Source organism: Kribbella solani, from assembly GCF_014205295.1.
Classification (GTDB): Bacteria; Actinomycetota; Actinomycetes; order Propionibacteriales; family Kribbellaceae; genus Kribbella; species Kribbella solani.
Genome location: NZ_JACHNF010000001.1, coordinates 57672 through 171733 on the forward strand (window position 1 = coordinate 57672; position 114062 = coordinate 171733).

Here is a 114062-nt window from a genome sequence, read left to right on the forward strand (position 1 = left end):
ACCTCGCGTACGGCGCCAAGGGGATCCAGTACTTCACGTACTGGACGCCGAAGTACGACGAGTACATCGAGGCCCTGATCAGCAAGGCCGGCGAGCGTACGCCGCTCTACTACTGGGCGCAGAAGATCAACCGTACGCACCTGGCCACCGTCGGCGCCGAGCTGCTGTCGTTGGTGTCGGAGACTGTCACGCACGCGAACGAGCCGAACCTGCCGGCCGGCGCGGCCGGCTTCACCGCCGACGCCTGGACCGCCGGCGCGCAGGGTTCGGCAGTCATCGTGAGCCGGTTCCGTGCCGGACACGGTAACCAGCCCCACCGCTGGCTGCTGGTGACAAACGGCAGCTCCTCCGCGACGGCGACCTCGTCGCTGACCCTGGGCGCCGGTGTACGGGCGGACGAGTTCAGGCCGACGTCACGCGAGTACACCCCTGTCCGTACGAGCGGAGGCGTCCTCCCGGTGCAGCTGGCTCCTGGTATGGCCAGGTTGTTCCGCCTGACGAAGGCGCACTGATGCGGGCGAGCCTGCCGGGGGCGCTCCGGCAGGCTCGCACCCCTTCAAGTCCCTACAACGAAGGTCATGTAGGTGTGGGCTAAATGCAGTGCTGGATTGTCGTGCGCTGGTTAGAACGAGCACATGTCGATTGTCGAGGTGCGGCCGATCACGGCTGATGAAGCCAAGGAGTACCTGCGCGTACTGCCGTACGTGAATGGGTTTCCGCAGGAAGAGCCTGAGCCGTCGGCCTGGTACGCCGGGCAGGCGGCCTGGCCGCCGCAGGTACCAGCGACCGAGGCCGACCTCGAGCGGCACGCGGCTGGGGTGCAGGTGGACTGGTTCCGCCCGCAGGCCGCGTTCGTGGACGGGAAGCTCGCCGGTGGGTCGGCGATCGTGTCTGTTGAGCTGACTGTTCCAGGCGGCCGGCAGGTCGCTCTGGGCGGCGTGACCTCGACAGCTGTCCTGCCGACGTACCGACGGCGCGGACTGCTCCGGCAGATCATGTCCGCGATGCTGGCGGACTGCCGGGAACGCGGTGAGTTCCTGGCCGGGCTCAGTGCGAGCGAGGGCACCATCTACGGGCGGTACGGGTTCGCACCGGCGACGTTCCAGCATCGGTGGGAGGTGCAGCGTGCTGACGCCGCATTCCGGACCGACTTCACCGACCCCGGCACACTCGACCTGATCGACGGTGCGGCTGCCGCCGAGGTGTGGCCGGTGCTACACGAGCAGGTCCGCGCCGAGCGAGTAGGGGAGATCAGCCCGCTACCGGGCAAGTGGACCGGCTTGGCCAGTGGCGGACTGCCGGCAGACGGGTCCGGCCCGGCACACCACCTGGTACATCGTGACGCCAGGGGAGTGGTGGATGGCGCAGCGATCTTCCGGCTGCCGTGGTCACCCGATGCGGCGCAGGCCGGCGTACTGCAGGTGGAGGCGTTCGAGTCGCTGACGTTTGACGCGTACCGGGCGCTCTGGGGGTTGCTGCTCGACTTCGACCTCACCAAACGAGTAGTGGCGGCACGTCGGCCAGTGGACGAGCCGCTGCGCTGGATGCTGACCAATCCGCGCGCACTGAAGCTCAAACTGACCCGGGACAACCTGTGGCTGCGGATCCTCGACGTACCGGCTGCGCTCGAGGCACGGACGTACGCCACCACGGACACGCTGGTACTGGAGGTCGACTCCGGCCGTTGGCTACTGGACGCCGGACCAGACGGGGCCAGCTGTACTGCTACTGACCGACCTGCTGACCTCACACTGAGTGTGAACGAGCTGGGTTCGCTGTACCTCGGTGGCGTACGCGCCGGCGAACTGGCCTATTCCAACCGCATCACCGCGTACACGCCCAACGCCTTGTCCCGGCTGGACGCACTGCTGCGACCGGATCGCGCCCCGCACAACGCCGTCGGTTTCTGACCGGCGTGACTGTACGTGCTGTGACGCAACGGTGACGCGACCGCCCAGCCCCACGGTTGAACCAGCAAGCTAGGCTGGCCCGCGTTGTTGACCGGAGAGGCGAGCGGCGCACCCGCGCCGGGATGGTTCGAGGTGCTGGTTTCGTGCGCAAGTTGTTGAGTCTGGTCGTGGTCGCGGCACTGGGGTCGTCCCTGGTGGCGTGCGGATCGGGCAAGAAGGACGATTTCGGGGCCGCCGGGATCAAGGTGACCGCGGACTTCGGGCAGAAGCCGACCATCACCCACCGCGACGGTGACCCGGACAAGCAGCTGGTCACCGAGGTGCTGAAGCAGGGCGACGGCCCCGAGGTGAAGAAGGGCGAGCTGCTCACCGCGAACTACATCGGCCAGATCTGGCGCGACGGCAAGGTCTTCGACAACTCGTACGACCGCGGCGCGCCGTCGTCGTTCCCGATCGGCGTCGGCGGCGTCATCACCGGCTGGGACGAGGGCCTGGTCGGCAAGAAGATCGGCAGCCGGGTACTGCTCTCGATCCCGTCCGACAAGGGCTACAAGGCGGCCGGCAACGAGAAGGCCGGGATCAAGGGCGACGACACGCTGATCTTCGTCGTCGACCTGGTCGGCGCGGCCGCCAACGACACCCCGCTCGAGGCGAACCCGGTGACCCCGTCGGCTCCGACCAAGATCAAGGTCAGCGGCGCGCTGAACGCCGAGCCGAAGGTGACCGTCGACGCCGGCACCAAGCCGCCCGCGAAGCCGGGCAAGCCGGTCGTGTTCGCGCTCGGCAAGGGCAAGCCGATCGAGAAGGGCAGCCAGCTGGTCGGCCGCTACGTCGTCTACGACTACGCCGGCAAGAAGCAGGCGAGCACCTGGGACGGTCAGCCGGCCGCCAACGGCCAGCCCGCGCAGCCGGGCGCCCCGACCGACCAGCTCCAGGTGGGTCCCAGCCCGACCGGTCAGACCGGTTCGCTGGACGGCCTGGCCGGTATCCCGATCGGCAGCCGCGTCCTGGTCGAGCTCCCGCCGTCGAAGGACCAGGCCGGCAAGGCGATCAACGCCTTCGCCGTGATCGACATCCTGAACGCCTTCCCGGCCCCGAAGCAGACCGGGCAGTAGCCTCAGTAGCTTCAGCAAACCGAAGGACCGGCTCCATTTCGGAGCCGGTCCTTCGCTTTACCCGAACGGCCTCACCGGGTGCGGCGGACGGCGCGGTGGCTGAACCAGCGGTTGGCGTCGGGCTGGAAGCTGAGCAGGATCGCGGTGATCACCGCGGAGACGTGTACGCAGCGGATGGCCGCGAACGCGATGAACGACGCGGACCAGTGCACCGTGCCGAAATCGCCGTCGTGCAGTAGCCAGTCGACCGGACCGACCAGCAACGAGGCGATGCCGACCGTACCGAGCAGACCGGCCAGCAGCCAGCGGGCCCAAGCCACACCCGGCCGGAAGTACCGGTCGACGACGACGAACAGTCCGCCGTACACGATCGCCCGGAACGCGATCTGGAAGAGCAGTCCGAAGACCGGTGTGCCGTCGCCGATCGCCCCGAGCGCACCGAGAACCGACTCGGCCACACCGGCGCCGATCGCGGTGAACCACAGCGTGATCGCGCCCCGAACAGCCAGCGGAGGCTCAGGCCGCACAACATCATGAATCGTCAGATGGCGGTGCTTGGTGCTGGTCATACCACCACTCTCGCCGCCCAACCCCGCCAATTCAGGAGTGCTGCCCTCCCACTCCAGGTAGAGCTGGATCTACCGCTCAACCCCGCTCCAGCCCGTTCGCCCGCTCCTGCGGCCGATGCGCCGCGGTCTGCTGAGCAGTAGCCGCCGGGCCGCTCGGACCTGCCAGCGCGTAGTTCTGGACGGCGTACTCGGTGAAGTCCCGTTGGCTCATCGTCATCGCCCGGATGTCGACGTCCTGCATCACCGTCAGCGCCTCGTCGAACACCCGGGCGTGGGCGGCGACCAGCAAGGTACGGATCGTCGCGTCACCACCGCGGACGAACTCCGGTCCTTGGTAGAGGTAGTACGTGGCCTGGACGAATGCCCGGCGCGCCTCCGCGTCCGGCGCCTGGCCGGCCGATCGGCGTTCCTCGAGATCCGCGAGCAGACCGAACGCTTCGGCCTGCAACGTCCACCGATCGGTATGCTCCGCGGTTTTCGTCGCGTAGAGCTCGTCGATCGCGAACGGGATCCCACGCTCGTGGGCCACGGCCAGTCCACGGAGCAGCAGGTTCCCGTTGACACGCCGTTGGTCCGGAAGGTCGATCTGGTTCTGCAGCACCAGACTGTCCGGCGCGTCCGCCGCGAACCGGGCCTCGATGATCGTGCCGATCAGGGCAGACTGCCGGCTGGCCGGAGTCGGGATGCCGTCGGTCAGCCGGCGGGTACTGAAATCGAGCTGGCCGCCGCCCTCGCTGCGGAGCCTGGGTCCGAAGACGCTGGTCCGGGGCTCGTGCGGACCGATCGACTGGTGGTACTGCTCGAGTTCCGAGTTCGGGCTCCGGCCCCCGGCCCGGTGCGCGGTCTCGAAGCGCCACTCGGCCAGGTTCCGGTACAACTGCGCGAAGGCCATGGACCGCTCGGCACGAGTCGCTACCGCACCCAGCCGTTCCCCGAGCCAGGCGACGGATCCGTTCGCGGCCTCAGCCTGAAACCTGGCAAACCCTTCCTGCTGATCCCACTGCCCAGGGTTGTTGGTGACCTTGATCAGCTCCGGCGTCGGAAAGCTGGCGGCGGTGATGAGCATGGTGTGGTAATTATCGCCCAGCCCACCGTGTGAGCAGGCGGATCCGCTGCCTTCAGCCTCGTTCCAGGCCGCCGTTGCGTTGGTGTTGGGTTTCCTGAGCTGGCCGGTCGAGCGTGCCGGTCGTGGTTGGGTCGGGCGCGGGCTGGAGGATTGACTGGTTGCGTTTCAGGTAGTCGTCGAAGGTCTGTTGCCCGGCGACGTAGGCCACCACGTCGATGTCCTGTGGCAGTGCCGGCGGTGCGCCGAAGACCCGCGTGTGCAGTGTTGCCTGGAGCACGCGGAGGGTGGCATCGCTGCCGCGCCGGTACTCCGGACCTTGGTACAGGTAGTACTGGGCCGTCCGGAAGGCTTGCTGGGCCTCTGGGTCGTCGAGCAGATCGGTACGACCAGCGGCCCGCTGCTCCTCCAGGTCGGCCACCAGCCCGAACGCGTCACGCTGCAGTGCGGTGCGGTCCGCCAACTCTCCCGTGACGGTACAGAACGTGCCGGCGTAATGCCCAGGAAACCCGTACTCGTGCGCGAGCTCACCGCGAATCAGGAAATTGCCCCCGATGGTGCTGTCATCGGGGCGGACGACGATGTTCCGCAGCTCAGCGGCGCCGGGCAACTCGGTCTCGAGGCGCATCCGGATGAAGTTCCCGAGCCGAGCTGACAGCCGGCTGCCCGGCGTCGAAGGATCGTCCCCGAAGAGGTGTGCCGCTCCGAACGGGTCCAGGACCGCGCCACGCCCGATCCGGGTCCGGCACAGTTCCGCGGTGGCGCTTGGACCTTCTCCCTCGTCCCGGCGAGCGAGTTGATAACGCCATTCGGCCAGATCGCGGTAGGTGTCGGCGAAGAGCTGCATCCGCTGTGCCTTGGTCGCGGCGGCGTCGAGCAGCGTACTCATCCGGGTCAGCGCCGAATTCGCGGCGGCTGCCTGCAGACTTGCGAACCGCCCTTGCTGATCCCAGACCGCGGGATTGTTGACCCGCTTGATCAGGTCCGGCGTCGGGAAGCTCGCGGCGGAGATGATCATCGTGGCCCTGCCGCGCGGCCGGCTCGGCCCGTTACGTTACTCATAGTTGCCAAGTATCACGCATTGTGCCTGGAGCTGGGCTCGCGGACGGCGGTTCGTCAGCCGCGGTCCAGGCCGGTTGAGCGGCGCTGTGGCCGTGGTGCCGCGGCCTGGTGGGGGATGGTTGGCGTGGTGTTTGGCGGGAGGATCGACTGGTGTGCGGCGACGTGGTCGTTGAAGGCGCGTTGGCCTGCTACGTACGCGATCACGTCGATGTCTTCGGGGAGCTTGACCGGGGCGTCGAAGATGCGGGCGTGTGCTGTTACCAGCAGGGTGCGGATCATCGCGTCGCCGCCGCGGGCGTAGTGCGGGCCCTGGTACAGGTAGTACTCGGCGGTGGTGAACGCCAGTTGGGCGTCCGGGTCGTTGACCAGGTCGATCCGGCCGCTGGCCCGCTGGTTCTCCAGGCCGGCCAGCAGAACGAACGCCTCGCGCTGCAGAACGAGGCGATCTCTCTCGAGGCCGGTGAGCGTGCAGTAGAAGCCGTCGACGGGTTGCGTCATGCCGTACTCACTGGCAGCCGCGCCGCCGCGGAGCAGCGTGTTGCCGGCGATCGTCGAGCCGTCCGGCAGCGCGACCCGGTTCTGGAGTACCTCGAATGCCGGCGCCTCGGACGCGAACCGGCTCTCGATCAGCTCGCCCAGTCGCGCCGACTGGAGGCTGGCAGGTGTCTCGGTACCGCCGACCAGTTCACCGCGCTCCGGGTACATCTGGCTGCCCTCGCTGAGCAGCCCGCGCCCGAAGGAGTCGCGGATGGTGTCGTCCGCGATCGGCCGGTGGAAGTGCTCGACCTCGGAGTTCGGGCGCTGCCCTTCCGTACGCTGGGCCAGCTGGAAGCGCCACTCCGCCAGCTCGTTGTACAGCTTCACGAAGGCCATCGGCCGCATCGCCGGCTCGAGGTTGTCGAGCGTGCGGCCCAATTCGGCGAGCGACTGATTGGCTTGCGCGGCCTGGAGGTCGGCGAAGCGGGCCTGCTGGTCCCACTCGGCCGGGTTGTTCGTCCGCTTGATGCGGGTCGGCGTCGGGAAGCTGGCCGCGGTGATGATCACGTGCGGTCCAGTAGCTGGGCAGCGTGCCGGCCGGCGGCCGCGGCGGCCTCGAAGTAGGCGCGGTCCTCGTCCAGGCCGCGGCCCATGGTGGAGAGCTTCACGGGCGCGTCACGCATCGCGTCGTACAACCCGTCCACGCCGACTCGTACGACCCGGTGGTGTACCTTCAACGGCTCGGCCGCGTCCCGTACCGCGTCGCCGAAGTCACCAGGCAGGTCCGGTACGACGATGTCGGCCGGCTGCAGCGCTACCCGCCCGTACGCGGTCAGACTGTGGTGGGAGATGCCCCGGTGGCGTGGTCGTGGGTCCGCCTCGGAGATCCGCAGCGATGCGACCGCGCGGCCGCCTAGTGTGCCAACCGCGTTGACCGCCTCACCTGACTGCACGCCCGAGAAGCCCCAGCGCGTACCAGTACCCAGATTGCCCGGCCCCTGCGTAATGACCACGACCTCAGCAGCTAGCACCTGTACGGCGGTCAGCAGCCCGGTATGCACAGTCACTGCCTCACGGTCACCGCCGTACGCCTGGCCGACTGTGACTGTCCCACTGAGCCAACCAGCATCCCGCAGCGACGCCACACTCCGGGAGAACGCCAGCGGAAGCGCACCACCATCCGTCATCACGTAAACGACCCGCGTGGCTGGTCTGGCCTCGTACACACCGGCTAGCACAGCTGGAAGAGCTGAATGCAGGTCTGCAACGACCACTGGCGTACCGAGCAGGTCATCCGCGTCACGTAGTACGTCATGGTCCGGGGAGTCCTGTTCGTCGGCACCCATCACCATCGCCTGCAGCGGTGTGTACCGGGCCTTCACCAGGTGGCCATGCTCCGGCGGGTCCTCCGGAAGCCGGTCCGGTACGGCGACCACCAACGCGTACCCACCGGTGCCGAGACCACGGTCGAGCGCGCCGACGTTGAGCAGCACGCGGTCACCAGCCACCGGCGTACCCACCAGCTCCGGGTACGCCAGCGCGCGTACGCTCTGCGCACCGACCGTCACGGTTAGCTCAACCGCCCCGGCCCAGCTCCGCCCGACCGAATCCACCACACCGTCACGCCAACGAATCACAATGTGACCCTAGGCCATCCCTACCCTGATCGAACCCGTGTTCGAAGTTTCCGGGTGGAAAGGCGGGTTTTGGCCGCCCGGAGGCCGTAAGGTGGTCGGGTGTCGGCGCGGAAGAGTGAGCGGCTGCTCAACGTGGTCATCTGCCTCCTGGTCGCGCGCACCTATGTGACCAAGGAGCGGATTCGCGAGGTCGTCGAGGGGTACGCGGGGCAGACCGACGACGCCTTCGAGAAGATGTTCGAGCGGGACAAGGACGAGCTGCGCGACCTCGGCATCCCGATCGAGATGGGCACGATCGACAAGTTCTTCTCCGACGAGGTCGGCTACCGCATCCGCCGCGACGTGTTCGAGCTGCCCGAGGTGCAGCTGGAGCCGGACGAGGCTGCCGTGCTGGGCGTCGCCGCGCGGGTCTGGCAGCATGCGGGCCTGTCCGAGGCGACCACGTCCGCGGTACTCAAGCTGAAGGCGGCCGGCATCCAGACCGATCAGTCGGCGCTGAGCGCGATCGAGCCGCATGTCGGCGCGTCGGAGCCCGCTTTCGACCCGCTATGGGCCGCTGTGGTGGCCCGGCAGGCAGTCCGGTTCCAGCACGTGCGCAGTGGCGCGTCGGAGCCGACCACCCGGACCCTCGAGCCCTGGGGGATCGTGTCCTGGCACGGACGCTGGTACGTCGTCGGACGTGACCGCGATCGGCAGGCGACTCGTATGTTCCGGATGTCGCGCATCGGCGGAGCCGTGAAGACAGTAGGGGAGACAGGGGCGTTCACCGTCCCTGAAGGCACCGATCTGCGCTCACTGGTCACGGAGCTGGCTCCACCGCGCCCGACGTCCGAGGCGAAGGTACGGGCGCGGACCGGGTCCTGTGTGAGCCTGCGCCGCCGCGCCAACGCTATCGAGGCGTACGAGGAGGGCTGGGACCTGCTGCACGTTCCGTACGCGGACTCGTCCGTGCTGGCGGAGGAGATCGCGTCGTACGGCCCCGATGCGGTCGTGGAAGGACCAGGAGACGTGCTGGACGGAGTGCTGTGGCGGTTGCGGACGGTGGCAGGCGCATGAGTAACGCACGTGACCAGGTGCAGCGGTTGCTTGCTCTGGTGCCGTACTTGCGGGAGAACGACGGCGCCCGGGTCGAGGATGTCGCGAAGGAGTTCGGTGTCCGGCCGAAGCAGATCATCGCCGACCTGAAGGTGTTGTGGTTCTGCGGTCTGCCCGGCGCGCAGATGGGCGATCTGATCGAGATCGACATCGAGGCCGCCGAGGGTGACGGCGTCATCCACATCAACAACGCCGACTACCTGGCCCGGCCGCTCCGGCTCGCCGCCGATGAGGCGCTGGCGCTGCTGACCGCGTTGCGGACACTGCGCGAGGTGACCGCCGACGCCGACCGGGACGCGGTCGACCGGGCGATCGCCAAGCTGGAGCGGGCCGCCGGTGAGGCCGCGGCGGCGAGCGAGGGCGCGGCAGCGCACGTACACGTCGAGCCGGCCGCGCCGGAGATCGCCGAGACGGTGAACCGCGGCCTGGCGGCGAAACGGCGGCTGCACCTCACGTACGACGTGCCGTCGCGTGACGAGACCACGGAGCGCGACGTGGACCCGATGCGGCTGGTCGTGTCGGACGGGCGTACCTACCTGGAGGCGTGGTGCCGCCTGGCCGAGGACGTGCGGCTGTTCCGGCTGGACCGGATCGCGGCGGTCAAGCTACTCGACCTACCCAGCGAGCCGTCGCCTGACGCGACGCCGCGCGACCTGTCGAACGGCATGTTCCAGCCGTCCGAGCAGGACCTGCTGGCCACGCTCCGGCTGGCCCCACCGGCCCGCTGGGTCGCTGAGTACTACCCGAACGAGTCGGTCGAGGAAGGCCCGGAGGGCTCGCTCATCGTGAAGCTCCGCGTCGCCGACACCGCCTGGCTCCAGCGGCTCGTCCTACGGCTCGGTGGTGCCGCCACCGTCCTCGACCCACCCGGTCTGACCAGCCAGATCGCAGCGACGGCCAGAGAGGCCCTGTCCGCGTACGAGGACTAGCTCTGGCTGAGTTGCTTCTCCAGTGGTGAGCGGAAGCGTGGGGTGACGCGTACGCCGGCCAGCCACGTGGTCCAGCGGGCTGCCTCTGCCTCGACCATGGACTTGCTGTCCGCGCCGACGTCCTCCAGCAGCTGGTACCGCACTTCGCCCGACTCCGGTTGGCCCCAACCGCCGATGATCTGGCCGTTGCACCAGATCGACGGACCGATGTTGCCGGTGGTGTCGAACAGCTTCGACTTGTGCGTACCGAGGTACCAGTCGCGGTCCTTCCACCCCATAGGCGTCGGGTCGAGTGCAGGCAGGAAGGCAACCCACGGCTCCACCGGTACCTCAGGTGCTTCGTCACCAGGCAGTACGTAGCCCACCTGTCCGTCCAGGTCGACCGCTACCGCTTGCACTGCCACTAGTGCCTTCTTGGTCTGTCCGCCGGTCCAGCCCGACCACCACTGCAGGTCAGCCGCTGTTCCGGGGCCAAAGGATGCCAGCCAGGCACGCGCAAGTCGTACCCGCGCCTCTTCAGCCACCGGCTTGTCGCCGAGCCCGCCGGACAGCCAGTCCGCCGCTGGTGACCACTGGTGCTGGCCGCTCAGCCAGGTGCCCATCGGCCTGCCCCGTACGATCCGCCCGTCCGCGGCCAGCTGGAACAGCACGCGGCTCGTGACGTACGGCTGGGCGGCGTACGTCTTCCCGGTCGCCATGCTCAGCCGCGTACGCAGTCGTGGCTCGTCCGCGGACAGCTCCTGCGCGGTCGCGGAGCCACGGAGCGCCAGTGCGGTCGCGGTCGACTCCTCTACCGCGGCCAGCCATCGCCCGGACGACTCCACGTCATCCGCGACACCAGCCTCGGTCAGATGTTTCACCAGGAGCTTCCGCTGCTTCACCGCGATGTCGTCCGTACACGCCGCCTGCACCACGGGCGCGAACGGTGTCGGTACGACGAACACCGTCCGCCGCATGCCGAGCATCCGGATCAGCGTACGGTCGTCGTACAGCGCACGCTCCGTACCCGCGACGTCACTCCCTGGTACGCGGGCGGCTATACTCAGGTGCACCGTCGCCGGATCGGTGGCATGCAGCGCGACCATCGCCGTGGCGGCCTGCACCGGATCGGCTGCCTGGCAGCCCGCCCCGAGCAAATGCCGCCGACCGAGCCGTGCCCGACGTTCCCCGACCCCGATCCGCACCATCCGTGACCCCTAGTCTCGCCCCAGAACCGCTGTACCAGCGGCTGATCCACCCGCCGGAACACCCCTGCGGACACTCGGTTCTACCATCACGTTCCGGCACCGTTGTCCATTGAGACATACCGCGGGCCGTGGGGGACCGGCAGGAACCAGCTAGGCTCCTGGGTATGTACTGGTTCCTGCTCTTCCTCGCGGTGGTGGCGGTGTGGCTCCTTGTCCTCGCCCTGCTCGCGCTGAAGTTGTGGGGTCAGGGCAAGGCACTGACCCGTGAGTTGGTCGCCGCCCAGTCCAAGCTGGCTACAGCGCAGTCCACTACCGGGCCTGGACAGACCCGTGAAGACGGCTGATTCCCGGCGTAGTATTCGGCCACGAACTCAGGCTCGAGCCCAGAGTTGATGTTGGCAGTGTTTGATGGTGAAAGGGAGATCGACATGGCAGCACCGCTCCTCGGTATGCCCCAAGGCGCAGAGTGGCTCGTGATCCTCGCGATCGTCGTGCTGCTGTTCGGATCGGCCAAGCTGCCGGCCCTGGTGAAGCAGCTGGGCAAGTCCAAGAAGATCTGGGAAGAGGAGGTCGGCCCGCGCAAGAAGGAGGGGGAGCTGACCCAGGAGGCCTCGCAGCCGCCGGCCCAGGTCCAGCAGCCGGTCCAGCAGGCCCAGCCGCAGGCGGCCCAGCAGAACCAGGCGCCGGGCGACGGCCTGCCGCCGACGCACACGGCCAACTGAACAGAACGCCCCACCCGTGTCGATGGTGAAGTTCGGGCGGCGGAAGGACAAGCAGGACCGCCACCCGAAGGACCCAGAGGGTCGGATGACCCTGCGCGAGCACATTGTCGAGCTCCGGAACCGGTTGCTCATCAGCGTGCTCGCGATAGTGGTGTGTACGGTCGCGGCCTGGTTCGTGTACTACCACGCGCTCGCCATCCTGAAGGACCCGTTCGAGACGGCGGTCCGGCCGTTCGCGGAGAACCGGGGCCTGAAACCGCAGCTCACCTTCCAGGGCGTCGGTGACCCGCTGACCTTCCGGATCAAGGTGTCGGCGATGCTCGGCCTGGTGCTGGCCGGACCGATCTGGCTGTACCAGTTGTGGGCGTTCATCGCGCCGGGCCTGCACCGGAGCGAGAAGAAGTGGGCGTACCTGTTCGCCGCGATCGCCGCGCCGCTGTTCGCCACCGGCATCGCGCTCGGCTACTGGACGCTGCCGAAGGGCATCTCGATCCTGCTGGGCTTCACCCCGGACCAGGTCCAGAACCTGGTCGAGCTCGGCAAGTACCTCGACTTCGTGATCCGTACGCTGCTGGTGTTCGGCATCGCGTTCCTGATCCCGTTGGTCGTCGTGCTGCTGAACATGGTCGGTGTGGTGCCGGCCAGCGCGCTGAGCAAGTTCCGGCCGTACATCATCCTGGTGATCTTCGTCTTCGCCGCGGTGGCGACGCCGTCCGGTGACCCGTTCACGATGTGTCTGCTGGCGATCCCGATGACGGTGCTGTTCCTGGCCTCCGAGGTGATCGCGCGGCTGAACGACCGGCGCCGGACCCGCCGTAACGAAGAGCTGCTGGCCGACTGAGGTGAGCAGCCGGATAGCGCTGGTGGTGAACCCCACCAGCGGGCGGGGCCTGGGTGCCCGGATCGCGCCGCTGGTGCGGGAGCGGCTGGCCGCGGCCGGCCTGACCGTCGACGTACACACCACCACCTGCGCCGAGGACGTCGGCCGGATCGCCGCCGAGGTGGTCGCCTCCGGAGCCGACGCGGTCACGCTGATCGGCGGCGACGGCACCGTCCACCTCGGCGCCCAGGTGCTGGCGAACTCCGGGATGCCGTTCGGCGTGATCCCGGCCGGTACCGGCAACGACTTCGCCCGCGGTCTCGGCCTGCCGCTCAAGGACCCGGCTGCCGCGGCTGACCTGGTGGTGGCCGGCCGGACTCGTGCCATCGACCTCGCGGTCGCCAAGGACGAGTTCATCACCACGGTGGTGGCCGGCGGGTTCGACTCGCTCGTCAACAAGCGCGCGAACGCGATGGCCTGGCCGAAGGGCAACGCCCGGTACACGCTCGCGACCCTGGCCGAGCTGCGGACCTTCACCCCGCTGGAGTACGTGGTCACCGTCGACGGTCAGGTGATCGAGACCAAGGCGATGCTGGTCGCGGTCGGCACCGGCCCGACGTACGGCGGCGGACTGCAGATCTGCGCGGGCGCCGAGCTCGACGACGGGCAGCTGGACGTGACCATCATCGAGCCGGTGTCCCGGCTGACCCTGTTGCAGATGTTCCCGAAGCTGTCCAAGGGCACGCACGTCGGGCACCCGGCGGTACGGACCCTGCGCGGCCGATCGGTCCGGATCGAGGCGGCCGGCATCACGGCGTACGCCGATGGTGAGCCGCTGGGCGCGCTGCCGGTCGACATCGGCGTCGCCCCGGGCGCGCTGACCGTCTTCGCCTGAATCCTTCGGCCGCGGCCGCCGGGTTGGGTCAAAACATTCATGACTGAGGTATTTCCAGGTGCGTTCGCAGTCTGATAGGAAAGCTTCCTAACAGTTCATTCCCCTCGGACGCCCCTCGGAGGACGTAATGGAGAACCACCCCACCCGCCGGACCGCGCTGCTGCTCGGCCTGTCCCTCGCCGCCGTCCCGGCCACCGGCCTGGCCGTCTCCCGGTTCGCGCCGGCCGACGCCGCCACCGGCAAGCTGACCGCGACCGGTCTCGACGATCCCGCGAAGAAGGAGATCGCGATGGAGATCGTCTGCAGCGCGGAGAACTCCTCGCTGGACTGGAAGGCGCAGTACAAGTACATCGAGGACATCGACGACGGTCGCGGCTACACCGCCGGCATCATCGGCTTCTGCTCCGGTACGGGTGACATGCTCGACCTGGTCGAGTTGTACGCGAACCGCAAGCCGAACAACGTACTGCAGAAGTATCTGCCGGCCCTGCGCAAGGTGAACGGCACCGACTCGCACAAGGGTCTCGACCCGAACTACACCAAGGACTGGAAGACCGCCGCCAAGGACTCGGCCTTCCAGCAGTGCCAGAACGACGAGCGCGACCGCGTGTACTTCAACCCGGCGGTCAAGCAGGGTAAGTCCGACGGTCTGCGGGCGCTCGGCCAGTTCTGCTACTACGACGCGATCGTGATGCACGGCGACGGCGACGACGCGACCAGCTTCGGCGGTATCCGCAAGCGTGCCCTGGGCAAGGCGAAGCCGCCGTCGCAGGGTGGCAACGAGACGACGTACCTGAACGCGTTCCTGGACGCGCGGGTGTGGGCGATGAAGCAGGAGGAGGCGCACAGCGACACCAGCCGGGTCGACACCGCCCAGCGCGTCTGGCTCCGCAACGGCAACTTCGACCTCAAGACCCCGCTGGACTGGAAGGTGTACGGCGACCCTTACCACATCAGCTAGACCGGGATCTTCGGCCGGACCGGGATCTTCGGCCGGGCGGGGATTTCCCAGGGCGGGGATTTCGGTTAGGTGGTGGTCTTCGGCTCGGTGCGGTCGGTTCGGTGATCGGTCTCGGCGCGCTGCCGCAGCATCGACAGCGACGTGGCGAGTTGTTCGATCACTCCGGCGGGCAGCACCGAGCCGATCCACGTCCGCAGCTCGGCCTCGACCGTCGGCGTGGCCGCGGCGAGGACCTCGGCGCCGGCCGGGGTGAGCTCGAGCAGCGACGATCGGCGGTCGTCGGGGTTGGCGATCCGCCGAATCCGGCCGGCCGCCTCCATCCGATCGACCGCCTTACTGGTCGCGCCGACCGTGATCGCCACCTCGCGGGCGAGATCGAACACCCGCGCGGTGTCCCGGGACGCGATGAAGCGGAGGAACTCGAACTGCCCGAGCGGCAGGTCGTGCTCCGCCTTCAGCCGGGCGTCCAGCACGTTGTAGAGCCGGGTCTCCAGCCGGACCAGGTCCGTGAACACTGCTGTGAGATCAGTCACGGAATTAGATTCCTAGGAATGTAGTTGGAGGGAAGCATATTCCTTGGAATCTATCACTGGGAGCGGGACGATGAGCGCAGCAGAACGAGCAGCAGCACGCGGCATGATGCAGAAGGGCGAAGCCGGCCTCCCGGCGGAGGCACAGCGGGCCGGGTTCGACGCGGTGTTCGCGGAGCGTCCGCTCGGCGCGGACGTGACGCTCGCGGAAAGGACGCTGGGCGGCGTACGCGCGCTGGACGTACGCGTGGAGGGAGCGAACCGCGCGGGCGTGATCCTCTACCTGCACGGCGGGGGCTATGTGGTCGGCTCCGCACGGACCGGGGCGAACCTGGCGGCGCCGTTGTCGCGCCTCAGCGGTGTCCCGGCGGTGTCACTGGAGTACCGCTTGGCGCCGGAGCATCCGTTCCCGGCTGCGATCCACGATGCGCTCGCCGCGTACCGGGAACTGGTCGAGAGCGGGCAGACGGTACTGATCGCCGCCGACTCGGCGGGTGGCGGACTGGCGTTGGCGACGTTGCTGTCCGCGCGGGCGGAAGGGCTGGCGATGCCTGCCGGAGTGGTGCTGTTCTCGCCGTGGACCGATGTAACGCTGACCGGGCCGAGCATCGATACGCGGGGCGAGTACGACCCGCTGTTCAACCGGCCGATCATGGAGGACTACGCCGCGATGTACTTGGGCGGCGCGGATGCGGCGGATGAGCTGGCCAGTCCGCTCCGCGCGGACCTGTCAGGGCTGCCGCCGCTGCTGGTCCAGGTGGGCTCGGCTGAGGTCCTGCTGGACGACGCGCTCCGGCTGGTGGCACGCGCCGCCGAGCAGGAGGTGGACGTCAGCCTGGACGTCGTCGCGGGTGCGCCGCACGTGTTCCAGTACTTCGCGGGCTTCCTGCCGGAGGCCGATGAGGCGCTGGATCGCGCCGCGACGTTCATCAGGCACCGGTTGGCGCTCGTTTTGTAGGTGGCTTCGCATAGATTGGTGGCCATGGGTGAGCGGAGCGAGGCCATCATTCAACAGAGCGAGCTGTGCTCACGCACGCCCGCAGCGAAGCGAGGACGTGGGTGAGCACCCCGTCCGAGAAATATGCCGTGTTCCGCTCGGACCAGGAGCATCCCGCCGTGAAGGAGTTCCGGGGGCTCTACGACTTCGAGCTGGACGAGTTCCAGCTCCGCGCCTGTGCCGCCCTCGAGGACGGGCACCAGGTGCTGGTCGCGGCGCCCACCGGCTCCGGCAAGACGCTGGTCGGTGAGTTCGCCGTCCACCTGGCGCTGGAGCGCGGTCAGAAGTGCTTCTACACGACTCCGATCAAGGCACTGAGCAACCAGAAGTACGGCGACCTGGTCAGCCGGTACGGCGCTGACAAGGTCGGCCTGCTCACGGGCGACAACTCGGTCAACTCCGAGGCACCGATCGTGGTGATGACCACCGAGGTGCTGCGGAACATGCTCTACGCCGGGTCACAGACGCTGCTCGGCCTCTCGTACGTGGTGATGGACGAGGTGCACTACCTGGCCGACCGGTCCCGCGGCGCGGTGTGGGAAGAAGTGCTGATCCACCTGCCGGACTCGGTGTCCGTGGTTTCGCTGTCCGCGACCGTGAGCAACGCGGAGGAGTTCGGCGACTGGCTGGAGACGGTCCGCGGCAACACGGTCGTCGTGCTGGAGGAGAAGCGGCCGGTGCCGCTGTTCCAGCACGTGATGGTGGGGAAGCGGCTGCACGACCTGTTCGCGGGTGAGGCGCCGACCGCCCGGGTCGGCGCTCCGTCGAGGTCGGGCAATCCGGCGAGGTCCGGGAACCCGGCGAAATCGGGCGCCAAGGCCGACCTCAGGGATCTCGTCAACCCGCAGCTGGTCCGGATCGCGCGCGATGACAACCGGATCTTCCGGGACGATTCGCGCAAACCCCGGCGGCGCCGTGACCTGCCGAAGGGCCGGCCCGCCAAAACGCACTTCACGCCGTACCGGTCGGACGTGGTCGAGGAGCTGGACGCCGGGGCGTTGCTGCCGGCGATCTACTTCATCTTCTCCCGCAAGGGCTGTGAGGACGCGGTCGTGCAGTGCCTGCGCTCCGGTCTGCGGCTGACCAAGCCGTCGGAGCGGGACGAGATCAAGCGGGTGGTCGCCGAGCGTACGGCCGATCTGCCGGACGAGGACCTCGGCGTCCTCGGGTATCACGACTTCGCCGAGGCGCTGTCGCGCGGGATCGCGGCGCACCACGCGGGCATGCTCGCCGCCTTCAAGGAGGTCGTCGAGGAGCTGTTCGCGCGCGGTCTGATCAAGGTGGTGTTCGCCACCGAGACGCTTGCCCTGGGCATCAACATGCCGGCGCGCACGGTCGTACTGGAGAAGCTGTCGAAGTGGAACGGCGAGGCGCACGTCGACATCACGCCGGGGGAGTACACCCAGCTCACCGGCCGGGCCGGGCGGCGCGGCATCGACGTCGAGGGGCACGCGGTCGTGCTCTGGCAGCCCGGATTCGATCCGCGTGAAGTAGCAGGGCTCGCGTCGACCCGTACGTATCCGCTGCGGTCCTCGTTCTCGCCGTCGTACAACATGGCCGTCAACCTGGTCCGCCAGGTCGGGCGGACGCGGGCGCGGGACATGCTCGAGTTGTCGTTCGCGCAGTTCCAGTCCGACCAGGCCGTGGTCGGGCTGGCGCGGCAGGTGCAGCGGAACACCGAGGCGCTCGAGGGGTACAAGGAATCGATCGACTGTCACCTCGGCGATTTCCTCGAGTACGCCGCGCTGCGCCGCCGGATCGGCGACCGCGAGGCGTCCGGATCGAAGCGGCGCAAACTCGACCGCCGGATCGAAGCACAGGAGTCGATCGAGAAACTCCGCACCGGCGACATCATCCGGATTCCGGCCGGCCGGAGCGCCGGCTGGGCGCTGGTGCTCGATCCCGGGATGCGGTCCGAGCGGGAAGGGCCGCGGCCGACCGTGCTGACGCTGGACCGGCAGGTGCGGAAGCTGTCGATGGTCGACTTCCCGGCACCGGTCGAGTCGATCGGGGTGCTGCGCATTCCGAAGAAGTTCAACCCGCGTAACCCGCAGCAGCGGCGCGAGCTCGCGCAAGTACTGCGGAACCGGACCGACCTGCTCGGTGAGGACGGCCCGCCGTCGTCGCGTACCCGGGACGCGGTCAGCCATGCGGATGACCCGGAGCTGCAGGAGATGCGGGCGCAGTTGCGCGCGCACCCGTGCCACGGCTGCTCCGACCGGGAAGACCACGCGCGCTGGGCGGAGCGGTACTTCCGGCTGGATCGGGAGAACCGTGACGTACAGCGGAAGATCGAGCAGCGGACGAACACCATCGCCCGCCAGTTCGACCGGGTCTGCCAGGTGCTGGACGCGCTGCACTACCTCGACGGCGACAAGACCACCGAAGCCGGTGACCGGCTGTCCCGGATCTACACCGAGCTCGACCTGGTCGCGGCCGAATGCCTGCGGGTAGGCGTGTTCGACGACCTCACCGTGCCCGAACTGGCCGCGTGCCTGGCGGCGCTGGTGTACGAGTCCCGGTCGAAGGACGAGCCGACTTCACCCCGGTTGCCGCGTGGCGACGTACGCGTCGCGCTCGAACGGATGGGAACCATCTGGCGCGACCTGTCCGCCCTGGAACGGGACATGCGCGTCGACTTCCTCCGCTCCATGGACCTCAACTTCTGCTGGCCCGCCTTCCGCTGGGCCTCCGGCGCCTCCCTCGCCGAAGTCCTCTACGAATCCGACCTGGCCGCCGGCGACTTCGTCCGCTGGGTCAAACAACTCATCGACCTGACCGAACAAATAGCCGACGCCGCCGGCCCCACCCCCCTCCGCACCACCGCCCGCACCGTAGTAACCGAACTCCGCCGAGGCGTAATCGCCTACGCCACCGTCGTCGACTGAACGAGGTGCCAATGGACACCGCTCCGCGGCGACAGCCTTTCCAGCCGCCTCCGGCGGCGCGCGGGAGGGTGCTTTGCGCACTGTCCGGCCGCCGGCAACTGCACTTCCAAGTGCGTGGTTCGGTGCGGTTGGGACGGTGGGTGGTTCTTCGGAAGAAAGTTTGCGCATGGAGCCGGAAAAGTTCCGCAAGGGCGGTGTGGCCGCCGGCGATTGTTGGTTCGGCGCCGGTTATGTGGGCGCCCTGGTTCTTTGGAAGTATCACCAGCTGGGGCACGAGTTGAAGCCGGTTGATGCCGCGATCGGGCTCGGCAGCCATGATCTGGGCGTCGCTGACTACGCGGCCGAGCTGTACCGCGGGCAATACTTCCCTGTCCTCGTCTTCAGCGGTGGAAACAGTCCGACGACGAAAGACCGGTTCCCCCGCAGCGAGGCGGTGTACTACAAGGAACATGCCGTCTCGCGAGGTCTTCCAGCGGGCGCCGTCCTGATCGATCCGGCTGCCGCGAACACCGGCCAGAACATCACCATGTCGCGGAACGTTCTCGCGAGCAATGGCTTGACGCCGGACCTCCTGATGCTCATCCCGAAGCCCTACATGGAACGGCGCGCGTACGCGACTTGCCGGAAACTGTGGCCTGACGTCCAGGTCGTTTGCGCATCCGAGCCCTTGACGTTCGATGACTACCTTTCAAGCATCGGGGACGCGAGGCTGGTGCTCGATATGCTTGTCGGTGACCTGCAACGCGCGCTCGAATATCCGAAGCAAGGGTTTGCGGTCGTGCAGGAGATGCCGGTGGAGGTGCTAGCGGCGTTTCGGCGCCTGATTGCCGCGGGTTGCACTTCCCGCCTGGTGAACTAGGTTCGCTGGGCGCAGAAGACGGCGGCGTCAGTCGGCCAGGCGGTTCAGCTTGCGGATTTGTTTGTCGAAGGCGCGCGAGGGCGCGATCCGGCGCAGGATGCTGACGCGTCTGGCCATCGAGCCGGCGGTGTACCGGAGCCTTGGCTTGGCATCGGTGGCGGCCGCGACGATGACCTTCGCGACAACGTCCGGGTCGTCGGCGTTGCGCACGGCCGTGGCCAGCACGTCTCGGGATACCGCCCGCTGTGCGGCATAGATCGGCAGGGGCGAGTCGGGTGCCTGGCTGCTCGCCTCGAAACTCGTGCTTGTGTAGGCAGGTTCGATCAGCAGCATCCGGACGCCGTGCTCGCGAAGCTCGTGGTCGACGGACTCGGAATAGCCCTCGACCGCGTGCTTGGCGGCGGCGTAGACGGCCATGAACGGGGCTGGGATCAGACCGAGGACCGACGAGACGTTGACCACGCGGCCACTGCCCTGGGCACGCATGTGGGGCAGCACCGCGTTGGTCATCCGCATCAGGCCGAAGACGTTGATGTCGAACACCTCCTTGGCCTGGTCGATCGAGCTCTCCTCGCCGGCGCCGACCGCGCCCACGCCCGCGTTGTTGACCAGGACGTCGATCCGGCCGAACCGCTCGATCACCTCCTCGACCAGGGCGCGGACCGACTCGTCGCCGGCCACGTCGAGATCGAGGAACGTCACCCCGGCGAGCGGCTCGGCGCTCGCCGCGTTGCGGCTCGTGCCTGCCACCGCGAAGCCGGCGTCTACGAGGGCGAGCGCCGCCGCCCGCCCGATCCCGGAGGAGGCGCCCGTCACGAGGGCCACCGGGGGAGTTGTCTGCATGCTGGTTCCTTCGGTTGTGGACATGGCTCTGTCGTGCGCAGTGCGGGGTCGCCTGTGGTCAGTGCGGCACAGGATTCTGCGGGTACCCGGCCGAGACCGCTGCAGATCCCCTAGTGCGCCATCACGGGCTCGCCCTCGGACGGTTCCAGGGCCCGATTCGGAATCAGGACCGCGGCGATCACCGCACCGGCTACGAAGAACCCGGAGCCCCACGCCAGGGTGGCCGTGTAGCCCTCGACCCCGGCCTGCGCCGCGGCCAGCGCGCTCGGCTTGTGCGAAGTCAGGTAGTCGGTCGCGGCCGATGAGGCAACGGTGGTCAGCAACGCCGTGCTGATGGAGCCGCCGATTTGCTGACCGGTGTTGATCAGCGCCGAGGCGACGCCCGAGTCCTCGTGGTGAATGCCCGAGGTCGCCCCCTGGAACGCGGTGGTCATCACCGCGCCGATGCCGAGACCCAGCAGGATCAGCCCGGGCATGATGTGGGTGGCGTAGGTGCTGTCCAGTTCGAGCCGGGTCAGCAGCGCCATACCGGCTGCTGCGACCAGGAAGCCGGCGCTGACGACGATCTTCGGGCCGACCCTGGGCAGCACCAGCAAAGACATCGTCGTCGACGACGCGACGACGGCCGCGACCATCGGCAGGAACGCCAGACCGGTCTTGATCGGCGAGTAGCCGAGGCTGGCCGCGAAGTAGTAGGTCAGGAACAGGAAGATCGAGAACATCCCCATGCCCAGGACGAACACCGCCATGAACGAACCACCGCGGGTCCGGTCCAGCACCACTCGCAGTGGCAGCAGCGGATGCGCGACCTTGGACTCCAGCCAGACGAACACCACGAGCAGCGCCGCGCCGACGATCATGGAGCCGAGGGCGACCGGGTCGGTCCAACTGGTGGACTCGACGTGCGCGAACCCGTAGACGATCGCGAACAGCGCGGCGCTCACCACGGCGATGCCCGGAATGTCGAGTTTGGGCTTCTTGGTGATCGCGGGCTTGGCCAGCAGCAGCAACGCACCGATCAGGGCAGGGGCCGCGAAGCCGACGTTCACGTACATGACCCAGCGCCACGACGCCCACTCGGTGAGCATGCCGCCGAGCAGTAGCCCGATCGCGCCGCCCGCACCACCCAGGGCGCTGAAGATACCGAAGGCCTTCGCCCTTTCGGACGGTTCGGTGAAGGTCACGCTGAGCAGTGAGAGTGCCGCGGGTGCGAGCAGTGCAGCGAACAGGCCTTGGGACACGCGTGCCGCGACGAGGATCTCGAAGCTGGAGGCCGAACCGCCGAGAACGGACGCGGCCCCGAAACCTGCCAAGCCGATCACGAAGAGGGTGCGTCGGCCCAACAGGTCACCGAGTCGGCCGCCGAGCAGCAGCAGGCTGCCGAACGCCAGGGCGTACCCCGTGATGACCCACTGCCGGCTGCCGTCGCTGAAGCCGAGGGCTTGCTGCGCCTCGGGCAGCGCGATGTTCACGACGGTCGCATCGAGCATGACCATGAGCTGTGCCATGCCTATGACGACCAGCACCCACCAGCGCACGGCAGGTGAGCCGCGAAGGCCGGAGCCTTTCCTGCTGGAGGCGGGCGCCCCGCGGTCAATGCTGGTAGTCATTTTTCCCCTTGCACGTTGGGGCTTACCTCGGTGATCCCCTCGAGGGCCGCGTCGGTGTCCGCGATGGCCAGCATCTTGTTGATTTCGGCGGCGGCCAGTGCGCCGGCCGCTGCCGAGGCTCCGACCTGGGCGACCGGATCGGTAACGTTGCCGGCCACCCACACCCCCGGCACCTCGGTGGCGCCGGCTGTGCCGGAGGCGAAACCACGACCCACATTCGGCTTCGGCAGGTCCTGCACCGGCAGGCCCAGACCCTCCAGACCCTGGGTACGGGCCTGCATCTGCGGAACGACCGCGAGGACGCGGCGGGCTACGACCTGGCCGTCGGCCAGCCGCACTCCGGCCAGGGCACCGTCCTCGTCGTTGACGACCTCGGTGACCGGAGTGTCCATGACGCGGATGCCGCGGGCGTCGAAGCGGGCGCGGTTGTCCTCGTCCAGGTCAGTGCCGTGGGTGAAGTAGATCAGGTCCTCGGTCAGCTGACGGAACAGCAACGCAGGGCCGATGGAGGCCGGGCCGGTGGCGAGGACACCGATGGGTTCATCACGCACCTCCCAGCCGTGGCAGTACGGGCAGTGCACAACATTGTGCCCCCAGTGCTCGGCGAGCCCGGGCACCTCCGGCAGCACATCCCTGAGGCCGGTGGCCACCAGGAGGCGGCGAGCGGTCACGCTGCGGCCATCGGCCAGGGTGACGGTGAACCGCAGGTCCTCGTCCGCCGACGGGGCGGCAGGCTCGGCCGAGACCACCTCGCCGTGCACGACGCGTCCGCCGTACTGGTGCACCTGTTCCCGGCCCCGTCGAAGGATCTCGGCCGGCGGGGTGCCGTCCAAGGCGATCAAGCCGTGCACGGCCGCCGCGGGCGCGTTGCGCGGGGAGCCGCTGTCGATCACGACGACCGAGCGGCGGGAGCGGGCGAGGATCAGTGCACCGTTCAGCCCCGCGGCGCCCCCGCCGATCACCACCACGTCGACGGTCCCCTCGCCCAGTGCATCGCTCGCGGAGTCCTTGCCAAAGGGCGTTCTCTGGGTTCCCTGTGTCATGAGTTCAATCTCCAAGCCGCCTTCGCGGCGTCGCGGTCCTGCAGCCCGAACCAAGCGGTCCGACAGGCCCAGGATGGTTGTGTACTGAACAGTCAAAAATCTAGCCAGTTCTGTACCGAGTTGTCAAGAACGGCGTGTCGGCACTACTTTTTGGGTATGGCGAGACCACGAAGTTTCGACCGCGACCACGTCCTCCATGCCGCCGAGCGGCAGTTCCGCACCACTGGCTACAACGGCACGAGCGTCGACGACATCAGCGCCGCCACCGGCCTGGGCCGCGGCAGCCTCTATGCCACCTTCGACGGCAAGCACGGCGTGCTGCTGCAGGCGATGGCCGGGTACTTCGCCCGGCTGGCGCGGTTCGCGCCGCAGGCGCTCGCCGGACCGGACGAGGGCGCCCTGGAACGACTGCACGGGTACCTGCTCCGCGCCGTCCACGGGGTGCCGCTCGCCGCCGACGTACCCCCCGCCCCTGACCGGGCGGCGGCGGCCTGCTTCGCTGCCAAGATGGCCCTGGAGCTCGGCGCCTCCGACCCCGAGGTGCAACGCCTGGCCACCGACTGCTTCTCCGTGCTCACGACGGCAGTGGCCGACTGTCTGCGAGCGGCGCAGCGCAACGGCGACCTCGACCCCGGCGCGGATCCGGACGACCTCGCGTACCTGCTGCTGACCATCATCCGCGGGACCGACGTCGTCGGCGCGTATGGCCACAGTCCCGCCCGCCTGACCTCGATCGCGGAGAGTGCGTTCGCCTTGCTGCCTCGCCCGCGCCACCGCTGAGAAGGGCACGGCCGGCCTCGTTGCGCAGGGATCATCCAGTTGAGTTACTCCGGTGATTGCCCACGGGGCGTAGTCGGGTGGGGACTGGCTGCGTGGGGCTGGGGTGGGGGATTGGGGGGTAGGGGGAATAGACCTCTTGAGGTGAAAGACTTTCGGGTGTTGACCCCGGTTTGAGGAGACGTGTTCGTGGAGTTGCGGCGGCGGGACTTTGGGAAGTTGGCGGTGGCTACGGGTGGGGTGGCCGCGGTGGGGACGGGGGTGGGGTACAAGCTCAGTCGGCCGGCTGACGCGGCGTCGACCTGGAAGACGACGGGGACTGCCGTGTCCGCGCTGGCCGGATTCGACAGTCAGATGAAGTCGTTCATGCAGGCGCGTGGGATCAGCGGTGGGCAGGTCGCGGTGACGTACAAGGGGCGGCTGGTGCTGGCCCGTGGGTACAGTACGTCGACCGCGCTGACCGTGCAGCCGACCTCGTTGTTCCGGGTTGCCAGTTTGTCGAAGTCGTTCACTGCCGCCGCGATCCTGAAATTGGTCCAGGACGGCAAGCTGACGATGGGTACGAAGGTGACCAGCGTCCTGGACATCAAGCCGCCGGCCGGGCAGACCCGGGACCCGCGCTGGACGACGATCACGATGTGGAACCTGCTGCAGCACCTGGGCGGCTGGGACAGCGCGCTGTCCGGTGACCCGTTGTTCAAGGACGCCACGATTTCCAGGGCCCTCGGCGTACCGATGGAACTGCGGCACGCCGACCTGATCAAGTACATGGCCGGCCAGAAGCTCAACTACGCGCCGGGTACGAAGGTCGCCTACTCGAACTTCGGGTACCTGCTGGCCGGCCGCGTGATCGAGAAGGTCAGCGGGCTGAGCTACCAGACGTACGTGCAGCAGAAGCTGCTCGCTCCGCTGAAGATCAAGCGGATGGCCTCCGGCTGGACCATCGCGAAGCACACCGGCGAGACCTCGTACGAGTCGCAGTACAAGGGCAAGACGGTGCTGAACAACTCCGGCGCGACCGTCGCGGCGCCGTACGGGACGTTCAGCATGGGACTGCACGACGCCAACGGTGGCTGGCTCGCCAGCGCGCCGGATCTGGTCCGCTGGGCCAAGATGTTCGACGCGTCCTCCAGCGTACTGAACAGTACGTCGCTGGGCCGCGTCTGGGCGAAGCCGTCGACCGGAGTCAACTCCAACGGCTGGTACTACGGCCTCGGCTGGCAAGTCCGCCCGGTGTCCGGCGGTACCGGGCGGAACATGTGGCACGTCGGCAGTCTGCCGGGCAACTACAGCCTGTTGGTCCGTACGTCCAAGGGTCTCAGCTGGGCGGCGCTCTTCAACCGGCGTGACGACGCGAGCGGCAAGTCGTACGGCGACATCGACGACGCGCTGTGGGGCGCGGCCAACGCCGTGAAGAGCTGGCCCACCCACGACCTGTTCTCCAAGTACTTCTAGAACATCAACGCGCGGAAGTGCGGGTTGTCGATCTGCGCCTCGCCGGCCATCTCGGCGAGCACCTCGCGCAGGGTGTCGATCGCTTCGTCGCCGAGGCGGCGGCGCAGGCGGCGTTCGTAGGACTGGTGGAAACGGCGGGCGGTGCTGAGCGCTGCCTCGCCGTGCGCCGTCAGCTGTAGCAGGCGGGCACGGGCGTCGCTGGGGTCCGGGCGGCGTTCGACGTACCCGCGGCGCTCCATGTCGTCGACGATCTGGCCGGCGCCCTGTTTGCTGATCTCGAGGCGCTCGGCCAGTCCGCTCACCGTGGCCGGTCCGGCGCTGAGCGTACGGAGTACGAACCCGTCGGACCGGCCCTGGTCGTCGTACCCCTGACTGGCCGTGTACGCGCGCAGCTCGCGGACGAACTCCTGGTCCGCGAGCAGAATCAGAATGCCCAGATCCGGCTTGCCCGATCGTGTCATGCCAGTCATGATAGACAAGCTGACTTGGACAAGTCAGCTTGTCTAAAATTGGGAGGGCGACAATGCACGTCATACCTGCGGCCGACGCGCCGCGGTTCCGGCTGCCGGGGGTCGAGTTCACCGGGCTGGCCGCGCCCAGCCGGGGTTCGGCCGGGTTGTGTACCTGGCGGCTGACCGTCGACGCCGGGCACGGTGGCGACGCGCCGCACACGCTCGACCAGGACGAGATCTTCATGGTGATCAGCGGTACCGTCCAGCTCGCCCCGGACGGTGACAAGCTCGGTCCGGGTGACGCGGTGGTGGTCCCGGCCGGGGAGCCGATCGCGCTGACCAACCTCGGCGCGGGCCCGGCGGAGCTGTACGTGGCGATCACCGCCGGCTTCACCGGGTACCTGGCCGACGGCACCGCGATCCAGCCGCCCTGGGCGCAGTAGCGCGTACGCGCTAGGTTGAGGGGCAGGATCGAGTTTCGGGAGGGGTGGCGGGATGCCCAGTACGCCGGAGATCGTGCGGATCGAGGCGCGGCCGTACGTCGCACTGCGGGGCAAGGTCACGATGGACGGGATCGGTGCCTTCGCGGCGCGGTTGGGGGAGGTGGTCGGGTGGCTCGCGGCCCGGGAGATCGCGCCGAACGGCGCGCCGTTCATCAAGTACGACGTCGTGGACATGGACGCCGAGCTGGTGCTGGAGACCGGGTTCCCGGTCGACGACGTGCACGCCGGTGAGGGCGAGATCGTCACGGGCGTGATCCCGGCCGGGCAGTACGCGACCCTCAGGCACCACGGGCATCCCGACGGCCTGCTGGCAGCCAACCACGACCTGCAGGTCTGGGCGGCCGAGCAGGGCCTGCAGTGGGACGCCGACGGCGACCGCTGGGCGGCCCGGCTGGAGATCTACTACTCCGACCCGTTCGAGGTGCCGGACCTGAACGAGTGGGAAACCGACCTCCAGTTCAAGCTGAAGGACTGAGTGCCGACCGTTCTGGCGGGGGTGGCGCGGCTTGGGTCTGAGCGGATTCGGGTGGTTGCGTCGCCCTTGATCGAGCTGGGGTGTGCGTTGCACGTGCTGGCTGAGCCGGATCATCACGATCGGGTCGCGTGGGCGGCCGCCGTGCCGCTGTCGGCCGCGCTGCGTACGGAGCTGGCGCAATGGAGTTGGACGGTACGCGCGGTGCGGGCGACGTTCTTCGCGACATCGCCCGCCACCGGCGTACCGGCGTGGGCGGACGAGCTTGCCGGACTGCGAGCGCGTCCGCCGGAGGAGGTGGCGGCGGAGCTGGTACGGCCGTTGCGCGGGCGCCCGTTGAACAGCCGATCGGTTGACGCGGACGCCGTGCTGCACTGGGCGCGTAGTCGCGGGCCGTCCGTGGCGGCGCTGGTCGAGTCGTTGCTGACCGATCCCGCGGAGCCGGTGCGGCGCTTCGTCGACTTGCTCGACGCGTGCTGGCAGGAGTGGTTCGGGGCGGTGTGGGAGGAGTCGCGGGACGCGTTGGCGGCGCGCGGGCGGCATGATCGCGATCTGGCGATCCGTGACGGTGCCGGGGCGATGTTGCGGTCGCTGGACGGCTCGATCGGCGTACGGGATCACGACAGCGTGGTGATCCAGAAAGTGCAGAGCAAGCGGATCGACATCAGTACCCGATCACTTTTGCTTGTCCCGAGCAACTACATCGCGCCGCATCTGTTCATCGGGGAGATCCCCGGCGCGCCGGTGACGATCATCTATCCGGCCGGTGGGCGTACGTCGGTGGTGCCGACCGCGCAGCAGATCCGGGCGCGGCTGGATGCGCTTGCCTCGCCGGATCGTTTGCAGGTGTGCCGCGCGGTGGCGAGCGAGCCGCGTACGGCAGGCGAGATCGCGGCGCTGTGGGGACTGCAGCCGACGCAGGTCACCCGGCATTTGCGGGCGCTTACCCGAGCGGGTCTGGTCACGGCCGAACGTCAGGGCCGATTTGTTGCCTACCGCCTGAACAACAACGCGCTGACCGAGCTAGGCACAGATCTCCTGACCCTGATCATGCGCTGACCGGCTGGTTTTGGCGCGCAGGAGGTCACGGAGGGAGCGGGCCGCGGTGAAGCCGGCTCGGTTGGCGCCGATGGTGCTGGCGGAGGGGCCGTAGCCGACCAGGTGGATGCGGGGATCGGCGGCGGTCGCGGTGCCGTTCATGCGGATGCCGCCGGATGCTTCACGCAGGTGCAGCGGCGCCAGATGCGCCAGGTCCGCCCGAAACCCGGTCGCCCACAGAATGGTGTCAACCTTCAGCACCCGCCCGTCCGACCATTCGACACCGGTGGGGGTGATGCGGGAGAACATCGGGTGGCGGGTGTAGACGCCTCGGTCGGCTGCTGGTTGTTCTTGGGGGCGTAGGTGCAGGCCGGTGACGCTTACCACGCTGCGTGGTGGGAGTCCGGCGCGGACCCGTTCCTCGACTCGCGCGACCACCTGGCGTCCGTACTCAGGCGTGAAGTCCTCCCCAGTGCGCCACTCCGGCACCCGCCGGGTCACCCAGGTAGTCGTCGCGACCGCCGAGACTTCGGCCAGTAACTGCACCGCCGACGCGCCGCCGCCGACGACCAGCACGTGCTGCCCCGCCAGCTCGGCCGGACCGCGATAGTCGGCCGTATGCAACTGCCGCCCGCGGAACGTTTCGATGCCCGGATACCAAGGAATGAACGGACGATCCCACGTACCGGTCGCGTTCACCAGCGCGGCAGTCTCGTACTCCCCAGCCGGCGTCCGTACCAGGAACCCGCCGTCGATCCGCCGCACGCTCTGCACCGACACCGGCCGTACGACCGGCAGCGCGAACCGCCGCTCGTAGTCCGCGAAGTACGCCGGCACGAAGGTATTCGCCTGCTCCGCACCGACGCTGGGAGGCACCGGAACACCCGGCAGGTTCGCGATCCCGTGCACGTCGTGCATCGTCAACGAGTCCCACCGATGCTGCCACGCTCCGCCCGGCGCCGGGTTCCGGTCCAGTACGACCACCTCGTTGTACGGCCTGAACCCCATCCGCACCAGGTGGTACGCAGCCGACAACCCGCCCTGCCCCGCACCGATCACCACGACTTCGAGCACACCACCACCAACACCGCGCAGGCGCCGACTCTTCCCACTTTGAGAACCCACCGCGCGTTTTCAGACCGCGGAAACGCGCGGTGGGTTCCCAAAGCCGGGTCTTTACGTGCGTCGCTCCGGTACCCGGCGGGAAACGCGCGTGACCCTCAGCCAATCTCAGAGCAACTCGTCGATCCGGTCGTGGTACCGGCGGCCGGACTTGCCGCCGATGATCGCCGCGAGCAGCGTGAACAGCAGCAGGGCGCCCGCGGCCGCCGCCGCGCCGAGGGCGAGGGTGCTGTTGGAGAGCGCCACGTCCGGGCGGTTGATGTCGCCGACGAGGTCGTACTGGTTGTCCAGGAGCCAGCCGGTGCCGCCGGCGATCGCGCCGACCAGGAGCGCGATCACCCAGACCCCGAAGCCCTGCCGGCCGCCGTCGAAGCGGGCCAGCCGACCGGCCACGTACCCGCCGGCGTAGAAGGCGATCGTGAGCATCAGGATGCCGACGCCGGCCGCGGTGAGCGCGGCCGCGCCGGGCTGTGCCTTCGCGTCGGCGGTGCCGTAGTCGAGGAGCTGAGCGGTACCGAACGCGGCCGCGGAGACCGCCGCGAGCAGCAGTACCGACATCGCGATCGCGATCAGCCAGCCGAAGAACGCCGCGCCGAACTTGAACCCGCGGTACGAGAGCAGCTCCGGATCGAGGTCGTCCCCGGCACTCGCCCGCACCGGCGGCGACGGCCGCACCGCACCACCCAGAGAACCGCCCTGCGCACCGCCCGCACCGCCCGGACCGTTCGGACCGCTCTGTGGACTGCCCAACGGACCGCTCTGGGTGCCGCCCAACGGGCCGCTCTGGGTGCCGATCAGCGACGTGGACTCGTCCGGGTCGATCGCGATCGTGCTCATTGCCCGGCTCGCCGCCGCCCGTGCCTCCTCGTAGCGCTGCGTACTGCTGGCGTCACCGGCAGGCGTGATCATGGTGGCGGTGTTGCCGGGTTCGCCGGGGTACTGCTGGCTCATGTCCGCAGGCTCCTCACTGGTCGGGCTTCGCGCGATCCCTACCCGTCCGGGGCCCGGCTGACACGGGCGATGGACGGATTTAACCGGCTCCTGGGCTGGTATCACGGACCGTCGCCGGGTAGCGGCGCGGAGTGAAGACCAGCGGGCCGGCCGGGCGGGGCACGGTTCGGGTCTGCGACGAGCCGATCAGGAGCAGGCAGCGCATGTCAACGGTTGCCGGGTCGAGTTCGGCCAGTGTTGTCACGGTGATCGCTTCCGCCGGGCCGCCGACGTCACGGCCGACGACGACCGGGGTTTCCGGGGCGCGGTGCTCCAGCAGCAGGTCGCGGGTCGCGGCGACCTGCCAGGTCCGGGACTTCGACGCCGGGTTGTAGATCGCGATCGCGAGGTCGGCCGCGGCGGCCGCGGTCAGCCGCTGGGCGATCACGTCCCATGGCTTGAGCCGGTCCGACAGCGACAGCACGCAGTAGTCGTGCCCGAGCGGTGCCCCGACCCGGCTCGCGACGGCCTGCGCCGCGGTCATCCCGGGCAGGACGCGGACGGCGACCTCGGCGTACTCCGGGGCGGATGCGACTTCGGTGACCGCGCTGGCCATCGCGAACACGCCCGGATCGCCGGACGACACGACGACCACGGCAGAGCCTTTGCGGGCCAGGTCGAGCGCGAACGCGGCCCGCTCGGACTCGACCCGGTTGTCCGAGCCGTGCTTGCGCTGCCGGGCGCGGTCCGGGAGCCGGTCGACGTACGTGGTGTAGCCGATCACGTCGTCGGCACCGGCGATCGCGGCGCGTACCTCCGGGGTCATCCACTCCGGCCCGGCCGGTCCGAGCCCGACGACTGTCACCGAGCCGTCCTGGGTGTCCCGCGGTGCCGGCGGCGTGAAGGTGTTGTTGATCGGGCTGGGCAGCAGGGCGAGGGAGAAGTACGGGACCTCGTCCGGGTCGACGTCCGCGAGTGGGGCGGTGCGCTGGGCGTCGGTGGTCGCGCGTTCGACGTACCAGGCCTCGTCGGCCCGGCCGGCCAGTTCGAAGGCTTCGCGGACGCCGGTGAACGTACGCCCGAGCTTCATCACCGCGGCCGCGTCGGTGGAGCGCAGCCGGTCGGCGAGTACGTCCGGCGGGAGCGTGCCGGGCAGTACGGTGAGGATCTCGTCGCGCTCACACAACGGGCGGCCGAGCACCGCCGCCGCGGCGCTGACCGAGGTCACGCCGGGCACGACCTCGCACGGGTACCGGTCGGCGAGACGTTTGTGCATGTGCATGTACGAGCCGTAGAACAGCGGATCGCCTTCCGCGAGGACGACCACGTCCCGCCCGGCGTCGAGATGCGCGGCCAGGCGGGCGGCGCAGTCGGCGTAGAAGTCGTCCATCGCGCCTTGGTAACCACCGGGATGATCAGTGGTCTCGGTGGTCAGCGGGTAGACCAGGTGCTCTTCAACCTGCCCAGGCGTCAGGTACGGCGCGGCGACCGATCGCGCGATGCTCCGCCCGTGCCGCGCACTGTGAAACGCGATCACGTCCGCGGCCCCGATCAACCGAGCCGCTTTGACCGTCACCAACTCCGGGTCACCGGGGCCGAGACCGACGCCCCACAACCGGCCGCTCACTCTTCCTCGCTCGCGATCGCGTTGATGGCGGCGGCGGTGATCGCGCTGCCGCCGCGGCGGCCGCGGACCACCAGGTACTCCAGGCCGAGCTGGTTCGCTGCCAGTGCCTCCTTGGACTCGGCGGCGCCGATGAAGCCGACCGGGATGCCGAGTACGGCCGCCGGACGTGGCGCGCCGGCGGCGATCAGCTCGAGCAGCCGGAAGAGCGTGGTCGGAGCGTTGCCGATAGCAACGACCGCGCCGTCGAGGTGGTCGAGCCAGAGATCGACGGCGGCGGCGCTGCGGGTGGTCTGGTGCTGGTGCGCCAGGGCCGGGGTGCGGGGGTCCTGGAGGGTGCAGATCACCTCGTTGTCCGCCGGCAGCCGACGGCGGGTGACGCCGGCGGCGACCATCTGCGCGTCGCACAGGATCGGCGCGCCGTTCTGCAGGGCGGCGCGCGCGTTCTTCACCGAGTTGGGCGACCAGGCCAGGTCCGCGACCAGGTCGGTCATCCCACACGCGTGAATCATCCGAACGGCTACTTGCGCCACGTCCGCCGGCAGCCCGTCCAGTGCCGCCTCACTCCGGATCGTCGCAAACGACCGCCGGTAGATCTCCGCGCCGTCCCGCACGTACTCGTCACTCACAACCGCTCCCCGTTCACCAGATATCCATCGGGTACAGCTAGCACGTCCACGCTGTCTCCAGTTGGTTTGCCGCAGCGTCGCTCACAGCCGGACAGATGTACTCGCCGGCCTCGCCGCGTGAGCTGAGGGAGTAGCCGGGCAGCGTCTCCACGTACGTCTGCCAGCGCCTTCGCACAGCCCGGCTGACCCGCGCAGGCCGTGACACCCTCCCAGACCGAGTCGGGTGTGGTCACCAGCCCGACGTCCTCCAGCCCAGCGCTGTTCGCAGGTACCACCACCGAACGCCATGGCGTCACCCTGACCTCACTGCCCACCTGGCTGAGCGCACCGGCCTGTTCCTGCGTCAGACTGCCCAGCGGCACCGTCACGACCAGGGCCGCTCCGTGAACCCCAGCGGTCAACCGCGTGGCAGTCATCGGCACTACCTCGTCCGCCGCAAGCCCCAACCGGTTGAGTATCAGCTGCTCGCCGTCGGGGACCTCCGCGATCCGCCACTCCTGGTCGCGAACAGCCAGAAAGGCATCCGCGACAGCCAGCATCAGGTCAGGTACGTCGGTCCACTCCACCTGCACGGCACGGGTCCCGACGACCAGCAGAGCAGTCCGGTCATCCAGTGCGCGCACCGCGACATCGGCGCGTACGTCGGCTAGGTCGCCTCGCCCGTCATCCAGTGCGAACAGGAACCGTCCTGGTAGCTCAGCCAGCTCGGGACGGCCGCACAATGCCTGGTCAAGTGCAGTAGCCACCGGGAGTACGTCGTACGCCGACTGTCCGTCCAGGCCGGAGAGCGGTGACACCAGGATGTTGCGTACGCGTTCGTGGGCGAGCGACGGGAGCAATCCGGCCGCGAAGAGTCGCTGCGAGAGCTCCGGCGGACCAGCTGCCTTGAGTGCCCGGAGCTGTACGTTGCCGCGCGACGTCAGCTCCAGACGTCCATCACCTAGGTCAGCAGCGGCTACGCGTAGTACGTCGAGCTGCGAGCAGGTCAGCCGTCCACCTGGTACTCGCACTCGTGCGAGCCCGCCGTCAGCCGCCTGGTGCACTGCCAGCACACCAGGGCATCGGTCGGCCTCTGTTCTCGCCACAGCGGTGATGCTACGTGCCCGGAACCTGCTGTGTTCTGGACCACAGCAGGACCGTGACCGCCAGCACCGCACAGACTCCACCGGCCATCATGACGACCTGCACCGACCACGCGTCCACCACCAGCCCACCGAGCAGTGCGCCGGCCGACAGCACGGCCTGGAACGAGGAGGTGAACCACACTGTCGCCGCCTCTCGCGACTCCGGTGCAGCCTGAGCGAACATGCTCATCGAGCAGACCGGTACGCCGCCGTACCCGAGCCCCCAAACCACCAGCAACAGCAACGCACCGCCCGTACTGCGCCCAACGACCGGCATCAGCAACGTCGCTGTAGCGATCAGCGCAGCACAGGCGGTGAAGGTGATGATCAGGTTGCGCCCGGCGTACAGACCGGCGATGACGTTGCCGATCAGCCCGGCCACACCGTAGACGAGCAGGAACAGCCCGATCAGCTCCGGGCGCACTACGTCGCGCAGGAACGGCGTTACGTACGTGTACGTGGCGAAATGCGCTGTGACGATCAGACAGGTGACGATGAGCGCGTTGCGGCTGCCGCGGAGCGCCTTGCCCAGTACGGACGCCCGTGTGACCTGCAACGGCGGAAGCGGCGGCACGGTCGTACGTAGCGCGACGAGGGCGATCACCGCGAGTACGCCAAGCACGGCGAACGACGTACGCCAGCCGACCAGCTCACCGACGAACGTCCCAGCCGGTACGCCAAGCACTGAACCGAGTGGCACGGCCGAGAAGATGACAGCAGTCGCTCGGGTAGCCGCGCGCTCCGGGACCAGTCGGCCGGCCAGACCGGCGCCGATCGACCAGAAGCCGCCGATAGTCAGTCCGACGAAGAATCTGGCGACCAGCTCAAGCCAGAAGACCGGCGCGGCAGCTGCAAGGAAGCCGGCGGCGGCCAGCAGGACCATAAGCGCGCAGAGCATCAGCCGGCGGTCCAGACGAGCTGTCGCGAGCGTGACGACCGGAGCGGCAACCGCCGCGACCAGTCCGGGCATGGTCATCAGCCAACCGGTCCGGCCGGGAGTGAGTGCGAAGTCGGCGCCGATCGGGGTGAGCAGGCCGATCGGGAGGATCTCGGTGGTGACGATCGCGAAGATGCCTAGCGTCACGGCACCGACCCCGAACCAGCGAACGGCCGGCCGTGCCTCTGTCAGAACAGTCATGACTCCAGGCAACCGTCCGCGACCGCCCGCGGCTCGCGGTTTCGCGACACTGCGGTCGACCGCGACCAACCCGTCGTTTTTCCGCGATTGCGGGCCCGTACTGGCAGGATGCGGGCATGGAACCGAGGGACCGGCCGTGGCCGGGCGACGACCTGAATTTGCCTCAGTCAACAATCGGGTTCTGCCAGTTCATCCAGACGACCGTGGTGAACAAGCTGGCAGGTCTGGACGAGCACCAGGCGCGGGCGACGCCGCTGAAGAGTTCGCCGGTGATGAGCCCGCTGGGCCTGGTGAAGCACCTGACAGCGGTGCAGCGGCAGCACATCCAGCGGACGATCGGCGGGCAGGACCTGCCGTCGCTGTGGCGGGACGACGACTACGACTACGAGTTCCGGGTCGGCGCCGACGAGACGATCGCGTCGATCGTCGCGGCGTACGACGCGGAGTGGGAGCGCTCGCAGACCACGTTGCGCGCGGCGGACTGGAGCGCGTTCGTCGAAGGAAAAGAGGGCCCGGTCCGGGTGGAGCGGTTGCTGCTCGACGTACTGCAGGAATCCGCGCGGCACCTTGGGCAGCTCGACGTGCTTCGTGAGTTGATCGACGGCGGTCGCGGGGAGTAATCCGGTCCCGCGCGTACACCGTGGTGTACGCGCGGGACCGGATTGGTCAGGAGCCCAGACCGGCCCAGAAGTCGCACTGGTGTTCAGCGCTGAGGTTGACCGGGCCAATGCCACTCTGGTCAGTCGGTGCGAGTGACAGGCCGCTGATCGACCGTGCGCCGGTGGGGGACCAGTGCGGACGGTTCGGTCCGTTCGGGTTGCCGGTGCGGGCGAACGTCGTCCAGTAGTCGATCATCTGGTTCGACAACGTCTGCTGCGTCGCGGACAGCGGTACGTCGTAGCCGCCGAGCCGGAACAGGTACGGCAGCTCGGTAGCATGTGCGGCGCCCTGACCGGGCCCTTCGATCGGTGAGTGCTTGTCAGCGAACTCATACGCGTACACCGGCACCCTGCCGGCCGCCTGCTGATCTGTCGCGACCTGCGTGCACGACCAGATCCGGTCCGTCGTCACAGCGCTCCACGCCGCCGTCGGTGACGCGTACCGGGAGAGCGGGTAGTGCTGCAGGACCTGTGCGGCCTTCGTCGTGCCGACCATATCTGCAACGAGCTTCGGGTAGTCCTTGATCTCACCGAACGCGGGCATCCAGCCGTCTGCCTCGTCGTGGTTGTTCCCGGAGATCATCGGCACCCGGTGGAACAGACCGGCCTTCATTGCCTTCGCCGGGCTGTACGGCGCCACCGCACTACCGCCGTACCCGATCTGGGTGAACTGGAGCATGTCGTCGACCAGCGCGCCGGCCTGCACCGACCGGAGGCACTGGAGCATCGACTGGCCCGGCTTGCACCCCAGCTCGCTCTTCTTGCTCGCCGCCCAGTCCTTGCCGTTCGCCTGTACTCGGCTGACCGGTACCCACGGGGAGTCGGCCTCCTGACCGGGGTACTGGCTGTTGTCGGCCCAGTTGAACGCGCAGGACCCGCTCTGCATGATCGCCTTGGAGAACAGGCCGGTGGCAGTCGGCGAGGTCAGTTGCGCGCAGACGCTCATGCCGCCGGCGGACTCACCGGCGACCGTCACGTTCCGCGGGTCGCCGCCGAACGCGCCGGCGTTGCGCTGCACCCATCGCAGTGCCGCCTGCTGATCCTGCAGACCGAACGTGCCCGAGCCCGGCAGCCCCGGGTACCCGAAGAAGCCGAAGATGCCGAGGCGGTAGTTGACCGTCACCACCACGACGTCACCGCGGGCGGCGAACTTCGACGCCTCGTAGCTGCTGCCGGCGCCGGAGAAGAACCCACCGCCGGGAATCCACACCACCACTGCCCGCGGCTTGACGGACGGCTTGGCGGGCGTCGTCACGTTCAGGTACAGGCAGTCCTCGGCGTCCGATCCCTTCGGCGCCTCCGGGTTCGGTTGCTGCGGGCAAACATTCCCGAGCGCGGACGCCCGTACGCCACTCCAGGCCCGCGCGGCCTGCGGCGCCTTCCACCGCAACGCCCCGACCGGCGGCGCCGCGTAAGGAATCCCGTCGTACACGACAGATTCCCCAACCGCCTTACCAGCCACCAGCCCTTTATCAGTCCGCACCGGCCCGGTCCGCACAGCATCTGTCCGCACAGCATCTGTCTGCGCGGCGTCCGGCTGTGCGGCGTCCGGCTGTGCGGCGTCCGGCTGGGCCGCTTCGCCGGCCCCGGCGCCCACCACCAGCACCCCAACCGGAATCACCGCGGCCGCGATCATCGCCAACAGTCTCTTAGTCATACCCGCAGCCTCGCCCACCGACCCGGATCCCCGCCTCGATCCGAAGACCAGCCCACCTACACCTTTGGTCTATGCCTTTGCTTCGCTCCGGCGTAGTAGGTAGGTGTCCATGATCCAGCCCTTGCGTTCGCGGGCCTCGGCGCGCAACTTCTCGATTTCCGGGGCGACCTCGCGGAGGGGGCCGGAGACCAGTAGTTCGTCGGCGGTGCCGAGGTAGGCGCCCCAGTAGATGGTGGCGTCCTGGTCGAGGTGTTCGGTGAAGGCGGTTTGGGCGTCGAGCATGACGACGACGTCGTCGGCGTCGGTGGGCCAGCCGGCGGCGAGGCGGCGGCCGGTGGTGATGTGGATCGGGCGGCCGACCTGGTTCAGGCCGACCCGGTGCCGGGCGGCCAGCGTCGAAACGCTGCTGATGCCGGGGATCACCTCGACCTCGAAGCTCAGCTCGCCGCGGGCCTGGATGTCGTCCAGGATCGCCAGCGTGCTGTCGTACAGCGACGGGTCGCCCCAGACCAGGAACGCGCCGACCTGGTCCGTGCCGAGTTCGGTCGCGATCAGGTCCGCGCAGACATCGGCCCGCCGCCGCCGCCAGTCGTCGACGGCCTCGACGTACGCGGGCGTACCGCGGTCCCGCTCCGGGTCCTTGCCGACGACGACCCGATGGTCCTTCGCGTACCGGCGCAGGATCTCCGACCGGAGGTCGACCAGCTCCTGCTTGACCTCGCCCTTGTCCAGTACGAAGAACACGTCGACCCGCCGCAGCGCCGACACCGCCTGCATGGTGACCTGCTCGGGATCGCCGGCGCCGATCCCGATCACGATAATCTCGCGCACTACTCCCGCCACTCCCGCTCGAACGGCAACCGCCACGCCCGCGGCGCGATCAGCTGGTGGATCGCGTTCGGACCCCACGTCCCGGCCTGGTACGGCTTGGCCGGCGGCGGGTCGTCCAGCAGCGGCGCGGAGCGATCCCACAGCGACTCGATGCCTTCGGCCGTGGTGAACAGCGTGTGGTCACCGCGCATCGCGTCCAGGATCAGCCGCTCGTACGCCTCCAGTACGTCCGCCGCGCCGGCCGTCTCCTGGGTGGAGAACTGCATCGACAGCTTCTCCAGCCGCATCCCCGGCCCGGGGCGCTTGCCGTAGAACGACAGCGAAACCCGGGACGAGTCGGCCAGGTCGAAGGTCAGGTGGTCCGGTCCTTCGGAGCCGACGCCGGAGCCGGCCGGGAACATCGTCTTCGGCGCCTCCTTGAAGGCGATCGAGATGATCCGCTGACCCTCGGCCATCTTCTTGCCGGTACGCAGGAAGAACGGGACGCCGGCCCAGCGCCAGTTGTCGATCTCGACCTTGAGCGCGATGAACGTCTCGGTGTCCGAGTCCGGCGCGACGCCCTCCTCGTGCCGGTACCCGGAGTACTGCCCGCGGACCACGCAGCTGGGGTCGAGCGGCAGCATCGAACGGAAGACCTTGTTCTTCTCCTCCGAGATCGCCCGCGGTTCCAGGGCGGTCGGCGGCTCCATCGCGACGAACGACATCACCTGCATCAGGTGCGTGACGACCATGTCCTTGAACGCGCCGGTCGGCTCGTAGAAGGTGGCGCGCTGGTCCAGGCCGAGCGATTCCGGGATGTCGATCTGGACGTGGTCGATGAAGTTCCGGTTCCAGATCGGCTCGAACAGGCCGTTCGCGAACCGGAACGCGAGGATGTTCAGCGCCGCTTCCTTGCCGAGGAAGTGGTCGATCCGGAAGATCTGCGACTCGTCGAAGGTTTCGTGGACGAAGTCGTTCAGCTTGATCGCGCCGGCCAGGTCGTCACCGAACGGCTTCTCCATCACCACCCGGGCGCGCTCGACCAGACCGGCGTCGCGCAGCATCGCGATCACCGCCTGGGCCGCCTTCGGTGGCACCGACAGGTAGTGCAGCCGGCGGGTGTCCGGGCCGAGCAGTTCCTCGGCGGCCTTGACCGCGGTCGCCAGCGCCTCCGGCCCGGCGGTCACCGGTACGTAGTCGATCCGCTCCGCGAACTGCGCCCACTCGTCGTCGCTGATCTTGTGCGTACCGAACGTCTCGACCGCCTTGCGGGCCCGCTCCCGGAACTCGTCGACGGTCAGGTCATCGGTGGCCGTCCCGATGATCCGCACGTCCGGCGCGAACTTGGACTGCTGCAGGTACGCCAACCCGGGCAGCAGTTTGCGCTTGGCCAGATCACCGGTGGCACCGAACAGCACGATCACATGCGGCGCCAGCGGCTCCAGATCCCGCCGCGACGGCCGCGACCCGGGCGCCGGGTACGCAATGGTCTGTATACGGTCTGGCACAAGTTCCTCCCGAGAGCCACCGGAACAACCAACACCGGCAGTCTAGGCACTACGGGTGTACGTCGAACCGGGGCGTGACCGTCAGCAACTCGGACAGGTCTGTACCGGTCGCGATCTCCGTCGGCGCCACGCCCCGCCGGAACAGCCGTGCCCCGGCCGGCAGACCGCCGAGCACCAGCCTGTCGTCGTGCAACCGCAGCCAGGTGCCTTCGCGGATGCCGAGCACCGGCACGTCGTTCTCCTCCAGGAACTCGGTGATCCGCTTCTCCCGCGTCTCGCCCTGGTGCGTGGAGGTGGGGTCCGGGTCGAGATAGTGCGGGTTGAGCTGGAACGGCACCAGACCGAGCGTCTCGAACGACGGCGGCTGCACGATCGGCATGTCGTTGCTCGTACGCAGCGTCGGCCCGGCGAGGTTCGTCCCGGCACTCGACCCGATGTACGGCGTCCCGCCGCGAACGCGCGACCGGATCACCGCGAGCTCACCGCTGTCGTGCAGCGTCTTCACCAGCCGGAACGTGTTCCCACCGCCGACGAAGATCGCCTGCGCCGATTCCAGCGCCGGCGCCGCGGAGTGCGCTCCGATCACGCGTACGCCGAGTGGCTCCAGCGCGGACCGTACGGTCGCGGTGTACCCGTCGTGGTCGGCGAGCGCGTACGGTACGAACACCACCTCGTCGACGCCGGTCAGCACGTCGCGAAGCGCGTCGAGCGCGTGCGCCAGGAACGGCTGTCCGTGCGTGGCGGAGTTCGAGAGCAGAAGCAGTTCCACAGAGGTCCCCAAGGGTCAGCGGCGGCGGGCCGCGGGCGTGCGGTGGGCGAGCAGGTTGCTCAGTTCTTCGGTTGCCTCCAGCAACCGCGGGACCTGGTCCCGGATGTCGCCGGGCAGGTCCTCGTTCTTGCCCTCGGCGACGGTCAGCGAGCCGATCGGGCGGCGGCCGAGCCGGACCGGGGCGGCGATCGCCCGGGTGGCCGCGTCGTACTCGCCGTCGGAGAACGCCCAACCGGTCTGCACGGCCTCCTCGAAGCTCCGCTCCAGCGCGGCCTCGTCCACCTCGGTCAGATCGGTGAACCGGGCAAACGGGCGGCCGGACAGCAGTGCCCGGCGCTCGTTGCGGTCCAGGAAGGCGAAGTACGCCCGCGAGGTCGCGCCGGCATGGGCCGGGTACAGGTCGCCGACCAGCGGATGACCGCGGAGCGGACCGCCGCCACCGTCGACGGCCGCGATACAGCGGACGTGGAACCCGTCCGGGATGGTGAACGTGGTGGTCCGGTCGGTGTCGCGGGCGAGCCGTTCGAGGACGCCGTCGGCGAGCGCGGCGAGCCCGCCGGTGCGCTCCCAGAGCGCCGCCATCCGCCACATCGTCGGCCCCAGGCTGTACCGGCGGGTGATCGGATCCGGCCGCAGGAAGCCGCGGAACGCGAGCGCCGCGAGCAGCCGTTGCGCCGAGGACTTGTCGATCCCGAGCTCGTCCGACAACTCCATCACGCCCCAGTCCCGGCGCCGCTCGGAGTACGAGATCAGTACCTGCAGCGCCCGGTCGACCGTCTGCAACGGTGATTGTGCGTCGTCGTTCACACCGAGAACCGTAGTCGTTCCGGCCCGATTATTGAATTGGTCTCTCAGATAACGGGAAGTCGTTGCAGCTGGCGCGCCTTAACCCCGAATGTCTTCGGCATGAACCTCGTCCTGCGCCGCGTGTTCGCGATGGTGCCCGCGCTGATCGGCGTCGTGGTGTGCATCTTCGTGCTCACCCGGGTGCTGCCCGGCGATCCGGCCCGGACGCTGGCCGGCGACCAGGCCGACCCGAGTGTGGTGGCGAAGATCCGGACCGAGATGGGGCTGGACAAGCCGCTGCACGTCCAGCTGGTCCAGTACTTCTCCGACCTCCTGCACGGCAACCTCGGGTACGCCTGGCACACCGGTCACAGCGTGGCCTCCGACTTCGCCTCCCGGCTGCCCGCGACCGTCGAGCTCGCGCTGGTCGCGCTGGTGATCGCGCTGCTCGCGGGCGTACCGCTCGGCGTCGTCAGCGCGACCCGCCGGGACCGGCCGGTCGACCACGCCGGGCGGGTGTTCTCGCTGCTCGGCGCGTCGATGCCGCTGTTCTGGCTCGGCCTGATGGTGATCGTCGTCTTCTACAACAAGCTCGGCTGGGCGCCGGCGCCGCTCGGGCGGGTGTCCGAGGGCGTCCACCCGCCGACCCACATCACCGGGCTGTACATCCTCGACTCGCTGATGACCGGCGACCTGGTCGCGCTGCGGTCGTCGCTGTCGCACATCATCTGGCCGGCGCTCTGCCTGGCCACCGGCAGTACCGCGATCATCGCGCGGATGACGCGGTCCGCGATGCTCGAGGTGATCGGCCAGGACTACGTGCGGACGGCGGTGTCGAAGGGACTGAAACCGTCGGTCGTCACGCTCAAGCACGCGCTGCGGAACGCGGCTCCGGTCATCGTCACCATCTCCGGGCTGCAGTTCGGACAGTTGATGGGCGGCGCGGTGATCACCGAGACCGTGTTCACCTGGCCCGGCATCGGCTCGTACGTAGTGCAGTCCGTACTGGCCACCGACTACGCGCCGGTGCAGGCCTTCACGCTCGTCGCGGCCGTCGTCTACCTGGCGGCGAACCTGCTCGTCGACCTCGTCAACGCCCGCCTGGACCCGAGGATCGCCGATGCCTGAGACCGTTCCTGAACCCCAGACAGCCGAGAAGGCCGAGACAACACAGCCGGTGCTGAAACCACAGACCACGCTGCGGCTGTTGCTCCGGAACAAGCTGGCGGTCGTCGGGCTGGTGTTCATCGCGCTCTGGACGCTCGGTGCCGTGTTCGCGGACCTGCTCCCGTACGGCGCGACCCAGCCGGGCGTGGGCGGCCTGCTCCAGGGCCCGACCCTCGCGCACCCGTTCGGTACCGACAACTTCGGCCGCGACCTGCTCTCCCGGGTACTGGCCGGCGGCCGGATCTCGCTCTGGACCGGGCTGATCGCGATCGCCATCTCGCTGCTGATCGGCGTACCGCTGGGTGCTTTCGCGGGGTTCGTCCGCGGCCGCGCCGGCGGCCTGGTGATGCGGCTGATGGACATGCTGCTGGCGTTCCCGTCGCTGGTCCTGGCGATGGCGATCGCGGCCGCGATGGGACCCGGCATGGTCAGCGCGATGGTTGCCGTCGGCATCGTCGGGATTCCGGAGTTCGCCCGGATCGTGCACGGCCAGACGCTGTCGCTGCGGGAGCGCGACTTCGTCGAGGCCGGGCACGCGATCGGCCTGCCGGCCCGGAGCATCCTGATCCGGCACATCGTGCCGAACGCGCTGGCGCCGATCCTGGTCCGCGCCACCCTCGGCATGGGGTACGCGATCCTGACCGCCGCCTCGCTCAGCTTCATCGGCCTCGGCGCCCAGCCGCCGGACCCGGAGTGGGGCGTGCTGATCTCCGACGGCCGCGGCTACATCATCAGCGGCGAATGGTGGATGACGACTTTCCCCGGCCTCGCGATCGCCACCTCGATCCTCGGCTTCAACCTGCTCGGCGACGGCCTGCGCGACGTACTGGACCCGCGCCTGAGGACCAGCAAATGACAAGGAGACCCCGCATGAAGCGGACAATTCTCGCCTTCGCGGCGGTGACGGCACTGGCGGTTTCGGGTTGTGCCGCGAACGCGAACAGCGGCGGCAGCGGCGCGGCGGAGGCCGGCGACACGCTGGTCGCCGCGTACTCCGAGGGCGGCAAGACGCTCGACCCGGCCGAGGCGAACGACGTCACCTCGGACACGTTCGTGGTGGCCGCGTACGACCAGCTGGTCACCTACGGGCGGACCACCGACGGTGGGCAGCCGAAGGCGAAGACCGACGAGATCGTGCCGATGCTGGCCAAGTCCTGGAAGGCGAGCGCGGACAACACCTCGTACACCTTCACGCTGCGCGACGACGCGAAGTTCCAGGACGGGGCGGCGGTGACCGCGGACGCGGTGGTGAAGTCGTTCGAGCACATCAAGGCGTCGAGCTCGGCCAGCTTCCTGTACAAGATGGCCGGCATCGCCAAGGTCACGAAGGCCGGCGAGCACACCGTCAAGATCGACCTGACCGCCCCGAACCACCTGTTCCTGCAGATCCTGCCGATGTACTCGTTCTCGATCATCGACATGGACAAGGTGACCCAGAACGGTGGCGCCAAGTGGCTGGCCAACAACACCGCGGGCTCCGGGCCGTACCAGATCACCAAGTGGGACCCGTCCACCGAGGCGTCGATGGCGCGCAACGAGTCGTACTGGGGCGAGAAGCCGAAGTTGCGGCAGGTGGACGTGAAGTTCATCGCCGAGGCGTCGAACCGGGTGCAGCTGCTGCGCAAGGGTGAGGTCGGGCTCGCGCTCGAGGTGCCGCCGAAGGACGTGCAGTCGCTGAAGGGTTCCGACGGCGTCGTGATCGACTCGCGGGCCGGCAACAAGATCCTGTTCTTCGCGATGAACAACAAGATCAAGCCGTTCGACGACCCGCGGGTACGGCAGGCCGTCGCGTACGCGATCCCGTACGACAAGCTGCTGAACGACGTGATGAAGGGTCAGGCGTCGCCGATGAAGTCGGCGGTGGCCAGCTCCACGCCGGGCTTCAGCGACGCCGGGTACACCTACGGCCACGACCTGGACAAGGCCCGCGCGCTGCTCGCCGAGGCCGGGCTGTCCAAGGGCTTCAGCTTCGACTTCACGCTCGGTTCCGGGTTCGACGACTGGAACGACGACGCGGTGCTGATCCAGGCCGAGCTGGCCAAGATCGGCGTCAGGATGAACATCAAGAAGATGGCCCGGCCGCAGTTCCTGGAGGCACTCGACACCCGCAAGGTGCAGGCGTACATCACCCGCTGGACGTCGTTCGTGAACGACCCCGGCTACCACCTGGGTCTGCTGCTGACCACGCAGGGCTCGAGCAACTACGCCAACTTCTCCGACCCGGTGGTGGACAAGTCCTGGCAGCAGGCGGCGACCGAGCCGGATGTTGCCAAGCGCAACAAGTTGTACGGGACGGCGCAGCAGGAGATCAACACCAAGGCACCGTGGGCGTACCTGTACGAGTACAACATCGTCGTCGCGCACCGGGCCGGGCTCGACGGGTACACGTCGTACCCGGACGGCATCGTCCGCTTCTTCCAGCTGAGCGTGACCAAATGAGCTGGGAGCAGCGGGTCCTCGACGAGATCGAGCGGACCGCCGACGACCTGATCGAGCTGGCCGGTGACCTGATCCGCATTCCGAGCGAGAACCCGCCTGGCGACTGCACCGAGGTCAGTGAGTTCATCGCGGCCGTACTGCGGAAGGCCGGTGTGGACGTCGACGTCCACGACGCTGGGCAGGGCCGGATCAGCATCGTGTCGCACCAAGGCCCGGCCGGTGACCGGCACCTGGTGCTGGCCGGTCACTCGGATGTCGTACCGGTTGGTGATGTGAGTCGCTGGAGCTTCCCGCCGTTCGCCGGTGACGTGGTCGACGGGTACCTGCGTGGCCGGGGCGCCAGTGACATGAAGGCCGGTCTCGCCGGGGTCATGCACGCGTACGTGGTGATGCACCGGCTCGGCGTACCGCTCAACGGGCGCTTGTCTCTCGCCGCGGTACCGGATGAGGAAGCCGGTGGACCGCTCGGCGCGGACTGGCTGCTCGACCAGGGCGTACTGGACGGTGCGACCGGTGCGGTGATCGCGGAGCCGGCCGAGCGTACGCACCCGACCATCGGGCAGAAGGGCAGCAACTGGTTCCGGCTGACCGTGTCTGGCCGGCCTGGTCACGGCAGTCTGCAGCCGTTGCACGGTACCAATGCGAACTTGCAGGCCGCGAAGGCGATTGTCGCGCTGCAGGGGCTGTGGGAGCTGGTCCCGGACGCACCGGCTGACGTACGTGAGCTGATCGCGCTGTCGCAGCGGTTCGCGGAGGAGCGGGAAGGGTACGCGCCGGGGATCGGCGCGGTGTTCGACCACGTGACGATCAACGTCGGGAAGATCACCGGTGGCTCGGCGACCAACGTGGTCGCGGACAAGTGCGTGGTCGAGATCGACACCCGCGTACCGATCGGACTGAGCCGGGCGCAGGTGCTGGCCCGGGTGGACGAGCTGCTTGCGGCCGCGGGGGTAGAGGCGACCGTGGAGCCGCTCGGGTTCCGCAGTGAGCCGAACTGGACGCTGCCGGACGATCCGATCGTGGTGGAGCTGGTCAGTGCACTGCGTGAGCTGACTGGTGAACCAGCTGAGGGCGTACTGCAGTGGGCGTCGTCTGATGCCCGTACGTTCCGCAGCCATGGCATTCCGGTCCTGCAGTACGGACCGGCTGAGCTGGCGACGATCCACGGCTTCGACGAGCGTGCACCGGTCGCGGATGTCGTACTGGCAGCCAAGACGTACGCACTGACCACACTGCGGTACCTCGGGGTACGTGATGAGTGACCTGCTCAAGCTGACCGATCTGACCGTACGGATCGACACGTCACGCGGTCCGATCACGCCGGTTCGCGACGTCAGCCTGAGTATCCCGCGAGGCAAGATGCTCGGCCTGGTGGGGGAGTCCGGCAGCGGCAAGAGCGTGACCGCGATGACGATCACCAGGCTGCTGCCGCGGCGGTCCGTACACGTGACCGGTGGGCGGATCGAGTTCGACGGGCGGGACCTCACCAACCTGTCGGACCGGTCGCTGCGGGCGGTCCGGGGCAAGGAGATCGCGACGATCTTCCAGGAGCCGATGACCGCGCTGAACCCGGTGCTGACGATCGCCGATCAGGTTATGGAGCCGCTGCGCGTACACCTCGGGCTGTCCCGTCGCCAGGCGGCGGACAGGGCTGCCGAACTGCTCGACATGGTCGGCATCCGCGACACTGTCCGCGTGCTGCGTGACTACCCGCACCAGCTGTCCGGTGGGATGCGGCAGCGGGTGATGATCGCGATGGCGATGTCCTGTGAGCCAAAGCTACTCATCGCGGACGAGCCGACCACCGCGCTGGATGTCACTACTCAGTTGCAGATCCTTGAACTGGTGATGGACCTGCAGCAGAAGCACGGTACGTCGGTGCTGCTGATCACCCACGACCTGGGTGTGGTCGCACAGACCTGTGACGAGGTCACCGTGATGCACAACGGTCAGGTCCAGGAGACCGCGCCGGTTGAGCAGTTGTTCGAGTCACCGCAGGCGGACTACACCAAGCGGCTGCTGAGCTTCCTGCCGTCCAGCCGCGAGCGGGCGCGGGACGCGCGGCCGTCGGACGAGGCTCCGTTGCTGGAGGTGTCGGACCTGGTGAAGGTGTTTCCAGGTCGTCGGCGCCGCGGCCGCCGTACCGAAGCCGTCACTGCGGTGAACGGCGTGAGCTTCAGCGTCGCACCGGGACGGACACTCGCCATCGTGGGGGAGTCCGGCTCTGGTAAGTCCACCACCGGGCGGGCGCTACTCAGGTTGCACGAGCCGACCTCTGGGACAGTGCGGTTCGACGGGGTTGATCTACTCGGGCTGTCCGATGCGGAGCTGCGGGCGATGCGCTCCCGGATGCAGATCGTGTTCCAGGACACGTACGCGTCGCTGGACCCGCGCTGGACGATCGAACGCACACTGGCCGAACCGCTCCGGCTGCACACCGAACTGGATGCCACGGGGATTCAGGATCGGTTGGTCGAGGTGATGGAGCTGGTCGGACTGGAAGCCGACCACCTGCAGCGGTTCCCACACGAGTTCTCCGGTGGACAGCGTCAGCGGATCGGCATTGCGCGCGCATTGCTGCTGAACCCGTCGCTCGTGGTGTGCGACGAGCCGGTGTCCGCACTGGACGTGTCCGTGCAGGCACAGGTGCTTGAGCTGTTGAAGGACCTGCAGGAGCGACTCGGTCTGGCGTACGTGTTCATCTCACACGACCTGTCGGTAGTACGGCTGATTGCTGATGACGTACTGGTGATGAGTCGCGGCAAGGTCGTTGAGCACGGCACGGTGGAAGAGGTGTTCGCGGCGCCGAGCCACCCGTACACGAAGGCCTTGCTGGCAGCGGTCCCGTCACCGGACCCGCGTGCGCGGCTGGACCGCGCCCGCCGTCGCGAGCTGGTCGAGGCGGGTACCAAGGAGGCTGTCGCGTGACGGTTCTCGGTGTCGTGACTATTGGACAGTCGCCGCGGAGCGACATGTTCCCGGAGCTACTGCAGTGGTTGCCGTCGTCGGTCGAGGTGCGGGAGCGTGGTGCGCTCGACAGTCTGAGTAGCGCGGAGATCGCGGCCCTCGCACCGGTGCCTGGCGACGAGACACTGACCACACGGCTGCGGGACGGGTCGTCGGTAGTGATCGGACGGGCCGGCATCTTGGTACGGCTGCAGGCGGCGATCGACATTCTCGAAGCGGGTGGTGCGGACGTCGTACTGCTCGTCTGCACCGGCGACTTCCCGCAGTTCCGGCACAGCCGGCCGTTGCTGTTTGCTGGTCCGCTACTCACTGCAGGGCTGACCGGGCTGGCCGGTGACTCGCTTGTCGGCGTGGTGTGCCCGCTGGCGGAGCAGGAGCAGCAGTCGTACGAGAAGTTCGCGCACCTGGACCAGAAGATCAAGGTGGCTTGGGCTACGCCGTACCAGCCGGGGCTGACCGAGCTGGAGAGCGCAGCGCGTCAGTTGGCTGTGAAGGGCGCGCAGCTGCTGGTGCTCGACTGCATGGGCTACACGCAGGAGCACCGGGAAGCCGCCGCGGCCGCGTCCGGCCTACCGGTGGTGCTGTCGCGTTCCGTGGTCGCCCGCCTCACCGCAGAACTCTGCTGAGCAACCCCACTTATCGAGGAGACATATATGCCATGGCGTGAAGTGCTTGACCTGTACGACCTGTTGGACGACGCGTCGGCGTCCGGTGAGTCGGTGGCGGCCTGGTTGCGGAAGCAGGGTGTCGACGACGTCAGCGTGACCACCGTGCAGGGCGACAAGGGCAGCACCGACTTCGTCCGGGCAGTCATCCCGGGCAGCCGCGGCCGGCTCGCGGGTGGTGACGTACCGACCCTCGGCGTGATCGGCCGGCTCGGTGGGCTGGGCGCGCGGCCGGAGCGGATCGGCTTCGTGTCCGACGGCGACGGCGCGCTGGTGGCGCTCGCGGTCGCGGGCAAGCTCGGCTCGATGGCGCGCCGCGGCGACCAGTTGCCCGGCGACGTGATCGTGGCGACGCACGTCTGCCCGGACGCGCCGACCCGCCCGCACGACCCGGTGCCGTTCATGGACTCGCCGGTGGACGTCGGCGCGATGAACGAGCACGAGGTGGAGGCCGCGATGGAGGCGGTGCTGTCGGTGGACACCACCAAGGGCAACCGGATCGTCAACCACCACGGCTTCGCGATCTCGCCGACGGTCAAGGAAGGCTGGATTCTGCGGGTCAGCGAGGACCTGCTCGAGATCGCCTCCCAGGTGACCGGGCGGCTGCCGGCGGTGCTGCCGCTGACGATGCAGGACATCACGCCGTACGGGAACGACGTGTACCACGTGAACTCGATCCTGCAGCCGTGTACGGCGACCGCGGCGCCCGTGGTCGGAGTCGCGATCACCACCGAGACCGCGGTACCTGGCTGTGGCACCGGCGCGACCGACCTGGCCAGTGCCGAGTCGGCCGCCCGGTTCTGTGTCGAGGCCGCGAAGAGCTACGGCGCCGGCACCTGCGAACTGTTCGACCCGGCCGACTTCGACCGGCTGACCAGCCGCTACGGATCAATGCGGCGCCTCCAGACGATGGGTGCCTAGGAGGTCTGCCAGAGGCCCAGGACGTTGCCCTCCGGGTCCTTGAAGTAGGCGGCGAAGCCCATGTCGCCGACCGGCATCTTCTCGCCGACCCGCTCGCCGCCGAGGCTCTCGATCGCCTTGAAGGCGGCGTCGATGTCCGGCACGTCGACGGTCAGCATCGGCCCGCTCAGCTGGTCGGTGCGCTGGAACATCCCACCGTTGATGAAGCCGGGCTCGGAGGGCATCGACTGCTCGTTCACCGGGCCGGTCGACGCCATCGTGTAGTTCATCTCGGGCATCTCCATCAGGTTCCACCCGAAGGCCTCGCGGTAGAACGCCCGCGCTCGCTCCCCGTCGTCGTACGGCACCTCGAAGTGCACGATTCGCCCTGTCATCGCCTTTCCTCCCCGCCCGCGTCGCCTGCTCGGTTCCGTCCTTTCGACGCTAGACCTGCGAGGATGGCCAGGTGAAGTACCTGCTGATGATCTGTGGAGACGAATCGGCCGCCGAGCACGCGAACGACGGGTGCGGTGGCTGGACCGAGGAGATGGAAGCACGCGGCGTGCTGGCCGGCGGCGCGGGGCTGCGGCCGCCGACGGAGGCGACCACGGTCCGGGTACGGGACGAGGACGTGCTGCTGACCGACGGCCCGTTCGCGGAGACCAAGGAGCAGATCGGCGGCTTCGTACTGATCGACTGCGCCGACCTGGACGAGGCGATCGAGATCGCGGCGAAGCACCCGGCGGCCGGGTACGGCACTATCGAGATCCGCCCGGTGCTGGAAGGGCCGTGACGTTCGAGGACGTCTACCGGCAGGAGTGGGGCCAGGTGGTCGCCACTCTGATCCGCCTGACCGGTGACTGGGAGCTGGCGGAGGAGTGCGCGCAGGAGGCGTTCGCGGCCGCGCTGGAGCGATGGCCGCACGACGGCGTACCGGACCGGCCCGGTGCCTGGCTGACCACGACGGCCCGCAACCGGGCGATCGACTGGCTCCGGCGCGAGGCAGTGGGTACGCGGAAGCTCCAGGAGCTGGCCGCGCTTCCAGCCGACTCCGATCCGCCGTACGACGTACCGGACGACCGGCTGCGGTTGATGTTCACGTGCTGCCATCCCGCACTGGCGATGGAAGCACGGGTGGCGCTGACACTGCGGACACTGGCTGGTTTGAGTACGACGGAGATCGCCCGGGCGTTTCTGGTGCCGGAATCCACTATGTCGAAGCGGTTGACTCGGGCGAAGCAGAAGATCCAGCACGCCGGTATCCCGTACCGGGTGCCGCCGGCGCATCTCCTGCCGGAGCGGACGCCCGCTGTACTCGCTGTGCTGTACCTGCTGTTCAACGAGGGGTACTCCGATGTCGTACGGACCGCGCTGAGTGGTGAAGCGATCAGACTGGCCCGTCTGCTCGTCCAGCTGATGCCGGATGAACCTGAGGCGGCTGGACTACTCGCACTGATGCTCCTGCACGACGCACGTCGCGACACCCGGCTCACACCGGACGGTGTACTCGTCACGCTGGAAGACCAGGACCGTACGCGCTGGGACCACGACCAGATCGCCGAAGGTGTCGCCGTACTGGACTCTGCTCTTCGCCGTGGTGCACCTGGTCCGTACCAAGTGCAGGCGGCTGTCGCTGCCTGTCACGCGACCGCACCGGCGGCGGCTGACACTGACTGGTCGCAGATCGCTGCCCTGTACGCGCAGCTCCCACAGACACCTGTGGTGTCGCTCAACCGTGCCGTTGCCATCGGTATGGCCGACGGACCGGCCGTAGGACTCCGTGTAGTCGGCCAGCTCGCTGCTGGACCGCTGACTGGCTACCACCTGCTCCCGGCGACCCGTGCGGACTTCCTGCGACGGCTGGAGCGCTGGTCCGAGGCTGCAGCGGCGTACGCGGAGGCGATCGCGCTAGCGACGACAGAGGCCGAGCGCGGGTACCTGGAGAAAAGATTGCAGGAGGTGTCTGTCCGGGGCTGACCTGTTCGTCGGTGGGGTATGACGGACATCAGAGAAGCAGTGGCAGGTGAGCGGACCGATCTGGCGGAACTGCTCGCCGCGCTGCCGGAAGCTGACTGGGACAAACCCACGTTGTGCGACGGCTGGCGGGTCCGGGAGGTCATCGCGCACCTCACCATGCCGTACCGGATCTCCGGGCCGCGGTTCTTCGCCGGACTGATCAAGGCCGGCGGCAAGTTCGACCGGTACGCCGACCGGCAGGCGCGCCAGGACGCCGCGGAGCTGTCCGCGGGGGAGTTGACGGAGTGTCTGCGGCAGAACGTGCAGCACCCGTGGAAACCGCCAGGCGGCGGCTATGAGGGCGCCTTGTCGCACGACGTGATCCACGGTCTCGACGTGACCGTTGCACTGGGCATCGACCGCCAGGTACCGCCGGAACGGCTACGGCTGATCTTCGGTGCGATGAAGCCGCGGCAGCTCAAGTACTTCGGCGTGGACCTGTCCGACGTCCAGCTACAAGCCACAGACCTGGACTGGTCGTACGGCGAGGGGCGGGCGCTGACCGGCAAGGCACAAGACCTCCTGCTGGTGATGAGCGGCCGTACGCTGCCACCAGACCATCTGCACGGACCGGACGCCAGTCGCTTCACCGAGGGAGTACGCCGATGATCATCAGCCTGCCGATCGCGGACCGGCCGCGGTCATACGTCTTCTACCAGGAGGCGCTCGACCTGAAGCCGGTCGGCGAGGAACTCGACGAGGACGGCATCCCTGAGCCGCTGCAGTTCGCCCTGGCGGACGGGGTCAACCTGATGCTCATCCCGACCGGTGGGTTCGGCTGGGTGCTCGGTGACCAGCCCGCTGCGCCGCCCGGGCAGAGCGAGTGCATTCTCAGCCTGCATGTCGAAAGCACTGACGCCGTCAACGCACTGGTCGCCAAGGCGGTGGCCGCCGGGGCAGTGCAGGTGACCGCACCCACGCGGAAGCCGTGGGCGTACCTGGCCACCTTCACCGACCCGGACGGGCACTTGTGGATGGTGGAAACCGCCTAAAGCACGCGGGTGCGCAGCTTGGCTACTGAGGCGGTGGTGGACTGGCGGCTGCCTGCTGGGTGCCAGCGGAACAGGCGGCCGCCGTACCGGAGCCAGTCGACCTGACCGTCGTCTCCACGGACGAAGTTGGCGCGGGTGTGGGTGGGAGTGCCGTCAGGTGCCAGTGCGAGGACGTAGTCCTTGCGGTAGAAGGCGAACCGGCTCGCGGCCTGACCACCCACACTCACTGTCAGCTGCCCGTTGTCAGCAGCCAGGTCCAATGCGATGTCCTCCGGCTTTCCGTCGAAGCCGATCTGCTGCGACACGTACGTACCCACGTACTCCGCCAGGCGGCGCGGCGGCAGCGACTGCGGTACGGCCGGCAGGTTGTTGACGCCTGCGAACTCCTGCAGAGCCCAGTCGTCAGCAAACAGCTCCGCCACCAGCGCCGGACCGCTCTCCGAGTTGGTGAGCAGCGTGATCGCGAAGTCCCGCCGCGGCACGAACAGGAACCCGGAGTGCTGCCCTGACCAGTCACCACCGTGCTGTACGACCAGCGGGCCCTGCGCTGTCGGACGCAGCATCCAGCTCACACCGACACCGTTCAGCTCGACGAACAGCGTGCCACCGGGTCCAGGGTGCGACTGCATGGCCAGTCGGCCGCGCTCACTCAGCAGCTGGGGGAGCCCGCGGTGCCCCAGGTGGTACCGCGCGTACCGGAGCTGGTCCCGCGGGCTGGAGATCAGACCGCCGGCCGCGTGCAAGCTCCTGGGCACGCGGTCGAACGACGGCTCCACCACCGGCTTGCCGTTCACGATGTTGTGCGACGCGGCGACGCTGAAGCCGTTCAGTTCACTCCGGAAGTACCGGCTGTGTGCCAGGCCGAGCGGGTCGATCACCAGTTCGCGTACGGCGGTCTCGTACGGCTTGCCGTACACCACCTCGAGGATCCGGCCGGCCACGCCGATCGCGGCGTTGTTGTACGAGAACACCTTTCCGAGCGGCGTGAGCTGCGGGACCTTCGTCATGTCCGCGATGTACTTCGCCAGCGCCTCGTCACCGTCACCGGTGTCCTCGAAGTAGTCACCCTGCCAGCCGGCCGAGTGGTTCAGCAGCTGCCGTACGGTGACCCGCGCCGCGACCGAAGCATCCTGCGTCGCGAAATCCGGCAGGTACGCGCGTACCGGCCGATCCAGACTGATCCGGCCCTGCTCGACCATCCGCATGATCGCCGTACCCGTGAACGTCTTGGTGGTGGAACCGATCCGGAACACGGTGTCGGCCGAGACGGGTTCCTTGGTGTCCACGCTGGTGACCCCGAACCCACGAACGTACTCGCGCCCCTGGTACCAGACCCCCAGTCCGACGCCAGGAACCGCGTACTTGGCCATCCCGGCCTGGATCTTGTCGGCCAGCCGCCCGATCCCCGCCGGTTCCCGCAACCCACGAGCGGACGCCGGCGACGCGGGCAGACCGGGCAAGGCGGCCACCGGCACGGCAACGGCAGCAGACTTCAGCACAGCACGACGAGTGAGCGACACGTCAGGACTCCTTGGGCGAGGCGAATGGTTCCAGTCCGGCTATTATTACCACCCCTGGTATCAATGGAATACCCTGAAAGAACCCTGATGGAGTGCCTGATGGAGGAGTCGCCGACCCCGGTGCTGGACGTACTGCTGCACCCGGTCCGCTGGCGGATCGTGCAACGGGTGCTCGGCCGCGAGGTGACCACGACCGACCTCAAACGCGACCTCCCGGACGTCCCCACCACCACGCTCTACCGCCACGTGGCCGCCCTGATCGACGCCGGCTACCTCACCGTCGTCCGCGAACGAAAGGTCCGCGGCACCACCGAACGCACCCTCGGCCTGGACAACACCAAAGGCCACATGGACCAGCGCGAGGCCCGCGCGATGACCCCCGAACAACACCGCCAACTCTTCCTGATGCTGCTCACCAGACTGGCAGCAGACTTCGACCGCCTGATCGAATCCGACGACCTCTACCCCCGCATGGACCAGGTCGGCTACCTGCAAATGGCCCTCTACCTAACCCCCGAAGACATGACCACGTTCCGCACGGCCTTCCACGCCCTGGTAGAGCCCTACCTAAAACAGGCCCCAGGAAGAGACCGAGTAGCCCTCTCCCTAATCTCCCTCCCGGACAGTTAAGCCAACAGCCAAGAGCCGAAGCCAAGAAGCCAACCCCAACCACCGAAGCCGCGCTTCACCACGTAAGGCCAAAGAAGAACATCCCGGCCCCGCACACCCTCGGGGGGTCCGGGGGGCGAAGCCCCTCCGGGCGGGGCCTGGGGGTTGCACCCCCAGAAAGCACAACGACCGATCCAAGTGCGAGCACCACCCGCACACAGATCGGCCAGATCGGTCGCGCCCCCGGCAGGATTCGAACCTGCGCACCCGCCTCCGGAGGGCGGTGCTCTATCCCCTGAGCTACGGGGGCTCAGGAACGAGCAGAACAGTAGCAGGAAGTTCGGTGAATGCCCGAATCGGGTGGGCGGGTGGCGCGCTCCAGGTTCACCCTGAGTGAACCCTGGACCGTCGGTGCGCCGGGATCTGTTCGGTCGCGGAGGCCGTCATAGTGGACGTAAGGCTCACGCTGGAAAGGAAACGGTACTCATGGCTAGCTCTCTGGTCCGCCCGTCCAACAACCGCTGGATCGGTGGTGTCTGTGCCGGACTCGCTCGCCGGTTCGGTATCTCCGCGAACACGATGCGGCTGATCTTCGTACTCAGCTGCTTGCTTCCCGGCCCGCAGGTCCTGATCTACATCGCTCTCTGGTTCATCATGCCGTCGGAGCGCTGACCCCAGCTTCCGGCCGCCCGGGTGCCACGTGACAACCTGCTGTGCATGACACCAGGCAGGTGGCCCCGGGCCGGGCTGACCGCGCTCGGTCCCACCGGGCACCGAGCGGCGCTTGCCGCCGCCGGCCTGTTTCTCGGCGGCGTGCTGACCGTAGGTTGCGGTGTCACCCCGGCCCAGCCGGCCGCCGCGGACCTGCGTACCTCCGAGCCGCCCTGGGACGCTCCCCGGGACGCGGTGTCCTACATCGACAAGGCCGGCTTCGAGCGCCTCCCGCTCGACTTCTCCGGCCCGTCCCCGTACACCCTGAAGATCTCGGTCACGGTCGACGGCAAACCCGTACAAGTCCCGGCCGGCATCGGCGTGGACCGGCTGCGCGCGGAGCAGGCCGCCGTACACACCCACACCGCCGACGGCGTGGTCTGGGTCGAGGCGAAGTCCGCCGCTGACCGCCCCACCCTGTCCCAGTTCTTCACCCTCTGGGGCCTCCGCTACACCCCCACCTGCCTCGCCAACGCCTGCCAAAACCTCACCATCACCACCAACAACACCCCCACCCCCTGGAACACCCCGCTACTCCCCAACGCCCACCTCACCATCACCGTCCGCAACCAGCGCTGATCGGTCCGGCGAGTGCGTGCGTACCGGGCTGTGGATGGTGAGTCAAGGGTTTGGGTGGGGGCCCATTAGGCTGAGGCGGTGACTCCGGAACAGCTCGCTGAGAAGATCTTGCAGGCCCTGGCCGCGCTCGCCGATGACGGGACCATCACCGTCGAGGGTGGGCTGCCGCGCGAGCTGAAGGTCGAGCGACCCAAGAACCCCGAGCACGGGGACTATGCAACCAACGTCGCGATGCAGCTCGGCAAGCGCGCCGGGCTGAATCCGCGGCAGTTCGCCGAGCTGCTGGCGGCGAAGCTGCGCGACGACGAGGCGATCACGGCGGTGGAGATCGCCGGGCCGGGGTTCATCAACCTGCGGGTCGCGGCCGATGCCCAGGGCAAGGTGGCGCAGTCGATCCTGGCGGCCGGCGAGAAGTACGGGACCAGTGACAGCCTGCACGGCCGGACGATCAACCTCGAGTTCATCTCGGCGAACCCGACCGGCCCGCTGCACCTCGGGCACACCCGCTGGGCCGCCGTCGGGGACGCGCTGGCCCGGGTGCTGACCGCCGCTGGCGCGAGCGTGAAGCGCGAGTTCTACATCAACGACCGCGGCAACCAGATGGACAAGTTCGGCGCGAGCCTGCGGGCCGCCGCGAACGGCGAGCCGATTCCCGAGGACGGGTACCACGGTGAGTACATCGCGGAGCTGGCCCAGCGGATCGTCGCCGAGGTGCCGGGGATCCTGGAGCTGCCCGCCGACGAGCAGTCGATCGCGTTCCGCGAGGCCGGGTACGAGCGGCAGCTGAAGGAGCAGCAGGACCAGCTGGAGCACTTCCGGACCAAGTTCGACGTGTGGTTCTCGGAGCGCAGCCTGCACGAGCAGGACGGCGTACCGCACGCGATCCAGAAGCTCCGCGAGCAGGGCCACCTGTACGACGCGGACGACGCGCTCTGGATGCGGACCACGGACTTCGCCGACGACAAGGACCGGGTCCTGATCCGTACGAACGGCGAGCCGACGTACTTCGCCTCCGACGCCGCGTACTACGTGAACAAGCGCGAGCGTGGTTTCGAGACCTGCGTGTACCTGCTCGGCGCGGACCACCACGGGTACGTGAACCGGCTGAAGGCGATCGCCGCCTGTGCCGGTGACGACCCGGAGCACAACATCGAGATCCTGATCGGTCAGCTGGTCAAGATCCTCAAGGGCGGCCAGGAGATGCGGCTGTCGAAGCGGGCCGGCACGATCGTCACGCTCGCCGAGCTGGTCGAGGAGGGCGGCGTCGACGCGCTCCGGTACACGCTCTGCCGCTACCCGGCCGACTCCCCGCTGACGCTGGACATCGAGGAGATGACCAAGCAGGCCAGCGAGAACCCGGTCTTCTACGTGCAGTACGCGCATGCCCGCCTGGCCTCGATCCTGCGGAACGCGGACGACCTCGGCATCAAGCTGGACGAGTTCGATCCGGGTCTGCTGAACCATGAGCGCGAGGGCGATCTGCTCCGCGCGCTGGCCGAGTTCCCGCGCGTCGTCGCCACCTCCGCCGAGCTGCGCGAGCCGCACCGGATCGCGCGCTACCTGGAGGACACCGCGTCGGCGTTCCACAAGTTCTACGACAGCTGCCGCGTGCTGCCGCGCGGCGACGAGGAGGTGGAGCCGGTGCACAAGGCTCGCCTGACCCTGGTGTCCGCGACCCGGACCGTGCTCGCCAACGGGCTCGACCTGCTCGGCGTCTCCGCACCGGAGCGGATGTGAGAGCGCACGAGGCGGGCGCGCTGCACGCCGACCTCGGCCACCGGGCACCGCCCTGGCTGCGCGCCCCCCGCGACCCCAACGAACTGGTCCCGTCGCTCTGGTCGATGAACGCGAAGAAGGACGCCGAAGGCGCCCTCGTGGTCGGCGGGGTCGACGTCCGGGACCTGGTCGCCGAGCACGGCAGCCCGGCCTACGTACTGGACGAGGACGACTTCCGGGCCCGCGCCCGTGCCTTCAAGCACGCGTTCAAGGACGTCGACGTGTACTACGCGGGCAAGGCGTTCCTGTGTACGACGATCGTCCGCTGGGTGATGGAAGAGGGCCTGAACCTCGACATCTGCAGCGGGGGAGAGCTGGCCGTCGCGCTCCGGGCCGGCGCGGACCCGAAGCGGCTCGGGTTCCACGGCAACAACAAGTCCGAGGCCGAGCTGGGCCGGGCGCTGGACGCCGGCGTCGGCCGGATCGTGGTCGACTCGCAGTTCGAGATCACCCGGCTGATCGAGCTGGCCCGGGAGCGTGGCGTGGTCGCGCCGGTGATGGTCCGGGTCACGGCCGGCGTCGAGGCGCACACCCACGCGTACATCGCGACCGCGCACGAGGACCAGAAGTTCGGTTTCTCGATCACCTCCGGCGCGGCCTTCGAAGCCGTTGCCCGGATCAACGAAGCGCCGGAGCTCGAGCTGCTCGGCCTGCACTCGCACATCGGCTCGCAGATCTTCGACTCGTCCGGGTTCGAGGTGGCCGCGAAGCGCGTGGTCGCCTTGCACGCAAGGGTTTCCGAGGAGATCGGCGTCGACATGCCGGAGCTCGACCTGGGCGGTGGGTTCGGGATCGCGTACACCACCCAGGACGACCCGTCCGACCCGGCGCAGCTGGCCACCGAGATGGGCAAGATCGTCGAGCACGAGTGCCACGCGCACGACATCCCGGTCCCACAGGTGTCGGTCGAGCCCGGCCGCGCGATCGTCGGCCCGGCGATGTGCACGGTGTACTCGGTCGGCACCGTCAAGGAGGTCGAGCTGGACGCCGGCGCGGCCCGCACGTACGTGTCGGTGGACGGCGGGATGAGCGACAACATCCGCACCGCGCTGTACGACGCCGACTACTCGTGCACGCTCGCGAACCGGTACTCGTACACCGAGCCGACGCTGGCCCGCGTGGTCGGGAAGCACTGCGAGGCCGGTGACATCGTGGTCAAGGACGAGTTCCTGCCCGCCGACGTCCGGCCCGGCGACCTGATCGCGGTCCCCGGCACCGGCGCGTACTGCCGGTCGATGGCGAGCAACTACAACCACGTACCGCGGCCGCCGGTGATCGCGGTCAAGGACGGCCGAACGCGGGTCGTGGTACGCCGAGAGACCGAAGCCGACCTGCTGCTCCTGGACATGGGGACCGCCGATGAATGACTCCGCGAATGACGAAAAACCTCTCAAGGTAGGCCTGCTCGGTTGTGGCGTGGTCGGCACCGAGGTGGTGCGGATCCTGACCGAGCAGGCGGACCATCTCGCGGCCCGGGTCGGGGCCCGGCTGGAGATCGCCGGGATCGCCGTCCGCCGGGCCGGCCGGGCCCGCGACATCGCGGTCGACCCGGCCCTCGTCACCACCGACGCGCGGGCGCTGGTGTCCCGCGGTGACCTCGACCTGGTGATCGAGGTGATCGGCGGCATCGAGCCGGCCCGCGGCCTGATCCTGAGCGCGCTCGAGCACGGCGCCTCGGTGGTGACCGCGAACAAGGCGCTGCTCGCCGAGGACGGGCCGACGCTGTTCGCGGCCGCCGAGAAGTACCAGCGCGACCTGTACTTCGAGGCCGCCGTGGCCGGCGCGATCCCGATCCTGCGGCCGCTGCGCGAGTCGCTCGCCGGTGACGACGTGACCCGGGTGATGGGCATCGTCAACGGCACCACGAACTACATCCTCGACAAGATGGACAGCACCGGCGCCGGGTTCGACGAGGCGCTCGAGGAAGCGCAGGCGCTCGGGTACGCCGAGGCCGACCCGACTGCTGACATCGAAGGTTTCGACGCGGCCGCGAAGGCGGCGCTGCTGGCCAGCCTGGCGTTCCACACCCGGGTCTCGATCGCGGACGTGCACCGCGAGGGCATCACCGAGGTGACCGCCACCGACATCGCCTCGGCCCGGGAAATGGGCTGTGTGGTCAAGTCGCTGGCGATCTGCGAGCTGGACGAGCGGACCGATTCGGTCAGCGCCCGGGTGTACCCGGCGATGATCCCGCTCACGCACCCGCTGGCCAGTGTCCGGGACGCGTACAACGCCGTCTTCGTGGAAAGCAAAGCGGCCGGCCGGCTGATGTTCTATGGTCGTGGTGCCGGCGGCGCCCCGACGGCCAGTGCTGTCCTCGGGGATCTGGTGTCCGCCGCGCGCAACCGGCTCAAGGGTGTGCCGGGGGTCGGCGAGTCGTCGTACACCCAGCGGGCCGTGCGGCCGATGGGCGACGCGATGACCCGCTACCACGTGTCGCTGGACGTGGCCGACAAGGCCGGTGTACTGGCGGCGGTGGCCCACGCGTTCTCCGAGCACGACGTGTCGATCCAGACCGTCCGCCAGGAGGGCCGGGGCAGTGACGCGCAGCTGGTGGTGGTCACCCACACCGCGACCGATGCCGCGTTGTCCGCGACCGTGGAGTCCTTGCGGGACATGGACATCGTCCGTGAAGTCAGCAGTGTGATGCGGGTAGAAGGCGAGTAAGACACATGGTGCACCAGTGGCGCGGCGTGATCGAGGAATACAGAGACCGGCTTCCCGTCTCGGCGGACACGCCGGTGGTCACGCTCGGCGAGGGCGGTACGCCGCTGGTGGCCGCGCAGTGGCTGAGCGAGCAGACCGGCTGCGAGGTCTGGCTGAAGGTCGAGGGCAACAACCCGACCGGCTCGTTCAAGGACCGCGGCATGACGATGGCGATCTCGCTCGCCGCGCAGGCCGGTGACAAGGCGGTCGTCTGCGCGTCGACCGGAAACACCTCGGCGTCGGCGGCCGCGTACGCCGTCCGCGCCGGAATGTTGCCGCTGGTGCTGATCCCGGCCGGGCGGATCGCGAAGGGCAAGCTCGCGCAGGCGGTCGTGCACGGCGCCAAGCTGGTGCAGATCGACGGCAGCTTCGACGACTGCCTGCGGATCGTCCGTGAGCTCGGCAAGCACTATCCGGTCGCCCTGGTGAACTCGGTGAACCCGGTCCGGCTGGAAGGGCAGAAAACCGCCGCGTTCGAGGTGTGCGACGCGCTCGGCGACGCGCCGGACCTGCATCTGCTCCCGGTCGGCAACGCCGGCAACATCGCGGCGTACTGGAAGGGCTACCAGGAGTACGCCAAGGACAAGCTGGCCACCCGGACGCCGAAGATGTGGGGTTTCCAGGCGGCCGGCGCGGCGCCGATCGTGCGCGGTGCGATCGTCGAGCAGCCGGACACGCTGGCCACCGCGATCCGGGTCGGCAACCCGGCGTCCTGGACGCTGGCCGAGGCCGCGCGGGACGAGTCCGGCGGGCGGATCGAAAGTGTCACCGACGAGCAGATCATGGCCGCGCAGGGTGAGCTCGCGGCGCGCGAAGGCGTGTTCGTCGAGCCGGCGTCGGCGGCCGGTGTCGCCGGTCTGCTGCAGGCCAAGGCGCAGGGCCTGCTGCCGGGTGGCTCGACGGTGGTGATCACCGTCACCGGTCATGGCCTGAAGGACATCGACACCGCGCTCGACCACGCGGCCGTCGACAAGTCCCCGGTCACCCCCGCCGACACCGACGCCGTCGCGCGCGTCGCCGGTCTGGCCTGATATGCCGGAACACGATGCCCAGGCGGGGACCGAGGCGGACGGCCGTCGGCGGCCGTGTGATCAGGTCCGGGTCCGGGTGCCCGCGACGAGTGCGAACCTCGGCCCCGGCTTCGACACCTTCGGTCTCGCCCTGACGCTGTACGACGACCTGGTCGTGACGCCCGGTGGTTCCGGGATCGCCGTCCAGGTCACCGGCGAAGGCGAGAACGACGTACCACTGGACGAAACGCACCTCGTGGTGCGAGCGATCCGGCACGGGCTCGAGGCGCTGGGCGCCCCGATGCCCGGCTTCACCCTCCGCTGCGAGAACCGGATTCCGCACGGCCGCGGACTCGGCTCGTCCTCGGCCGCGATCGTCGGCGGACTCGCGGTGGCGTACGCGCTGGCCGGCGTCCCACTCGACCGCGATCGCGTCGTCGTACTGGCGAACGAGCTCGAAGGTCATCCGGACAACGTCGCGGCCGCTGCCCTTGGTGGTTTCACCATCGCCTGGACCGACAGCGGAGCGTCGAATCCGGGTGGTCGCGCGATCAAGTTGAAGCCCGACGGAATCGGCGCGATCGCTTACGTACCTGACAATCGGGTGCTCACCAAGGAGGCGCGCGGACTGCTTCCGGGCGTTGTTTCCCACACCGACGCGGCGGCCAACGCCGGAAAGGCCGCCCTGCTGGTCGCGGCGCTGACCGGGTACCCGGAGCTGCTGCTGACCGCGACCGAGGACCGGCTGCACCAGGAGTACCGGGAACCGGCCATGCCGGAGAGCCTCGCGCTGGTGCACAAGCTGCGCGGGAGTGGTCTGGCCGCGATCATCAGCGGCGCCGGGCCGACGGTCGCCGTGCTCGCCCAGCCGGACGGCAAAACCGCAGGTCAGAGCGCTGGTTCCGGTGGCCGGGCGGCGTCGTTCCGGAGCGTGCCGGAGGCACCGGACGGCTGGACCAGGTACGAGCTGGGCATCGATCCAGTCGGCGTACAGGTCTGGTCGATGGAAGCAGGCTGAACCTGAAGCTGAGCCTGAGCCTGGATCGGGTCGAGCCGGGGAATGCCGTTCGGCTGACACGCGTTGTACCCCTCGGGTCGGCAGAAGGACCTGTAGTGGTGCTAGTCTCGACTCACCCGATCCCCTCCAGGTGATCGGTGAACTCTCGTCACGATCCGGGCTGTGCTCCCGGCACCCTGTGTTGTGTGGCGACCCTCCTGTGGATGTGACCTTGCGCCGCCTGCGTCGGAGATGTCCGGGGGGACTCAGATCGAGCGAGAGCCTCTTGTATCCCGCGTACCCGTTGTGTGGTCGTGGGTGAAATTTGGTCGGCGAGCCTTTCGGACGCCGACGATCCGTGTGGGAAGGACCTCACGTGACAGAAACTGTTGAAGCCTCCAGCGGAGCAGACGCCGCGGCAACCACCGCGTCGCGTCGCCGGAAAGCTGGCGGCGGCCTCGAGGGCATGCTGCTCCCCGAGCTGAAGCAGCTCGCCGGGACGCTCGGCATCAAGGGCACCGGCGCGCTGCGCAAGGGCCAGCTGATCGAGGCGATCAAGGCCGCCCAGTCCGGAGGCTCGGCCAGTGGTTCCGGCGCTTCCGCGGGCGGTTCGGCCGGGGGTTCCCGGGCCAAGGCTCCGGCCACCCGGCCGACGCAGCCGACGCTCGACGAGGCCGCCGAGGCGACGAACTCCGCCCCGGCCAAGTCCGCCGCCGTGAAGTCGGCGCCGGCCAAGCGCGAGGGTGGCAGTCGCCGGACCCGCGCCGCGGCTCAGAAGGACGCCGCGACCGATGTACCCCAGTCCGATGGTGTGCAGATCTCCGCGCCTGCTGAGGCGGCCGGGGTGACGGCGCCGGGCGCGCAGGCGGAGACCGCCGCGCGGAACGGTGCCGGTACGCAGCACGGGTCCCAGCAGGGCGCCGGCTCGCAGCAAAGCACTGGCGCGGTCGCGCGGAACGGTGCCGGCGAGCGGGCCGAGGCGCGTGCGGACGACCGTTCTGACGACCGCGCTGACAACCAGAACCGCAACCGGGCCCGCGACAACAACCGCGACAACCAGCGGAACCGCGCTGACCAGAACCGTGCCGACCAGAACCGTGCCGACCAGAACCGCGCCGACCAGAGCCGGGACACCAACCGGGACGGTCAGCGCGACAACCGCGACGGCAACCGGGACAGCGGCCGGGAGAGTGGCCGTGACGCGAACCGGGACGGCCGCGCTGACAACCAGCGGAACCGGGCCGATCAGAACGACCGGAACGCGGATCGCGGCACCGGCCGGAACGACGACCGCAACACCGACCGGAACACCAGCCGGAACGATGACCGGGGCGAGGAAGGCGAAGGCCGGCGGCGGCGTCGCCGGGGTCGCGACCGGGACCGGAACCGCGACGGCCAGACCAGCAGCCGTGACGGTCGCGACAGCGGCCGGGACAGTGGCCGGGACCGGGACAACACACGCAACCGTGGCCGCGGCGAGCGGTACGACACCGAGCCGACGATCAGCGAGGACGACGTCCTCGTCCCCGCGGCCGGCATCCTGGACGTCCTCGACAACTACGCGTTCGTCCGGACCAGCGGCTACCTGCCCGGTCCGAACGACGTGTATGTCGCGCTCTCCATGGTCAAGCGCTACGGCCTGCGCAAGGGTGACGCGATCACCGGCGCGGTGAAGCAGCCGCAGGAAGGCGAGCGCAAGGAGAAGTTCAACCCGCTGGTCCGGATCGACACCGTCAACGGTGCCGACCCGGAGATCGCCAAGCAGCGGCAGGACTTCAACAAGCTCACCCCGCTGTACGCGACCGAGCGGCTCCGGCTGGAGACCGAGCCCGGCATCCTGACCACCCGGATCGTCGACATCGTCAGCCCGATCGGCAAGGGTCAGCGCGGCCTGATCGTCTCGCCGCCGAAGGCCGGCAAGACGATGGTGCTGCAGGCGCTGGCGAACGCGATCACCACGAACAACCCCGAAGTGCACCTGATGGTCGTGCTGGTGGACGAGCGGCCCGAAGAGGTCACCGACATGCAGCGGACGGTCAAGGGTGAGGTGATCGCATCCACCTTCGACCGGCCGGCCGACGACCACACCACGGTCGCGGAGCTGGCGATCGAGCGGGCCAAGCGGCTGGTGGAGCTCGGGCACGACGTGGTCGTGCTGCTGGACTCGATCACGCGGCTCGGACGGGCGTACAACATCGCGGCGCCGGCCAGCGGTCGGATCCTGTCCGGTGGTGTCGACTCGTCCGCGCTGTACCCGCCGAAGCGGTTCTTCGGCGCGGCCCGGAACATCGAGGACGGCGGTTCGCTGACCATCCTCGCCACCGCGCTGATCGAGACCGGCTCGAAGATGGACGAGGTGATCTTCGAGGAGTTCAAGGGCACCGGCAACATGGAGCTCCGGCTGCGCCGCGAGTTCGCCGACCGGCGGATCTTCCCGGCCATCGACGTGGTCGCCTCCGGTACCCGCCGCGAGGAGCTGCTGATGTCCAAGGACGAGACCCAGGTGGTCTGGAAGCTGCGCCGGGTGCTGTCCGCGCTGGACGGCCAGGCGGCGCTCGAACTCCTGATCGGCAAGCTCAAGGAGAGCAAGTCGAACATCGAGTTCCTCCTCCAGGTCAACAAAACCACCCCGTCCACAGGGACAACCCACAGCACCACCAACGGCGACTGAGAAAAGACGGTGGCGAGGGGTGGCCAACAAAACCACCCCGTCCACAGGCACCACCCACAGCACCACGAACGGCGACTGAGAAAAGACGGTGGCGAGGGGTGGCCAACAAAACCACCCCGTCCACAGGCACCACCCACAGCACCACGAACGGCGACTGACCCCACCCCACCCCACCCCCGCCGCTGGCGGCGTGGTCCATTTCAGGGGTTCACCTGTGAGGTTGCCCCTTACTGCCGCGGATGCGCGGCAGTAAGGGGCAGTTTCGGGGGTGAACCAGTGAAGTCGCGGCGGCCGGATTTCCGGTGTGGCGGTGGGCGTGGCAAACTGAATGGCTGGTTCCGGTTCACGTTCGTACCGTGCGGACGACCCGGGGCACCTGAACCTAGGAGACTGTTTTGAAGAGCGACATCCACCCGACGTACGTGGAGACCACGGTGACCTGCACCTGTGGCGCCACGTTCACCACGCACTCGACCGCGGAGAACGGCGTGATCCACGCCGACGTGTGCTCGCAGTGCCACCCCTTCTACACCGGTAAGCAGAAGATTCTCGACACCGGTGGCCGGGTCGCCCGCTTCGAGAAGCGCTACGCGAAGAAGTAGTTTTTCGGCCGCGCGCCGGTTCTGCCCGTTCCTGGGCGGAACCGGCGCGCGGTTTGTTCTGTCCGGGAAGCTTGAAGGGAGGAGTGCGACATGTTCGAGGCGGTGCAGTCGCTGAAGGCGGAGTACGCCGAGTTGGAGCGGCAGCTGGCGGAGCCGGAGTTGCACTCCGACCAGGCCAACGCCCGGCGGGTCGGCAAGCGGTACGCCGCGCTGGCGCCGGTGGTGCGGACGTACGACGAATGGCTGCAGACCGGCGACGACATCGAGGCCGCCCGTGAGTTGGCGGCCGAGGACCCGGCGTTCGCCGAGGAGGCCACCCGGTTGAGCGGCCGGCGCGAGGAGCTGGCGGAGCGGTTGCAGACGCTGCTCGTACCGCGTGACCCCAACGACGACAAGGACGCGATCCTCGAGATCAAGGCCGGCGAAGGCGGCGACGAGTCCGCGCTGTTCGCGGGCGATCTGCTCCGGATGTACCTCAAGTACGCCGAGACGCAGGCCTGGAAGACCGAGGTACTGGACTCGGCCGAGTCCGACCTGGGCGGGTACAAGTCGATCACGGTCGCGGTGAAGGCGAAAGGTACGCCGGAGCCGGGCGAGGCGCCGTACGCGAAGCTGAAGTTCGAAGGCGGCGTGCACCGGGTGCAGCGGGTGCCGGTGACCGAGTCGCAGGGGCGGATTCACACCTCCGCGGCCGGCGTGCTGGTGCTGCCGGAAGCCGAGGACGTCGACGTCGAGATCGACCTGAACGACCTGCGGATCGATGTGTTCCGGTCGTCCGGGCCGGGTGGGCAGAGCGTGAACACGACCGACTCCGCGGTCCGGATCACCCACCTCCCGACCGGGATCGTGGTCTCGATGCAGAACGAGAAGTCGCAGCTGCAGAACCGCGAGCAGGCGATGCGGGTGCTGCGTTCCCGGTTGCTGGCGGCGGCGCAGGAGGCGGCCGATCAGGAGGCGTCGGACGCGCGGCGGTCGCAGATCCGGACCGTCGACCGGTCGGAGCGGGTGCGTACGTACAACTTCCCGGAGAACCGGTTCTCGGATCACCGGGTGGGTTACAAGGCGCACAACCTGGATCAGGTGCTGGGTGGGGAGCTGGAGCCGGTCATCAAGGCGCTGACGGACGCGGACCTGGCGGCCCGGCTAGAGGCCGTAGAAGCCCAGTGAGTGACTTGCGAGGGCTTGTGGCTGGGGGTGTGGAGAGGCTGCGGGGGGCGGGGGTGGCTTCGCCGGAGTTTGATGCGGGGGAGTTGATGGCGTTTGTTACCGGGTCGAGTCGGCTGAACCTCGCGGAGCCTACTGCTGAGCAGCAGGTGCGGTACGACGAGTTGATCGAGCGGCGGGCGGCTCGGGAGCCGTTGCAGCATCTGACCGGGACGGCCGCGTTTCGGTACCGGGAGCTCGCGGTCGGCCCAGGTGTGTTCGTACCGCGCCCGGAGACCGAGGTGATGGTCGGATGGATTCTCGACCGGATCGCCGACGTGCAAAACCCGCTGGTGGTGGATCTGTGTACGGGGTCGGGCGCCATCGCGGGGGCGGTCGCGACGGAACGGCCGGACAGTACGGTGCACGCGGTCGAACTGTCGCCGGAAGCCGTCGCCTGGGCCCGGCGGAACCTGGCTGGTACCGGGGCGATCCTGCACGAAGGTGACATCGACGGCTGCCTGCCCGAGCTCGACGGCAGGGTGGATGCGGTGATCTCGAACCCGCCGTACATCCCGCTGACCGCCTGGGAGTCGGTCACCGCCGAGGTGCGCGACCACGACCCGGCTCTCGCGCTGTGGTCCGGCGACGACGGGCTCGACGAGATCAAGGTGGTGGCCGCGACGGCCGGGCGGTTGCTCGTACCCGGCGGGTGGTTCGCCTGCGAGCACGCGGACGTACAAGGCGAGTCGGCCCCGGCGGTCTTCGCCGCGACCGGCCACTTCGCCGAGGTCCGCGACCACCAGGACCTCTCCGCCCGGAACAGATTCGTCACCGGCCGCCGCGTCTAGCGCCAGCTTGCGGCCGGCTACTGCCGGCCGGGGTGCTGGGAGCCGGTGGTTCGGCCACGGGAGGTCCCGTCGGTGGGCCGCCCGCCGTGCTCGGTGCCGCGCGGCTTCACGCCGTCCTTCATGTTGTTGGCCGCCCGTCCTTCGTCGGCCAGCTTGCGCAGCCTCTCCTTCTCTGCCTCCGACACCTTGTTGCGTTCCGCCATTGGATCCTCCTCGGTAGTCACTGTGAACGAACGTGTGACGACCGGGCCCCATACCTGGTTCCAACGTTTGACTTCCAGTTAGCCGTTCTGAGTTACGTAGCTGTCGATCTCGGTCAGCAGCGCGTCCTTGACCGCGTCCTCGGCGAACGATTCGCGGACGGCCGTCTTCGCCAGCTCGCCGGCGCCGGCCGCGTCCAGGTCGAGCAGGCGCGACGCGACCACGTACTCGTTCGTCAGGTCGGTGCCGAACATCGGCGGGTCGTCGGAGTTGATCGTCACCACCAAGCCGGCGTCGACCATCGCGCGCAGTGGGTGCACGTCGTACGAGTCGACCGCGCGGGTGGCGATGTTCGACGTCGGACTGACCTCCAGCGGAATCCGGTGCTCGCCCAGGTAGTCGACCAGCGCCGGGTCCTGCATCGCCGATGTACCGTGCCCGATCCGCTCGGCCTTCAGTACCCGGACCGCGTCCCAGATCGTTTCCGGGCCGGTCGTCTCACCCGCGTGCGGCACGCTGTGCAGCCCGGCCGCGATCGCCGCCTCGAAGTGCGGCTGGAACTGCGGGCGCGGTACGCCGATCTCCGGCCCGCCGAGGCCGAACCCGACCAGTCCGGCCGGCCGGATCCTGGTGGCGATCCGCAACGTCTCGTCCGCGCCGGGGATGCCGTCCTCGCCGGAGATGTCGAAGATCCAGCGCAGCACCAGGCCGAACTCCTTCTCGGCCGCGATCCGCGCGTCCTCGATCGCCTCGCAGAACGCCTCGGCGGCGATCCCGCGGGTCACCGAGGTGTACGGCGTGACGGTCAGCTCGGCGTACCGGAGGTTCTGCTGCTCGGTCATCTCGCGGGCGATCTCGTACGTGAGCAGGCGGACGTCGTCGGGTGTCCTGATCAGGTCGACGACACTCAGGTAGATGTCGATGAAGTGCGCGAAGTCGCTGAACTTGAAGTACTCGGACAGCGCGGCCGGATCGGCCGGTACCGGCGACCCGGGATGCCGCGCGGCCAGCTCGGCCACGATCCGCGGCGAGGCGGATCCGACGTGGTGGACATGCAGCTCGGCCTTCGGCAAACCGGCGAGAAACTCACGTGTCACAGTCATGGCCGGGATCTTAGGGAAGGTCCGGGGCGTACGTCCGGAAAGCTGACATTTGAATGTCATGGTCGGCCCGGTTGGAGTCGGGGCGGGAGTGAGTGGCACGATTCACTCCGTGAGTGAGCGCTTCGATTTCACCGGGGACGAACTGGCACCCGCGTACCGTGCGGCGGTCGACGCCATCGAGGCCGGGGACCTCGTGGTGCTGCCGACCGACACCGTGTACGGGCTGGCTGCCGACGCCTTCAAAGCAGACGCCGTGCAGCGGCTGCTCGATGCCAAGGGCCGTGGCCGCGACATGCCGCCGCCGGTGCTGATCTCGGTGGTGGAGTCGCTGGACGCGCTCGCCACCGACGTACCCGACAGCGGCCGGAAGCTGGCGCAGGAGTTCTGGCCCGGCCCGCTGACGCTGATCTGCCACGCGCAGGGGTCGCTGCTGTGGGACCTGGGGGAGACCCAGGGCACCGTCGCGCTGCGGGTCCCGGACCACGAGAACACCCGCGAGCTGCTGTCCCGTACGGGCCCGCTGGCCGTCAGCTCGGCGAACAAGTCCGGCCAACCGGCCGCGATGGACGTGTACGACGCCGAGGAGCAGTTGTCGGAGTCGGTCGCGGTGTACCTGGACGGCGGCGAGGTGAACGGAGGCCGGCCCTCCACGATCGTCGACATCACCGGCGACACCCCGCGAGTAGTCCGCCTGGGCGCCCTCACCCTGGACCAGCTCAGAGCAGTAGTCCCCGAAGTAACCACGGACGACGAGCCCACACCCTCTGAGCCAAACCCAGCTGTAACCGACGAGCCGGCAGCAACTGCTTCTCCCGAGCCGGCACCAGACGCTTCTCCCGAGACGGCACCCGCCGCGGAGAAGGATGCGGGTGCTGAGGAGCCGGGGGAGAAGTCGGCTGGTAAGCCAACTGATCAGGGTGGGTCGGCGTCTCATGGGGAGAAGACCGACTCTGACGTGAGGCCTGCGGACTAGTGCGTGAGTACCTGCTGGTCTTGTTCGTGGCGATGGCCACGACTTTTCTGCTGACCGGTGTGGCTCGGCAGATTGCGGTGCGTTACGGCGCGGTCGCCAAGGTGCGGTCGCGGGACGTCCACAAGGTGCCGATCCCGTACTTCGGTGGCCTGTCCATTCTCGGCGGCCTGATCGCCGGTTTCGCGGTCGCCTCCAACCTGCCGTTCCTCGGCAACAGCCTGCAGGTCGCCCACGACGCGCGGGCGATCCTGGCCGGCGGCGTGGTGATCTGCGCGGTCGGCGTGATCGACGACCTGTACGAGCTCGACGCGATCACCAAGCTCGCGGGTGAGGTCCTCGCGGTCGGCGTGATGATCGTCCAGGGCATCCAGCTGTTCTGGCTCCCGCTTCCGGGCGGCGTGATCTCCCCGTCACCCGCACTGCTCGCGGTGCTGACCGCCGGCATCCTGCTGGTCTGCTGCAACGCGGTGAACTTCGTCGACGGCCTCGACGGCCTGGCCGCGGGCGTGACCGCGATCGGCGCGACCGCCTTCTTCACGTACTCGTACCTGCTGAACGTGCACGAGAACCTCGACCGCGCCACCACCTCGACCCTGATCACGGTCGCGCTGGCCGGCGCCTGCCTCGGTTTCCTCCCGCACAACTTCTTCCCGGCGAGAGTGTTCATGGGCGATTCCGGCGCGTTGCTGATCGGCCTGATGCTGGCCGCGTCGACGATCAGCCTGACCGGACAGATGGACCCGAACGCGGTCCCGTACGAGGTGGGTGGCTCCAGCCTGCTGCCCGCGCTGCTCCCGTTGGTGTTGCCGATCGCCATCCTCGCGATCCCCGCGCTGGACCTCACGCTCGCCTACATCCGCCGCACCAAGGCCGGCCGCTCACCGTTCGCCGCGGACAAGCAGCACCTGCACCACCGGCTGATGCAACGCGGTCATTCGCACCGCCGCGCGGTCCTGCTGATGTACCTGTGGACCGCCCTGATCGCGTACGGAGTGGTCGTCCTCGGCCTCGCCCTGTACTGGTGGACCGCCCTGATCGTGCTCGTCGTCGGCGTCACCGCGGTCGCCCTCACCACCGGGCTGCCGCGGCGTTCCCGCAAGCCGCTCGCCAAGATCTGAACGCCGAACCCATACAAACGATTGTCTGGGTGGTTTGTACCGATTGTCGCTTCTCGACCCCGCTCTGTAGTGGAAAAGTCACCCACGTCAGAAAACTACAGGGGAAAGTGGATGACAATGCAGCGAGTATTGGTTCGGGCAATTGCGGCGACCGCTGTCGGTGCGGCCGCGGCGGGTGGATTGTCAATCGCGGCCTGGGGCGCGACGGATTCGGCTCAGGCGTGCGCTCATTACGTCGCACCGCCGGATTCGAACGGCAACAACGTCTGGGTGAGCGGTAGCCGGCGCGGCTGTACCGGAAACGTCCGGCTGACGATCGAGCTGTTCAAGAGCTACTGGGGTGTCGACGGCGTGGTGGCGACCGGCACCGGGACCGGCACGAACTTCGAGGTGACCGCGAAGGGCGCCTGTGCCGACCTCGGTCACCAAAAGGAGGTCTACGGCAAGCTGAAGGATTCCTCCGGTGGCACCTGGCAGGGCGTCAAGCAGAAGGAGTGCTGAGGTTCGTCTGCTCGTGACGGCGCTCGGCGGCAAGCTCAGGGCCTGCCGCCGGGCGCCGTCCGCTTCGGGGAGGGATCGAGATGTCCAGCAAGTCCTGGCGGGCGTTCGCCCTGCTGGCGGGTACGGCGCTGCTGCCGACCGTGCTCTTGACCAGCGGGATGAGGTCCGAGTTGCGCTACGCGTCCTGGGCGGAGACGGCCCGGGTACTGTCCACGTCCCTGATCGTGATTCTGCCGGTCGTGACGTTGGCGGTCCTGTTCCTGGCCGCCGGTCAAACCCCGCGCGGGGTGGTCGGCGCGGTGCTGTCCGGCTGGTTGGTGGGTGCCGGCCCGGCGCTGTTCTGGACGGTCCGTACGGCCGGTGACGCGCCGCCGCTCCTCTTCCTGCTCGTACCGATCGCCTGGCTGGCCGCGGTCGCGACTACCGCCGCGCTCCTCGTCCGGGCGGTCCGGCGGCGTACCGCGATAGTTGCCGCCGGCATCTTCTGGCTGATCGTGATCGGCGCGGACCTGAGTACCGGCCGGGATTCCCGCTGGCTTTCCTTGCTGCCGTTCAGCGGAATGTCGGGACAGCCGTCGGGTGAAGTCGCTTTGAATTCCTGGCTTGCCGGAGTGCGATTGTTCGTCGCCGCCGCGATGGTGGTGGCGGTCGCATTTCTGGCGTACCCGAATCGCCGGACCGCCGGCTGGGCGGCGGTCGGTGTCATCATCGCTTCGATCGCCTTTCCGGTGCCGGTTTATGCCAGTGCGGCACCTCAGGTCGCCTGCCTGGACGGCCGGCCGCGGGTGTGTCTGCTGACCGAACATCGAAGCGACCTGCCCGCGGTGAAGGCGATGGTCGATCGCGTGGCCGCGGCGGCCGGGCCGGAGCTCTTCCCGTTCACGCTGGCGAGCGAAACGGCCGTGAACGGCCCCACCGCCGTGCAGCTCGCGGTCGGCCCGGAGCGTACGGGTTCGCTGGCCCGCGACGTAGCCGGCGAACTCGCGGGCAAGGTGGCCCGGATCGACCGCTGCGCACCCACTCCGGGGCAGCACGTCGATCCCGCGTACCGGCTGGTGGCGTTCTGGTTCGTCGAGCGGATGGGCCTTCCGCTGGACGATTTCGCCCGCGACCCGGAGCTCGAGCCCCGGCTCGCGGCCTGGCGCCGGCATCCGGCCGAGGTCACGGCCGCGCTCCGTACGCTGACCGGGCGGCTCGACGCCTGCACCCTGACGGCGGGCGAACTCCCGGCCGGTCCGCCGGCGACCCGCTAGCCCGGAATCCGTGCTCCGGGGGACCAGACCAGTCGGTGTCGTGGCCTACCGATAAGGTGTTCGTGTACAGCGGGCTGGGGTGCACGTTCCTGCCGCGTTTGCTGACGATGCAGACTTTGTGCTAGTTTTCACAAGCACGCCAAGCAGCACCGAAGAACAGCGACACCCCTGACCCCGCCCAACCCGACGAGCTGGCCGCGAGACCAGTTTCGCCAGCAGGACGGAACCACCAGATGGCTCCCATGGCCCACAGCCCCGAAATCGCCGGCCAAGCTACCAAGCACCCGGCGCTGGCAATGCTGCGTGGCGCTCTGGTCGCGGCCGTCGTCGTCGGCGTCAACGCCGCCGCGGTCTCGACCGTCGCGGCCGGCCTGAAGGGCCTGTGGGGCGCGCTGCTCGGGCTGCTGATGGTGATCATCTTCTCCGGCGCCGGTCTGCTCGCGCTGCATCTGTCCCGGCGGACGTCGCCGACCACGCAGCTCGCGGTCGCGATGGCCTCGTACACCGGCCGGATCGCCATCTTCGGCGGCCTGCTGGCGATCGCGCTGAACTCCGACGCCCTGGCCCAGAACGTGAATCTGACCGCGCTGGGAATCTGCGCGATGGTGGTCGTGATGGGCTGGATGGCCGGCGAGATCTGGGCCTGGTCCCGGCTCCGGGTGCCGATCTACGACCTGGACAAAGAAGTGACGGCATGAGCACCGCCGGTAACGATTGCCCTGCCGTGGTGGAGATTACCGGGGCCGATGTGACCGGATCTGTCGCCAACTGGTACGTTGCGGGTGCCAATGAGCGAGAACCAGGATCCGAAGCCATCACCCCCCAATTCGGGCGACGGCTGGCGGGTCCTGTCCTACTTGATCGGCGGTGTCGCCCTGTACGGCGGCATCGGCTTCGGGTTGGACCGGCTCTTCGGCACCCAGTTCTTGCTTCCGGTGGGCATCGTGCTCGGTGCCGGGCTCACCATCTTGATGTTGCACTTCCGGTACGGGTCGCGGTCCTGACCTCGGGTCTGATCCTTACCGGGTCTGACGTTGCTTACCGCCATGCCCTGAGCCGCCCTGCCCTTTGCCACAAGGCGTCCGACTTGAGCACGACGCGAGAGGAGACCCGGTGACCGCCGGCGTTCCGACCGAGTTCATCGCACCCGGTCCACAGAACTTCACCACCCCGCCGATCATCGACGGCGTGGACTGGTTCACCAAGCCCGTCCTGGTGGCCGCTTTGTCCGTCGTGGTGATCGTCTGGTTCTTCTGGGGTGCGTCCCGCAAGGCAGCGATCGTTCCGTCGAAGCTGCAGTTCGCCGGCGAGCTCGGCTACAACTTCGTCCGGAACTCGATCGCCCGGGACGCGATCGGCAGCCAGGACCACATGAAGTACGTGCCGTACCTGTGCGGTCTGTTCTTCTTCATCCTGCTGAACAACGTGGCGGCCAGCATTCCGCTGATCCAGTTCCCGACCTTCAGCCACGCCGGCTGGGCCTATGTCGCGGCGATCATGAGCTGGGTCATCTACAACGCGGTCGGCATCAAGAAGAAGGGCCTCTGGGGCTACTTCAAGCACCAGACGATGCCGGCCGGCGTGCCGGTCTGGCTGATGCCGCTGATGATCCCGATCGAGTTCATCTCGAACATCCTGGTCCGGCCGATCTCGCTCAGCCTGCGGTTGTTCGCGAACATGTTCGCCGGCCACATCCTGCTGCTGGTGTTCGTGCTCGGCGGCGAGTACATGGTGTTCGAGTCCGGGAAGATCTTCCTCGGCGGCGTCGGCGTCATCACCTTCCTGATGGGCCTCGCGATCGCCGGGCTGGAGCTGTTCGTCCAGTGCATCCAGGCGTACATCTTCGTGGTGCTGACCGCGCAGTACATCGGCAGCGCGATCGCCGACGAACACTGATTCGCCGCACCACCCACAGACCCGTAGTAAACGGAAACCCGGATAGCCCCTATCCGTACCGAAAGGAAACACCGAAATGAGCAACCTGGCGCTCGCCATCACCGGTGACATCGCCGTTCTGGGCTACGGCCTCGCTGCCATCGGCCCGGGTGTTGGTGTCGGTCTGATCTTCGCCGCCGTCATCAACGGCACCGCGCGGCAGCCGGAGGCGCAGAGCAAGCTGCAGTCGATCGCGTGGATCGGCTTCGGCGTCACCGAGGTTCTGGCGATCATCGGTATCGCGCTCGCGTTCGTGTTCAAGGGTCACGCCTGATCCAACCCCCCTGACTGACAGGACCCAGAGATGCTGACGTTAGTTGTTCCGCTGACAGCCGCGGACGAGACACCGAGTCCGCTGCTGCCGCACACGGCTGAGATCATCTTCGGCTTCGTCTTCCTGGTCCTGCTGGCCATCGCCTTCGCCAAAGTCGTCGTTCCGAAGTTCGAGAAGGCGTACGCCGATCGGACCGCGGCGATCGAAGGCGGGATGAACGAGGCCAAGCGGGCCCAGGCCGAGGCGAAGGCGGCTTTGGAGAAGTACAACGCGCAGCTTGCCGAAGCCCGGCAGGAAGCCGCGAAGATCCGTGAGGACGCCCGCGAGCAGGGTGCGGTCATCATCGCGGAGATGCGTGAGCAGGCGAACGCCGAGGCCGAGCGGATCGTCACCCACGCGCGCACCCAGATCGACGCCGAGCGGAGCCAGGCGGTTGCCTCGCTGCGCGGCGAGGTCGGGCAGATGGCGACCACGCTGGCCGGCCGGATCGTCGGTGAGTCGCTCGAGGACGAGGCCCGGCAGCGGCGTACGGTCGAGCGCTTCCTGGCCGACCTGGAGGCGTCGGAGTCGGCGCGCCAGGCCGTCGGAACGGACGGCTGATGCGCGGCGCGTCGAACGAGTCACTCGCCCGGGCCGAGCAGGCCCTGGCGGGTGCGACGCCGGCCGAGGAACTGGGCGGCGAGCTGTTCTCGATCGCCCGGCTGCTGGACGGCAGCGGCGCGCTCCGGCGCGCACTGACCGACCCGGCCCGTCCGGCGGCCGCCAAGGCAGGGCTGGCACGGCAGTTGTTCGGCGGCAAGATCTCGGCGGCGGCGCTCGAGGTGCTGTCCGCCGCGGTGACCGGTCGCTGGGTCAGTGGCCGGGACCTGGGCGACGCGCTGGACCAGCTCAGCGTCCAGGCCGAGGTGGCCTACGCCGACACCCGGCGGACGCTGGACGAGGTCGAGGACCAGCTGTTCCGGCTGGACCGGGTGGTCGCCGCCGAGCGGGCGCTGGCCGACAAGCTCGGTGACCGCGCGATCCCGGTGGAACGCCGCCAGGAGCTGATCCGTGGACTGCTGCAGGGCAAGGCCGACGCCACCACGGTGCGGCTGGCCGAACGGGCCGTCGACGGCCGGGGCCGTAGCTTCGCGGGCTCGCTGCGGGTGTACCAGGTCGCCGCGGCGGCCCGGCGCAGCGCGAGCATCGCGACCGTACGGGTCGCCGGCGACCTGTCCGCGGCGGAGCGCAACCGGCTCGCGACGGCACTCGGCCGGCAGTACGGCCGGGAGATCCAGCTGAACGTGATCGTCGACCCGAGCGTGGTCGGCGGCGTCCGGGTGGACATCGGCGACGAAGTGATCGACGGAACCATCGCGGCCAAGCTCGACGAAGCGCAACGGCGCATCGCGGGCTGACGGCCCTTAACGACAGAAGCGGCGCTAAGGGTCCGGAAAAGCCTTTAGAGCCACGACAGGCCAGCAAGGTCAAAGGAAGCAGGAAACGCAATGGCTGAGCTCACGATCAGGCCGGAGGAGATCCGGGACGCCCTGGATCGGTTCGTCACCGATTACCAGCCCGACGAGGTGGCTGCCGAAGAGGTCGGTACCGTCGTCGACGCCGGTGACGGGATCGCGCACGTCGAGGGCCTGCCCTCGGTGATGACCAACGAGCTGCTCGAGTTCGAGGACGGCACCCGCGGGATCGCGCTGAACCTCGACGTCCGCGAGATCGGTGTCGCCGTCCTCGGTGAGTTCGACGGGATCGAGGAGGGCCAGCAGGTCCGCCGGACCGGCCAGGTGCTTTCGGTACCGGTCGGCGAGGGCTACCTCGGCCGCGTGATCGACCCGCTGGGCAAGCCGATCGACGGCCTCGGCGAGATCAAGGACCTCGAGGGCAACCGCGCGCTGGAGCTGCAGGCGGCCGGCGTGATGGACCGCCAGGAGGTCCGGCAGCCGCTGCAGACCGGGATCAAGGCGATCGACGGCATGATCCCGATCGGCCGGGGCCAGCGGCAGCTGATCATCGGTGACCGCAAGACCGGCAAGACCGCGATCGCGGTCGACACGATCATCAACCAGAAGGCCAACTGGGACTCCGGTGACCCGGAGAAGCAGATGCGCTGCATCTACGTGGCGATCGGCCAGAAGGGCTCGACGATCGCCGCCGTCCGCGGTGCGCTCGAAGAGGCCGGCGCGATGGAGTACACCACCATCGTCGCCTCCCCGGCGTCCGACCCGGCCGGCTTCAAGTACGTCGCGCCGTACACCGGCTCGGCGATCGGCCAGCACTGGATGTACCAGGGCAAGCACGTCCTGATCGTGTTCGACGACCTGACCAAGCAGGCCGAGGCGTACCGCGCGATGTCGCTGCTGCTGCGCCGCCCGCCGGGCCGCGAGGCGTACCCGGGTGACGTCTTCTACCTGCACAGCCGGCTGCTCGAGCGTTGCGCGAAGCTGTCGAACGAGCTCGGCGCGGGCTCGATGACCGGTCTGCCGGTGATCGAGACCAAGGCGAACGACGTCTCGGCGTTCATCCCGACCAACGTCATCTCGATCACCGACGGCCAGATCTTCCTGCAGTCCGACCTGTTCAACGCCAACATCCGGCCGGCCATCGACGTCGGTATCTCGGTCTCCCGGGTCGGTACGGCCGCGCAGATCAAGGGTATGAAGAAGGTCGCCGGAACGCTGAAGCTGGACCTTGCCCAGTTCCGCGCGATGGAGGCGTTCGCGATGTTCGCGTCCGACCTGGACGCCACCTCGCGCCGGCAGCTCGACCGTGGCCAGCGGCTGGTTCAGCTGCTGCGTCAGCCGCAGTACTCGCCGTACCCGGTCGAGGACCAGATCATCTCGATCTGGGCCGGTACCACCGGGCACTTCGACGACGTGCCGGTGAACGACGTGCTCCGGTTCGAGCGGGACTTCCTGGACTACCTGCGCCGGGAGAGCAAGGTGCTCAGCGCGATCCGTGAGTCCGGTCAGTTCGGCGACGACGAGGCGCAGGCCGCGACCGACGCGCTGAAGGCGTTCAAGCCGACCTTCCAGACCTCCGAGGGCACCCTGCTCGGCACCGAGGCGGAAGCCGAGGCGATGGACGAAGAGGACGTCGAGCAGGAGCAGATCGTCAAGCAGAAGCGGGGCTGATCGACCGTGCCTGCCAACCTGCGGGAGCTTCGTGATCGGAAGGCCTCGGTCACGACGATCAAGAAGCTCACCCGCGCGATGGAGCTGATCGCGGCGTCCCGGATCGTCAAGGCGCAGCAACGCGCCCAGGCGGCCGGTCCGTACGCGCGTGAGCTCACCCGTGCCGTGTCGGCGGTGGCGACGTTCTCGAACGTCGACCACCCGCTGACCACCGAGAAGCCGAACCCGAAGCGGGCAGCGGTGCTGCTGATCACCTCCGACCGCGGTCAGGCCGGCGCGTACTCGGCGAACGTGATCCGGGAAGGCGAGCGGCTGAACCAGCTGCTCCGCGAAGACGGCAAGGAGATCGTTCCTTACGTCAGCGGCCGGAAGGGCATCGCGTACTACGCCTTCCGGCAGCGCCCGGTCGTGCAAACGTGGAGCGGCGAGTCCGACAACCCGAGCTTCGCGCAGGCCCGGGAGATCGCCGACGCGCTGATCGAGGCGTTCCTGACCCCGACCGAGGAGGGCGGCGTGGACGAGATCCACATCGTCTTCACCCGGTTCGTGTCGATGCTCACCCAGCGCGCGGACGTGATCCGGCTGCTGCCGCTGGAGGTCGTCGAGGGTGAAGAGGCGCCGGCGGCCGACGACGTGCTGCCGCTGTACGAGTTCGAGCCGTCGGCCGAAGAGGTACTCGACGGGCTGCTGCCGAAGTACGTCGCCAGCCGAATCCACTACTGCATGCTGCAGGCGGCCGCTTCCGAGCTGGCCAACCGGCAGCGGGCGATGAAGTCCGCGACGGACAACGCGCAGGACCTGATCGAGAAGCTGACGCGGGACCTGAACCAGGCCCGCCAGGCCCAAATTACCCAGGAAATCAGCGAGATCGTCGGTGGCGCCACGGCGCTCGCCGATGCGAACGCCGGGAGCGAGTGAGAGAGATGACTGCCACGGTTACCGAGAAGAACAACGAGGCCGCCGCCCCCGGCGTCGGTCGCGTCGCCCGGGTGATCGGCCCGGTCGTCGACGTCGAGTTCGCGGCCGACGCGATCCCCGACATGTACAACGCGCTCGAGGTGGACATCACCCTGGGCGACAGCACCCAGACGATCACCCTCGAGGTGGCGCTGCACGTCGGCGACAACATCGTCCGGGCGATCTCGATGAAGCCGACCGACGGTCTGGTCCGTGGCGCCGAGGTGCGCGACACCGGCGCGGCCATCTCCGTGCCGGTCGGTGACGTCACCAAGGGCCGGGTCTGGTCCGTGACCGGCAAGTGCCTGAACCAGGACGAGTCCGAGTTCGAGATCACCGAGCGCTGGCCGATCCACCGCAAGGCGCCGGCCTTCGACCAGCTCGAGTCCAAGACCGAGATGCTGGAGACCGGCATCAAGGTGCTGGACCTGCTCACGCCGTACGTGCAGGGTGGCAAGATCGGCCTGTTCGGTGGTGCGGGTGTCGGCAAGACCGTCATGATCCAGGAGATGATCTACCGGATCGCCCACAACTTCGGTGGCACCTCGGTGTTCGCCGGCGTCGGGGAGCGTACCCGTGAGGGCAACGACCTGATCAACGAGATGGAAGAGGCCGGGGTCTTCAAGGACACCGCGCTGGTCTTCGGTCAGATGGACGAGCCGCCGGGCACCCGGCTGCGGGTGGCGCTGTCGGCGCTGACGATGGCGGAGTACTTCCGCGACGTCAAGGAGCAGGACGTACTGCTCTTCATCGACAACATCTTCCGCTTCACCCAGGCCGGTTCCGAGGTCTCCACGCTGCTCGGCCGGATGCCCTCGGCCGTTGGTTACCAGCCGAACCTGGCCGACGAGATGGGCGTACTGCAGGAGCGGATCACGTCGACGCGCGGTCACTCGATCACCTCGATGCAGGCGATCTACGTACCCGCCGACGACTACACCGACCCGGCGCCGGCCACCACGTTCGCGCACCTGGACGCGACCACCGAGCTGTCCCGTGACATCGCCTCGCGTGGTCTGTACCCGGCCGTCGACCCGCTGACCTCGACGTCGCGGATCCTCGACCCGCAGTACATCGGCCAGGAGCACTACGACGTGGCCGTCCGGGTGAAGCAGATCCTGCAGAAGAACAAGGAACTGCAGGACATCATCGCCATCCTCGGTGTCGACGAGCTCACCGAAGAGGACAAGATCACCGTCGCCCGGGCGCGCCGGATCGAGCAGTTCCTGTCCCAGAACACCTACATGGCGGAGAAGTTCACCAACGTCCCGGGTTCCACCGTGCCGCTGAAGGACACCATCGAGTCCTTCAAGAAGATCACCGAAGGCGAGTGCGACCACATCGCCGAGCAGGCGTTCTTCAACGTCGGTTCGCTCGACGACGTCGAGCGCAAGTGGGCCGAGCTGCAGAAGGAAAGCTGATGGCTGACCACTTGGAGGTGGCGCTGGTCGCCGCCGAGCGGACGGTCTGGCAGGGGCAGGCGAAGATCGTCATCGCCCGGACCACGGACGGCGACGTCGGCATCCTGCCCGGCCACGCGCCGCTGCTGGGCCTGCTGCAGGGCGGCACCGTCCAGGTGCGGACCGTCGACGACGAGTACTTCGTCGCGGCCGCGCCGGACGGCTTCATCTCGGTGGCGAACGACCGGGTCTCGATCCTGGCCGAGAACGCCGAGATGGGTCACGACATCGACCTCGAAGAGGCTCGCCGGGACCTCGAGCAGGCGCTGGCCGCCGGGCTCGACACCGACGAGGACACCGACGAGGTGCGACTCGCCGAGGCCAGGGTTCGGGCCGCCGAGCAGACTGCCTAACCGGACCTGCCATAATCGAATATCGTCACTGACAGTACGGTTCTCCGGGGTGCCCGGGTGAGTACCGAAGATCGGGCACCGGAAATGAGGTCGGCAAGGTATGAGGACAGCCCTCGATGTCGTCGGGGTCTGTCTGCTTGCCGCCGTGCTGTTCATCGTGCTGGTCGCGTTCCGCCGTCGCTGGTTGTCCAGGGACGGCGGAACTTTTGATTGCAGCCTGCAGCTCGCGCAGAAGGAACACGGCCGCGGCTGGGCCCTCGGCCTGGCCCGCTACGTCGGCGACGACCTGCAGTGGTTCCGCGTCTTCAGCCTGGCCTGGTGGCCCAAGCTGGTGGTCAACCGCCGCCAGCTCGAAGGCATCACCACCCGCCGCCCGATGGGCAACGAGCCCCTGGTCACGTACGCCGGCCACGTCATCGTCGACGCCAAACTGCACGACCGCACGGTCCACTTCGCGATGACCGAAGAAGCCCTCACCGGCGTCCTCGCCTGGATGGAATCCGCACCCCCGAGCACCCAGACGTACCTGTAACTAGTACCCGCCGGACCAGGTCAGGCCCCTCGCTCTTGACATGCGTGCTTGGTGTTCGTAGGTTCCTGCGCATACGTAAGAGCAACGCGCTCCAAGCTCGTAGCTGGTTGTTCATACGTATGAGCGTGCACCGACTGCTTGTAGGAGAGCTGATGAAAGCGCCGCGTCAGGCTGATGTCGCCCGGCTTGCCGGGGTGTCGCAGTCGGCGGTGTCGCGGGTGGTGAGTGGCGACATCGACCGGATTCCGCTGGAGACCCGGGACCGGATTCTCGCGGCGGTGCGGGAGCTCGGGTACGTCCCGAACGCGGCCGCGCGGAATCTCCGGAACAAGCGCAATCGGCTGCTCGGCGTACACACCTTCGAGGCGGTGTTCCCGCATGCCCGTGAGGACTTCTACTTCGAGTTCCTGCTCGGGATCGAGGAGCGGGCCGAGGAGCTCGGGTACGACCTGGTGCTCTTCACGTCGACGGGTACGAAAGACGGCCGCCGCCGGATCTACCGGGACGGGACGAACCGGCTGAACCTTGCCGACGGCACCGTTCTGCTCGGTGCCGCGACCGACCGGGACGAGCTGGCCCGGTTGTCGCACGACGGCTACCTGTTCGTCCACATCGGCCGCCGGGAGGTGCCGGGCGCGGCGATTCCGTGCATCATCCCCGACTACGCGACGGCCGCCGACCAGATCGTCACGTCGCTGGCCGAGCGCGGGCACCGGCACTTGGCGTACCTGCACTCGGGCGCCGACCAGGAGGCGTACGCGGATCGCCGCACCGGCTACCGGGCAGCGGTCGAACGCCTTGGACTGCAAGACCGCTCGCCGGGTTATCGCGGCGAGCCGGGGCTGACCGACGCGTGGCTGGACGAGCTGGCCGCCGGACCGGAGACCGCGGTGGTGGCCGAGAACATCGGCCAGGCCGAGGACCTACGGAACCGGCTGGCCGCGCGCGGCCTGACCATTCCGGCGGATCTGTCGGTGGCCGTGCTGGAGGGATCGAGTGACGAGCCTGGGCACCGGTGGGACTGCCTGGTGATCACGCGCAAGGAGATCGGCCGGATCGCGATCGACGCCCTGGTGGCGCGGATCGAGGCTCCGGACGTGGAGCCGGTCAGCCAACTGGTGCCCTGCGACCTGGTGGCCGGCGAAACCGTCGCCGCGCCCCGTACCTAAGGAGTAGCCGGTGGAGCTAGACACAGATGTCCTCGTAGTCGGCGGTGGACTGGGTGGGGTGGCCGCGGCATTGGCGGCCGTCAAGCTGGGCCACCGCGTCGTGCTGACCGAGCCGACCGACTGGCTGGGTGGGCAGCTGACCAGCCAGCTCGTGCCACCGGACGAGCATCCGTGGATCGAGGAGTACGCCGCCGCCGGGTACGCCGACCTGCGCAACCGGATCCGGGCGTACTACCGGCGCAACTACCCGCTCCGCCCCGAAGTCGCTGCCGATCCATTGCTCGATCCGGGTCTTGGTGTGGTCAGCCGGTTCTGCCATGAACCACGGGTCGCCGCGGCCGTACTGGACGAGATGGTCGCACCTTGGCGCGCGTCCGGCCGGCTCCGCGTGTACTTGGAGCACGAGCCGATCGCGGCGTCGACCAACGGCGACGAGATCGAGGCGGTGACGCTCCGGGACCTGCGTGCCGGTGCTGAGTTGACGGTCTCGGCGGCGTACGTGGTGGACGCGACCGAGCTCGGTGACCTGCTGGAACTGGCGCATGTCGAGCGTGTGATCGGCGCCGAGGGCTGCGACCAGACCGGCGAGCTGCACGCACCCGAGGTCGCGAATCCCCTTGATCAGCAGGCGTTCTCGTGGTGTTTCGCGCTGGAGCATCGCGCGGGGGAGGACCACACCATCGACAGGCCGGCCGGGTACGAGCACTGGCGGGACACGGTCGCGCCGTTCTGGCCGGGATCGCAGTTGTCCTGGACCGATGTCGTACCGGTGACGCTGGAGCGGCGGGAGTGGAAGCTGTTCGAGCCGAACCCGGATCAGCGCGCACCGTTCTCGATCTGGCGGTACCGGCAGATCCTTGCCAGTAGCAACTTTGTCGACAAGGTGATCCCGGACGCCACCGTGGTGAACTGGCCACAGCTCGACTACTGGGAGCAGCCGCTGCTCGGCGGACCGGACCCTGCGGTCGCGCTGGCCGCGAGCCGGGATCTGTCGCTGTCCTTCCTCTACTGGATGCAGACCGAGGCCGGCTATCCCGGGTTGCGGTTGCGGCCGGACCTCGCTGGTACCGCGGACGGTCTGGCGAAGACGCCGTACATCCGCGAGGCACGGCGAATCCAGGCCGAGTTCACCGTGCTGGAGCAACACGTCGGGGTTGAGGCACGACCGGACGGGTCCGGTAGCGAGGTTTTCGCGGACACGGTCGGCCTCGGCCGGTACCGGATCGACCTGCACCCGAGCACGGCCGGGCGTACCTATGTCGACATCGAGGCGTACCCGTTCCAGATTCCGCTCGGGGCGCTGATCCCGGTCCGGGTGAACAACCTGCTGCCGGCGAACAAGAACATCGGCACGACGCACATCACCAACGGTTGCTACCGGCTGCACCCGGTCGAATGGAGCATCGGCGAGGCAGTTGGCGCGCTGGCCGGGTTCTGCCTGACCGAAGGCCTGTCACCACGCAAGGTTCGTAACGATCCGACCCACCTGGCCGACTACCAGCGCCTGCTGGCGGACACCCTGAAGATCCCGCTGGCCTGGCCGGAAGACATCCGCACCTACCGTGACTGAACGGCTGCATCAGGTCCCCTGAGCTCGGTGACCGGTCCATCCGGGACAATTGACCGGCACCGACCGCCCATTGATGAGCTGAGGAGGAACGCTGACTTCCCGACCGCGACGGATCATCGCCGCGCTGATCGCCGGTGTGTTGGTGTTCCCCCTGGTCCCGGCGGTCACGTCGCGGCCGGTGAAACTGCAGGTGCTGTCGAGTCGCGCGGACGCGGTCACCGGCGGTGACGCCCTGATCCATCTTGACGTGCCGAACCCGGACGACCAGGTCCGGGTGACACTGAACGGCAAGGACGTGTCCTCGGTGTTCACCACCGACGACACCGGCCTGACCGGCCTGGTCGGGAACCTCCGCCTCGGTGCGAACGAACTTCGCGCCGAGGCCGGCGGGCGGCGGACGACGCTCGAAGTACGCAATCATCCGGCCGACGGCCCGATCTTCTCCGGGCCGCACGAGCAGCCGTTCCAGTGCGAGACCACGAAGTTCAAGCTCCCGGTGATCGGCGGCACGCTCGGCCCGCCGGAGGACGCCGCCTGCACGGTGCCGGGGCGAGTCGACTACTTCTACCGGACCACCGCGCGGAAGTGGGCGAAGTGGCCGGACGGCGCGCGCCGGTACCCGCGCGATCTGGCCGACACGGACTCCGGCGATCCGTTCATCGTCCGGATGGAGACCGACAGCGCGAACCGGGCGGTCGTCCAGACCAGCATGCTGCACGACCCACTGCGCGACCCGGTGCCGACACCGACACACCGGTCCGCGAGCTGGAACGGCCGCGCGATCTTCACGCTCGGTGGTGGCTGCGCGGGCGGTTGGTACCGCTCCGGATCGGTCACCGGCGGGGTGACCGATCCGGTGTTGCTCGGGCGCGGGTACGCGCTGATGTCGTCGTCGCTGAACGTCTTCGGGCAGAACTGCAACGACGTGATCGCGGCCGAGTCGGCGTCGATGACGAAAGAGTTCTTCATCGAGCACTACGGCCGGCCGGACTTCACGATCGGCTTCGGCTGCTCCGGCGGTTCGTACCAGGCGCAGCAGATCACCGACAACTATCCGGGCATCTTCGACGGGATCATCGTCGGGTGCTCGTTCCCGGATGTCGGGTTCGGCACGGTGTCGTTCATCAGCGACGCGTGGTTGCTGGATTCGTACTTCCGGGCGCGAAGTACGGTGCAGTGGACGCAGGAACAGAAACGCCGGGTCGCGGGCTTCGCCACGTACGCGACGTTGCCGAGTATGGCGCTGAGCGCGCGCCGGATCGATCCACGGCGGAACTGTGGCATCGTCCCGGTCGGCCTGCGGTACGACCCGGTGCGGAAGCCGGACGGGGTTCGGTGCGATGTGTACGACCATGCGGTCAACCAGTACGGCGCCGATCCGCTGACCGGGTTCGCGCGGCGGCCGTTGGACAACGTCGGCGTGCAGTACGGGCTGAAGGTGCTGCGGTCCGGGGGGATCACGCCGGAACAGTTCCTTGATCTGAACGACCGGGTCGGCGGATTCGATGCCGACGCCAACCTCGTCCCCGGGCGTACGGTCGCTGATCCGGAGGCGGTGCGGACGGCGTACCGGACCGGGCGGTTGAACAGCGGTGGCGGCGGGTTGAAGGACGTGCCGATCATCGACTACCGGGCGTACTCCGACAATGCGCCGTGGGGCGACATTCACGTGCGGTACCAGACGCTGTCGATGCGCGCGCGGTTGCAGAAGGCGAACGGTACGGCGGTCAACCAGGTCAGTTTGCTGGAGGATCTGCGGTATGGGTTGTTCAGCACCGGCAGTCCGCTGTTGCGGCATGCGATCGACGCGATGGACGCGTGGTTGACCCAGCTGACGGCAGACGCCACCGATCGGCCGCGGATCGACAAGATCATCGCGGCGCACCCGTCCGGCTTGGCCGAGGGTTGCCGCGGCCCCGACGGCTTCATCAAGCAGTCCTTGGACCGGAGCCCGTCGTCACGCTGCGAACGCCTGTACCCGTCGGCATCGTTCCCCCGCGAGGTCGCCGGCGCCGGTGTCGCTGCCGACGTGATCAAGTGCAACCTCCGCCCCCTCCGCCGCTGGGACTACCCCGGATTCACCGACGCCCAGTGGGCCAAACTCCGCTCCATCTTCCCGGCCGGCGTCTGCGACTGGTCCAAACCAGGCGTAGACCAGCAACCCCTCGAAGGAACCTGGCTCACCTACTGAGGTACGCGGCCATCTGATACCCATCCGGCTCGTTGTGCTGCCGAGTGGAAACCCCCGTACACCCGTACGTCGCTTCGCATTGCGCTTGCTGGTTTGCGCTGACTGGCTGTGACGGGGGTTGGTAACGATTCCAGATTTGTCCTGGGACGCTCCGGCAAGCGGTTGCGAGATGGGCTCAAGACGCGACAATATCGAACAAAGGGGAACGGAAAGCGCTCTCCACTGTGAGGGCGACGACAACCACCCAGGGAGTCTCGCGTGGCTCGAACCGATGCAATCCAAGACCGGTCAATCCCGGAAAATGATTCCGCCGGCCCCGGCCCCGGCCCCGGCCCCGGCGCCGGTCCACCGGGCCCGGCCGCGGGGAGTAGATCGCGCGGCCGGACGCTCTCCTGGTGGGCGCGCGCCCGCCGGGACAAGATCCTGCTGCTGATGGCGCTGCCCGGGCTGGCGCTGCTGCTGGCGTTCCACTACCTCCCGCTGCTCGGAAACCTGATCGCCTTCCAGGAGTACCTCCCGTTCGTACCGCTCGGCCGCAGCGCCTGGGTCGGCTGGGACAACTTCGCCGTCATCTTCAACGGTGACGCCGAGTTCCTGAACGCCCTGAAGAACACGCTGCTGATCACCCTGGTGCAGGTCATCTTCGTGTTCCCGGCGCCGATCGCGCTCGCCCTGCTGCTGAACAGCCTGCTGTCCGAGCGGATCAAGCGGATCGTCCAGTCGGTGCTGTACCTGCCGCACTTCCTGTCCTGGGTGATCGTGGTGGCGATCTTCCAGCAGGTCCTCGGCGGCAGCGGGCTGATCAACAACTTCCTCCGCGAACACGGGATGAGCACGATCGACTTCCTCGGCAACCCGGACGGCTTCATCGCGCTGCTCACCAGCCAGGTGATCTGGAAGGACACCGGCTGGGGCACGATCCTGTTCCTCGCCGCGCTCACCCAGATCGACCAGGGCCTGTACGAGGCCGCCCGCGTCGACGGCGCGTCCCGCTGGCGGCAGCTGTGGCACGTCACCGTTCCCGGAATCCGCGGCCTGATCATCCTGCTGCTGATCCTGCGCCTCGGCGACTCGCTGACCGTCGGCTTCGAGCAGATCATCCTGCAACAGAATCTGGTCGGCAGACCGGCCAGCGAGGTCCTCGACACGTACGTCTACAACAACGGCGTACTGGCCGGCCAATGGGGCGTCTCCGCCGCGGTCGGACTGGTCAAGGGCCTCTTCGGCGTAGCCCTCGTACTAGGCGCGAACAAAGTGGCCCACCTCTTCGGCGAGGCAGGAGTGTACAAGAAATGAGCACGATCGAAGAGGCTCCCGGAATGTCCTCCCGGGTACTGAAGGCTGTTGTGCTGATTGTTTGTTGCGCACTGGTGATCGTGCCGTTCCTCGGCGTCATTTCGACCAGTATCGCGAGCCAGAGCCATGTCACGAACTCTGGTGGTTTCGTGCTCTGGCCGGACGGGCTCAACCTCGAGGCGTACAAATCGATCTTCAACGGCGGCGTGGTGCAGCGGGCGCTCGGCGTCAGCGTACTGATCGCCGTCGGCGGCACGTTGATCAGTCTGGCCGGGTCCACGATGCTGGCGTACGCGCTCAGCCGGCAAGGTTCTTTCGGGCAGAAGCCGATCCTGATGATCGTCCTGTTCAGCCTGCTCTTCAGCCCGGGCCTGATCCCGAACTACCTGGTGGTGAAGGAGTTCGGCCTGCTCGACTCGCTGCTGGCCCTGATCCTGCCGACCGCGATCAGCGGCTTCAACGTGATCGTGCTGCGCTCGTTCTTCATGAGCATCCCGGACTCGGTGCTCGACTCGGCCCGCGTCGACGGCGCCGGCGACTTCCGGATCTTCTGGTCGATCGTTCTCCCGCTGTCCCGTGCGGTACTGGCGGTGGTCGGCCTGTTCTACGCGGTCGGGTACTGGAATGCGTTCTTCAACGCGATGCTCTACATCAACGACACCGCGAAATGGCCTTTGCAGCTCGTACTGCGGACTTATGTGGTGAACAACACCGAGTTGAGCAGCGGCGATCTCGGCGGCGCGGCGGCCGACCAGTTACCGCCGCAGGAATCGATTCAAATGGCGATCCTGGTGGTTTCGCTGGTACCGATCCTGATCGTGTACCCGTTCCTGCAGCGGCATTTCGCCAAGGGCATGATGACCGGCGCGGTGAAGGGGTGACGAGATGATCAGCAGAAGAACGCTCCTCGGCGGATCGCTGGCCGCGGCCGCTACCGCCGGCGGGTTGAGCGGTTGCTCGACGGTGACCAGATCGACCGATATTGCTGCCCTGAACAAGCCGGTCGCGTTGCCGACGTACAAACGATTCGCCGGGCCGAAGCCGGACCTGCCGCGGGTGCATCCGCTGATGCCGGACTGCTTCTACAAGTTCCCGGCGCACCCGGTGAAGGTGACCGACGGGATCCCCGGCGACGGCACCACGGTGACCGGTTCGGCGCCGACGTCGAACCCGATCCCGCCCACCGCCGATCGGAACCCGTACTGGCAGGAACTCAACCGTCGCCTCGGTTCGCCGCTCGAACTGAACATCACCGCCGCGGGCGACTACACGAACAAGTTCGCCACCTCGGTCGCCGGTGACACACTGGGCGATCTGTTCAACGTGGACGGTGCGTTCGCGTATCTGCCACAGTTCCTCGAGGCGCGGGCGCAGGACCTGACCGAGTACCTGTCCGGGGATGCCATTCTCGACTACCCGTTCCTCGCCAACGCGCCGGCTGATTCATGGCGCGGTTGCGTGTTCTCCGGCGGCATCCGCGCGGTGCCGATCCAGCGCGGGGTGATGTCGTCGAACGCGTTGCTGGCCCGGCAGGACCTGCTCGACCAGTTGGGCGTCGAGCTCGGGTCGCCGACGCCGGACGACCTGATGAAGGTCGCGAAGGCGGTCACCGACGGTAAGAAGAACCGGTGGGGCTTCGCCGTCCCGCCGACCGCCGCGTTGAGCGCGATGCTCGGACTGCCGAACGGCTGGGAGGTGCGGGACGGGAAGCTTGTCCACAGCCGGGAACTCCCGGAGCACAAGCAACTGCTGTCGATCACCCGGCAGATGGTCCTGGCCGGCGTGATCCATCCGGACGGCGTCGCGAAGAACAACCAGAAGGTCTGGTTCACCCAAGGCTCGGCGGTGATGACCCAGGACACGTACTCGTCGATCCAGAGCTTCTACCGGCGCGCGACCTCGCCGACGTTCAGCGTCTCGCTGCCGGTGCCGAGGAGCTCGGACGGCAAGGTCGGCCGGGTGCTGCTCGGCTCGCCGAACAACTCGATCGCGGCGATCCGGCCGAGTTCGCCGGAGCGGACCAAGCTGTTGCTCCGCGTCCTGAACTGGTTCGCCGCGCCGTTCGGGACCGAGGAATACCTGTTCCGCAAGTTCGGTCTGCCCGGTCGGCACTACACACTGAACGGGACTGATCCACAGCTGACCAAGGACGGTGGAAGTGAGGTCTGTTTGGGTGAGTTCCCGATCCAGTACCTGGCCGACGGTCCATACCCGCTGTACTTCCCCGGTCATCAAGACGCGGTCGAGATGGCCTACGACCATCTGAAGACCGTGCTACCGACAGCGATCCTGCCACCGGCGTACGGACTGTACTCGCCGACGCAATCCACCAAGGGCAAGATCCTCGACACCCGGATGGACTCCCTGACCAAGGACATCCAACTCGGCCGCGCTCCACTCAGCGACTGGGACGACGCCGTCGCCGACTACCGCAAGTCCGGCGCCGACGCCATCCGCCACGAACTGGAACAAGCAATGGCGGTCCAGGGCCGCAAGTAACCTGCCCCGAGTGCACCGCCCTCCCCACGGCGGTGTACTCGGGCGGGCGGCGGGTGGGATTGGGCGTCAGGGACAATGGGTTGCGATGACGCTTACTGAGCTGGTGCCGGAGACGACCGAGCCTGACGACCTGTACGACGCCTTCGCGCGCTGGGTGGGTGAGCAGGGCATCTCGTTGTACCCGGCGCAGGAAGAAGCGTTGATCGAGGTGATGACCGGGTCGAACGTGATCCTGTCCACGCCGACCGGGTCCGGCAAGAGCCTGGTGGCGACCGGCGCGCACTTCGCCGCGCTCGCGCACGGCCGGCGCACCTTCTACACCGCGCCGATCAAGGCGCTGGTGTCGGAGAAGTTCTTCACCCTGTGCGACGTGTTCGGCGCGGACAAGGTCGGCATGCTGACCGGTGATGCCGCGGTGAACGCGGGCGCGCCGATCATCTGCTGCACGGCCGAGGTACTCGCCAACATCGCGCTCCGGGAAGGTTCGGCCGCCGACGTCGGTCAGGTCGTGATGGACGAGTTCCACTTCTACTCCGAACCGGACCGCGGCTGGGCGTGGCAGGTGCCGCTGCTCGAGCTGCCGGACGCGCAGTTCGTACTGATGTCCGCGACCCTCGGCGACGTCGAACGGTTCAAGATCGACCTGTCCCGCCGTACCGGCCGGCCGACCGCGATCGTCGCGTCCGGCGAGCGCCCGGTCCCGCTGGTCTACAAGTACGTCACCACGGCTCTGCACGAGACGCTCGAAGAGTTGCTCACCACCCACCAGGCGCCGGTGTACGTCGTGCACTTCACCCAGGCCGCCGCGCTGGAACGCGCGCAGGCACTGATGAGCATCAACGTCTCCTCGAAGGAGGAGAAGGAGAAGCTGAACGAGCTGATCGGAAACTTCCGCTTCAGCAAGGGTTTCGGGCGGACCCTGCAGCGGCTGGTGAAGCACGGTATCGGTGTTCACCACGCCGGCATGCTGCCCAAGTACCGGCGCCTGGTCGAGCAGCTCGCGCAGGCCGGCCTGCTCAAGGTCATCTGTGGCACCGACACGCTCGGCGTCGGCATCAACGTTCCGATTCGTACGGTCGTACTGACCGCGCTGAGCAAGTACGACGGCCGCCGCCAGCGGATCCTGAAGGCGCGCGAGTTCCACCAGATCGCGGGCCGGGCCGGCCGCGCCGGGTACGACACGTCCGGCACCGTCGTCGTCCAGGCGCCGGATCATGTGGTCGAGAACGTGAAGGCGCTCGCGAAGGCCGGTGACGATCCGAAGAAGCAGCGCAAGGTCCAGCGGAAGAAGCCGCCGGAAGGTTTCGTCACCTGGGGCGAGGAGACGTTCGACCGGTTGGTCGCGGCCGAGCCGGAGGCGCTGCAGTCCCGGATGCGGGTCAGCCACGCGATGCTGCTGAACGTCATCGCCCGCGACGGCAACGCGTTCGCCAGCATGCGGCACCTGCTCCGCGACAACCACGAGGACGCCCGCGCCCAGGTCCGGCTGATCCGGCGCGCGATCCAGATCTACCGCACCCTGGTCACCGCCGGCGTGGTCGAACGTCTCGACGAACCTGACGAGAACGGCCGGTTCCTGCGGCTCACGGTCGATCTGCAGAAGGACTTCAGCCTGAACCAGCCGTTGTCCACCTTCGCGCTGGCGGCGCTCGACCTGCTCGACCCGGCCGACCCGGCGTACGCGCTGGACGTGGTGTCGATCATCGAGGCGACGCTGGAGGACCCGCGCGCCGTGCTCTGGGCGCAGGAGCATCACGCCAAGGGCGAGGCGGTGAACGCGATGAAGGCCCAGGGCATCGAGTACGACGAGCGGATGGAGTTGCTGGAGGACGTCAGCTGGCCGAAACCGCTCGCGGAGTTGCTTGAGGCAACGTTCGAGATGTACCGGCAGACGCATCCGTGGATCGCGGACACCGGGCTGTCGCCGAAGGCGGTGGTCCGGGACATGTTCGAGCGGGCGATGACGTTCGGCGAGTTCATCGGGTACTACGGGCTGGCGCGCTCGGAGGGCATCGTGCTCCGCTACCTGAGCGACGCGTACAAGGCGCTCCGGCAGACCGTACCGCCGGACAAGGTGGACGAGGACCTGGCCGACCTGATCGAGTGGCTCGGCGAGGTCGTACGGCAGACCGACTCCAGCCTGCTCGACGAGTGGGAGGAGCTCACCAACCCGGCCACCGAGGAGGTCGTCGCCGCGGTACCGGTCGGCCCGCGCCGGATCACCCTGAACACCAGGGCCTTCCGCGTACTGGTCCGGAACGCGATGTTCCGCCGGGTCGAGCTGCTCGCGCTGCACCGCTGGGCCGAGCTCGGCCAACTCGACACCGATGCCGGCTGGGACGCCGCCCGCTGGGCCGAGGCCGGCACCACGTACTACGCCGAGCACGAATCCCTTAACACCGGCCCGGCCGCCCGCGGCCCGGCGCTCTTCCTGGTCGAGGAGCACCCGGGCTACTGGGAGGTCCAGCAGATCATCGACGACCCCGAGGGCAACCACGACTGGCGCATCACCGCGACCGTCGACCTCGACGCATCTGACGACGCCGCCGAGCTGGTACTCGAAATGGTCTCCTTCAAGCCACTCTGACCCGCGCTTCGGTCAGGCCGGCCATTCCACATCGACCTCGGTTTCGGCCGCGTAGTCCACACCGGGTACGTCGAAGCCGTACAACCGGCGTACCTCGGCGAGGAACCACTCCGCGTCCGTGACGTCCGCGATGTTGTCCTTGGTTGCCGATTCCCACACCGCGCGGACATCGGCCTGCACCTCATCGGTCAGCTCCCAGCGATCGAGCCGGATGCGGCCTTCGTCGTCCAGATCGAGCGGTGCCGTACCGGTCAGCTGATCCCACAGCGCGATCGACTGTTCGACCGGCGTCTGCAGACCGATCACCTTGTGCAGGATGCTGACATACAGCCCGATCCCGGGAATCGCCGACGACGCCTGCGTGACGGCAGCGCCGTTCACGGACGTCAGCGCGGTAACCCCGTCCGCGGCCAGCTTCAGCGCGGTCTGCTCGAGGTCCGCCTTCGCCGCACCGATGGAACCCTGCCGGTACAGCGGTCCGGTCAACTCGGACCCGATGTACGTCAGCGCGACCGTGTTGAACCCGGGCTTGAGCAGCTCCCGCTCCTGCAGCGCGCTGACCCAGCGGGCCCAGTCCTCGCCGCCCATCACCTTCACCGTCTGCGCGATCTCGTCATCGGTCGCGACCTCGATCCCGACCTCCTGCAGCACCGGCGCGCCGTCCTCGAACGCGAGGCTCTTCGTGGTGTGCTCCGCGCCGATCGCCTTCAGCACCGACTGGTACGTCTCGCCGCTCCGCGGGTCCACCCGCCGCGGCGCGGCCACGCTGTAGATCAGGTGGTCGATCCCGCCGAGCCGCTCGGCGATCAGGTCCAGCACCTCGTCCTTGGTGGTGTCCGCGAACGCGTCCGCGTTCACGAAACTCCACGACCGGCCAAGCTCAGCGGCCAGCGCAGCCGTCTCCGCGGTCCGGTACCAGCCGGCGGTCGCGGTCCGCCGAGCCGTCGGCGCCTTCTCGAAGCAGACCCCGATCCCGTCCACGCCGTACCGCGCGAGTCCCGCGATCGTCGCCGCCAGTCCGTACCCGGAGCTCGATCCGACCACCAGCGCGGTCCGTCGTTCCGCCGTACGCGCCTCAACCTGCCCGGCCAGGTCTCGCACAACCTGTGCACACCCCGCCGGATGCGAGTCGAGGAACAGAAAACCACGCCCGAGGGGCTTGATCACGCGCTCAGTCATGCCGAGACCCTAACCCGACCGCCTGCAAGCCATAACCCGCCCGCTGGCGGCTTTTGTGATCGCTGGCGTGTTACAGCAGGTCAGCGGTGAAACAACCGGCCAGCGGCGCTCAGTTCCAGTACATCTCCGCGTCGTCCGGCTCGACCACGACGTCGGCGCCGAGGCGGCGGAGGTTGCCGGCGAAGTCGGTGTACCCACGGTGTACGTGGTGCGCCGCCGACACCAAGGTCTCGCCTTCGGCCGCGAGACCGGCCAGTACGAGCGCGGCGCCGGCGCGGATGTCCGAGGCGACCACCGGTGCGCCGGACAACCGTGGCACGCCGCGTACGACCGCGTGGTGCCCGTCGGTCTGGATCTGCGCGCCGAGCCGGGTCAGCTCCTGCGCGAACGTGAACCGGCCCTCGAACAGGTTCTCGGTGACCATCGCCGCGCCGTCACTGAGCGCGTTCATCGCGATCACGAACGCCTGCAGATCGGTCGCGAAACCGGGGTAGGGGAGCGTGACCACGTCCACCGGCTTCGGCCGGTCGTGCATCCGGACCCGGAAACCGGGGTTCAGTACGGTGATCTCCGCGCCGGCCTTGTGCAGCTTGTCGAGCGGCAGTTCCAGGTGCTCCGCGTGCCCGTTCGACACCGTCACGTCACCCTTGGTGATGGCCGCCGCGAACGCCCAGCTGCCGGACACGATCCGGTCCGCGACCACGGTGTGGTCGACCGGGTGCAGCAGCCCGTCCACGCCGGTGATCTCGATCCGCGACGACCCGGCGCCGTCGATCTGCGCGCCCATCTCGACCAGCATCGCCGCGATGTCCTGGATCTCCGGCTCGCGGGCGGCGTTCTCGATGATCGTCGTACCCTTCGCGAGCACCGACGCCATCATGATCGTCTCGGTCGCGCCGACACTCGGGAAGTCCAGCCAGACCTCCGCGCCGTGCAGCCCCTGCGGCGCCTCGGCGATCACGAAGCCGTGCTCGATGTGCACCTTCGCGCCCATCGCCTCCAGCCCCGCGACGTGCATGTTCAGCCCGCGGGAGCCGATGTTGTCGCCGCCCGGCAGCGCCACCTCCGCCTGACCACAGCGGGCCAGCAGCGGCCCGAGCACCGAAATCGACGCCCGCAGCTTGCGTACCAGGTCGTAGTCGCACTGGTGTTTGACGTCGGCCGGCACCGAGATCGTCGCCAACTGCCCGTCCGGGTCCACCTTCACCGAGCAGCCGAGCGTGTCCAGCAGTTGTGCCATGAACGTGACGTCGAGAATGCCCGGCACCTGCCGCAGCGTCGTCGTACCTTCCGCCAGCAGTGCCGCCGCCATCAACTTGAGCACGCTGTTCTTCGCCCCGGCCACCTCGACAGCGCCGTCCAGCCGTGCCTCACCCGCGATCCGAAACCGTTCCACTGGTCGACTGTAGCGTTTGTGGGACCGGGGGTTTGCGTAGAGTCCTGGCATGGCTGTGAACTTGACGCGGATCTACACCCGCACCGGAGACGCCGGCGAGACCCGCTTGGGCGACAACTCGACCACCTCGAAGACCGATCCGCGGCTGGCCGCGTACGGCGAGGTGGACGAAGCGAACTCCGCGATCGGCGTCGCGATCGCGGCCGGGCACCTGAACACCTCGATCGTGGTGCTGCTGACCCGGATCCAGAACGACCTGTTCGACGTCGGCGCCGACCTGTGCAACCCGATCACGCCCGACCCGGAGTACCCGCCGCTGCGGATCACCCAGGAGTACGTCGACCGGCTCGAGGCGTGGTGCGACGAGTACAACAGTCGTTTGACCAAGCTGCGCTCGTTCATCCTGCCCGGCGGTACCGAGGGCGCCGCGTACCTGAACGTGGCGCGCGCGGTCGTCCGGCGTTCCGAGCGGGCCGGCTGGGCCGCCGTCGAGGCGCACGGCCCGTCCGTCAACCTGCTCGCGATCACGTACCTGAACCGCCTGTCCGACCTGCTGTTCATCCTCGGCCGGGTGGCGAACCTGTCCTCCGGCGGCGACGTCCTCTGGGTACCAGGCGGCGAGCGCTAGCCAGTCTCCCAGCTGCTAGCCGATCTCCCAGCTGAGGGGCATCCGTAGTACGCCCGCGGGTGGCAGGCCCAGTGCGCTGTAGAGACCGGTGGTCAGGCCGTCCAGCGTCAACGGCGCCGCGGTGACGGCCAGATCGTCGGTCGTCACCGGCGCCCGAAGCTGACTGAGCAGATTGCGGTGCGGTACGGACGTCACGCCGATCTCGTCGCGGTCCAGACCAGCCCGGTTGCAGGCGAGCGTCAGCGCATGCTGGAACCCACCAAGCTCGTCGACAAGCTTGTGCATGTGCGCATCGGCACCCGTCCACACCCGGCCGCGAGCAAGCGCCTCCAGCTGCTCCTCGGGCAGCCCGCGGTCCTGCGCGGCCTTGGCGACGAAGTCCTTGTAGATGCGGTCCAGCGTCTCCTCCAGCCGCGCCCACTGCTCGTCGGTGAACTCCTCCTGCGCGGAGAACATCCGCGCGTTCGCACCCTCCGACACCGCCTCGCGGGAGATCCCGATCCGGCCCAGCGCGTCCCGTACGACGCCCTTGCCGGTCAGTACGCCGATGGACCCGGTGATGGTGCCTGGCTGGGCGACGATCACATCGGCCGGCATCGCCACGAAGTACCCGCCCGATGCGGCCACTCCGCCCATCGACGCGATCACAGGTCGTCCGGTCGACCGCAAGCGCAGTACCTCGTTCCGGATGGCATCCGACGCGACGTACGAGCCACCGGGACTGTCCACGCGCAGCACCACTGCCTTGACGTGCTCGTTGTCCGTCACGGCGCGCAGTGCTGCGCCGATGGTGTCGGAGCCGGCACCCGGTCCGCCCATCGGGCTGTTGGAGTTGCGGCCGACCGAGATGCCGCCGGCTACACGGACCACTGCCACAAGTGGCTTCTGCGGCCAGGGGAGGGTCTTGCGTAGCTCATCGACAGTGCGCGGCCCGCGCCGGATGTAGCGCTCAGCCAGCAGGCGGTCCTCGTACTGAAGCTGCTTCTTCAGCTCGTCGTACACGTCTGACCGGTAGCCGAGTCGATCGACCAGTCCGGCATCCAGACCGTCCTGCGCGGGCAGGGGCGCGCTGTCGACGAGCTCCCGCACCCGTGCGGTGTCCAGACGTCGGCGTACCGCGATGCCTTCGACAATCTGCTCGTACGCCGACTCGGCCAGCCGGGACGCCATCTCCCGCGCCGGCGCGGTCATCTCCTTCTCGGTGAACGTGTCAGCTGCTGTCTTGTACTCATGCCGTTTGCCGAACTGGGGGACCACCCCGGCCTTGTCGAGCGCACCGCGTACGAAAACGGCCTGCACGGTCACACCGGTGATGGCCAGATCACCGGAGGGCTGCAGCCAGATCTCGTCGAACGCCGTGGAGAGGTAGTAGGGGACGGTGCCCTGACCGGCCTCACCGAACGACTCGGTCCAGGCCACTGCCGGCTTCCCTGACGTCCGGAAGTCGGCCACCGCCTCACGCAGCTCCTGCACCTGCGCCAGCGACAGGCGGTGCGCACCGAGGTGCGCGACGACACCGACTACCGAGTCGTCCCGCGAACCCTTCCGCAGCGCTCCCACCAGCTCGCGCAGCGTCGGCAGATGACGAGCGCGGAAGGCCGCCACCGGTGAGGCAGGCGGCGTCTCGAGTACGCCACGGGTCAGATCCAGCTCAAGCAGAGTCCCCATACTCAGACCCTAGACGCTGGCTAAAACACCTGTCCCGCGCGACTCCCGGCAGTTGCCGTGTCAGGTTGCGGTGTCAGGGGGCGTCAGGAGGTGTCCAGCAGGCCGCGGGCGGCTGCCTCGTCCTGTGGCCAGACGTAGATGGTCCAGCCGTCGTCGGTGCGCGCGGCGGTCGCCTTGATCCGGAAGGCCGCCAGCCGCGACACCAGCACCCGGGCGTCGTTGTAGCTCGGCACCGTGCGTACGTCGATCAGGAGCCCGAACGAGTCCCGCGCGGCCGGTGTCGTGTCCACCCGGCGGACCAGTGACCCGCCCTTCGCCTTGGAGAAGGCCCAGCGGCACAACAGCACCATGGAACCGGCCAGCGCGATCGTCACCACCGGAAACCAGAAGTACTCGTCCGCAGCCACAGACCCCATTCTCCCGCGAACCCACCACCCCCGCCGCACCGCCGCCCCACCGCCCCACCGCCCCACCGCCCCACACCGAGCCCACCCGCCCTGCTTCGGCCGCTCGAGCCCTCCTTCGGCCGCTTGAGGTCCGTCGTCACCCGAAGTAAAAGTTCGCGAGGTCTTGGCAACCTTCCGTGTCTGCAGGGAGTCTTTAGGGACAAGACGCTGCCACGCGGCCGAATCACTCGGGGGCCGCCGGAAGAGCGGAGGGCCCGGACATGCTCGCACCGACCCACAACCAGACCCACCTGCAGTCTGACAACGTGGTACATCTGACCGGCATCCTGGACGTACGCTCAGTGGGCGACGTTCGGCAAACGCTCAACCATCTGATCGACACCTCCGACGGGGACGTGATCGTCGACCTGGAGGAGGTCGATGCGGTCGACGCGACCGGCCTCGGCCTCCTGGTCGCGACCCACCGCCGTACCCAGCTCCTCGGCCGCCAGCTCGTGCTCTGGCACCCGATGCCTTCGGTCGTCCGCATCCTCGCGGTCACCCGTCTGCACCGGGTCCTCAAAGTCGAGCGCACCCCGCTGCCGATGACCGCCTAGGGGCGCGTCCTCGGCGGCCTTCGTGTGATCCACGCCCCTGGTGACTCGGGTCACGAGGGGCGGACTCACAAGGGCACAGAGTCCTACTCTCGGGTACATGGCCACCGAGAAGGATCGACCGTGGGTAATGCGAACCTACGCGGGTCACTCTTCCGCGGCGGAGTCGAACGCGCTGTTCCGGCGGAACCTGGCCAAGGGGCAGACCGGACTGTCGGTCGCGTTCGACCTGCCGACCCAGACCGGGTACGACGCGGACCATCCGCTCGCCAAGGGCGAGGTCGGGAAGGTCGGCGTACCGGTCGCGCACCTGGGTGACGTCCGCGCGCTGTTCGACCAGATCCCGCTGGCGCGGATGAACACGTCGATGACGATCAACGCGACCGCGATGTGGCTGCTCGCGCTCTACCAGGTCGCCGCCGAGGAGCAGGGCGCGCGCCCCGACGAGCTGACCGGTACGACGCAGAACGACATCGTCAAGGAGTACCTGTCCCGCGGCACGTACGCGTTCCCGCCGGAGGCGTCGCTGCGGCTCACCACGGACGTGATCGCGTACACGGTCGCGAACATGCCGAAGTGGAACCCGATCAACATCTGCAGCTACCACCTCCAGGAGGCGGGCGCGACACCCGTACAGGAGCTGGCGTTCGCGCTGTCGACGGCGATCGCCGTACTGGACCGGGTGCGCGACGCGGGTCAGGTACCGCCGGAGCGGTTCGGTGAAGTGGTGCAGCGGATCTCCTTCTTCGTGAACGCCGGCGTGCGGTTCATCGAGGAGACGTGCAAGATGCGCGCGTTCGTACGGCTGTGGGACGAGCTGACGCTGCAGCGGTACGGCGTGACCGACGCGAAAGCACGGCGGCTGCGGTACGGCGTGCAGGTCAACTCCCTCGGTCTGACCGAGGCGCAGCCGGAGAACAACGTGCAGCGGATCGTACTGGAGATGCTGGGCGTGACGCTGTCCAAGAACGCGCGCGCCCGGGCCGTACAACTGCCCGCCTGGAACGAGGCGCTCGGGCTGCCGCGGCCGTGGGACCAGCAGTGGTCGCTGCGGATGCAGCAGGTGCTGGCGTACGAGTCCGATCTGCTGGAATACGACGACATCTTCGACGGATCGCACGTGATCGAGGCGAAGGTGTCCGCGCTGGTCGACGGGGCGCGCGAGGAGATCGACCGGGTGCAGGCGATGGGCGGTGCGGTCGCTGCTGTCGAGAGTGGTTATCTCAAGCAGGCGCTGGTCGCGTCGCATGCCGAGCGGCGGCAGCGGATCGAGTCGGGCGAGCAGGTCGTCGTCGGCGTGAACCGGTTCGAGAACACCGAACCGTCACCGCTGACTGCTGATCTCGATACAGCTATCCAGACCGTCGACCCCGCTGCCGAGTCCGCTGCACTGGAGGCGTTGCAGGAATGGCATACCAAACGAGATGCCGCCGCCGTTGACGCTGCCCTTGCCAAGTTGCAGGCGATCGCGAAGACGGCCGGCAACCTGATGCCCGCGACCCTGGAGTGCGCGCGGGCCGGTGTGACGACGGGGGAGTGGGCGGGCGTACTGCGGGAGATGTACGGCGAGTACCGCGCGCCGACCGGCGTGTCCGGATCGGTCGGTATCGCCGCGGGTGGCGCTGAGCTCGCGGCTGTCCGCGCGAAGGTGAAGTCGACGTCGGACGAGCTGGGTGGACGGCTCCGGCTGCTGGTCGGCAAGCCCGGACTCGATGGTCACTCCAACGGTGCCGAGCAGGTCGCGGTACGCGCCCGAGACGTGGGTTTCGAGGTGGTATACCAAGGCATCCGCCTGACACCGGAGCAGATCGTCGCCGCCGCGGTCGCCGAGGACGTGCATTGCGTCGGGCTGTCGATCCTGTCCGGATCGCACATGGAGCTCGTACCGCAGGTGGTCGACGGTCTTCGGACGGCCGGGCTGGAGGACGTACCGGTGGTCGTCGGCGGGATCGTCCCGGACGGCGACGCGAGGAAGCTGCTCGCCGCCGGCGTGGCCGCGGTATACACACCGAAGGACTACGACCTGACCGGCATGATGTCCGATGTGGTGGACGTGATCCGGCAGGCGAACAAGCTGTAGGCCGGGTCGGCGCTGTTCCACGGCGCTGTTCCACGGCGCTGATCCACGGGCGTACGTCCCGCGGGCGCCGTTTCCTTCCGCGTGGTAGAAGGGTTGTATGACTCAGCTGACGCGCACGTTGTCCAATGGCACGGAGCTCCCGCTGTTCGGGTTGGGTGTCTGGCAGGTCGACGACGGGGCCGAGTGCGAGCGTGCCGTCACCTGGGCGCTCGAGGCCGGATACCGCCTGATCGACACCGCGCAGGCGTACCAGAACGAGGCCAGCGTCGGCCGGGCGATCCGGGACAGTGGTATACCACGCGAGGAAATCTTCCTGACCACCAAGTTCTACCCGGGTGGGAAGGACGCGCGGGTCGAGGCGGAGAAGAGCCTCGAGCGGCTCGGCACGCCATACCTCGACCTGTACCTGATCCACTGGCCGCAGGGCGGACCGACCTGGGCCTGGCCGGGGATGCAGGCGGCGGTCGAGGCCGGCCTGACCAAGGGCATCGGCATCTCGAACTTCGGCGCGGACGAGATCCAGGAGCTTTCGAAGGTCGCGGAGATCCAGCCGGCCGTGAACCAGATCCAGTTCAGCCCGTTCGAGTACCGGCGTGCGCTCGTCGATGCCGGTGAAGCGGCCGGGATCGTCGCGCAGGCGTACAGCCCGCTCGGCACCGGGCGGCACCTCGGCGACCCGGTCGTGGCCAGGATCGCCGAGGCCACCGGCCACACGCCCGCGCAGGTGCTGATCCGCTGGGCGATGCAGAAGGGCCTTTCGGTGATCCCGAAGTCGACGCATCAGCCGCGGATCCTGGAGAACTACAACGTCTTCGACTTCGAGCTGGACGCCGCCGCGGTCGCCGATCTCGACGGGCTCGACACCACCGGTGAGACCGCGGACGCGTTGTCGCGCGGCAACAAGTGGTGGTCCTGAGCTACTCCAGCACCTCGGCCAGAACGGCCGCCTGACTGATCCCGGCCTGTTTGGTTGCGGTGAGCAACGTCAGCGTTCCGTTCGTCAGTTTCTTCAGCCGGGCAAGGGCTTCAGCACGTTCTGGTTGCTGGAGCTCTTCCCGGTACCGGCGAGCGAACTCGTCGTACCGAGCAGGATCGTGTCCGTACCACTCGCGCAACTCGTTGGATGGGGCAACTTCTTTGCACCACTCGTCCAGCTGGGCGTGCTGCTTGCTGACTCCGCGCGGCCAGAGCCGGTCGACCAGTACGCGCTTGCCGTCGGTGTCCTCGACGGCGTCGTAGATCCGCCGCACTCGCACCGTCATCAGGTCACCTCCTGGCCTTCTACGGTAGCGGCTCCTGGTTTTCGCGGGCTTCGTGGCCGCCGTAGCGGAGGAGTTGCGGGGTCCAGAGGGCCAGGAGGGCGAGCAGGACGACGAGTAGGAGTCCGCTGACGAACGTGGTGATGCTGACCCCGTAGTGCTCGGCGAAGGCGCCCAGCGCGAGGGATGCCAGCGGCATGATGCCGATCGCGAGTTCCTGGACACCGAGGGCGCGGCCGTGCAGCGACTCGTTCGTGGTCATCAGCAGCAGCGTGGTTTGCAGGACACCGAACGCGGCGCTCATCACGCCGATCGCGGTCATCAACACGAACGACGCGACCGGGCTGTACGACAGCCCGAAGGCGGCCCAGAGCATTCCCCAGATCGCGGTGCCGACGACGAACATGCCGCCCTTGAACCGGAAGTCGCCGAGCCACGCGATCACCAGCGAGCCGGTCAAGCCGCCGACGCCGGTGCAGGTGAGCAACCAGCCAAGCCCGGCGGCGTCGAGGCCGAGCGACTCCTTGGCGAACACCGGCATGAACGACTGCGCGATCGGCCAGATCAACGTGTTCGCCGCCAGAGTGACCAACAGAACCGTCGACGCCAAGCGATTCCGCGCGATCTCACGCAGCCCGCTCGTCACCATCCGGACCGCCGATCCGGTGTGCCCGCCGACGACCCGCCCGTACTGACGCAGGGGCAGCAGCGTGACGAGCGAAATGGCATACCAAAATGTGGAGACCCACAACGCGGCCGGCGCGCCGAGCCCGCTGATCATCAGACCGCCGAGCGCGGGACCGATCACCTGCGTCATGTTCAGCGCCATCGAGTTCAGTGCGTTGGCGTTGCTGATGTTCTGCCGGCCGACCAGATCCATCACCAGCGAGGCGCGCGCCGGTTGCGACGGCGATTGCGCCAGCCCGATCGCGAGACCGCCGACGACGAGCACCCAGTACGAGGCCCGGCCGAGCGACGCCAGCGTCGCGACGGCACTGACCGCCACCAACGCCCACGAGGCCGCGATGATCAGCAGCCGAACCCGGTTGTGCCGGTCGGCGTACGCGCCCGCGAACGGTCCCAGCAGCAGCGGAGCAAGTCGTACCGCGGTGAACACGGCGACCAGGAAGTCGGAGTGCGTCGTCTCGTACGCCAGCCAGCCGAGTACCAGCGTCTGCGTCCAGACCCCGCCGAAGAAGAACAGATTCGACAACCAGAACAGGCGAAATGCCCGGTTGTCGCGCAACGAGCCCAGTGTCCTCCCGACGACCGTGGCAGTCCCGGTACTCACACCTGGAGTACGCCGTCGCGCAAGACGACCTGTCCGCCGGCGATGACGAATTCACGTCGCGGCGCGCGCACCAGCACGTCCGGGACGTTCTCCGCGTCGATCAGCACGATGTCGGCGCGGGCACCCGGCGTCAGGCCGTGCACCTCGCGGTGTACGAACGGCGCGGCGGCCGTGGTCGCGAGCTCGATCGCGTACGTGAGGTCGGCGTCGTCGCGCAGACCGTGCAGCCGGGCGAAACCGCGGGCGATCTGGAGGAGATCACCGTCACCGTACGGGGACCAGAGATCGCGGATGCCGTCCGTACCGAGTCCGATCGCGACCCCGGCGGTCCGCATCTCGCGCCAGGGCAGCGGTGCCGAGTTGACCGGCGCGACCGTCGTCCAGGAAACTCCGGCCTCACCCAATTGGTATACCATTTCCGACCGCCGCTGCGGCGACAGCTCACCGAGCGCGAACCCGTGCGAGACGTTCACCCGCCCGGACAGCCCGCCGGCCACCGTGCGCTCGGCGATCAGCTCGTACTGGAACCCGCCGAGGTCACCGCGGTCGTGCAGATGGATGTCGATCCCGACGTTCCGCCGCACCGCGATCTCGAACAGCGCGTCCAGCTGCCCGACCGGGTCCCGGTCGATCGACGCCGGATCGAGGCCACCGATACTCGTCGCCCCTTCGGCCGCGGCCTGATCGAGCAGTTCCAGTACACCCGGCCGCCGGAGTACGCCATCCTGCGGGAACGCGACGATCTCCACTTCGACCGCACCGTTCAGAGCGGCGGCAGCCTCGTGCACGTTGGCGATTCCGCGCAGTCCGACACCGAGATCGACGTCCACATGCGTACGCGTCGCGGTCGTCCCGTGCCGCAGGAACTCGCGAAGCACTGCCTTCGTACCGTCCACGCTCGGGATCCCGTACTTGTCCCGCTCGGCCCGCTCATGCGCGATCCGCCCCTGGGTCGTCGGCTCACCGCCGTACGAAACCCACGGCTGCCCCCACCAGCTCTTGTCCACATGCGCATGCGCGTTGATGAACCCCGGCAAGGCGAGCAACCCACGCCCGTCGACCCGCTCCACCTCCGGCGGCACGACAGCACTCCCCGCTGCCGCCACGTCGGTGATCACCCCATCCACAACCACCAGATCAACCAACGCCCCACCCGAACCCCGAACCCCACCAACCACCAAGCTACGCATACCCACAATGGTATACCAAACCTGACCAAAGCCCACCCCTCAGGCGCAAATCCGGTATACCGCCACCGCCACGCGCCAAGGCCACCCGCCAAGGCCACGCGCCACCGCCACTCGCCAAGGCCACGCGCCACTGCCACGCGCCAAGGCCACGCGCCACCACCGCCCGCCAAGGGCACCCGTCATGGGCACCCGCCTCAGCCGATTGCCACCCTGACCGCCGCCCCGTTGGCCCCCACCCTCAACCGTCGGCTCCGCCGACGGTTGAGGTGATGTGTCGAGTGGGGCTGTCAGGGCATCCCGCGGCTGTCGCGGAACAGTGACTGGGACTGCGCGAGATGTTCACTGGCCATACGTTCGGCCAGATCAGCATCCCGGTTTGCGATCGCCGCGTAGAGCTCCATATGCTGCTCCGCGACCGCCTTCAGATCGTCGTGCTGAGTGAGCAACCACCGCATCCTGCTCCGCAGCGGCCGTTCGATCTCGATCAGCAGCTCGTTCGACGCAAGCTCGGTGACGATCTCGTGAAAGTCCGCCGCCTTCCGCCGCGCCACCACCGCATCCCCGGTCCGCGCCGCCGCCAGCTGGCCATCGAGCGTACGCCGCAACCGATCAAGCCCCTCCCGCGTACGCCGCTCAGCAGCCAACCGAAAGGTCAACGGCTCGAACGCCGCACGCACTTCGGTAAGATCGGCAATGTCGGAGTCGGTAAAGGTCCGGACCACGGCCCACGACCGCGGCCGCAGCGTGATCAGCCCTTCGGCAACGAGTACCTTGAGGGCTTCCCGGACCGGCACCCGGCTGACCTCCAGCCCCGCCGCGAGCTCCCGCTCGACCAACCGCTCCCCGGGCCGCCGCACCCCGTCGAGAATCTCGTCCCGCAACCGCCGCGCCACCCGCTCGGCCTCAGACTCCCGCACGTCACTCATCCACGCTCCAGGTTTGGTATACCAACCATCCCAAGCATGCCGCACCACCCCCAGCACCCCAAACCCGTTGTCCACAGGCCCAACCAACCTGTTCTGCCTTCGGGCGCTGAGCGGTTCTGGCGGGTCAGGGTTCCAGCAGGCCGGCCCGGATGGCGTACCGGGTGAGATCGAGACGATCCCGGAGCCCGAGTTTCTGAAGAATGTTGGATCGGTGCCGCTCGACTGTTTTGATGCTGATGGTGAGCAGCCCGGCGATCTCCTTCGAAGAGTTGCCCTCAGCAACCAGCTTGAGGATCTCCTCCTCGCGCACGGTGAGAATCTGCTGCGGCAGGTCGGCGCCCTGCCGGACGCGCTCAAGGTAGCTGCGGACGAGCCGCTTCATCGCGCCCGGGTACAGGAACGGTTCGCCCCGCATCGTCGCCCGGCACGCTTCGACCAGGTCGCGGTCGAGCACCGACTTCAGTACGTACCCGGAAGCCCCTGCCTTCAACGCCTGGAAGAAGTACTGCTCGTTGTCGTACATGGTCAGCATCAGCACCCGTACGTCCGGCTTCACGACCGACAGCTCGCGCGCCGCCTGCAATCCGGTCATCCGCGGCATCGCGATGTCGAGAATCGCCAGATCCACCTCCTGGCTCCGGCACAACGCGACCGCCTCACTACCGTCATCCGCCTCCGCGACCACCTCGAGATCCGGCTCACCATCAAGAATCAGCCGCACCCCACGCCGTACCAACGCATGATCATCCGCCAGCAAAATCCGAGTCACCCGCATCCCGGCCCCCCGTCCCCATCCACCCGATCGGCCGAACCATCCGGCCCAACGGCAGCCGCAGGCCCCGCCAGCCCGCCTGCACCCGCGGGACCGGCCGGCCCGACGGAAGCTGCGGGACCCGCCGGGCCGCCTGCACCCGCGGGGCTGCCTGCACCCGCGGGGCTGCCTGGACCCGCGGGACCGCCTGGACCTGCTGGCTTCGGTGGGGGAGCGAGTTTCTGGACCGGGACCGTCAGGCTTACCTCGGTGCCGCCCGCCGGCCGGGGTTCGATGTCGAGCGCCGCGCGAATCAGCAGGGCCCGCTCACGCATGCCGCGGATCCCGGCACCTTCATGCGCCAGCCCGATCCCGCGTCCATCGTCCGCGATCCGCAAAACGACAGCCCCGGCGTACGCCGCCAGCGACAACTCGATCCGCCGCGCCCCGGCGTGCCGCGCAACATTCGTCAGGCTCTCCTGCGCGACGCGGTAAAGCACCAGCTCGGTCTGCCCATCCAGCTCCGGCAATCCGGCGTCGAACCGCCGATCGATCACCAGCCCGGTGTGATCCGACACCTCGGTCGCCAGCGCCGTCAGCGCACTGATCAGGCCAAGATCCTCCAGTACGCCGGGCCGCAGCCGATGCGCGAGCCGCCGTACCTCATCCAAGCTCGCCCGCGTCGTCTCCTGCGCCTGCGCCAACTCACCGCGCAACGCAGGATCAGGCGAACGATCGGCCGCCCGCTTCAGATCCATCAGTACCGCGGTCAGGCTCTGCCCCACCTCGTCATGCAACTCCCGCGCGATCCGCCGCCGCTCGGACTCCTGCGCGGACAACGCCCGCGCCGCGCTCGTCGCGCGCTCGCGTTCCAGCCGGTCGAGCATGTCGTTGAAGGCATGCAGCAGATCCGGTATACCACCGTGCCCGCTGACCGGAAGCCGTTGCCCGGGACGCAGTACGTCGACGGTCGACATCCGCCGGTTCAGCCGGGCCAGCGGCGCGAGACCGACCCGCAGGAGAGCGGCGTTGGCGACCAGCATGACCACCAGGCCGCCGATCAGTACGGACGCCTCGGTGAACAGCACCGGCACCGACACGGTGACCGGCGCCCACAGCAGCAACGCGGTCGCCCCGCCGAGTACAAGCGCGTTCAGGCCGAAGATCCGCCAGAACAACGACACCAGCATTCCTTTCCTCAGCCCTTCAGTCCTACCAAACGCCACCATCGTGGCCGTTACCTTCGCCACCAACGTGGACGTGCTCCGTGGACGTGTTCCTTCGCCACCATCGTGCGCCCATCGTCTCCGGTATACCTCAGCGGCCAGCCTGACCCTGCCGTCCACCGCTGTCGATCGGGCCTGACACCCATCCGCCGGGCTAGGCGTACGCCGCGTACCTCACCCGCCGCGGTACAGCCCGCGCCAGACGTGCCGGAGGTATACCAAGATGGGGGTCAGTCCCGATAGGAAACCGCTGACCCAGCGGCCATGGTGTGGTCATGAACACCCAAGAGACCTCGACGTTCGGCTCCGGCGGTCAGCCCGGTGCGCACCGCGTCCACGAGACTCTGCAACGTCTGCAGCACGAGCGCAACACCCGGCTGGCCCAGCTGAACGCGATGGAGGCCGACAAGCCGAACGCCAACGAGGACCTGGTCACGGCGCAAACCACCGCGATTCGCCTGGTACTGAAGGAGATCGACGCCGCCGTCGAACGCGTCGAGGACGGCAAGTACGGCATCTGCCAAGGCTGCGAGGCACGCATCCCGGTCGGACGCCTGGAGATCCTGCCGTACGTGCGCTACTGCGTGCGCTGCCAGCAGCAGGCGCTCTAGGCGCCGCCGCGCCAAGTGAGGAGCAGCGTGAAAAGCCAGACCAGGAAGTCGCGCAACGGTGGTATACCACGAGACGAACTAGCCGGCCTCAGAGCAAGCCTGCTGGAACAACGCACCTTCCGCCGCGAACAACTAGCCCAAATCCACCAACGCCCCAAACCAAACCCCACCACCCCCCACGCCTCTCAACCCTCCCCACCAACCACGAATCGGCCCTCCCCGCCGGCCACCACATCCGCTGCTTCCGACGACCGTGCAACACCGAACGCCGCGGCCTTCGGTACCCACAACCAATCGGTGCCAGGAGCTTCGGTCACCGGTATACCAACCGTCACACCCGCTGCGGGTCGGGCTGAGGTCGAGGATTGCCTGGTGATCGCGGCCCGTGACGTACTGGCCGACGTCGAGGCAGCTCTGGACCGCATGGAAACCGGGCACTACGGCCAGTGCCGTGAATGCCGAGGCGGCATCGCATTGTCGCGGCTGCGGATCTGCCCGGAAACGCTGTACTGCGGCGACTGCCACCGAGCCCGCGAAACGGCCACCCAATGAAGCCGGCGAGGCACACCTCCAGCCCCGACACATCACAACCCCCGACCCCACAGCCCACCACCGGCCGCTCATGGTGGCGCACCCGGCCACCAACCACCCACCCAAAACAACCAAGCACCCCACCACCCAACCCTCACCCGAACAGTTCGAGCAGTTCGTCGACTGACGTTCGCTCGGCGCGTTCGAGTGCCTGGTCTGTCCATGGTTGGGCGGAGGCGTGGTGCATCGGGCCGGTGGGTGGCGGGTTGGATGGAGTTGGGCATCGTGGCGGCTGACATGTGGGTGGAGTGGTGGCGTGGTTCGGCGGGTGGTGAGCGGGCTGGGTGGTGGCGTGTGCTGCCGATGGGAGACCGGATGGTGACCGGGATCGCGATTGACCTCGGCAGTGCGCGTACGCGGATCTGGACCACCGAGCACGGCCTGGTCGCGGACGTGCCGACTCATGCACCGGGCACGTCCGGCCGGCGCGGTTTGGTATACCGGGGCGAGATCGTCAACGCCGCCGCAACCGCCAGCTTCCTCGCTACTCTGCTTGGCCGCGAGACCCCCACCTCAGCCACGTCCTCGGTGCGGATGGCCACACGCATCAACCAGCCCGACGTCGGCAACCTGGTTGAGGACGGTGGTCCGCGCAGGTCCGTCGGAGCGGCCAGGAAGGCTTCGTTGCCTGCACAGAGCGATCCGAACAGAACGAGCGAGCTGACTGTGGGGCGGCGGCTTACGGTGGTTGCTGTTGTACCGGTGTTGGGTGGGGAGCGGCAGCGGCTGGAGCTGCGGACGGTGCTGGATGTGTTGGGGCCGGCGGCTGTGGTAACGCTGGATGGGGCTAAGGCGGTTGCGTTCGGGGCGCGGGTTGGGGTTGCCGAGCCGTTGCTGGTGGTTGATGTCGGTGCTCAGCTGATCGAGGTTGCGTTGCTTACCGACGGCGCGGTGGTGGAGGCGCGGCGTACGCCGTTGGGGGTGGATGATCTGTCCGCGGCGGAGGTTGTGGAGGAGGTCGCGGACGCGGTACTCGGTCTGCTGCAGGGTGATTGCTGCGGTCAGGTGGTTGACGCGCTGGATCGTGGGGTTCTGCTCGCTGGTGGCGGGGCGTTGCGGCCGGAGATCACGTACAAACTTTCGCGTCGGATCGGCGCCACCGTACGTCCCGCTCCGGCACCGCACACCGCCGCCGTCCGCGGCGCCGCCACCGCCCTGCAAGCCACCCACCGCCACCCCGGCACCCGCAACGCCTGAACCCACGCCACTGCACGAACCACACCCCCTGTACCTGAAACCACCCCTTTGTACTTGAAGCCTGCGCTTGTATCTGGGCCCCACGGCGGTGCGTGATTGCAGCGTGCGGCTGAGGTGGGGGATCGGTTGGGGTGGTTAGGAGGCGGACTTGGATTTGATCAGGTCTTCTACGGATTGGGGGATGGTGGTTTCGAAGTCGAGGAGTTTGGTCCAGGTGGGGGTGATGGTGATCAGGGTCATCTCGTCGTAGAGGGCGCGGACGCCGGCTTCCCAGGCGGGGTACTGGGCGTCGGTCATGACCTTGTGGCCGGAGTGGAGGTAGCCGTCGGGGATGCCGGGGTGGAGGGCGAGTTCGGCGGTGCCGCGGATCAGCAGGACCTTGGGTGGGAAGACGCCGGTGTCGATGGTGAGCGCGACCTTCGGGTTCTTGCGGAGGGCGGCGACCTTGGCGGACTTGGGCAGGGTGGCCATCAGGATCTGTTCGCCTTCGGTCCAGAAGCCGATCGGGATCACCCGCGGGTCGCCGTCGAGGCCGTCGTAGGCGAGGCGGGCGGGTTCGGGGCCGTTCAGGAGCTGCTGGGCGTACGGCTTGGCGAGGATCTCGGCGATCTGCTGCTTGTCCATTTTGGTATCCCATCTGGTTCGAGGTGGTTGCTCATCAGGGGGACGGAGCGACGGCGCGGTTCTCGACATCGATAGGTTGGCGAATCGTGGAAAGTTTTGAATTCGGTCCAGGCTCGGTCCAGGTCGCCGATGACGGCGCGGTCGCGCAGGTACTGCACCCGGACGGCCGGCGGGTACTGCTGGACGAGGGCGTGGTGCACGACAGCCTGCACGCGTGGGGCAAGGGTTTCGTCATCACCGATCACGGTGCGTATCGGTTCGACACTCCGGCGTTCACGCGCTGGCGGAGCAGCGGGATCGACCTGATGTACCGGTTCGGCGACCTGGAATTGCGCGTGGGCCGCCGCTTCGGTGAGCGGTGGACGGAGACGTACGAGCTGCGCAACACCGCCGATGCGCCGGTGGAGATCGGTTCGATCGCGATCAGTACGCCATACCGCGACGTGTACGCGTCTAGTCGTGAGAGCCTCACCGGATCAGTACATGCGCATGTCTGGACGGGCGGCGCGGACGCCTGGGTCTGGGCGGTGCCGATGGACGGCAGCGGTCCGGGTCTGGGCCTGCAGCTCACGGAGGGTGAGCTCTGGGCGTATTCGATCGAGTCCCGCGAGCCGGGCACCAGCAGCAACATCCGCGGACACATCTACCTGCATGTCACCGACCAGGCCCGCGCCCCGCACGCGATGGGCGGGCAGCCGGCGATCACTCTCGAACCGGGCGGCACGTACCGCTGGACCTGGCAGCTCGCCTGGTATACCAAACTGCCTGACTTCCACGCCGATCGCCAACCGTTGATTGAGGCAACAAAACTGGCGACCGAGGTCGGCGAAACGCTTCGGCTCACCGGTGTCACCCCGCGCGAACTCAGCAGTGACCAACCCGGCATCCAGCATGTCGAAGCCACCGACGGTACGCGGACCGCCCGCGTCGCCGTCCTGTTCCACGAGCCGCTGCGCGTGATCTCGGAACGCCGCGCGCGATTCATCCTTGATCATCAGCGGCGGCCCGAGCTGGACGGGAGCCGGAAGTACGCCTTCGTGCCGTACGACAACGACAGCGGTTTGACTGTACTTTCCAGCGCGTGGCGCGACTGGTCGGACGCCCGCGAGCGGATCGGGATGGCGATCCTCCTGCAGGAGGTACGTGATCGTGGTTGGGGCGACCGTGCCGAACTGGACGATGCGTTGGCGGGGTACGAGGAGTTCGTCCGTGATCATCTGCTCGACGACGCGGGCACGATCCAGGACGACAGCATCCATCAGAACGCCGTACGTCTCTACAACTTCCCGTGGTTCGCGCGGTTCCTGCTCGGGCAGGGTGATCGGAGTGGCGCGACCCGCATTCTCGATCGGTACTACGAGCTCGGCGGTGATCACTTCCTGGCGTTCGATCTCGGTCCGCTGCTGAGTGAGCTTGGTCTGCACAATCATCTCGTGCGGCATGCCAAAACATTCATCGGGTACGGGGACGAGTTGCCGCCGCATGAAGTGAATTACGAGCAATCTATGGTGGCGCCGTTGCTGGAGCTGCTGGTTTCGGCATACCAAATCGCGCCGGATGAGATCGACGGCGCCGAGCTAAGCCGGCGGTTGCCGTGGTTGACCGCGTTCGCGGCGGACCAGCCCGACGTACGCCTTCGGCATGTCGCGCTTCGGCACTGGGACGGGTACTGGTTCGGCCGGTTGCGGTTGTGGGGTGATGTTTTCCCGCACTACTGGTCCGCGTTGAGTGCGGTGGTGTACGCCGCCTGGCCGCGTGAGCTGGTCGCACCGGAGTTGGCGGACTGGCTTGATGCGGCCGAGGACGCGATCCTGCGGGCGAACCTGGTCAGCTTCGCGGCGGACGGTTCGGCGACGTGCGCTTTCGTCTACCCGAGTTGCGTGAACGGGCAGCCGGCACACGTCGCCGACCCGCTGGCGAACGACCAGGACTGGGCCCTCGTCTACGCCCTCCGCCGCCTCTGAAGCACCCGCCCACGCGTCACTCACGCTCACGCGTCACTCACGCCCACGCGTCACTCACGCTCACGCGTTTGCTCACGCGTTGCTCAGGTTTTCGCTCGTGTGGAGGGTGCAGTTAGGTCAGGGTTGGTAGTAGGTCGCGCAGGTGGTTCATCAGGTGGTCGTGGACGCTTGTTCCGTACGAGATGCGGGTCGCGCCGGCTGCCGCGAGTTCGGCCGGGGATGGGCCGCCGACTTTGGCGTGCCCGTTGATGGGTCCGCCAACGGCCTCGGCCACCTGCTTGATTTGGTATACCGGAGCAAGTATCGGGTACACGCAGTCGGCACCGGCCCGCCGGTACTCGCGGCCGCGGGTGATTGCCGCCGCGACCGGGTCCTCGACCCGCCGGACGAACGTGTCCACCCGGGCGTTGATCACCAGCTCGGCGCCCGCCGCGGCGCGTACCTCGGCGAGGTAGTCGGCCTGCTTCGCGACGTCGACGAGTTCACCGCCGACCGAGTCCTCCAGGTTGCAGCCGACCGCGCCGGTCGCCAGCAACCGCTCGACAAACTCCTTCGGCGCCAGCCCGTACCCGGCCTCCAAGTCGGCCGTCACTGGTATACCAACCGCGCGGACGATTTGCGCGACGGCGGCGAACATCTGGTCCGGTGGAGTCAGTTGCCCGTCGTCGTACCCGAGCACCCGGGCGACCGCTCCGCTGCTGGTGGCGACAGCGGGGAAGCCGGCCTCGGCGATCAGGCGCGCGCTGACCGGATCCCAGGCGTTCGGGAGGACCAGAGGAGTACCGCCGTGGTGCAGTGCCCTGAAGAGTTCCGCGGTCATCGGCCTGCCTCAGCTCGGGTTGTAGTGGCCGGGCTCCATCTTTCCGGTCACTCCGACGCGGGTCCACATGTTGATGGTGATGATCAGCGCGATCAGCCGGGCCAGGTCCTTCTCGTCGAACGCCTGCGCGGCCACCTCGTACACGTCGTCCGGCACGTGGTCGACGCTCACCAGCGTGATCGCCTCGGTCAGCTCAAGCGCGGCCTTCTCCTGCTCGGTGTAGAACTTCTTCGCCTCCCGCCAGACCGGCAGCAGACTGATCCGCTGCTGCTGCTCCGCGCCGAACTGCAGCAGGTCGAGGGAGTGCATGTCGGTGCAGTACGCGCAGCCGTTGATCTGCGATGCGCGGATCCGGACCAGGTGCGCCAGCTTCGGGTCGAGGCCGGTGCCGGAGACCCGGTCGAGCTCGATCATCGCCTGGTAGAAGTCCGGTGCAAGGTTGGCGAGCTTCACTCGCCGCGTTGTCGATGTGCTCATGTCTTCAACCTAGGCCGCAACCGGCCCAGGCACGTGGTCCACTTCCAAGAAGATTCCAGGGGCCAATTCCACGGCGAAAACCCCTCACGCATCTTTGCGGATGCCGAGTCAGCGACAGCCTGGGCGAACGCGCATCCGCAGGTCCCGGGGGAGGTGCTCGACCCGGCGGCGGCCGAGGCGCTCGGCGTACGGCTGTTCGGCGCCCTGCTCAAGCCAACCGGGTGATGCCGCTCGGGTGCCTCGGGATTCGAAACCAGTCGTGCCATGCGAACCCAGTCGTGCCACATGTCCGGGTCGCGCAGCGCGTCGGCGTAGTTGTACCGGCTCCGCCCTTCGGCGTTAGGCGTCCAGGACCTGGCAGAGGAGGTCGAGGGCGCCGGGGTAGGCGTGGTCGGGTGGGGTGCCGTAGCCGACGATCACGGCTTGGCGGGTGGCTGGGGTGGGCGCGAAGTGGTAGGTGGTGAGAGTGGCGAGGCCGAGGCCTTGGCGGGCGGCCCGGGTGGTGATGTCTTCGGCGTCGCCGGGGACGTCGAGGAGGACGTGCAGGCCGGCGGAGATGCCGGCGACGTCGACATTGGGCGCGCGGACGGCGAGTAGTTCGACCAGGCGGTCGCGGCGGCGACGGTAGTGCAGCCGGGATCGGCGTACGTGCCGGTCATAGTGGCCGGAGGCAATGAATTCGGCGAGAACCAGTTGCTCGATCGTCGCGGTTTGGAAGTCCGCGGTACGTTTCGCCGCGACCACCGGCTCGATCAGCCGTTGCGGGAGCACCATCCAGGCCAGCCGCAACCCCGGCGCGAGGCTCTTGCTCGCCGTACCCGTGTACACGACCCGCTCCGGATCGAGCGCCTGCAACGCGCCGACGGCCTGCCGGTCGTACCGGAACTCCCCGTCGTAGTCGTCCTCGATCAGCACCGCCCCGGACTCACGCGCCCACTCCACCGCGGCGGTCCGCCGCTCCGGCGCCAGTGGTACACCCGTCGGCATCTGGTGCGCCGGCGTCAGCAGTACGCCCTGCCCGGCCAGGTGATCTGTCCGCGCTCCCAGCTCATCCACCGGCACGGCAACCGCATCCAGTCCGCGTGCCCGGATCACGTCGCG

General features: G+C 68.3%; 112 protein-coding genes and 1 tRNA gene (2 of these 113 cut by a window edge). 72 read left to right on the forward strand and 41 right to left on the reverse strand.

Annotation, left to right across the window (positions count from 1 at the left end; translation table 11 throughout):
* The 3 genes from HDA44_RS00235 to HDA44_RS00245 all read left to right on the forward strand — a co-directional run.
* A protein-coding gene (locus HDA44_RS00235; protein ID WP_184830376.1) for a hypothetical protein crosses the window boundary here: on the forward strand, positions 1 to 512 show its 3' portion. It extends 853 nt beyond the left edge of the window; 512 of the gene's 1365 nt are visible here — the last part of the coding sequence; the start codon falls outside the window, past its left edge; its stop codon occupies positions 510 to 512.
* 123 nt (positions 513 to 635) lie between these two features.
* A complete protein-coding gene (locus tag HDA44_RS00240) occupies positions 636 to 1910 on the forward strand; it encodes a GNAT family N-acetyltransferase (protein WP_184830377.1) in 1275 nt (424 codons plus the stop codon).
* 143 nt (positions 1911 to 2053) lie between these two features.
* Positions 2054 to 3025 (forward strand): FKBP-type peptidyl-prolyl cis-trans isomerase, encoded by a 972-nt coding sequence (locus HDA44_RS00245; protein WP_184830378.1) that lies wholly within the window; start codon positions 2054 to 2056, stop codon positions 3023 to 3025.
* Positions 3026 to 3096: 71 nt separating this feature from the next.
* On the opposite strand, the gene HDA44_RS00250 is transcribed toward HDA44_RS00245, so the two are convergent.
* The 5 genes from HDA44_RS00250 to HDA44_RS00270 form a co-directional block, all read right to left on the reverse strand.
* Entirely contained in the window at positions 3097 to 3594 is a 498-nt protein-coding gene (locus HDA44_RS00250) for a hypothetical protein (RefSeq protein WP_184830379.1), read from the reverse strand.
* A 76-nt stretch (positions 3595 to 3670) separates the two neighbouring features.
* Positions 3671 to 4660 (reverse strand): hypothetical protein, encoded by a 990-nt coding sequence (locus tag HDA44_RS00255; protein ID WP_184830380.1) that lies wholly within the window; start codon positions 4658 to 4660, stop codon positions 3671 to 3673.
* A gap of 52 nt (positions 4661 to 4712) precedes the next feature.
* Positions 4713 to 5675 carry a hypothetical protein gene (locus HDA44_RS00260; protein ID WP_184830381.1) on the reverse strand — a complete coding sequence of 321 codons (963 nt, stop codon included), beginning with the start codon at positions 5673 to 5675 and terminating at the stop codon, positions 4713 to 4715.
* 98 nt (positions 5676 to 5773) lie between these two features.
* Entirely contained in the window at positions 5774 to 6763 is a 990-nt protein-coding gene (locus tag HDA44_RS00265; RefSeq protein WP_184830382.1) for a hypothetical protein, read from the reverse strand.
* A complete protein-coding gene (locus HDA44_RS00270) occupies positions 6760 to 7833 on the reverse strand; it encodes a DUF3866 family protein (RefSeq protein WP_184830383.1) in 1074 nt (357 codons plus the stop codon). The genes HDA44_RS00265 and HDA44_RS00270 overlap by 4 nt, the downstream gene beginning before the upstream one ends.
* A gap of 99 nt (positions 7834 to 7932) precedes the next feature.
* Here HDA44_RS00270 and HDA44_RS00275 point away from each other — a divergent pair, with 99 nt between their 5' ends.
* Complete coding sequence (locus HDA44_RS00275) at positions 7933 to 8889, forward strand: helix-turn-helix transcriptional regulator (RefSeq protein ID WP_184830384.1); 957 nt, start codon at positions 7933 to 7935, stop codon at positions 8887 to 8889.
* On the forward strand, positions 8886 to 9857 hold the full coding sequence (locus HDA44_RS00280; RefSeq protein ID WP_184830385.1) for a helix-turn-helix transcriptional regulator: 972 nt from the start codon (positions 8886 to 8888) through the stop codon (positions 9855 to 9857). The genes HDA44_RS00275 and HDA44_RS00280 overlap by 4 nt, the downstream gene beginning before the upstream one ends.
* Here HDA44_RS00280 and HDA44_RS00285 read toward each other — a convergent pair.
* Entirely contained in the window at positions 9854 to 11044 is a 1191-nt protein-coding gene (locus HDA44_RS00285; RefSeq protein ID WP_184830386.1) for a winged helix DNA-binding domain-containing protein, read from the reverse strand. The genes HDA44_RS00280 and HDA44_RS00285 overlap by 4 nt on opposite strands.
* Before the next feature lie 164 nt (positions 11045 to 11208).
* On the opposite strand from HDA44_RS00285, the gene HDA44_RS00290 reads away from it, so the two are divergent.
* From HDA44_RS00290 to HDA44_RS00310, 5 genes are all read left to right on the forward strand, one after another.
* Positions 11209 to 11388, forward strand: coding sequence for a hypothetical protein (locus HDA44_RS00290; RefSeq protein ID WP_184830387.1), 180 nt, complete (start codon positions 11209 to 11211; stop codon positions 11386 to 11388).
* Positions 11389 to 11472: 84 nt separating this feature from the next.
* Positions 11473 to 11766 carry a twin-arginine translocase TatA/TatE family subunit gene (locus tag HDA44_RS00295; RefSeq protein ID WP_184830388.1) on the forward strand — a complete coding sequence of 98 codons (294 nt, stop codon included), beginning with the start codon at positions 11473 to 11475 and terminating at the stop codon, positions 11764 to 11766.
* A 22-nt stretch (positions 11767 to 11788) separates the two neighbouring features.
* Positions 11789 to 12607: a twin-arginine translocase subunit TatC gene (tatC, locus tag HDA44_RS00300; RefSeq protein ID WP_238352647.1), complete on the forward strand. Its 819-nt coding sequence runs from the start codon at positions 11789 to 11791 to the stop codon at positions 12605 to 12607.
* Position 12608: 1 nt separating this feature from the next.
* Positions 12609 to 13481, forward strand: coding sequence for a YegS/Rv2252/BmrU family lipid kinase (locus HDA44_RS00305; RefSeq protein ID WP_184830389.1), 873 nt, complete (start codon positions 12609 to 12611; stop codon positions 13479 to 13481).
* A gap of 127 nt (positions 13482 to 13608) precedes the next feature.
* Positions 13609 to 14442, forward strand: a complete 834-nt coding sequence (locus HDA44_RS00310; RefSeq protein ID WP_184830390.1) for a chitosanase — start codon at positions 13609 to 13611, stop codon at positions 14440 to 14442.
* A gap of 65 nt (positions 14443 to 14507) precedes the next feature.
* Here the strand turns inward: HDA44_RS00310 and HDA44_RS00315 are convergent, their stop codons facing one another.
* A complete protein-coding gene (locus tag HDA44_RS00315) occupies positions 14508 to 14975 on the reverse strand; it encodes a MarR family transcriptional regulator (protein ID WP_184830391.1) in 468 nt (155 codons plus the stop codon).
* Positions 14976 to 15045: 70 nt separating this feature from the next.
* Here HDA44_RS00315 and HDA44_RS00320 point away from each other — a divergent pair, with 70 nt between their 5' ends.
* The 3 genes from HDA44_RS00320 (at position 15046) to HDA44_RS00330 (ending at position 19716) form a co-directional block, all read left to right on the forward strand.
* Positions 15046 to 15930 (forward strand): alpha/beta hydrolase, encoded by an 885-nt coding sequence (locus tag HDA44_RS00320; protein ID WP_184830392.1) that lies wholly within the window; start codon positions 15046 to 15048, stop codon positions 15928 to 15930.
* 101 nt (positions 15931 to 16031) lie between these two features.
* The gene (locus tag HDA44_RS00325) at positions 16032 to 18857 is read left to right on the forward strand and encodes a DEAD/DEAH box helicase (RefSeq protein WP_184830393.1); all 2826 of its coding nucleotides are present in this window, start codon (positions 16032 to 16034) and stop codon (positions 18855 to 18857) included.
* A 166-nt stretch (positions 18858 to 19023) separates the two neighbouring features.
* Complete coding sequence (locus tag HDA44_RS00330) at positions 19024 to 19716, forward strand: YdcF family protein (RefSeq protein ID WP_184830394.1); 693 nt, start codon at positions 19024 to 19026, stop codon at positions 19714 to 19716.
* 27 nt (positions 19717 to 19743) lie between these two features.
* Here HDA44_RS00330 and HDA44_RS00335 read toward each other — a convergent pair whose 3' ends face one another.
* The 3 genes from HDA44_RS00335 to HDA44_RS00345 all read right to left on the reverse strand — a co-directional run bounded on the left by HDA44_RS00335 (position 19744) and on the right by HDA44_RS00345 (position 23212).
* Positions 19744 to 20559 carry an oxidoreductase gene (locus HDA44_RS00335; RefSeq protein WP_184830395.1) on the reverse strand — a complete coding sequence of 272 codons (816 nt, stop codon included), beginning with the start codon at positions 20557 to 20559 and terminating at the stop codon, positions 19744 to 19746.
* Positions 20560 to 20669: 110 nt separating this feature from the next.
* Complete coding sequence (locus tag HDA44_RS00340) at positions 20670 to 22067, reverse strand: MFS transporter (RefSeq protein WP_202887019.1); 1398 nt, start codon at positions 22065 to 22067, stop codon at positions 20670 to 20672.
* A 98-nt stretch (positions 22068 to 22165) separates the two neighbouring features.
* Positions 22166 to 23212 (reverse strand): NAD(P)/FAD-dependent oxidoreductase, encoded by a 1047-nt coding sequence (locus HDA44_RS00345; protein ID WP_184830397.1) that lies wholly within the window; start codon positions 23210 to 23212, stop codon positions 22166 to 22168.
* A gap of 156 nt (positions 23213 to 23368) precedes the next feature.
* Here HDA44_RS00345 and HDA44_RS00350 point away from each other — a divergent pair, with 156 nt between their 5' ends.
* Complete coding sequence (locus HDA44_RS00350) at positions 23369 to 23992, forward strand: TetR/AcrR family transcriptional regulator (protein ID WP_184830398.1); 624 nt, start codon at positions 23369 to 23371, stop codon at positions 23990 to 23992.
* Positions 23993 to 24238: 246 nt separating this feature from the next.
* Complete coding sequence (locus tag HDA44_RS00355) at positions 24239 to 25444, forward strand: serine hydrolase (RefSeq protein ID WP_184830399.1); 1206 nt, start codon at positions 24239 to 24241, stop codon at positions 25442 to 25444.
* Here HDA44_RS00355 and HDA44_RS00360 read toward each other — a convergent pair.
* Positions 25441 to 25905 carry a MarR family winged helix-turn-helix transcriptional regulator gene (locus HDA44_RS00360; RefSeq protein WP_184830400.1) on the reverse strand — a complete coding sequence of 155 codons (465 nt, stop codon included), beginning with the start codon at positions 25903 to 25905 and terminating at the stop codon, positions 25441 to 25443. The genes HDA44_RS00355 and HDA44_RS00360 overlap by 4 nt on opposite strands.
* Before the next feature lie 62 nt (positions 25906 to 25967).
* Here HDA44_RS00360 and HDA44_RS00365 point away from each other — a divergent pair, with 62 nt between their 5' ends.
* Genes HDA44_RS00365 through HDA44_RS00375 form a run of 3 tightly spaced genes read left to right on the forward strand, consistent with a single transcriptional unit; the run spans position 25968 to position 27930 of the window.
* Positions 25968 to 26339, forward strand: coding sequence for a cupin domain-containing protein (locus tag HDA44_RS00365; RefSeq protein WP_184830401.1), 372 nt, complete (start codon positions 25968 to 25970; stop codon positions 26337 to 26339).
* Positions 26340 to 26391: 52 nt separating this feature from the next.
* Positions 26392 to 26874: a GyrI-like domain-containing protein gene (locus tag HDA44_RS00370; RefSeq protein WP_184830402.1), complete on the forward strand. Its 483-nt coding sequence runs from the start codon at positions 26392 to 26394 to the stop codon at positions 26872 to 26874.
* A complete protein-coding gene (locus HDA44_RS00375) occupies positions 26875 to 27930 on the forward strand; it encodes a DUF5937 family protein (RefSeq protein WP_184830403.1) in 1056 nt (351 codons plus the stop codon).
* Here the strand turns inward: HDA44_RS00375 and HDA44_RS00380 are convergent.
* The 6 genes from HDA44_RS00380 to HDA44_RS00405 all read right to left on the reverse strand — a co-directional run bounded on the left by HDA44_RS00380 (position 27895) and on the right by HDA44_RS00405 (position 34476).
* On the reverse strand, positions 27895 to 28983 hold the full coding sequence (locus tag HDA44_RS00380; protein WP_184830404.1) for an FAD-dependent oxidoreductase: 1089 nt from the start codon (positions 28981 to 28983) through the stop codon (positions 27895 to 27897). The genes HDA44_RS00375 and HDA44_RS00380 overlap by 36 nt on opposite strands.
* Before the next feature lie 156 nt (positions 28984 to 29139).
* Positions 29140 to 29982, reverse strand: a complete 843-nt coding sequence (locus HDA44_RS36865; protein WP_238352318.1) for a hypothetical protein — start codon at positions 29980 to 29982, stop codon at positions 29140 to 29142.
* 79 nt (positions 29983 to 30061) lie between these two features.
* Positions 30062 to 31588, reverse strand: coding sequence for a precorrin-2 C(20)-methyltransferase (locus tag HDA44_RS00390; RefSeq protein WP_184830405.1), 1527 nt, complete (start codon positions 31586 to 31588; stop codon positions 30062 to 30064).
* The gene (locus HDA44_RS00395; protein ID WP_184830406.1) at positions 31585 to 32214 is read right to left on the reverse strand and encodes a precorrin-8X methylmutase; all 630 of its coding nucleotides are present in this window, start codon (positions 32212 to 32214) and stop codon (positions 31585 to 31587) included. Before HDA44_RS00395 ends, HDA44_RS00390 begins: the two co-directional genes overlap by 4 nt.
* Positions 32211 to 33299, reverse strand: a complete 1089-nt coding sequence (locus HDA44_RS00400; RefSeq protein WP_337905566.1) for a precorrin-3B synthase — start codon at positions 33297 to 33299, stop codon at positions 32211 to 32213. Before HDA44_RS00400 ends, HDA44_RS00395 begins: the two co-directional genes overlap by 4 nt.
* 10 nt (positions 33300 to 33309) lie before the next feature.
* Positions 33310 to 34476: an MFS transporter gene (locus HDA44_RS00405; protein ID WP_184830407.1), complete on the reverse strand. Its 1167-nt coding sequence runs from the start codon at positions 34474 to 34476 to the stop codon at positions 33310 to 33312.
* Positions 34477 to 34592: 116 nt separating this feature from the next.
* On the opposite strand from HDA44_RS00405, the gene HDA44_RS00410 reads away from it, so the two are divergent.
* The gene (locus HDA44_RS00410) at positions 34593 to 35096 is read left to right on the forward strand and encodes a DinB family protein (protein ID WP_184830408.1); all 504 of its coding nucleotides are present in this window, start codon (positions 34593 to 34595) and stop codon (positions 35094 to 35096) included.
* Positions 35097 to 35142: 46 nt separating this feature from the next.
* Here HDA44_RS00410 and HDA44_RS00415 read toward each other — a convergent pair whose 3' ends face one another.
* The 5 genes from HDA44_RS00415 to HDA44_RS00435 all read right to left on the reverse strand — a co-directional run bounded on the left by HDA44_RS00415 (position 35143) and on the right by HDA44_RS00435 (position 40686).
* Positions 35143 to 36792: a carboxylesterase/lipase family protein gene (locus HDA44_RS00415; RefSeq protein ID WP_184830409.1), complete on the reverse strand. Its 1650-nt coding sequence runs from the start codon at positions 36790 to 36792 to the stop codon at positions 35143 to 35145.
* 69 nt (positions 36793 to 36861) lie between these two features.
* On the reverse strand, positions 36862 to 37623 hold the full coding sequence (gene cobF, locus HDA44_RS00420; RefSeq protein ID WP_184830410.1) for a precorrin-6A synthase (deacetylating): 762 nt from the start codon (positions 37621 to 37623) through the stop codon (positions 36862 to 36864).
* Positions 37623 to 39110, reverse strand: coding sequence for a glucose-6-phosphate dehydrogenase (gene zwf, locus HDA44_RS00425; RefSeq protein WP_184830411.1), 1488 nt, complete (start codon positions 39108 to 39110; stop codon positions 37623 to 37625). The genes cobF and zwf overlap by 1 nt, the downstream gene beginning before the upstream one ends.
* A 49-nt stretch (positions 39111 to 39159) precedes the next feature.
* Positions 39160 to 39879: a dipeptidase PepE gene (gene pepE, locus HDA44_RS00430; RefSeq protein WP_184830412.1), complete on the reverse strand. Its 720-nt coding sequence runs from the start codon at positions 39877 to 39879 to the stop codon at positions 39160 to 39162.
* Positions 39880 to 39894: 15 nt separating this feature from the next.
* Positions 39895 to 40686 (reverse strand): IclR family transcriptional regulator domain-containing protein, encoded by a 792-nt coding sequence (locus HDA44_RS00435; protein WP_202887023.1) that lies wholly within the window; start codon positions 40684 to 40686, stop codon positions 39895 to 39897.
* 99 nt (positions 40687 to 40785) lie between these two features.
* Between HDA44_RS00435 and HDA44_RS00440 the strand changes: the two genes are divergently transcribed.
* Genes HDA44_RS00440 through HDA44_RS00470 form a run of 7 tightly spaced genes read left to right on the forward strand, consistent with a single transcriptional unit; the run spans position 40786 to position 48824 of the window.
* The gene (locus tag HDA44_RS00440) at positions 40786 to 41793 is read left to right on the forward strand and encodes an ABC transporter permease (RefSeq protein ID WP_184830413.1); all 1008 of its coding nucleotides are present in this window, start codon (positions 40786 to 40788) and stop codon (positions 41791 to 41793) included.
* Positions 41786 to 42688: an ABC transporter permease gene (locus HDA44_RS00445; protein ID WP_184830414.1), complete on the forward strand. Its 903-nt coding sequence runs from the start codon at positions 41786 to 41788 to the stop codon at positions 42686 to 42688. Before HDA44_RS00440 ends, HDA44_RS00445 begins: the two co-directional genes overlap by 8 nt.
* Before the next feature lie 14 nt (positions 42689 to 42702).
* Positions 42703 to 44271 carry an ABC transporter substrate-binding protein gene (locus HDA44_RS00450; RefSeq protein WP_184830415.1) on the forward strand — a complete coding sequence of 523 codons (1569 nt, stop codon included), beginning with the start codon at positions 42703 to 42705 and terminating at the stop codon, positions 44269 to 44271.
* On the forward strand, positions 44268 to 45533 hold the full coding sequence (locus tag HDA44_RS00455; RefSeq protein WP_184830416.1) for a M20 family metallopeptidase: 1266 nt from the start codon (positions 44268 to 44270) through the stop codon (positions 45531 to 45533). The genes HDA44_RS00450 and HDA44_RS00455 overlap by 4 nt, the downstream gene beginning before the upstream one ends.
* Entirely contained in the window at positions 45526 to 47199 is a 1674-nt protein-coding gene (locus HDA44_RS00460) for an ABC transporter ATP-binding protein (RefSeq protein ID WP_184830417.1), read from the forward strand. The genes HDA44_RS00455 and HDA44_RS00460 overlap by 8 nt, the downstream gene beginning before the upstream one ends.
* On the forward strand, positions 47196 to 47864 hold the full coding sequence (locus HDA44_RS00465) for an AroM family protein (RefSeq protein WP_184830418.1): 669 nt from the start codon (positions 47196 to 47198) through the stop codon (positions 47862 to 47864). The genes HDA44_RS00460 and HDA44_RS00465 overlap by 4 nt, the downstream gene beginning before the upstream one ends.
* A 27-nt stretch (positions 47865 to 47891) precedes the next feature.
* On the forward strand, positions 47892 to 48824 hold the full coding sequence (locus HDA44_RS00470) for a DUF1177 domain-containing protein (RefSeq protein WP_184830419.1): 933 nt from the start codon (positions 47892 to 47894) through the stop codon (positions 48822 to 48824).
* Here the strand turns inward: HDA44_RS00470 and HDA44_RS00475 are convergent.
* Entirely contained in the window at positions 48821 to 49198 is a 378-nt protein-coding gene (locus HDA44_RS00475; protein ID WP_184830420.1) for a VOC family protein, read from the reverse strand. The two genes, HDA44_RS00470 and HDA44_RS00475, sit on opposite strands and share 4 nt — an antisense overlap.
* Before the next feature lie 71 nt (positions 49199 to 49269).
* On the opposite strand from HDA44_RS00475, the gene HDA44_RS00480 reads away from it, so the two are divergent.
* Genes HDA44_RS00480 through HDA44_RS00495 form a run of 4 tightly spaced genes read left to right on the forward strand, consistent with a single transcriptional unit; the run spans position 49270 to position 51811 of the window.
* Positions 49270 to 49596, forward strand: coding sequence for a YciI family protein (locus tag HDA44_RS00480; RefSeq protein ID WP_184830421.1), 327 nt, complete (start codon positions 49270 to 49272; stop codon positions 49594 to 49596).
* On the forward strand, positions 49593 to 50780 hold the full coding sequence (locus tag HDA44_RS00485; RefSeq protein ID WP_184830422.1) for a sigma-70 family RNA polymerase sigma factor: 1188 nt from the start codon (positions 49593 to 49595) through the stop codon (positions 50778 to 50780). Before HDA44_RS00480 ends, HDA44_RS00485 begins: the two co-directional genes overlap by 4 nt.
* Before the next feature lie 18 nt (positions 50781 to 50798).
* Positions 50799 to 51428: a maleylpyruvate isomerase family mycothiol-dependent enzyme gene (locus HDA44_RS00490; RefSeq protein WP_184830423.1), complete on the forward strand. Its 630-nt coding sequence runs from the start codon at positions 50799 to 50801 to the stop codon at positions 51426 to 51428.
* Positions 51425 to 51811 (forward strand): VOC family protein, encoded by a 387-nt coding sequence (locus HDA44_RS00495; protein ID WP_184830424.1) that lies wholly within the window; start codon positions 51425 to 51427, stop codon positions 51809 to 51811. Before HDA44_RS00490 ends, HDA44_RS00495 begins: the two co-directional genes overlap by 4 nt.
* Here HDA44_RS00495 and HDA44_RS00500 read toward each other — a convergent pair.
* Positions 51808 to 53331, reverse strand: coding sequence for a serine hydrolase (locus HDA44_RS00500; protein ID WP_184830425.1), 1524 nt, complete (start codon positions 53329 to 53331; stop codon positions 51808 to 51810). The two genes, HDA44_RS00495 and HDA44_RS00500, sit on opposite strands and share 4 nt — an antisense overlap.
* 99 nt (positions 53332 to 53430) lie before the next feature.
* Between HDA44_RS00500 and HDA44_RS00505 the strand changes: the two genes are divergently transcribed.
* The gene (locus HDA44_RS00505) at positions 53431 to 53961 is read left to right on the forward strand and encodes a helix-turn-helix domain-containing protein (RefSeq protein WP_184830426.1); all 531 of its coding nucleotides are present in this window, start codon (positions 53431 to 53433) and stop codon (positions 53959 to 53961) included.
* Positions 53962 to 54178: 217 nt separating this feature from the next.
* On the opposite strand, the gene HDA44_RS00510 is transcribed toward HDA44_RS00505, so the two are convergent.
* A tRNA-Arg gene (locus HDA44_RS00510) sits at positions 54179 to 54250 on the reverse strand.
* Between the two features lie 176 nt (positions 54251 to 54426).
* Here HDA44_RS00510 and HDA44_RS00515 point away from each other — a divergent pair.
* The 11 genes from HDA44_RS00515 to prmC all read left to right on the forward strand — a co-directional run bounded on the left by HDA44_RS00515 (position 54427) and on the right by prmC (position 66986).
* A complete protein-coding gene (locus tag HDA44_RS00515) occupies positions 54427 to 54612 on the forward strand; it encodes a PspC domain-containing protein (RefSeq protein WP_184830427.1) in 186 nt (61 codons plus the stop codon).
* Between the two features lie 45 nt (positions 54613 to 54657).
* Positions 54658 to 55230: a hypothetical protein gene (locus tag HDA44_RS00520; protein ID WP_238352319.1), complete on the forward strand. Its 573-nt coding sequence runs from the start codon at positions 54658 to 54660 to the stop codon at positions 55228 to 55230.
* 78 nt (positions 55231 to 55308) lie between these two features.
* Positions 55309 to 56967: an arginine--tRNA ligase gene (argS, locus tag HDA44_RS00525; protein ID WP_184830428.1), complete on the forward strand. Its 1659-nt coding sequence runs from the start codon at positions 55309 to 55311 to the stop codon at positions 56965 to 56967.
* Positions 56964 to 58373 (forward strand): diaminopimelate decarboxylase, encoded by a 1410-nt coding sequence (gene lysA / locus HDA44_RS00530; protein ID WP_184830429.1) that lies wholly within the window; start codon positions 56964 to 56966, stop codon positions 58371 to 58373. Before argS ends, lysA begins: the two co-directional genes overlap by 4 nt.
* Positions 58366 to 59673: a homoserine dehydrogenase gene (locus HDA44_RS00535; RefSeq protein WP_184830430.1), complete on the forward strand. Its 1308-nt coding sequence runs from the start codon at positions 58366 to 58368 to the stop codon at positions 59671 to 59673. The genes lysA and HDA44_RS00535 overlap by 8 nt, the downstream gene beginning before the upstream one ends.
* Positions 59674 to 59678: 5 nt before the next feature.
* Entirely contained in the window at positions 59679 to 60743 is a 1065-nt protein-coding gene (thrC, locus tag HDA44_RS00540; protein WP_184830431.1) for a threonine synthase, read from the forward strand.
* A 1-nt stretch (position 60744) separates the two neighbouring features.
* Positions 60745 to 61740 carry a homoserine kinase gene (thrB, locus tag HDA44_RS00545; protein ID WP_184830432.1) on the forward strand — a complete coding sequence of 332 codons (996 nt, stop codon included), beginning with the start codon at positions 60745 to 60747 and terminating at the stop codon, positions 61738 to 61740.
* Positions 61741 to 62095: 355 nt separating this feature from the next.
* Positions 62096 to 64390: a transcription termination factor Rho gene (gene rho / locus HDA44_RS00550; protein WP_337905567.1), complete on the forward strand. Its 2295-nt coding sequence runs from the start codon at positions 62096 to 62098 to the stop codon at positions 64388 to 64390.
* Positions 64391 to 64785: 395 nt separating this feature from the next.
* Entirely contained in the window at positions 64786 to 64992 is a 207-nt protein-coding gene (gene rpmE / locus HDA44_RS00555) for a 50S ribosomal protein L31 (protein ID WP_167207944.1), read from the forward strand.
* 90 nt (positions 64993 to 65082) lie between these two features.
* Complete coding sequence (gene prfA / locus HDA44_RS00560; RefSeq protein WP_184830433.1) at positions 65083 to 66159, forward strand: peptide chain release factor 1; 1077 nt, start codon at positions 65083 to 65085, stop codon at positions 66157 to 66159.
* The gene (gene prmC / locus HDA44_RS00565; RefSeq protein ID WP_184830434.1) at positions 66156 to 66986 is read left to right on the forward strand and encodes a peptide chain release factor N(5)-glutamine methyltransferase; all 831 of its coding nucleotides are present in this window, start codon (positions 66156 to 66158) and stop codon (positions 66984 to 66986) included. The genes prfA and prmC overlap by 4 nt, the downstream gene beginning before the upstream one ends.
* A 17-nt stretch (positions 66987 to 67003) precedes the next feature.
* Here the strand turns inward: prmC and HDA44_RS00570 are convergent, their stop codons facing one another.
* Positions 67004 to 67189, reverse strand: coding sequence for a hypothetical protein (locus HDA44_RS00570; RefSeq protein ID WP_184830435.1), 186 nt, complete (start codon positions 67187 to 67189; stop codon positions 67004 to 67006).
* Between the two features lie 78 nt (positions 67190 to 67267).
* Positions 67268 to 68290: an adenosine deaminase gene (locus HDA44_RS00575; RefSeq protein ID WP_184830436.1), complete on the reverse strand. Its 1023-nt coding sequence runs from the start codon at positions 68288 to 68290 to the stop codon at positions 67268 to 67270.
* A 109-nt stretch (positions 68291 to 68399) separates the two neighbouring features.
* Between HDA44_RS00575 and HDA44_RS00580 the strand changes: the two genes are divergently transcribed.
* From HDA44_RS00580 to HDA44_RS00685, 22 genes are all read left to right on the forward strand, one after another.
* Positions 68400 to 69263, forward strand: a complete 864-nt coding sequence (locus tag HDA44_RS00580; RefSeq protein ID WP_337905568.1) for an L-threonylcarbamoyladenylate synthase — start codon at positions 68400 to 68402, stop codon at positions 69261 to 69263.
* Positions 69263 to 70381: a glycosyltransferase family 4 protein gene (locus HDA44_RS00585; protein WP_184830438.1), complete on the forward strand. Its 1119-nt coding sequence runs from the start codon at positions 69263 to 69265 to the stop codon at positions 70379 to 70381. Before HDA44_RS00580 ends, HDA44_RS00585 begins: the two co-directional genes overlap by 1 nt.
* Before the next feature lie 111 nt (positions 70382 to 70492).
* The gene (locus HDA44_RS00590) at positions 70493 to 70882 is read left to right on the forward strand and encodes a hypothetical protein (RefSeq protein WP_184830439.1); all 390 of its coding nucleotides are present in this window, start codon (positions 70493 to 70495) and stop codon (positions 70880 to 70882) included.
* A gap of 80 nt (positions 70883 to 70962) precedes the next feature.
* Complete coding sequence (locus HDA44_RS00595; protein WP_184830440.1) at positions 70963 to 72135, forward strand: hypothetical protein; 1173 nt, start codon at positions 70963 to 70965, stop codon at positions 72133 to 72135.
* A gap of 233 nt (positions 72136 to 72368) precedes the next feature.
* Positions 72369 to 72833, forward strand: a complete 465-nt coding sequence (locus tag HDA44_RS00600; protein WP_184830441.1) for a Cg1360 family ATP-synthase-associated protein — start codon at positions 72369 to 72371, stop codon at positions 72831 to 72833.
* A gap of 90 nt (positions 72834 to 72923) precedes the next feature.
* Positions 72924 to 73139, forward strand: coding sequence for an AtpZ/AtpI family protein (locus tag HDA44_RS00605; protein ID WP_184830442.1), 216 nt, complete (start codon positions 72924 to 72926; stop codon positions 73137 to 73139).
* Positions 73140 to 73248: 109 nt separating this feature from the next.
* Positions 73249 to 74031 (forward strand): F0F1 ATP synthase subunit A, encoded by a 783-nt coding sequence (gene atpB / locus HDA44_RS00610; protein ID WP_184830443.1) that lies wholly within the window; start codon positions 73249 to 73251, stop codon positions 74029 to 74031.
* A gap of 76 nt (positions 74032 to 74107) precedes the next feature.
* Positions 74108 to 74344, forward strand: coding sequence for an ATP synthase F0 subunit C (atpE, locus tag HDA44_RS00615; protein WP_184830444.1), 237 nt, complete (start codon positions 74108 to 74110; stop codon positions 74342 to 74344).
* A 30-nt stretch (positions 74345 to 74374) separates the two neighbouring features.
* Complete coding sequence (locus HDA44_RS00620; protein ID WP_184830445.1) at positions 74375 to 74944, forward strand: F0F1 ATP synthase subunit B; 570 nt, start codon at positions 74375 to 74377, stop codon at positions 74942 to 74944.
* Positions 74944 to 75741, forward strand: coding sequence for a F0F1 ATP synthase subunit delta (locus tag HDA44_RS00625; RefSeq protein WP_184830446.1), 798 nt, complete (start codon positions 74944 to 74946; stop codon positions 75739 to 75741). Before HDA44_RS00620 ends, HDA44_RS00625 begins: the two co-directional genes overlap by 1 nt.
* A gap of 90 nt (positions 75742 to 75831) precedes the next feature.
* Positions 75832 to 77469: a F0F1 ATP synthase subunit alpha gene (gene atpA / locus HDA44_RS00630; protein ID WP_184830447.1), complete on the forward strand. Its 1638-nt coding sequence runs from the start codon at positions 75832 to 75834 to the stop codon at positions 77467 to 77469.
* A gap of 6 nt (positions 77470 to 77475) precedes the next feature.
* A complete protein-coding gene (locus tag HDA44_RS00635) occupies positions 77476 to 78387 on the forward strand; it encodes a F0F1 ATP synthase subunit gamma (RefSeq protein WP_184830448.1) in 912 nt (303 codons plus the stop codon).
* A gap of 5 nt (positions 78388 to 78392) precedes the next feature.
* Positions 78393 to 79847 carry a F0F1 ATP synthase subunit beta gene (gene atpD, locus HDA44_RS00640; protein WP_184830449.1) on the forward strand — a complete coding sequence of 485 codons (1455 nt, stop codon included), beginning with the start codon at positions 78393 to 78395 and terminating at the stop codon, positions 79845 to 79847.
* A complete protein-coding gene (locus HDA44_RS00645) occupies positions 79847 to 80239 on the forward strand; it encodes a F0F1 ATP synthase subunit epsilon (protein WP_184830450.1) in 393 nt (130 codons plus the stop codon). Before atpD ends, HDA44_RS00645 begins: the two co-directional genes overlap by 1 nt.
* A 100-nt stretch (positions 80240 to 80339) precedes the next feature.
* Entirely contained in the window at positions 80340 to 80771 is a 432-nt protein-coding gene (locus HDA44_RS00650; protein ID WP_184830451.1) for a DUF2550 domain-containing protein, read from the forward strand.
* A 152-nt stretch (positions 80772 to 80923) separates the two neighbouring features.
* The gene (locus HDA44_RS00655) at positions 80924 to 81940 is read left to right on the forward strand and encodes a LacI family DNA-binding transcriptional regulator (protein WP_184830452.1); all 1017 of its coding nucleotides are present in this window, start codon (positions 80924 to 80926) and stop codon (positions 81938 to 81940) included.
* Between the two features lie 10 nt (positions 81941 to 81950).
* Positions 81951 to 83510 carry an FAD-dependent oxidoreductase gene (locus HDA44_RS00660; protein WP_184830453.1) on the forward strand — a complete coding sequence of 520 codons (1560 nt, stop codon included), beginning with the start codon at positions 81951 to 81953 and terminating at the stop codon, positions 83508 to 83510.
* Between the two features lie 142 nt (positions 83511 to 83652).
* Positions 83653 to 85701 carry a DUF6351 family protein gene (locus HDA44_RS00665; protein ID WP_202887029.1) on the forward strand — a complete coding sequence of 683 codons (2049 nt, stop codon included), beginning with the start codon at positions 83653 to 83655 and terminating at the stop codon, positions 85699 to 85701.
* 258 nt (positions 85702 to 85959) lie between these two features.
* On the forward strand, positions 85960 to 86997 hold the full coding sequence (locus HDA44_RS00670; protein ID WP_337905569.1) for an ABC transporter permease: 1038 nt from the start codon (positions 85960 to 85962) through the stop codon (positions 86995 to 86997).
* Positions 86994 to 87878, forward strand: coding sequence for a carbohydrate ABC transporter permease (locus HDA44_RS00675; protein WP_184830455.1), 885 nt, complete (start codon positions 86994 to 86996; stop codon positions 87876 to 87878). Before HDA44_RS00670 ends, HDA44_RS00675 begins: the two co-directional genes overlap by 4 nt.
* Before the next feature lie 4 nt (positions 87879 to 87882).
* Complete coding sequence (locus HDA44_RS00680; RefSeq protein ID WP_184830456.1) at positions 87883 to 89496, forward strand: type 2 periplasmic-binding domain-containing protein; 1614 nt, start codon at positions 87883 to 87885, stop codon at positions 89494 to 89496.
* Between the two features lie 85 nt (positions 89497 to 89581).
* A complete protein-coding gene (locus HDA44_RS00685; RefSeq protein ID WP_184830457.1) occupies positions 89582 to 92083 on the forward strand; it encodes a DEAD/DEAH box helicase in 2502 nt (833 codons plus the stop codon).
* 12 nt (positions 92084 to 92095) lie between these two features.
* Here HDA44_RS00685 and fabV read toward each other — a convergent pair whose 3' ends face one another.
* The gene (fabV, locus tag HDA44_RS00690) at positions 92096 to 93262 is read right to left on the reverse strand and encodes an enoyl-[acyl-carrier-protein] reductase FabV (protein WP_184830458.1); all 1167 of its coding nucleotides are present in this window, start codon (positions 93260 to 93262) and stop codon (positions 92096 to 92098) included.
* A 109-nt stretch (positions 93263 to 93371) separates the two neighbouring features.
* Entirely contained in the window at positions 93372 to 94658 is a 1287-nt protein-coding gene (gene murA, locus HDA44_RS00695) for a UDP-N-acetylglucosamine 1-carboxyvinyltransferase (RefSeq protein WP_184830459.1), read from the reverse strand.
* Between the two features lie 49 nt (positions 94659 to 94707).
* Here murA and HDA44_RS00700 point away from each other — a divergent pair, with 49 nt between their 5' ends.
* Entirely contained in the window at positions 94708 to 95286 is a 579-nt protein-coding gene (locus HDA44_RS00700; protein ID WP_184830460.1) for a cob(I)yrinic acid a,c-diamide adenosyltransferase, read from the forward strand.
* 15 nt (positions 95287 to 95301) lie between these two features.
* Here HDA44_RS00700 and sppA read toward each other — a convergent pair whose 3' ends face one another.
* The gene (sppA, locus tag HDA44_RS00705; RefSeq protein ID WP_184830461.1) at positions 95302 to 96954 is read right to left on the reverse strand and encodes a signal peptide peptidase SppA; all 1653 of its coding nucleotides are present in this window, start codon (positions 96952 to 96954) and stop codon (positions 95302 to 95304) included.
* A gap of 83 nt (positions 96955 to 97037) precedes the next feature.
* Complete coding sequence (locus tag HDA44_RS00710) at positions 97038 to 97370, reverse strand: hypothetical protein (protein WP_184830462.1); 333 nt, start codon at positions 97368 to 97370, stop codon at positions 97038 to 97040.
* A gap of 251 nt (positions 97371 to 97621) precedes the next feature.
* Here HDA44_RS00710 and HDA44_RS00715 point away from each other — a divergent pair, with 251 nt between their 5' ends.
* The 3 genes from HDA44_RS00715 to HDA44_RS00725 all read left to right on the forward strand — a co-directional run bounded on the left by HDA44_RS00715 (position 97622) and on the right by HDA44_RS00725 (position 100950).
* Positions 97622 to 97957, forward strand: a complete 336-nt coding sequence (locus HDA44_RS00715; protein ID WP_184830463.1) for an STAS domain-containing protein — start codon at positions 97622 to 97624, stop codon at positions 97955 to 97957.
* A gap of 97 nt (positions 97958 to 98054) precedes the next feature.
* Complete coding sequence (locus tag HDA44_RS00720) at positions 98055 to 100034, forward strand: protein meaA (protein ID WP_184830464.1); 1980 nt, start codon at positions 98055 to 98057, stop codon at positions 100032 to 100034.
* 97 nt (positions 100035 to 100131) lie between these two features.
* Positions 100132 to 100950, forward strand: a complete 819-nt coding sequence (locus tag HDA44_RS00725; RefSeq protein ID WP_184830465.1) for an aldo/keto reductase — start codon at positions 100132 to 100134, stop codon at positions 100948 to 100950.
* Between the two features lies 1 nt (position 100951).
* Here the strand turns inward: HDA44_RS00725 and HDA44_RS00730 are convergent, their stop codons facing one another.
* The 6 genes from HDA44_RS00730 to HDA44_RS00755 all read right to left on the reverse strand — a co-directional run bounded on the left by HDA44_RS00730 (position 100952) and on the right by HDA44_RS00755 (position 106635).
* Entirely contained in the window at positions 100952 to 101296 is a 345-nt protein-coding gene (locus HDA44_RS00730; RefSeq protein WP_184830466.1) for a DUF488 domain-containing protein, read from the reverse strand.
* A gap of 19 nt (positions 101297 to 101315) precedes the next feature.
* Positions 101316 to 102584, reverse strand: a complete 1269-nt coding sequence (locus HDA44_RS00735; RefSeq protein WP_202887033.1) for an MFS transporter — start codon at positions 102582 to 102584, stop codon at positions 101316 to 101318.
* Positions 102581 to 103774 carry an amidohydrolase gene (locus HDA44_RS00740; RefSeq protein ID WP_184830467.1) on the reverse strand — a complete coding sequence of 398 codons (1194 nt, stop codon included), beginning with the start codon at positions 103772 to 103774 and terminating at the stop codon, positions 102581 to 102583. The genes HDA44_RS00735 and HDA44_RS00740 overlap by 4 nt, the downstream gene beginning before the upstream one ends.
* A gap of 287 nt (positions 103775 to 104061) precedes the next feature.
* Positions 104062 to 104700 (reverse strand): GntR family transcriptional regulator, encoded by a 639-nt coding sequence (locus HDA44_RS00745; RefSeq protein ID WP_184830468.1) that lies wholly within the window; start codon positions 104698 to 104700, stop codon positions 104062 to 104064.
* A gap of 124 nt (positions 104701 to 104824) precedes the next feature.
* On the reverse strand, positions 104825 to 105475 hold the full coding sequence (locus HDA44_RS00750; protein ID WP_184830469.1) for a response regulator: 651 nt from the start codon (positions 105473 to 105475) through the stop codon (positions 104825 to 104827).
* Positions 105466 to 106635: a histidine kinase gene (locus tag HDA44_RS00755; RefSeq protein ID WP_184830470.1), complete on the reverse strand. Its 1170-nt coding sequence runs from the start codon at positions 106633 to 106635 to the stop codon at positions 105466 to 105468. Before HDA44_RS00755 ends, HDA44_RS00750 begins: the two co-directional genes overlap by 10 nt.
* A gap of 317 nt (positions 106636 to 106952) precedes the next feature.
* On the opposite strand from HDA44_RS00755, the gene HDA44_RS00760 reads away from it, so the two are divergent.
* The 3 genes from HDA44_RS00760 to HDA44_RS00770 all read left to right on the forward strand — a co-directional run bounded on the left by HDA44_RS00760 (position 106953) and on the right by HDA44_RS00770 (position 109076).
* Positions 106953 to 107288 carry a TraR/DksA family transcriptional regulator gene (locus tag HDA44_RS00760; RefSeq protein WP_184830471.1) on the forward strand — a complete coding sequence of 112 codons (336 nt, stop codon included), beginning with the start codon at positions 106953 to 106955 and terminating at the stop codon, positions 107286 to 107288.
* Between the two features lie 372 nt (positions 107289 to 107660).
* The gene (locus HDA44_RS00765) at positions 107661 to 107840 is read left to right on the forward strand and encodes a TraR/DksA family transcriptional regulator (protein WP_184830472.1); all 180 of its coding nucleotides are present in this window, start codon (positions 107661 to 107663) and stop codon (positions 107838 to 107840) included.
* 249 nt (positions 107841 to 108089) lie between these two features.
* Positions 108090 to 109076 carry a rod shape-determining protein gene (locus HDA44_RS00770; RefSeq protein ID WP_184830473.1) on the forward strand — a complete coding sequence of 329 codons (987 nt, stop codon included), beginning with the start codon at positions 108090 to 108092 and terminating at the stop codon, positions 109074 to 109076.
* A 135-nt stretch (positions 109077 to 109211) separates the two neighbouring features.
* Here HDA44_RS00770 and HDA44_RS00775 read toward each other — a convergent pair whose 3' ends face one another.
* Positions 109212 to 109700, reverse strand: coding sequence for a pyridoxamine 5'-phosphate oxidase family protein (locus HDA44_RS00775; protein ID WP_184830474.1), 489 nt, complete (start codon positions 109698 to 109700; stop codon positions 109212 to 109214).
* Between the two features lie 86 nt (positions 109701 to 109786).
* Between HDA44_RS00775 and HDA44_RS00780 the strand changes: the two genes are divergently transcribed.
* Positions 109787 to 111664, forward strand: a complete 1878-nt coding sequence (locus HDA44_RS00780) for a hypothetical protein (RefSeq protein ID WP_238352323.1) — start codon at positions 109787 to 109789, stop codon at positions 111662 to 111664.
* A 112-nt stretch (positions 111665 to 111776) separates the two neighbouring features.
* Here the strand turns inward: HDA44_RS00780 and HDA44_RS00785 are convergent, their stop codons facing one another.
* The 3 genes from HDA44_RS00785 to pdxR all read right to left on the reverse strand — a co-directional run.
* The gene (locus tag HDA44_RS00785) at positions 111777 to 112484 is read right to left on the reverse strand and encodes an isocitrate lyase/PEP mutase family protein (RefSeq protein ID WP_184830475.1); all 708 of its coding nucleotides are present in this window, start codon (positions 112482 to 112484) and stop codon (positions 111777 to 111779) included.
* A gap of 9 nt (positions 112485 to 112493) precedes the next feature.
* Positions 112494 to 112961, reverse strand: coding sequence for a carboxymuconolactone decarboxylase family protein (locus tag HDA44_RS00790; RefSeq protein WP_184830476.1), 468 nt, complete (start codon positions 112959 to 112961; stop codon positions 112494 to 112496).
* Positions 112962 to 113300: 339 nt separating this feature from the next.
* Positions 113301 to 114062 carry the 3' portion of a MocR-like pyridoxine biosynthesis transcription factor PdxR gene (gene pdxR / locus HDA44_RS00795; protein WP_184830477.1) on the reverse strand. 618 nt of this gene lie beyond the right edge of the window, so only the last 762 of its 1380 coding nucleotides appear in the window; its start codon lies beyond the right edge, outside the window — the gene reads right to left on this strand; its stop codon occupies positions 113301 to 113303.

Coding starts and splice junctions, on each gene's coding strand:
- HDA44_RS00240 (WP_184830377.1), top strand. CDS start 636: ATGTCGATTGTCGAGGTGCGGCCGATCACGGCTGATGAAGCCAAGGAG.
- HDA44_RS00250 (WP_184830379.1), bottom strand. CDS start 3,594: ATGACCAGCACCAAGCACCGCCATCTGACGATTCATGATGTTGTGCGG.
- HDA44_RS00255 (WP_184830380.1), bottom strand. CDS start 4,660: ATGCTCATCACCGCCGCCAGCTTTCCGACGCCGGAGCTGATCAAGGTC.
- HDA44_RS00260 (WP_184830381.1), bottom strand. CDS start 5,675: ATGATCATCTCCGCCGCGAGCTTCCCGACGCCGGACCTGATCAAGCGG.
- HDA44_RS00280 (WP_184830385.1), top strand. CDS start 8,886: ATGAGTAACGCACGTGACCAGGTGCAGCGGTTGCTTGCTCTGGTGCCG.
- HDA44_RS00285 (WP_184830386.1), bottom strand. CDS start 11,044: ATGGTGCGGATCGGGGTCGGGGAACGTCGGGCACGGCTCGGTCGGCGG.
- HDA44_RS00290 (WP_184830387.1), top strand. CDS start 11,209: ATGTACTGGTTCCTGCTCTTCCTCGCGGTGGTGGCGGTGTGGCTCCTT.
- HDA44_RS00295 (WP_184830388.1), top strand. CDS start 11,473: ATGGCAGCACCGCTCCTCGGTATGCCCCAAGGCGCAGAGTGGCTCGTG.
- tatC (WP_238352647.1), top strand. CDS start 11,789: ATGGTGAAGTTCGGGCGGCGGAAGGACAAGCAGGACCGCCACCCGAAG.
- HDA44_RS00310 (WP_184830390.1), top strand. CDS start 13,609: ATGGAGAACCACCCCACCCGCCGGACCGCGCTGCTGCTCGGCCTGTCC.
- HDA44_RS00320 (WP_184830392.1), top strand. CDS start 15,046: ATGAGCGCAGCAGAACGAGCAGCAGCACGCGGCATGATGCAGAAGGGC.
- HDA44_RS00330 (WP_184830394.1), top strand. CDS start 19,024: ATGGAGCCGGAAAAGTTCCGCAAGGGCGGTGTGGCCGCCGGCGATTGT.
- HDA44_RS00335 (WP_184830395.1), bottom strand. CDS start 20,559: ATGCAGACAACTCCCCCGGTGGCCCTCGTGACGGGCGCCTCCTCCGGG.
- HDA44_RS00340 (WP_202887019.1), bottom strand. CDS start 22,067: ATGGCACAGCTCATGGTCATGCTCGATGCGACCGTCGTGAACATCGCG.
- HDA44_RS00345 (WP_184830397.1), bottom strand. CDS start 23,212: ATGACACAGGGAACCCAGAGAACGCCCTTTGGCAAGGACTCCGCGAGC.
- HDA44_RS00350 (WP_184830398.1), top strand. CDS start 23,369: ATGGCGAGACCACGAAGTTTCGACCGCGACCACGTCCTCCATGCCGCC.
- HDA44_RS00360 (WP_184830400.1), bottom strand. CDS start 25,905: ATGACACGATCGGGCAAGCCGGATCTGGGCATTCTGATTCTGCTCGCG.
- HDA44_RS00365 (WP_184830401.1), top strand. CDS start 25,968: ATGCACGTCATACCTGCGGCCGACGCGCCGCGGTTCCGGCTGCCGGGG.
- HDA44_RS00370 (WP_184830402.1), top strand. CDS start 26,392: ATGCCCAGTACGCCGGAGATCGTGCGGATCGAGGCGCGGCCGTACGTC.
- HDA44_RS36865 (WP_238352318.1), bottom strand. CDS start 29,982: ATGAGCCAGCAGTACCCCGGCGAACCCGGCAACACCGCCACCATGATC.
- HDA44_RS00405 (WP_184830407.1), bottom strand. CDS start 34,476: ATGACTGTTCTGACAGAGGCACGGCCGGCCGTTCGCTGGTTCGGGGTC.
- HDA44_RS00410 (WP_184830408.1), top strand. CDS start 34,593: ATGGAACCGAGGGACCGGCCGTGGCCGGGCGACGACCTGAATTTGCCT.
- HDA44_RS00415 (WP_184830409.1), bottom strand. CDS start 36,792: ATGACTAAGAGACTGTTGGCGATGATCGCGGCCGCGGTGATTCCGGTT.
- HDA44_RS00440 (WP_184830413.1), top strand. CDS start 40,786: ATGAACCTCGTCCTGCGCCGCGTGTTCGCGATGGTGCCCGCGCTGATC.
- HDA44_RS00445 (WP_184830414.1), top strand. CDS start 41,786: ATGCCTGAGACCGTTCCTGAACCCCAGACAGCCGAGAAGGCCGAGACA.
- HDA44_RS00450 (WP_184830415.1), top strand. CDS start 42,703: ATGAAGCGGACAATTCTCGCCTTCGCGGCGGTGACGGCACTGGCGGTT.
- HDA44_RS00455 (WP_184830416.1), top strand. CDS start 44,268: ATGAGCTGGGAGCAGCGGGTCCTCGACGAGATCGAGCGGACCGCCGAC.
- HDA44_RS00460 (WP_184830417.1), top strand. CDS start 45,526: ATGAGTGACCTGCTCAAGCTGACCGATCTGACCGTACGGATCGACACG.
- HDA44_RS00470 (WP_184830419.1), top strand. CDS start 47,892: ATGCCATGGCGTGAAGTGCTTGACCTGTACGACCTGTTGGACGACGCG.
- HDA44_RS00475 (WP_184830420.1), bottom strand. CDS start 49,198: ATGACAGGGCGAATCGTGCACTTCGAGGTGCCGTACGACGACGGGGAG.
- HDA44_RS00490 (WP_184830423.1), top strand. CDS start 50,799: ATGACGGACATCAGAGAAGCAGTGGCAGGTGAGCGGACCGATCTGGCG.
- HDA44_RS00495 (WP_184830424.1), top strand. CDS start 51,425: ATGATCATCAGCCTGCCGATCGCGGACCGGCCGCGGTCATACGTCTTC.
- HDA44_RS00505 (WP_184830426.1), top strand. CDS start 53,431: ATGGAGGAGTCGCCGACCCCGGTGCTGGACGTACTGCTGCACCCGGTC.
- HDA44_RS00515 (WP_184830427.1), top strand. CDS start 54,427: ATGGCTAGCTCTCTGGTCCGCCCGTCCAACAACCGCTGGATCGGTGGT.
- HDA44_RS00520 (WP_238352319.1), top strand. CDS start 54,658: ATGACACCAGGCAGGTGGCCCCGGGCCGGGCTGACCGCGCTCGGTCCC.
- HDA44_RS00535 (WP_184830430.1), top strand. CDS start 58,366: ATGAATGACTCCGCGAATGACGAAAAACCTCTCAAGGTAGGCCTGCTC.
- thrC (WP_184830431.1), top strand. CDS start 59,679: ATGGTGCACCAGTGGCGCGGCGTGATCGAGGAATACAGAGACCGGCTT.
- thrB (WP_184830432.1), top strand. CDS start 60,745: ATGCCGGAACACGATGCCCAGGCGGGGACCGAGGCGGACGGCCGTCGG.
- prfA (WP_184830433.1), top strand. CDS start 65,083: ATGTTCGAGGCGGTGCAGTCGCTGAAGGCGGAGTACGCCGAGTTGGAG.
- HDA44_RS00570 (WP_184830435.1), bottom strand. CDS start 67,189: ATGGCGGAACGCAACAAGGTGTCGGAGGCAGAGAAGGAGAGGCTGCGC.
- HDA44_RS00575 (WP_184830436.1), bottom strand. CDS start 68,290: ATGACTGTGACACGTGAGTTTCTCGCCGGTTTGCCGAAGGCCGAGCTG.
- HDA44_RS00590 (WP_184830439.1), top strand. CDS start 70,493: ATGACAATGCAGCGAGTATTGGTTCGGGCAATTGCGGCGACCGCTGTC.
- HDA44_RS00595 (WP_184830440.1), top strand. CDS start 70,963: ATGTCCAGCAAGTCCTGGCGGGCGTTCGCCCTGCTGGCGGGTACGGCG.
- HDA44_RS00600 (WP_184830441.1), top strand. CDS start 72,369: ATGGCTCCCATGGCCCACAGCCCCGAAATCGCCGGCCAAGCTACCAAG.
- HDA44_RS00605 (WP_184830442.1), top strand. CDS start 72,924: ATGAGCGAGAACCAGGATCCGAAGCCATCACCCCCCAATTCGGGCGAC.
- atpE (WP_184830444.1), top strand. CDS start 74,108: ATGAGCAACCTGGCGCTCGCCATCACCGGTGACATCGCCGTTCTGGGC.
- HDA44_RS00620 (WP_184830445.1), top strand. CDS start 74,375: ATGCTGACGTTAGTTGTTCCGCTGACAGCCGCGGACGAGACACCGAGT.
- HDA44_RS00625 (WP_184830446.1), top strand. CDS start 74,944: ATGCGCGGCGCGTCGAACGAGTCACTCGCCCGGGCCGAGCAGGCCCTG.
- atpA (WP_184830447.1), top strand. CDS start 75,832: ATGGCTGAGCTCACGATCAGGCCGGAGGAGATCCGGGACGCCCTGGAT.
- atpD (WP_184830449.1), top strand. CDS start 78,393: ATGACTGCCACGGTTACCGAGAAGAACAACGAGGCCGCCGCCCCCGGC.
- HDA44_RS00645 (WP_184830450.1), top strand. CDS start 79,847: ATGGCTGACCACTTGGAGGTGGCGCTGGTCGCCGCCGAGCGGACGGTC.
- HDA44_RS00650 (WP_184830451.1), top strand. CDS start 80,340: ATGAGGACAGCCCTCGATGTCGTCGGGGTCTGTCTGCTTGCCGCCGTG.
- HDA44_RS00655 (WP_184830452.1), top strand. CDS start 80,924: ATGAAAGCGCCGCGTCAGGCTGATGTCGCCCGGCTTGCCGGGGTGTCG.
- HDA44_RS00675 (WP_184830455.1), top strand. CDS start 86,994: ATGAGCACGATCGAAGAGGCTCCCGGAATGTCCTCCCGGGTACTGAAG.
- HDA44_RS00680 (WP_184830456.1), top strand. CDS start 87,883: ATGATCAGCAGAAGAACGCTCCTCGGCGGATCGCTGGCCGCGGCCGCT.
- HDA44_RS00685 (WP_184830457.1), top strand. CDS start 89,582: ATGACGCTTACTGAGCTGGTGCCGGAGACGACCGAGCCTGACGACCTG.
- fabV (WP_184830458.1), bottom strand. CDS start 93,262: ATGACTGAGCGCGTGATCAAGCCCCTCGGGCGTGGTTTTCTGTTCCTC.
- HDA44_RS00700 (WP_184830460.1), top strand. CDS start 94,708: ATGGCTGTGAACTTGACGCGGATCTACACCCGCACCGGAGACGCCGGC.
- sppA (WP_184830461.1), bottom strand. CDS start 96,954: ATGGGGACTCTGCTTGAGCTGGATCTGACCCGTGGCGTACTCGAGACG.
- HDA44_RS00710 (WP_184830462.1), bottom strand. CDS start 97,370: ATGGGGTCTGTGGCTGCGGACGAGTACTTCTGGTTTCCGGTGGTGACG.
- HDA44_RS00715 (WP_184830463.1), top strand. CDS start 97,622: ATGCTCGCACCGACCCACAACCAGACCCACCTGCAGTCTGACAACGTG.
- HDA44_RS00720 (WP_184830464.1), top strand. CDS start 98,055: ATGGCCACCGAGAAGGATCGACCGTGGGTAATGCGAACCTACGCGGGT.
- HDA44_RS00725 (WP_184830465.1), top strand. CDS start 100,132: ATGACTCAGCTGACGCGCACGTTGTCCAATGGCACGGAGCTCCCGCTG.
- HDA44_RS00730 (WP_184830466.1), bottom strand. CDS start 101,296: ATGACGGTGCGAGTGCGGCGGATCTACGACGCCGTCGAGGACACCGAC.
- HDA44_RS00740 (WP_184830467.1), bottom strand. CDS start 103,774: ATGCGTAGCTTGGTGGTTGGTGGGGTTCGGGGTTCGGGTGGGGCGTTG.
- HDA44_RS00745 (WP_184830468.1), bottom strand. CDS start 104,700: ATGAGTGACGTGCGGGAGTCTGAGGCCGAGCGGGTGGCGCGGCGGTTG.
- HDA44_RS00750 (WP_184830469.1), bottom strand. CDS start 105,475: ATGCGGGTGACTCGGATTTTGCTGGCGGATGATCATGCGTTGGTACGG.
- HDA44_RS00760 (WP_184830471.1), top strand. CDS start 106,953: ATGAACACCCAAGAGACCTCGACGTTCGGCTCCGGCGGTCAGCCCGGT.
- HDA44_RS00770 (WP_184830473.1), top strand. CDS start 108,090: ATGGAGTTGGGCATCGTGGCGGCTGACATGTGGGTGGAGTGGTGGCGT.
- HDA44_RS00775 (WP_184830474.1), bottom strand. CDS start 109,700: ATGGACAAGCAGCAGATCGCCGAGATCCTCGCCAAGCCGTACGCCCAG.
- HDA44_RS00785 (WP_184830475.1), bottom strand. CDS start 112,484: ATGACCGCGGAACTCTTCAGGGCACTGCACCACGGCGGTACTCCTCTG.
- HDA44_RS00790 (WP_184830476.1), bottom strand. CDS start 112,961: ATGAGCACATCGACAACGCGGCGAGTGAAGCTCGCCAACCTTGCACCG.